This is a genomic window from Citrobacter sp. KTE30, from assembly GCF_000398825.1.
In the GTDB taxonomy this organism is placed as follows: Bacteria; Pseudomonadota; Gammaproteobacteria; order Enterobacterales; family Enterobacteriaceae; genus Citrobacter; species Citrobacter freundii.
In genome coordinates this window covers 2407686-2523028 of sequence record NZ_KB976055.1, presented here as the reverse complement: position 1 = coordinate 2523028, position 115343 = coordinate 2407686, and the positions used below count along the sequence as shown (strand labels likewise).

Below are 115343 nucleotides of genomic sequence, written 5' to 3'. Positions count from 1 at the left end.
CGACGGCGTCCGGGTAGGTTTCAATCAACCACTGCATGACGTTTTCATTTTCTTCACGGTTAAGTGTACAGGTGGAGTAAACCAACGTGCCGCCGGGGCGCAGAGCGTGAAAGGCGCTGTCGAGCAGTTCGCGCTGAGTCGCGGCAATTTCCAGATTACTTACTGGCGACCAGTTTTTTAGCGCATCGGGGTCTTTACGCACTACGCCTTCCCCGGAACACGGGGCGTCGAGCAATATGGCATCAAATGATTCCGGCAACGCAGCGCCAAAAACCCGGCCGTCAAAATGGGTCAGGGCGACGTTGGCTATCCCGCAACGGCTGATATTGGCATGCAGAACTTTGACGCGACTGGCAGAAAATTCATTCGCCAGAATGGCGCCTCGATTATTCATTTTTGCGGCAATTTGCGTGGTTTTGGAGCCAGGGGCTGCCGCGACATCCATTACGCGTTCCGGGGTATTGCCTTCGGCAAACAGCGCAGCGACTGGCAGCATTGAGCTGGCTTCCTGAATATAAAACAGGCCGCTTAAATGTTCTGCTGTGCTACCGAGCGGCACTGACTCTTCTTCATCGCGTTCGATCCAGAAACCTTCAGCACACCAGGGAACCGGAGTGAGAGACCAGTTGTAAGGTGCTGTCAGTGTGAGGAAATCGGCAACGGAGATTTTCAGCGTATTGACGCGAATGCTGCGGCGCAACGGGCGCTGACAGGCAGCGAGAAAATCATCGAATGAGAGCGTGGAAGGCATTGCTTCACGCATTTGGGTCAGAAAGGCATCGGGAAAATAAGCCACTTGGTACCACCGGCAAAAAAACAGGTGCGCAGTGTAGCATAAGTGCTCCGGCGCGAGTACGCCGGAGCAAGTGGAGAGATTATCGTGGCAGGGCGGTTCCCCATTCACGCCACTCTTTCGGTTCGCTTTCGAGCAACAGGAAGTGTTTACCTGCCTGCGCTTTAGGAGCCAGCGGTGTGCCTGGTGGAGTCGCGAAGGCGATGCCGCCGCGGATGAACTGATTGAAGGTACCGGTCTTCACGACACCGCCGGTCAGGCCGAAGTCAAGATTGTAGCCGGATGCCAGCCAGAACACGGAGTTGTTGCGCACCAGATGCTGATAGCGCTGGCTAATGCGCATGGCAACCATCACACGATCGGAAAGCGAGCCCAGCGTCAGCCCGGTGACGGTCCCCACTTCAATACCTCTGAACAAAACCGGGGTTCCGATATTCAGCGAACCTGCTTCCGGTGCTTCCACCACAATACTCAGACCATCGAGGTAACGAGAGTCGGTAATGGTGGCTTCCTGCAGCTCAAAATCACGTCGCGGATTACCGCGTCCGGGTTCAACGTTGATGTACGGCTGCAGGATTGTATCCAGATGCTCCACGCCAGCTGCCGAAATTTGCGGGGTGATCACGGAGAAACGGGTACCGCTTCGCGCGAAGGTCTGCACGTATTCCGGGTACAGAACTGCTTTTGCCTGCACTTCGTTACGGGCGGTGATCAGCTCAAGCGTCTGAATCTGGCCGATATCGATTCCCAGGTAGCGAATCGGCATGCCAGCAGCGAGTTTACCGGCATCGAACGCATGCAGCGTTATCTGGCCGCCTACCGCACGCGCGGCGGTTTCCGAAGCATACAGAATGCGCTTGTCGCCTTTGCGTTGGCTGGCGCTGGCACCGCTTAAATTATCGAAGCTAATTGCCCCTTTGAGCGCGCGCGAAAGGGGAGATGCCTGTACGGTTAATCCGCTGCCGTTAAGCTGAACTTTTGCTCCGCCTTCGGCCCAGAACACGCTGTTGCTGGTCAACAGGTTGCGATATTCCGGTTTAATATGCAGATCGATATCAAACGCATCGGCGCGAGGACGAACGCTGATCACTTCACCGACCTCGAATTTGCGGTATAGAACCACCGAGCCGGCCTGCACATCAGGCAGCGTTTCGGCGCTCAGGCTGACCGTGGTGGTTGGCAGATCGCTCAGGCTGTTTTCAATCGCTTTTTCCAGGTTGGCATAAAGCGGGTAGCTTTTTTTCATTTCCCCCTTCGTACCGGGCAAAATACGAATGCCGCCGCTGAGCCACTCGCTGGCGCTGGCGCCAAGGAACTCCACGCCATCAAGTCCGACTTTGACGTCCACGCGGCTGTTGACCACGAACTTACTGTCACCTTGCACCAGGTCACGATGCTGCGGTTCGATGGCAACGGTAAATGAAACGCCTTTGCTGGAAAGCGTGCGCTCAATCACCTGACCGACCTGTACGCCGTGGAGAATCAGCGGCTGGCCAGCATCAATACCGTAACTTTCCGGTGCGGTGAGCGTAAATGTCATGACCCCTGGATCGTGTAACAACGACTTCTCTGCGGGGATAACCACAAACTGGCTACGCGGCTCGCCTTCGCCGGGGACCAGTTCAAACGTTTTACCCGTCAGCAGTGAGCTGAGATTGGCATCGTTTAACGATAATTTAGGGCTGTGTAATTCAATCCGCGTGTTGTCGCGCAGCAGCGTTACGACGCTGGGATCGACGGTCATTTCGCCGGTGACTTTACCGCCTGGATTTAAATCCAGTTTGGTCAGTTGACCGACTTCCAATCCTTGATACATCAGCGAGGTTGAGCCAGCTTTGAGTCCGTCCCCGCTGGGTAAGTCAAGCTTGACGATCACCCCGCGCTGGCTGTGCGCGAGATCCTGATATAAACCAAACGTGTCGTCGGCTGCGGCGGGTTTTGAGTCTTCAGGCGAATCAAAAGCAATGGCGCCATTGACCAGCGCGGCCAGACTCTCCAGTTTGATCTTCGCGCCGCTGAGGCTGACATCCGCATTCACACCGGAGACGTTCCAGAAGCGGCTGCCTTTTTTCACCAGATTGGTAAACCGACGTTCAATCAGCACGTCGATAGTTACGCCCTGATTGTTGGGGTTGATAGTGTAGTCATACACCCGGCCCACCGGAATCTTACGGAAATAAACCAGCGAACCGCTATTGAGCGAACCGAGGTCAGGCGCCCGCAGATGCAGCATCAAATCGCCATTATCCAGACGGTATTTGGGCTGCGTGTCGAGGGCAACGAAATGATCTTCTTCCTCGCCGGTTCCGGGCATCATGCCGATATAGTTACCACCAACCAACGCATCCAGACCCGAAACTCCGGCCAGCGACGCTTTCGGCGTGACCAGCCAGAACTGGGTATCTTTGCGCAGTGCATCTTTCATGCTCGATTTGATGCTGACGCGGACTTCAATTTTACGCAGATCTTTGCTGAGGTTGATATCCTGCACCGTGCCCACTTCAACGCCCTGATAACGAACGGGCGTGCGTCCTGGTACAATGCCGTCCGCGGACATGAAGTCAATGGTTACGGTATTGCCGCGATCTTCATAGCTTCCCCAGATAAGCCATCCTGCGATCATCAGTGCAATGAACGGCAGCAGCCAGAACGGAGAGATACGGCGTTTTGTTTTAATCTGCGCTTCAGTCTGCGAAGCGGGCGTTTCCTGACTCATGTGCATCCCAAAGTAAGCGGCTGTCCAGCCATTCCACAGCAAGAATAGTCAATATTACCGCCGCGCCGAAATAAAACGCAGCCGGTCCCATAGTAAAAGCAAGTATCTGATCGCGATTAATCAGCGACATGGTTAAAGCGATAACAAAGAGATCCAGCATCGACCAGCGGCCAATCCAGGTCACCATACGCAGCAGTTTTATGCGGGTACGCAATCCTTGCTCGCAGTTAAAATGGATGCTGATGAGCAACGTAAACATCACAATCACTTTGGTGAATGGCACCAGAATACTGGCGATAAAAACGATCGCCGCCACGCCGACGTTGCTGTTTGCCAAAGACATTATGCCTGACAGGATAGTGTCTTCCTGCCTACCACCGTTGACATAAATTACCGAGATGGGCAGCAGATTAGCAGGCAAAAGCAGGACAATCGAGGCCAGTAGCGCCGCCCAACACTTTTGGATACTTTGATTCCTGCGCCAGCGCAGCGGGATATGGCAACGAGGGCAGCGACCCCGAGCGTCCGGATAACCTGTAAAGTGACAACCGAGGCAGACGCGGAGCTTTTCATCAGGGCGACGGGCTGGTCTTTGCGGGTAAAATCGGTCCCAAAGCTGCTCTACGTTGAGGTGCGACAGCGTCAAAATACTGAGGATCACCAGCGCAATAAAAGCAAACAGTCCCACACCGGGTTGCAAAAAAGCATAGTCCTGAACTTTGATTGACGCGACGCCAATGCCCACAAGATAGATATCGAGCATCACCCACTCTTTGAGCCTTTCCAGCATCAGCAGCACCGGGCGCAGGTTCATCCCAAGAATATTGCCAAACCACAGATAAGCAATTGAGGTCACGAGAATTAGCGGCGCGCCAGCGACGCAAAAAAGCACGAAAGAAGCAGTGAGGGGGTCACCTTGTCGGGTCATTTGCCAGATGCCTTGCATAACATTGGCATCAATGCGCACGCCTAATAAATAGATGTGCAGGAGTGGCTCTCCCCAGGCAAAGGGCATCAGCAGCAACATGGTGAAAGCCATTGCCGCCAGTCGCGTTAATGACCAGTCGCGTCCGTCGCGAATTTTTGCCTGGCAGCGTGGGCAAAAGGCACTTTGGTGCGAACGCATTTTAGGCAAGCTAAATATCAGGTCACATTCAGGGCAGCGATGATAATGTGCACGAGGTAGTGCCTCACCGATGGACCTGATGACTATTTTTTTAGTTGGCGTGATGCGTGGTGTCGTTAAGGCCATGTATCGCGAATCAAATTGTTGAAGTAATGTTATCTTAACTCATGACGGGAATGATCTTGAGCATTAACGCATTTAATGTTTATTTTAGTAGGCTGCAGTTTTAAGTAAGACAACTAAGTGATTACATAATGAACAAAATAGAGCTATACACGGATCTGAACCGTGATTTTCAGGCATTGATGGCAGGTGAAACCAGTTTTCTGGCAACGCTGGCGAATACCAGCGCATTGTTGTACGAGCGTCTTGCAGAAGTGAACTGGGCCGGTTTTTACCTGCTTGAGGACGATACGCTGGTGCTTGGTCCCTTCCAGGGCAAAATTGCCTGCGTGCGGATCCCGGTAGGGCGTGGTGTGTGCGGTACAGCAGTGGCGCAGAACCAGGTTCAGCGTATTGAGGACGTACATGCTTTTGATGGGCACATTGCTTGTGATGCCGCCAGCAACGCTGAAATCGTCCTGCCTATCACCGTCGAAAATCAGATAATCGGCGTGCTGGATATCGATAGCACGGCGTTTGGCCGCTTTACTGAGGAAGATGAACAAGGTCTGCGTACACTGGTGGCACAGCTTGAAACCGTGCTTGCAACGACGGATTACAAAAAATTCTTTGCGCACGTCGCAGGATAATCAACGGATAACGTAGCAATTACTGATGACGTCATTATAATGTCGCCTGTTCATGCCTGCGCTTGTTGGCTACGTCCGTTGTAATCAGGAAATTTCATGGAAAATCAACCTAAGTTGAATAGCAGTAAAGAAGTCATCGCGTTTCTGGCCGAACGCTTCCCGCAGTGTTTTAGTGCGGAAGGCGAAGCGCGCCCACTGAAAATTGGCATTTTTCAGGATCTGGTAGAGCGTGTTGAGGGCGAAATGAACCTCAGCAAGACTCAGCTCCGTTCAGCCTTACGTCTCTATACTTCAAGCTGGCGCTATCTGTACGGCGTTAAATTGGGTGCAACGCGTGTTGATCTCGACGGCAACCCTTGTGGTGAGCTGGATGAACAACATGTTGAACATGCGCGCAAACAGCTGGAAGAAGCTAAAGCCCGTGTTCAGGCGCAACGCGCAGAGCAACAGGCGAAAAAACGCGAAGCGGCAGCTGCTGCCGGTGAAAAAGAAGGCGCACCGCGTCGCGAGCGTAAGCCGCGTCCTGCACCGCGTCGTAAAGAAGGTGCAGAGCGTAAACCTCGCGCTGAAAAACCAGCAGCAAAAGCACCGCGTGCTCCTCGCGAAGAACAGCATACCCCGGTATCTGATATTTCAGTACTGACGGTAGGGCAGTCTCTGAAGGTGAAAGCAGGAAATAATGCGATGGATGCCACCGTATTAGAAATCACCAAAGATGGCGTCCGTGTACAGCTGAATTCGGGTATGTCTTTGATTGTACGCGCAGAACACCTGGTGTTCTGAAACGGAGGCCAGGCCTGGCATGAACACTTTTTTTAGGCTTACTGCGTTAGCTGGTCTGCTTGCATTAGCAGGCCAGGCACTTGCTGTGGAAGACATCACGCGTGCCGATCAAATCCCCGTTTTAAAGGAAGAAACCCAGCATGCGACGGTAAGCGAACGTGTGACGTCGCGTTTTACGCGATCACACTATCGCCAGTTCGATCTGGATCAGGCGTTTTCGGCAAAAATTTTTGACCGCTATTTGAATTTGCTCGACTACAGCCACAATGTGCTGTTGGCGAGCGATATCGAACAGTATGCAAAAAAGAAAACGGTCCTCGGCGATGAACTACGCACCGGCAAGCTGGATGTCTTTTACGATCTCTATAATCTGGCGCAAAAACGCCGATTTGAACGTTATCAGTACGCATTAAGCGTACTGGCACGTCCAATGGATTTTACCGGTAACGACACGTTTAACCTCGACCGAAGCAAAGCGCCGTGGCCGAAGAGCGAAGCAGAGCTTAATGCGCTGTGGGACGGTAAGGTTAAATTTGACGAACTCAGCCTGAAGCTGACGGGTAAAACCGATGCGGAAATTCGCGAAACGCTGACGCGCCGCTATAAATTTGCGATTCGCCGTCTGGCGCAGACCAACAGCGAAGATGTGTTCTCACTGGCGATGACAGCGTTCGCCCGTGAAATCGACCCGCATACTAACTATCTCTCTCCGCGCAATACCGAGCAGTTCAATACGGAAATGAGCTTGTCTTTGGAAGGTATTGGCGCGGTTCTGCAAATGGATGATGACTACACCGTCATTAACTCCATGGTGGCAGGTGGCCCGGCAGCCAAGAGCAAGTCGATCAGCGTTGGCGATCGTATTGTCGGCGTCGGGCAGACGGGCAAGGGCATGGTCGATGTGATTGGCTGGCGTCTGGATGACGTCGTGGCACTGATCAAAGGACCTAAAGGCAGCAAGGTACGCCTTGAAATTCTGCCTGCCGGTAAAGGCACCAAGACGCGCACCGTGACGCTAACGCGTGAACGTATTCGTCTCGAAGACCGCGCCGTGAAAATGTCCGTGAAAACCGTTGGTAAAGAAAAAGTTGGCGTACTGGATATTCCTGGCTTCTATGTAGGTCTGACTGATGATGTCAAAGTCCAACTGCAGAAACTGGAAAAACAAAATGTCAGCAGTATTATCATCGATCTGCGTACCAACGGTGGTGGTGCACTGACTGAAGCGGTTTCGCTTTCCGGTCTGTTCATTCCTTCCGGCCCGGTGGTTCAGGTTCGTGATAATAACGGTAAAGTGCGTGAAGACAGCGATACCGACGGCGTTGTGTACTACAAAGGCCCGCTGGTGGTATTGGTCGATCGCTTCAGTGCCTCAGCATCAGAGATTTTCGCGGCGGCAATGCAGGATTATGGCCGAGCGTTGATCGTTGGTGAACCGACCTTTGGGAAAGGCACCGTCCAGCAGTATCGCTCCCTGAACCGTATTTACGATCAGATGCTACGACCGGAATGGCCTGCGCTGGGCTCTGTTCAGTATACGATACAGAAATTCTACCGCGTAAACGGTGGCAGCACGCAGCGTAAGGGCGTTACGCCGGATATCATCATGCCGACAGGTAATGAAGAAACTGAAACCGGCGAGAAGTTTGAAGATAACGCACTGCCGTGGGACAGCATTGATGCTGCGATCTACACTAAGTCAGATAATCTGACGCCGTTCGGACCTGAATTGCTGAAAGAGCACAATGCACGTATTGCCAAAGATCCTGAATTCCAGTACATCATGAAGGACATTGCGCGTTTCAATGCGATGAAGGATAAGCGCAACATCGCTTCTCTGAATTACGCTCAGCGTGAAAAAGAGAATAACGAAGATGACGCAATGCGTCTGGCGCGTATCAACGATCGGTTTAAACGTGAAGGCAAACCGCCATTGAAGAAACTGGACGATCTGCCGAAGGATTACCAGGAGCCGGATCCGTACCTGGATGAAACGGTAAAAATCGCGCTCGACCTGGCGCATCTTGAGAAAGAGAAGCCAGCGGAACAGCCCGCAACCAGTCAATAACCTCGAACAGGCACAAGAAATTGTGCCTGTTTTTTTAACAAGTGCATGAAGACGTCAGCCTGATACGATAAAATGTAAAGTTGTGTCTTTCTGGTGACTTAGCACCTATGGATGCTTGAAAATAGTCATAAGACCCATACGATATGGGTAATCGCATAGTGCGTTTTGTTAAATTGAGGTTAAAAGAAAATTATGATGCGAATCGCGCTCTTCCTGCTGACGAACCTGGCTGTGATGGTCGTTTTCGGGCTGGTATTGAGCCTGACAGGGATCCAGTCAAGCAGCGTTCAAGGCTTGTTGATCATGGCACTGCTGTTTGGTTTTGGTGGTTCCTTCATTTCGCTGCTGATGTCCAAATGGATGGCGTTAAAGTCCGTTGGCGGGGAAGTGATCGAACAGCCTCGCAATGAAAGAGAACGCTGGCTGATGAATACAGTTGCGAATCAGGCCCGCCAGGCCGGGATCGCTATGCCACAGGTTGCAATCTACCACGCGCCAGATATAAACGCGTTTGCGACCGGTGCCCGCCGGGATGCCTCGCTGGTGGCTGTAAGTACTGGCCTGTTGCAAAACATGAGCCCGGATGAAGCCGAAGCGGTTATCGCGCATGAGATCAGCCACATTGCCAATGGCGATATGGTGACCATGACGCTCATTCAGGGGGTAGTAAACACCTTCGTTATCTTTATCTCACGTATTCTGGCGCAAATTGCCGCTGGCTTTATGGGCGGAAACCGTGATGAGGGTGAGGGTAGCAACGGTAACCCGTTGATCTACTTTGCGGTGGCAACGGTGCTGGAACTGGTGTTTGGTATTCTGGCGAGCATCATTACCATGTGGTTCTCACGTCATCGTGAATTCCATGCGGATGCCGGTTCTGCAAAACTGGTGGGTCGTGAAAAAATGATCGCCGCGCTGCAGCGCCTGAAAACCAGCTATGAGCCGCAGGAAGCGACCAGTATGATGGCGTTCTGCATCAATGGTAAATCCAAATCGTTGAGTGAGCTGTTTATGACTCACCCCCCGTTGGACAAACGTATTGAAGCGCTGCGCAGCGGTGAGTACCTGAAATAATCTGCAGCAGACAACAACAAAAAGCGCGTCGACAGACGCGCTTTTTTTATGACTGAACCCGCGGTTGTGTAATACGTAAGCCACTTACGATTGCGGCCAGCGAAGCCAGAATACCCGCTGTTATCAGCGAGACGTGCGTTCCACTGTCACCAAACTGATTTAGCATCAGCGCAACCAGTGCGGCCCCGGTACTCTGACCCAGTAAGCGCGCCGTTCCGAGCATACCGCTCGCGCCTCCGCTACGATCTCGCGGCGCGGAGGTGATGATAGTGTGGTTGTTCGGTGACTGGAACAAGCCAAAACCTGCACCACACAAAATCATTGGCCAGATGATATTAAAATCGGAAGGTGATGTGGGCAGTAACACCAGCGAAAACAGCCCACACGCCATTACTGCCATGCCCAGCGCGCCAAGCAGACCTGCATGAACACGTTCAATCAAATATCCCGCAAGTGGGGCCATCACCATGGTTGCCAGCGGCCACGGCGTCAGCAGCAGGCCCGTTTCAACTTCGCTGCGTCCGAGAACCGTTTGCATAAAAAAGGGCAGTGAAACCATCGCCAGCATTTGTGCGCTGAATGAACAGATTGAGGTGCAAATAGAGAGTGAAAACAGCGGAATGCGTAGTAGATCAACCGGTAATAACGGTACTGGCAATGCGAGCTGGCGGCGGATAAAGAAAAAACCTACCACGAGAAGCCCCACAAGTTCAGCACCAATCAGTTTTAGTGACTGTCCCTGTGCAAATCCGCTGAGTGCCGTGATCAACAAACCGAATGTTAAGGCGTTCATTATTGCGCTGGGCAGATCAAAGCGCGGTTTATTGCTACGTGATGAATTGGGTGGCAAAAAACGCATAGCCAGCAGCAGGGCGATGATCCCCAATGGAACGTTAATCAGAAATAGCCATTTCCACGAGGCAATAGAAAGAATTGCCGCCGCAATAGTCGGACCCGCTGCCGAGGATACAGCCACGATAAAGGAGTTAATACCCATCCCGCGGCCAAGCTGGCGCTGAGGATAAATGAGTCGGATCAATGCCGTATTAACGCTCATCAGCGCCGCGCCGCCAAACCCCTGAGCCATGCGCGCTAACGTCAGCATATGCAGCGAGTCTGACAAGGCACAAAACAGAGATGCCAACAGAAACACGACCAGACCACACTTATAAATGCGTCGGTAGCCAAACATATCACCTAAAAAAGAGAGCGATAACAGCGAAACAACGATCGCAATTTGGTAGGCGTTCACAATCCAGATTGAGCTGGCGGGTGAGGCCTGAAGATCGGTGGCGATAGTGGGGAGGGCAACGTTTGCTATTGCGCCGTCGAGTACTGCCATAGAGATGCCAATAACAATGGTTAAAATTGCGCCATATCGCTGGGGCAATGGCAGACCATCGGTCTGAGTTTTTTCCATAGGAAGTCAATACTGTTGGAATTTATGATGAGAATAATAATTTTAGCATTGATATTCAGGCGTTAGGTCGCAGATTTGTAACTAAGTAAGCAAAGAGCGATTGCGAGGGCTGATACGTGAAATTATAATAAAAACCGGTTCTGATTTTTATAAAACACTCGAAAGGGGTGATAAATGGCAATCGCAGATCTGGATAAACAACCCGATTCTGTATCTTCCGTGCTGAAGGTTTTTGGCATTCTGCAGGCGCTGGGTGAAGAGCGCGAAATTGGTATTACCGAGTTGTCGCAACGCGTCATGATGTCAAAAAGCACCGTTTATCGCTTTTTGCAGACCATGAAAACGCTGGGTTATGTGGCACAAGAAGGGGAGTCGGAGAAATACTCACTGACCCTGAAACTATTCGAGCTGGGTGCTCGCGCGTTACAAAACGTCGATCTTATCCGTAGCGCTGATATTCAGATGCGCGAACTTTCGCGCCTGACCAAAGAGACAGTGCACCTTGGTGCACTGGATGAAGACAGCATTGTCTACATCCATAAAATCGACTCTATGTACAATCTGCGCATGTATTCTCGCGTAGGTCGCCGTAATCCGCTGTACAGCACGGCTATCGGTAAAGTTCTGCTGGCATGGCGTGACCGCGATGAAGTGAAGCAGATTCTGGATGGTATTGAGTACAAGCGCAGCACCGACCGTACTATTACCAATACTGATGAGCTGCTGGTATTGCTGGATAAAGTACGCGAGCAGGGCTACGGTGAAGATAACGAAGAACAGGAAGAAGGTCTGCGCTGCATCGGTGTACCTGTGTTTGACCGTTTCGGTGTAGTGATTGCAGGCTTGAGTATTTCATTCCCGACACTGCGTTTCTCAGAAGAACGTTTGCACGAGTATGTGGCGATGCTGCATACGGCTGCGCGTAAAATTTCAGAACAAATGGGTTATAACGACTATCCGTTCTAATCTGATGTAATAGCGTCAACGTAAAAACCCCAGGTATTTATGTATCTGGGGTTTTTTATGAACAGTCATAATGTTAGTTGGTGCAAATAACGTTGCGGATGTATTGCTGCTATATTAACCGTTATCAATAATGACCGTGCTTTTTCTTAACAAGGGGCAATCCGACAGGCCAATGATACCGCTGTCTGTGTGGACGTATTGCGCGGTGCTGGTTCCGCGTGCGGTCAGATATTGGCATTGCAAGCCCAGGCCCGCTGCATTCTCCTTACTTCCAATCAAAATTCCGTAGCCGCTCAGTAATAAACCGATCCAAACCAGAGCTAACAACACAATAGCGCGGATTATCAGACGCATTACAACCTCTTATCTTTTCTCGTTATTATTAGATTAGCCTGTACATGGGATGAAACAAGTGAATCATTCCTAAAAAGATTGAATGCCGATACAGTTAACGCTGGGTTTAGGTAACGCATGATAATTTATAGGCATAAGATGTTGATTCGAAGAGTGGAGCTGGAGTGAAAAAAATTCGCTGGGTAGTGCTGATAGTTGTCGTGCTGGTATGCATACTGATGTGGGCGCAAGTGTTCAACATCATGTGCGATCAGGATGTACAATTTTTCAGCGGTATTTGTGCCATTAATAAATTTATTCCCTGGTAAGCGCATTTTTGCCACAGTTGATTACCTTCTTGTGCGGCAGTGGTAAACTACGCTGTCTACATTGAGGTGGTGAAATGAACGAAGTTTTGAATTCTGGCGCGTTGAATTTGGCGTCTTTGGCTGTATCGGTGGTGATTCTGGTTGTCGGGCTTGTACTGTGGTTTTTCGTCAATAGGGCAAGTTCGCGTACTAATGAGCAGATTGAGCTGCTTGAAGCATTGTTAGATCAGCAAAAAAGACAGAACGCATTGCTCCGTCGCCTTTGCGAAGCTAACGAACCTGAAAAAGCGGCAGAGCCTGCTGTGGTCACAGCGAAAGACGAAGATGATGACATCATCCGCCTGGTAGCTGAGCGGTAAAAACGGTATGACAGGGTGAGGATCTGTTGCTTACGTTCTCAGATGTTTCATCCTGTCGCCAACATGCCAGATTATTTTCTTCTGCACATGTCGTGTAATTAGCACTCTGATTCTCGTGTTAACTCAGTATTTTCAGATGCTCCAGCCAATTAATATCTTATCCCCGGTCTGATATAAATATAATTTCCCATACGATAAAAATATGATTATGTCATTTTTGTGATAGTGATCGTTTTATTAACAGCGAAACGTTTCTCTTACTTTTTTTGTGCATTGTCATCATTCTTTCATTATTTTGGTGCAAAAGCAGAAGGCAGATCTCATTTTTACGCTTGTGACATTTTATGCATTACTAAGCATAAAAAATGATATTCAGCACACCCTGTAACAGCTAATCTGGAACAACCGAAGCTATTGAGCTATGGTAGAAATGTCCCGGCTATGGTGCAAGCCTGGCGGGGGATGGGGCGAGCGGCGGGAATATAACACTACTCAGTGTGGCGCATAACTGTGCAGTTGCTGTTTGATGAACGACAGGATTTGTGCGACCGATCGAGACACGTTTAAAAATGGCTTGCCATTATTAACGTTGTATGTGATAACACGTTTTGGGTTAAACGAGGTACAGTTCTGTTTATGTGTGGCATTTTCAGTAAAGAAGTCCTGAGTAAACACGTTGACGTTGAATACCGCTTCTCTGCCGAACCTTATATTAGTGCCTCAAGCAGTAATGTCTCAGTTTTATCTATGTTATGCCTGCGGGCGAAGAAAATACTCTAAGGAATTTTGCAAATGGCAAAGATTAAAGGTCAAGTTAAGTGGTTCAACGAGTCTAAAGGTTTTGGTTTCATTACTCCGGCTGATGGCAGCAAAGACGTGTTCGTACACTTCTCCGCTATCCAGGGTAACGGCTTCAAAACTCTGGCTGAAGGCCAGAACGTTGAGTTCGAAATTCAGGACGGCCAGAAAGGTCCGGCTGCTGTTAACGTAACAGCTATCTGATCGACACCACTGATTTGAAGCGCATATGCGCAACCATCTCAGATATAAAGCCTCGCCTATGCGGGGCTTTTTAATTCAAAATACGTCTAAATATTTCTAAATGCCCTCCCATTAGCGCTTTGTTGCAAAGGCGTGATGTTCGTAGCATAGTTTTCCCCGCTTTCTTACGACATTTCTCGTTAAATCAGACACCTGAAAAACTATCTTGCTGGAGTTCAGGTGAAAAAGAAAAACGACGGCGACGCGCGCAATTTTACTCCCGTACGTTTTGCCCTGCTTTGTGTGGCAATATTATTGAGTCTGGGATTGCTGCTGGGTCGGGTTGCATGGCTGCAAATTGTCACGCCGACAAGTCTGGTGAAACAGGAAGACATGCGTTCATTACGTGAGGTAACTATTGCCTCGCCGCGCGGGATGATTACCGACAGAGAAGGGCGACCGCTGGCGGTAAGTGTTCCGGTTAACGCCGTATGGGCCGATCCTAAGACCATCATCAGCAAGGGAGGCGTGGGTTATAACGAACGGTGGCAGGCTCTGGCAAGGGCTCTGCATCTGTCACTGAGTACGCTGGCGGAACGCGTTAACAGTAATCCTGGCGGACGTTTTATTTACCTGGCACGACAAATTTCCCCTCAGCAGGCTGAGTGGGTCGATGATCTTAATCTCCCGGGCATTAACCTGCGCGAGGAATCCCGCCGGTTCTATCCTGCAGGCCACGTAGCGGCGAATCTCATAGGTTTTACCAACATTGATGGACAAGGCATTGAAGGGCTGGAAAAAAGCTTTAATAACCAGTTGATGGGTAAACCTGGCTCCCGTCTGGTACGTAAAGACAAATTTGGCCATGTAATCGAGAATATCACCGAAGTCACGCCTGTTCCTGCACACCAATTACAGCTCAGCATCGATGAGCGCCTGCAGACGGTCACCGAAGATGCGTTGGACAATGCCGTTACGTGGAATAAAGCGGAATCAGGAGCCGCAGTGCTGGTCAACATTGCTACCGGTGAAATACTGTCCATGGCAAGCTTTCCTGACTTCAACCCCAATAACCGTGAGGGCGCGGTACTGGATGATTTTCGTAACCGTGCAATAAGCGATACGTTTGAACCCGGTTCAACCGTTAAACCGCTGGTGATCATGACTGCACTCCAGCAGGGGATAGTACAACCGGACAGCGTGATTGATACCCATCCTTTTTACCTTGATGGACATCGCATTCGCGACGTCGGATTTTACCCGGAGCTGTCGTTGACCGGAATTTTGCAGAAATCGAGCGATACCGGCGTGTCGCACCTTTCACTGGCTATGCCTGTTCAAAAGTTGCTAGATACCTATAAGAGCTTTGGTTTTGGCGATCCAACCGGACTGGGATTAACCGGTGAAAGTAGCGGTTTAATGCCTCAACGCCGCTACTGGAGCGATTTGGATCGCGCGACCTTTGCATTCGGCTATGGATTAATGGTAACGCCGCTGCAGTTGGCGCACGTATATGCAACCATTGGTAGTTTTGGTATCTATCGACCCCTTTCGATTACCCGTATTGACCCGCCGGTAATCGGTACCAGAGTGATGCCGGAGGCGCTGGTTCACCAGGTTGAACATATGATGGAAAGCGTCGCGTTACCCGGTGGTGGGGGAACTAAAGCCGCGGTCAGAGATTATCGCGTGGCGGTTAAAACAGGAACGGCAAAGAAAATTGGTGATGACGGTAAGTATGTCGATAAATACGTGGCCTACACGGCAGGCGTTGCGCCAGCGAGCGACCCGAAATTTGCACTGGTGGTCGTCATCAATAATCCGCAAAACGGTGCTTATTATGGCGGGGCTGTCTCTGCGCCTGTCTTCAGCCAGATAATGGGAGATGTCCTGCGTCTGGAGAACGTTAAACCGGATGGCATGCCTGCCGACTCTGATCATCTGCTGGTGATGCACGGCAGTAACGTATCCTCGCCGTCGCTGTAAGTTATTTTCCCTGGGCGCAATTCGCGTTACACTTGCGCCCTTAAGTCACCTGCCGGAGTTGTCATGTCGTTTTCCTGTCCTCTTTGCCACCAGCCTCTTACTCAAGCGAATAACAGTTTTGTCTGCCCCGGGCGGCACCAGTTTGACGTGGCGAAAGAAGGGTATGTCAACTTACTGCCGGTTCAGCATAAGCGGTCGCGCGATCCGGGTGATAGCGCTGAAATGATGCAAGCCAGACGGGCATTCCTTGATGCTGGGCACTATCAACCGTTGCGTGATGCGATTGTGAATGTGCTTAAAGAAAAGTCGAATTCAGAAGATGCAGCGATCCTGGATATTGGCTGTGGGGAAGGGTATTACACCCATGCGTTTGCCGACGCGCTGGCGGGCTGTACAACCTTTGGTCTTGACGTCTCCAAAGTGGCAATTAAAGCCGCAGCCAGACGCTATCCGCAGGTGATCTTTTGCGTTGCCTCCAGCCATCGTCTGCCGTTCGCAGACGAGTCAATGGATGCCATCATCCGGATCTATGCGCCCTGTAAAGCGCAAGAGCTGGCTCGCGTGGTTAAACCGGGTGGATGGGTGATCACCGCCACGCCGGGACCGCGTCATTTAATAGAACTGAAAGGGCTGATTTATGATGAGGTGCGTTTGCATGCGCCCCATACTGAGCAACTGGACGGTTTTGTTCTGCAACAGAGCATTGCGCTGGGATATCAGATGCAGCTTCAGGGCAGCGAGGCCGTTGCGTTACTGCAAATGACGCCGTTCGCCTGGCGGGCAAAGCCGGAAGTGTGGGAAACGTTAGCGGGGAAAACGACGTTTGACTGCCAGACCGACTTTAGTATTCATGTCTGGCAGCGTCTGGATTAACCGTGGAAGTGTGCCCAGAGGATCTGGGCACCGATACCAATCAGCACCACCCCACCCAAAATCTCAGCTCGTTTGCCCAGCATTGGGCCAATGAAACGACCAATCATCATGCCGAGCGTGGACATAATCAATGTGGCGCAGCCGATGGCCAGCGCTGTGGCAATAATGTTGACCTGCAGGAAAGCCAGACCCACCCCGACGGCCATTGCGTCGAGACTGGTGGCAATGGCGGTGGTAACCAGCAGCCAGAAACCGTGGCGGCGCTGCGGTTCTTCCTCTTCATCGCCGTTGTCGCGAAAACCTTCGATTATCATTCGCCCGCCTAAAAAGATCAGCAGAATGAAGGCGATCCAATGGTTCCACTCCAACACGAATTTGCTGGCCAGCATCCCCATGCCCCAGCCAATCAGTGGCGTAAGCGTTTCAACTGCGCCGAATATCAGTCCGGTGCGCAATGCTTCAGAAAATTTGGGTTTATGCAGGGTGGCGCCTTTGCCAATTGATGCGGCGAAAGCATCCATCGACATGCCGAAAGCGAGAAAAACGGTAGCGGTGAGATTCATAACAGCGTCCTGACCGGGGTATCCATAAAACACATCACTGCCCCCAGTAACCATGCATACAGGCTGGAATCACTGTAAATACAGCGCCATTCAAATATGCATTGCAGTTGATGTGCCTATGGTCTCGCCTGACTGAACCTGTAAGTTCAGTCCGTACGCGCCACGTTTTTCAACGAGTATGTTGACACGTACATTTCCGGAGTCTGGAAATCGGCTACTCCCCAACGACGGGCGCAACCTTAACATATTTTGAGAATATAAAACAAGAAACGCAGAAATAATATTTGACTTCTAGTTGAAAACGATTTTCATTTAGATTTATTTATAAATAAAACGTTAAAATAAATAACATTGAGGACAGTGAAATATAGCCTTGGCTATGTTTGTTTTTACACTGATATATAAAAACATAGTTCAGGCTATATTTGTAAGTTATTGATTTGAAATTAATAGTTTATATATTCTCTCAAGATCGTCTATATTTCGTACACGAATCAACAATCTTCGATGTTCTAATTGCATCACCAATACACCGTCTTCAGATAAATTCATCTCTTTAATGCGGTTATATTCAATCCAGACGTTGGCGAAGAAAAAGCCTTTCTGCTTGAAGATGATTTTTGGCGTACGGATCCAGAACAGATACAAACCCATCAATACCAGTGCACATAATAACCATGTGGTAAATTGCGCGCCGTGGCTGGTGATGTTGTTGTAGATAAGAATAGCTACCAGGCCAAGGAAGATAACGCTGTCGACTCTGCTGCGGGGAAGCAGGGCGACAGTAAGCAGAGTAGGGCCATTACGGCGGGGCATGATGAACTGATCGTAAATGGCATACGCCAGCAGCGAAAAGATAAATAGAACCAGCACCAGGTCCGTGATAGTCATGAATCCTCAACCCTCTAAATAGAAAAACCGGGGGCAAGCCCCCGGTGATGTACAACAGTTTTACAGGCCGAGCAGTCCGACAGCGTAGCCCGCGATACCGATGACGAAAAAGCCAACGATGATCCACAGCGGGTTCACTTTCTTACGCAGCAGCCACATACAGGCGAATGTCAGCAGCAGAGGAACCAGACCCGGCATCAGCTGGTCAAGGATAGTCTGCACAGTGGTAACACGAGTCTGACCATCCTGACCGGTGATAGTAGAAACCACCAGTGGAATGTTTACGTGCGTCCACTTGTTAACCAATGCCCCCATGACAAACAGGCCGAGGATTGACGCCCCCTCAGTCAGTTTCTGCAGGAAGCCGCCGCCCATATCTTTAACGATATCGACACCTTTACGGTAGCCATATGCCACACCGTAATAACGGGTTGCCAGACGAACCAGGTTAAACAGAACGAAGAACAGCAATGGCCCCAGCAGGCTGCCGCTCATCGCGATACCTGCGCCGAGCGCGGCGAATACTGGGCGAACGGTACCCCAGAAGATCGGGTCGCCGACGCCTGCCAGCGGACCCATCAGACCAACTTTAATACCGTTGATGGCACCATCGTCAATCTCTGCGCCGTTTGCACGCTGTTCTTCCATCGCCAGCGTAACGCCCAGTACTGGAGCCGCTACGTACGGATGGGTGTTAAAGAATTCCAGGTGACGCTTAATCGCTTGCTTACGTGCGTCGTTGTTTTCCGGGTACAAGCGGCGGATAGCCGGCACCATGGAGAAACAGAAACCCAGCGCCTGCATACGTTCGAAGTTCCATGAACCCTGAAACAGGTTAGAACGAATGAACACGCCACGAATGTCACTCGGAGTGAGTTTTTTCTCGGTGGTAGTTTTAGTCATATCAACCATTTCGCTCACCTGCTAGTCCAGTTCGTTATCGAGATCGTTATTGCCAGCCGCCGCAGCAGGTGCACCGGCTACGCGGTTATATTTCGGGCTCAGCTGAATGTAGAGGATCGCCATTACTGCGCCAATCACACCCAGAGCAACCAGGTTGAAGTTAGTAAATGCCGCGGTGACGAAGCCGAGGTAGAAGAATGGCATCAGGTAGCCTGCGCGCATCATGTTGATGACCATCGCATAACCAACCACCACGATCATACCGCCTGCGATGTTCAGACCGCCAGTCACGACTTCCGGAATGGCGTTAAGCATGCTCTGAACTTCACTGGTACCAACAGAAATCGCTACGATTACCGCTGGGATAGCGATACGCATAGCCTGCAGGAACAGAGAGGATACATGCAGCCAGGAGAGTGCCGTCAGGTTACCGTTTTCGGCCGCCTTATCCGCTGCGTGCTGGAATGCTACGGTGATAGTACGAACGATAATGGTCAGTACCTGGCCTGCGGCTGCCAGTGGGATAGCCAGCGCGATACCGGCACCAATGCTTTGGTGACCTGCGATAACCAGAACGGTAGAGATAATTGAGGCCAGTGCTGCATCTGGTGCAACCGCAGCACCGATGTTCATCCAGCCCAGGGCGATCATTTCCAGGGTACCACCGATGATAATACCGGTTTTCATGTCCCCGAGAACGGCACCAATCAGCGTACAGGCCACCAACGGGCGGTGGAACTGAAATTCATCGAGTACCGACTCCATACCCGCGATACATGCGACGATGAACACCAGCACAATCTGAAGAGTGGTAATCTCCATTGTACTTCTCCTATTGCTATACAGACTTAAGTGTGAAAACTAAGTAAATGCCAGGGAATTATTTCACCTTGGCAATCAAATCCATCATTTTCAGTTTCTGATCGGTAGAAACCTTACGTGCCTCAAGCTCAATACCGCGTTCGTTGAGTTTCTTGAAGGCTTCGATGTCTTTGTCATCGACAGAAATTGCGTTGTTTACCTGCGTTTTACCCTGACGGAAAGCCATACCGCCAATGTTTACGGAGGTAATTTTCACACCACCTTCAACGATACGTTCTACGTCGGTTGGGTTGGTGAACAACAGCATCACACGCTCACCTGCATATTTAGGGTTGTTGTAGACGCGGATCATTTTCGCGACATCAACCACATGCGCTGTCACACCCGGAGGTGCTACCTGAGTCAGCAGCGTTTTACGCACGGTATCGGCGGCAACTTCATCACTGACGACGATAATGCGTGTTACGTTGGTTTCTTTGGTCCAGCGAGTTGCCACCTGACCATGGATTAAACGGTCATCAATACGCGCCAGGCCGATCTGCATATAATCGTTCGGACCCATCGGTTTGGCGGGAGCTGCTGCTTTGGGTGATGCTACTGGGGCAGGAGCGGCTTTCTCAACCGGTTTGGCTTTCAGCGCTTTCACGCCTTCGCTACCAGTTTCAACGGCCAGTGCCACTAATTCATCAAAGCTCGGGTTGTCATCACGCGCCATGAAGGTTTCAACCAGCATGGGAATGTTCACACCGGCGATAACTTCGTAATGCTCTTTATCGACGACAATGCGGCTTGCAGCGTTAAACGGGCTGCCTCCCCATGTGTCAACGAGAAACAGCACGCCTTTACTGGTATCGAGTTTTGCCAACTGAGCGTTGTACTTTTCGATCAGCGTTTCGGCATTTTCGCCTGGAACGAAATCTATCCAGCCGACATTTTCCTGCTCGCCTAACAGCATTTCTGCCGTCTTAAGTAACTGCTCTGCAGCCCAACCATGTGTGCCTATTACAATAGCAATGGTCACTTGCTACCTCCTTTATTATCGTTAACACATCAACGTGAAGATGTATTTGAATCGTCGTCCGCAATCGAATCGATTCAGATAAGGGTTACAAAGAAAAACCTATGATTTTCGTGAATTATTTTAGATATCGAAAAAAATATTTTATGTGATGAAGATCCGTAATTTAACTTCCGATTAAAAGAAATTTCGAAGGGTAAAATATCTCCGAAACAACTTATTGCAAAGGAAGGTAAATCTTTGCTAAAAACCGCTTCTCTCTGTTATGTTTAGCATCTGTTTAATTACTCAGGAGTATAGGGCAGTAGCCCACCATATGGATCGTCACCGACGTCATTTCACCTTCAGGCCGTATCAAGCCTGTCAGATTGGCACTTTTTGCCACAAATTTTCTCTGCATATCGCTTTAACGCCTGAGATCCTCAGCGCGCAGTTTGGTCATTCCTTAAGCAGGAGCTTGTCATGGAATTATTAATGGACCCGCAGATTTGGGTGGGTTTGCTCACGCTTGTCGTTCTTGAAATTGTTCTGGGTATTGATAACCTGGTCTTCATTGCGATCCTGGCTGATAAGCTGCCGCCGAAACAGCGAGATAAAGCGCGTTTAATCGGTTTGTCACTGGCACTGATTATGCGTCTGGGCCTGTTGTCCGTGATTTCGTGGATGGTGACGCTGACAAAGCCGCTGTTCACGGTAATGGACTATGCGTTCTCGGGGCGCGATCTGATTATGCTGCTGGGGGGTATCTTCCTCTTGTTCAAGGCTACGACAGAGCTGCATGAGCGGCTGGAAAACCGTGAACATGATACCGGGCAGACGAAAGGGTATGCGAGCTTTTGGGTTGTCGTAACGCAGATTGTCATCCTCGATGCGGTGTTCTCGCTGGATGCCGTGATTACGGCGGTCGGTATGGTCAACCATCTGCCCGTGATGATGGCGGCAGTAGTGATTGCCATGGCCGTGATGCTGTTGGCTTCTAAGCCGCTGACACGTTTTGTGAACCAACACCCGACGGTGGTGGTGCTGTGTCTGAGCTTCCTGTTGATGATTGGTCTGAGCCTGGTTGCCGAAGGGTTTGGCTTCCACATTCCGAAAGGCTATCTGTATGCGGCGATTGGTTTCTCAATCATCATTGAGCTGTTTAACCAGATTGCCCGTCGTAACTTTATTCGTCACCAGTCGACGCTGCCATTGCGTGCGCGTACTGCCGATGCGATTCTCCGTCTGATGGGCGGTAAACGTCAGGCCAGCGTGCAGATGGAATCCGACAATCCGGTACCGGTTCCCGTCCCGGAAGGCGCATTTGTAGAAGAAGAACGCTATATGATCAACGGCGTCCTCTCTTTGGCGTCGCGTTCATTACGCGGCATTATGACGCCTCGTGGGGAGATTAGCTGGGTTGATGCAGACCTGAGCGTGGAGGAAATTCGCGAGCAGTTGCTTTCGTCACCTCATAGCCTGTTCCCGGTATGTCGTGGTGAACTGGATGAAATCATCGGTATCGTGCGTGCTAAAGAGCTGCTGGTGGCGCTGGAAGACGGTGTGGATGTGGCGGCGATTGCCTCTGCTTCTCCGGCTATTGTTGTTCCGGAAACGCTGGACCCGATCAATCTGTTAGGCGTTCTGCGTCGTGCCCGCGGTAGCTTCGTTATCGTCACAAACGAGTTTGGCGTAGTACAGGGTCTGGTCACGCCGCTGGATGTATTAGAAGCCATCGCCGGTGAATTCCCTGATGCCGATGAAACGCCTGAAATTATAGCTGATGCAGGCGGTTGGTTGGTCAAAGGCGGTACCGATCTGCATGCGTTGCAACAGGCGCTGGACGTGGATACGTTAGTGAATGAAGACGAAGACATCGCTACGGTGGCAGGTTTAGTCATTGCGGCTAACGGCCATATTCCTCGTGTAGGTGATGTTATCGAGGTTGCACCGCTGAGCATTACGATTGTCGAAGCGAATGACTATCGTGTGGATTTAGTTCGCATTGTTAAAGAACAACCCGCTCACGACGAAGACGAGTAACCGGGTTTAGCGAAACGGCATGACGGGCATACTGTGTCTCCCGTTATGCCGGGTGGGCGGCGGCGTGCTGCCCGCCAGCCATTTTGGAAAATCGCGCAGCGGCATTGGCTTGGCATACAGAAAACCTTGCAATAAATGTACGCCGTGTCGGCGCAAATGCTGAGCTTGCCCCTGTGTTTCAACGCCTTCCGCCACCAGTTCGATATTCAATTTTTTCCCCAAAGCGATAATGATGTCTGTGACGGTTGAGTTCACGGCGTCTGTTCCTATTGCCGAAGTAAATGATTTATCGATCTTCAGCACATCCGGGCGGAGCTTTTCCAGCCAGGAGAGCGAGCTATTGCCGGTACCGAAATCATCAATCGCCAGTTTTACGCCAAGCCGATTTAATTCGCGTACGACCCGATAATCCACATCCAGTAACGCATCGCGTTCGGTCAGTTCGATAACCAATTGCTGGATTGGGTGCTGGCTGAACCAGTACTGATTAAGATCTTTTAGCAACGTGCCATTACGAAAATGGCTGGCGGCGACATTAATCCCAATATGAAACTGGCTGCTCATCGGGAAAACGTGTCGTTGCTGAATGGTTTCTGCGATGACATGGCGGGTAAGCGGTACAATCAGGTTGTGCTCCTCAGCGATGGGAATAAACACTTCCGGAGAGATCCAACCCTGGCGTGGGTTATTCCAGCGTAAAAGGATTTCCACGCCCATGCATTGCTGGGTTTGCGCATTAAGCAGCGGCTGGCAAAATAGTTCGAATTCCCGAGCAGCAAGGGCCAGATTAATCTCCCATGAGAAACTCATTCTGCTGGCGGTAGCCAGCCATGCCAGATAACCCACTAATAAACTTAGGATCACCGCCAGCGGCAGCTGTGTTGGCAGGTGTTTTACCGCCAACTCACTGGGACCGGGGCCGGTGACGCTAATGGTAAACGGAAAATGTTGAGATGAAAGCTGGTAGCGTTTTTCATCATTTAGCTTAGGCAGAGTATCGACAACACCTTGATCATACAGTAAATGCCGATTACCAACGGTTAAGCTGGCATCGGTGATCTGCGGCGGCTGGGGTTCAAGCAACATAGACGACAATAAGTCAATATTGACGATTTCCAGTACGCCATCTTCACCATCGGCAGAAGACGGATACCACTGAGTCAGAATCGGACTGCCTTTAATCAACGAATGGTCGGTAGACAGCAGCAGTTGCGGTTCCCTGCTGGGTAATTCGGGCTGCAGTTGACTAATGGGAACATTACGATAACCAAAAATGCTGGAGCAATAGAGGATCCCGCTTTGAATCAGACTAATAGAACGCACCGTTTGCAACCTTGCGGCATGTTTGCTTAAGGGTAAACGCGCCACTGAGCAGGGGAGGCCAATCAACGGCAGCAATACGTCCCGTCCGGTCTGCAAGGGTAAAAGCACGTCATCCAGTTCTTCTACTGCATGGTTGGCAAAGGTGACGATATTTCGGTGATTTAAATTACGCTCCGAAATAAATCGGACAGTTAATGTGAGGATGAGCGTCAGTAGTGCACATACTGTGCAGACGATTAAGCGATTCCGGCGATAATTTTTAATGATCCGTTGTGCTGTTTGCATGCGGGCCGCCCGATAAGCCGTTGGTCACAGAAGCCAACAGCAACAGAGCAAGTGTAGTGGGGAAAATTACAGTAGACGAGGGAGAGGGGGCAAATTCGCCCATCCGTTGCAGATGGGCGAAAATTAAGTATTAGTCACATTGAACTTTGATCGCCAGGCCACCGCGTGACGTTTCGCGGTATTTGGCGTTCATGTCTTTACCCGTTTCGTACATAGTCTCAATGACTTTATCCAGCGAGACGCGCGGCGCGCTGGTACGGCGCATTGCCATACGCGCAGCGTTGATCGCCTTCACTGAAGCAATTGCGTTACGCTCAATGCACGGAACCTGTACCTGACCGGCAACCGGATCGCAGGTTAAACCGAGGTTATGTTCCATGCCGATTTCAGCAGCAACACACACCTGCTCCGGGCTTGCGCCTAACAGTTCAGCCAGACCCGCGGCAGCCATGGAGCAGGCTACGCCCACTTCACCCTGACAACCTACTTCTGCACCAGAGATAGAGGCGTTCATTTTGTACAACGCGCCAATCGCACCGGCCGCCAGGAAATAGCGGGTATAGATATCCGGGCTAACGGACTCAATGAAATGATCGTAATAGGCCAGTACCGCAGGCACGATACCGCAGGCACCGTTGGTTGGCGCTGTCACTACGCGACCGCCCGCGGCGTTTTCTTCGTTAACGGCCAACGCAAACATGTTCACCCAGTCGATCACGTTCATTGGATCGTTGGACAGCTTATCGCTGGAAACCAGCATACGACGCAGGGCTGAAGCACGGCGAGGAACGCGCAGCGGACCCGGCAGCACACCTTCGGTGTTCATGCCACGATCGATACATGCCTGCATGGTTTGCCAGACGTGGCCAAAGTACTCTTCAATCTCTTTCTTACTGTGCAGCGCAAGTTCGTTCTGCATTGCCATGCCAGAGAGAGACAGGCCGGTGCTGTTGCAATATTCCAGCATTTCAGTAGCGGATTTGAACGGATAAGGCACGCTGACCTCGCCCGAGGTATCCTGACCAAAATGTTCTTCATCAACGATGAATCCACCGCCGATTGAGTAGTAGGTTTTGCTATAAATGACGGTTTCGCCATTGTACGCATGGATCTGCATTCCGTTTTCATGCAGCGGCAGGTTGCCGTTGTGAAAACGCATCCCGTCATTCTGCGGGAAATCCACTTCGTGCTGACCCTGCGCAAGCAGCAGGCGTCCACGCGTTTCTACGTCGCGGATGAATCCGGGGATGCTATCAATATCCACGGTAGCAGGCTCATTGCCCGCCAGACCCATAATAATGGCGATATCGGTGTGGTGACCTTTACCCGTGAGCGACAGTGAACCATACACGTCGACGGCGACACGAGTAACGCTGTCCAGTAATCCTTTTTCGACCAGGTCATCGACGAACTGTTTACCCGCCTTCATAGGCCCTACGGTATGGGAAGATGAGGGACCAATCCCCACCTTAAACATGTCGAATAGACTAATCACAATAATACTCCTACAGGGCGACTGGGCTTTCCAGTAACGATGTTATAACTGCGCATAGTGTAAGAGGGAACGCGGCGATCGGCTTAACTATTCACATGAATTAAACTAATAGATAACCGCGGTTTTACTAATGTTGTGACCTGAGTTTCAAGTTGTCTATTGTGTGCGTAAAGATAAGTATAGTCAGGGCTTGACGCCAATTTGCAGCGCCAGCTCACGAATTATTCCGGCAGTCATTCCCCAGACGAAATATTGCTCATACCAGGAAAGCCATACGCGATGTGAATCGCCACGACGGTAAATATCCAACGGGTGGTAACGACCTAAATGCAGGGCCTGGGCCAGCGGCATTTCGAACACTGCGGAAACTTCATCTTCACTGGCGCGATACGGCAGATTAGGCGGGATAATGCCTACCACTGGGGTGACCTGGAAACCGGTCACGCTGTCGACAGGCGGCAGAACGCCAATCACTTCTACGCATGAAGGTGGGATCGCCACCTCCTCCTGTGCTTCGCGAAGGGCGGCGGCAATTAATGAGGCATCACTGCTATCCACCGCCCCACCGGGGAATGCGACCTGTCCGGCGTGCTTGCGCAGGTGAACGGAACGCTGGGTTAACAGCAACCCCGGCTGTGGGCGACGCACGACGGGGATCAGTACGGCGGCCTGGCGCTGGTTTAACGCGGCATGATTGACCTGCGGGCGCAGGAGTTGAAAGCGCGATAAAAAATCATCAAGCGTCAGGCTGCTGTATTCCACGTGTCAATTCTCCAGTTGGTGCAAAATGCGATTCACTTTATCAAATGTTTCCTGATATTCAGCGTCTTCCTGACTGTCTGCAACAATACCACCGCCTGCGGAGCAATAAATTTGTCCGTTTGTGGCTGTCAGCGTGCGAATGGTAATGCTGGTATCCATATTGCCGCAAAAGCTCAGATAACCAATGCTGCCGCACCAGGCGTTGCGTCTTTGCGGCTCCAGTTCGTCGATAATTTCCATCGCCCGCACTTTCGGCGCGCCGGTAATAGAGCCGCCGGGGAAGGCGGCGCGTAGCAGATCGGTGGCGTATAATGACTCAGGCAGACGTGCGGTAATGGTGCTGACCAAATGATGAACGGCAGGGAACGGTTCGACGATAAACAGCTCCGGAACCTGTACCGAACCCGGTACGGCAACGCGGCCAATATCATTACGCATCAAATCGACGATCATCAGGTTTTCCGCACGATCCTTCGGCGAATTCGCCAGTCGCCGGGCCTGCTCACGATCGGCATCGGTATCTCCAAGCCTCGGTAGCGTGCCTTTAATCGGACGCGTCTGTATGTGCTGGTTTTCCAGCAGAATAAATCGTTCCGGCGAAAGGCTGAGGATTGCACCTTCCTCAAGACGAATAAATGCACTAAACGGGGCGCGGTTGGCGTGATTGAGAGTGACAAATGCCTGCCACTCATCGCCCTGGTAATGCGCCTGAAAACGCTGGGCAAGATTGACCTGGTAACAGTCTCCGCTGTGCAGATAATCCTGCACCTGGCGGAATTTTTCGCCGTACTGAGCACGGCTCATATTAGACTGCCACGCCGAAGTTAATGTAAACGGCTCACGCGTAGGCGGTTGTTGCGCGTCGAGCCATTTCAGGCGAGCCTCGACATCGGTATGGCTGAGCAGCGATACGGTCTGCAACTGGTGATCGACAATCAGTGCCCAGTCGTAAATGCCAACGGCCATATCCGGCAGCGTAATATCGCGCTCTGCAATAGTGGGCAGAGATTCGAAGCGTCGGCCAAGATCGTAGCCAAACAGACCTAACGCACCGCCCTGAAACGGCAGGTCGGGGTGATATTCGGGGTGAATCTTGTGTGCGGTTAGTGCGGAATGTAATACCGTCATGGGATCATCAAGCGAGCGCGAGGTTGCGTGCCCGTCCTGCACTACGGTCTCTGTAGCTCGCGTAACAAGCGTGGTGACGGGATCCGCCACCAGAATATCAAAGCGGTTATGCGGATGGTCGGCTTGACCCGAATGCAGCAGCATCGCCCAGGGCAGATGGCTTAATGTCGAAAAATAGCGTTCAGCGGCGTCCTGACGCCAGGGTAATGTGATTACTGCGGGAGATAACGTCTTCATCAGTCCTGACTCGTTGCTACTCTACTGGCTAACTGCCCGGTAGCATGAAATAATTAGCGCAGACAATTTAGCAGGAGTTAACAATGTTTGCAGGTTTACCTTCACTCAGTCATGAGCAGCAGCAAAAAGCGGTAGAGCGTATTCAGGAGCTGATGTCGCAGGGGATGAGCAGCGGACAAGCCATTGCTCTTGTTGCTGAAGAGTTACGCGCCAGTCATACCGGCGAGCGGATCGTGGCGCGTTTTGAAGATGAAGACGAATAACGCCGCTTAAACTGCAGCGATAATCTTAATCTCAACTTTGTATTTCGGGTTCATCAACCCGGCCTGAACGGTACAACGTACCGGCGCGTGACCCGCAACAACCCACGCGTCCCAGGCTTTGTTCATGGCGGCAAAATCGTTTTTGTCTGCCAAAAACAGGGTGGCATCAAGAATACGTGACTTGTTGCTGCCTTGTTTTTCCAGCACCGCATCAATTTGCGCCAGCGTATTTGCCGTTTGCTCAAAAGCGTCTGCATCCAGATTTTCCGGCACGCCAGTGTAATACAGCGTGTTGTTGTGGATAACCACGTCGGACCAACGCGCTTCGGCATCAATGCGCACAATCGTCATAAATCATTCCTCATTTACGTGTTTTCAAATGGCTTTGGGTTGCGCCAAGACTGCCATAATGTTGTGCCCACGTCACCTCTTCAACTGGCGAAAGAGCTGCTGGCCTGACATAATCCCTGTTCAAATGAACAGGGGGCAGTGTGACGGACGATTTTGCAGCAGACGGTCAGTTGGCTAAAGCAATACCGGGTTTTAAACCGCGAGAACCACAGCGGCAGATGGCCATCGCCGTCAGTCATGCCATCGAAAAATCACAACCGTTGGTGGTAGAAGCCGGAACCGGGACGGGTAAAACCTATGCTTATCTTGCCCCAGCGCTGCGTGCCGGAAAGAAGGTCATTGTCTCCACGGGCTCGAAGGCGTTGCAGGATCAGCTATACAGCCGCGATCTCCCGACCGTCGCTAAGGCACTAAAGTTCACCGGTAAACTGGCGCTGCTGAAAGGGCGTTCAAACTATCTGTGCCTTGAACGTCTCGAACAGCAGGCGCTGGCGGGTGGTGACTTGCCGGTACAAACGTTAAGCGACGTCATCCTGCTGCGCTCCTGGTCAAATCAAACCCTTGATGGGGACATCAGCACCTGCGTCAGCGTGGCGGAGGACTCTCAGGCCTGGCCGTTGGTCACCAGCACTAATGACAACTGTCTGGGCAGCGACTGCCCGCTGTATAAAGAGTGTTTTGTCGTGAAAGCGCGTAAAAAAGCGATGGATGCGGATGTCGTCGTGGTTAACCATCATCTGTTTCTCGCTGATATGGTGGTAAAAGAGAGCGGGTTTGGCGAACTGATCCCGGAAGCTGATGTAATGATCTTCGATGAAGCGCATCAGCTACCGGATATCGCCAGCCAGTACTTTGGTCAATCGCTCTCAAGTCGCCAGCTGTTAGACCTGGCGAAAGACATCACCATTGCCTATCGCACCGAGCTGAAAGACACTCAGCAGTTGCAAAAGTGCGCCGATCGCCTTGCACAAAGCGCTCAGGACTTCCGCTTGCAACTTGGTGAGCCGGGCTATCGCGGAAACCTGCGGGAACTGCTGGCCGACCAGCGCGTACAGCGCGCGTTTTTGCTGCTCGATGACACGCTGGAGCTATGTTATGACGTGGCGAAGCTGTCTCTTGGGCGTTCGGCATTGCTGGATGCCGCGTTTGAACGCGCCACACTTTACCGTGCGCGCCTGAAGCGTCTGAAAGAGATCAACCAGCCAGGCTTCAGCTACTGGTATGAATGCACCTCCCGCCATTTTACTCTCGCGCTGACGCCGCTCACTGTGGCGGATAAATTCAAAGAAGTGATGGAACAAAAGCCGGGCTGCTGGATTTTTACTTCCGCGACGCTGTCGGTAAACGATGACCTTCATCATTTCACCGCGAGGTTGGGGATTGAAGATGCCGAGTCGATGTTATTGCCGAGTCCATTTGATTACACGCGCCAGGCGCTGCTGTGCGTGCCGCGTAATCTCCCGCAAACCAACCAGCCGGGGGCTGCGCGCCAGTTAGCATCCATGCTGCGACCTATTATTGAAGCGAACAACGGTCGCTGCTTTATGCTGTGCACTTCGCACGCGATGATGCGCGATCTGGCGGAACAATTCCGCGCCACCATGACGCTTCCCGTTCTGCTGCAGGGCGAAACCAGTAAAGGGCAACTGTTACAGCAGTTTGTCAGCGCAGGTAATGCGCTACTGGTTGCCACCAGCAGCTTCTGGGAAGGCGTGGACGTGCGCGGTGATACGCTGTCGCTGGTGATAATCGACAAACTGCCGTTTACCTCGCCGGACGACCCGCTGTTAAAAGCCCGAATGGAGGATTGTCGACTGCGCGGCGGCGATCCGTTTGAAGACGTCCAGTTGCCGGATGCGGTCATCACCCTGAAGCAGGGGGTAGGGCGTCTGATACGTGATGCCGACGATCGCGGCGTGCTGGTGATTTGCGACAATCGTCTGGTTATGCGGCCATACGGCGCCACCTTCCTGGCGAGTCTTCCTCCTGCGCCGCGGACGCGTGACATAGCTCGCGCGGTTCGCTTTCTTGCCATACCAACGACTGAGTAATTTGTTACGGAGTGTGGTAAGATGCGCGCCAAATTTATTGATCTGATCACAAACACCCATGCGAATTCTGGCTATCGATACCGCCACAGAGGCGTGCTCTGTTGCCCTGTGGAATGACGGTACTATCAAGGCTCACTTTGAGCTTTGCCCACGAGAACACACCCAACGAATTTTACCGATGGTTCAGGAAATCCTGGCCGCTGGCGATCTCACGTTAACCGATATCGACGCCCTGGCGTTTGGTCGGGGTCCCGGCAGTTTCACCGGCGTGCGTATCGGTATTGGCATTGCTCAGGGGCTGGCGTTAGGCGCAAACTTACCGATGATCGGCGTCTCCACCCTGGCGACCATGGCGCAGGGCGCCTGGCGTAAGTCGGGCGCAACTCGTGTACTGGCGGCGATTGACGCGCGAATGGGCGAAGTCTACTGGGCCGAATACCAGCGTGATGACCACGGCAACTGGCACGGTGAAGAAACCGAAGCGGTGTTAACCCCCGAGCAGGTACATGAGCGTTTACTGCAGCTTTCTGGCGAGTGGGTAACTGTTGGGACGGGGTGGCCAGCCTGGCCTGAGCTTGGTAAAGACAGCGGTCTGACGCTCAGCGATGGTGACGTGCTGCTTCCTGCGGCTGAAGATATGCTGCCTGTCGCCATGCAAATGCTGGCTGCGGGTAAGACCGTAGCGGTCGAACACGCGGAACCGGTTTATTTACGTAACACCGTGGCGTGGAAGAAACTTCCCGGTAAAGAATGAATCTTAGTAGTACATCCCCGGTTTATTTTCATAGACGTCGGTGCACAGCATTGTGAACAGGCCGGGGCAGAAGCTAAGAAAAGGGAGTCGCAATATGGCGGTGCAAAAGCAGTTATTGAAAGGTGTGTTGGCGGGGGCCTTAGCGTTAATGCTTAGCGGCTGCGTCACCATCCCGGATGCAATTAAAGGTTCGAGCCCGATGCCGCAGCAGGATCTGGTGCGGGTGATGAATGCGCCGCAGCTGTATGTCGGACAGGAAGCGCGTTTTGGTGGCAAAGTGGTGGATATTCAGAACCAGCAGGGAAAATCCCGTCTGGAAATTGCCACCGTTCCGCTCGATAGCGGTGCGCGTCCAGTGCTGGGTGAAGCCTCTCGCGGGCGTATATATGCTGATGTAAATGGCTTCCTCGACCCGGTGGACTTTCGTGGGCAACTGGTCACCGTCGTCGGCCCGATTAGCGGTACGGTGGACGGAAAAATAGGTAATACGCCGTATAAATTCATGCTGATGCAGGTAACCGGTTATAAACGCTGGCATATTACTCAGCAGATTGTCATGCCGCCTCAGCCTATCGACCCCTGGTTCTACGGTGCGCGTGGCTGGCCTTACGGTGGCTATGGTGGATGGGGCTGGTACAATCCCGGCCCGGCACAGGTTCAGACTATAGTAACAGAGTAACTCTTTGTTTTATTGGTAAAAGAAACAGCGGCCCGTCCGCTGTTTCTGCATTAACGTGGATATAAGAAAAATAAATAGTGACGTGCTTCGCAACCTTGTCGTTGTGTAATAAACAAACTGGTACGCTGAGTTAATATTATGTTAACAGTTTGTTTATTGCCTGGGGTTGTGATGACGACGAATACGCATTTTAGAGGTGATGTATTGAAAAAGGTTTGGCTTAACCGTTATCCCGCTGGTGTTCCTGCGGAGATCAATCCTGACCGTTATCAATCCCTGGTGGAACTCTTTGAACACTCAGTAAGACGGTATGCCGATCAGCCCGCGTTTGTAAACATGGGGGAGGTGATGACCTTCCGCAAGCTTGAAGAGCGTAGTCGTGCGTTTGCCGCTTATTTGCAACAGGGGCTCGGGCTGAAAAAGGGCGATCGCGTCGCGCTGATGATGCCGAATCTGCTGCAATATCCGGTCGCACTGTTTGGGATTTTACGTGCCGGCATGATCGTCGTGAACGTAAACCCGCTGTACACGCCTCGCGAGCTGGAACATCAGCTCAACGATAGCGGCGCGTCGGCGATTGTCATCGTATCTAACTTTGCCCACACGCTGGAAAAAGTAGTCGACAAAACGTCTGTGCAACACGTGATCCTGACGCGTATGGGCGATCAGCTGTCCACAGCCAAAGGGACGCTGGTTAACTTCGTCGTCAAGTATATCAAGCGTCTGGTGCCGAAATATCACCTGCCGGATGCCATCTCGTTTCGCAGTGCGCTGCAAAACGGTTATCGCATGCAGTATGTGAAGCCCGAAGTCGTGTCGGAAGATTTGGCGTTCCTGCAATATACTGGCGGGACAACCGGCGTGGCGAAAGGCGCGATGCTTACACACCGCAACATGCTGGCTAACCTGGAGCAGGTTAACGCCACCTATGGCCCGTTGCTGCATCCGGGTAAAGAGCTGGTGGTAACGGCCCTACCGCTGTATCACATTTTTGCGCTAACGATGAACTGCCTGCTGTTTATTGAGCTAGGTGGTCAAAACCTGCTGATTACTAACCCGCGTGATATTCCGGGGCTGGTAAAAGAGCTGGCGAAGTATCCATTTACCGCGATGACCGGCGTCAATACGCTGTTTAACGCGCTGCTGAATAACAAAGAGTTCCAGCAACTGGATTTCTCTTCACTCCACCTCTCGGCAGGCGGCGGAATGCCGGTTCAACAGGCGGTAGCTGAACGTTGGGTGAAGCTGACAGGTCAGTATCTGCTGGAAGGCTACGGCCTGACAGAGTGCGCGCCGTTGGTAAGCGTCAATCCTCACGATATCGACTACCACAGCGGCAGTATCGGGTTACCGGTGCCTTCCACCGAGGTCAAGCTGGTGGACGACGACGACAACGAAGTGCCGCCGGGAGAACCGGGGGAGCTCTGCGTGAAAGGCCCGCAGGTGATGCTGGGCTACTGGCAGCGACCAGACGCCACTGACGAAATCGTCAAAGACGGCTGGCTGCACACCGGCGATATTGCAGTGATGGATGATGAAGGCTTCCTGCGTATTGTCGATCGTAAGAAGGACATGATCCTCGTGTCCGGCTTTAACGTCTATCCGAACGAAATTGAAGACGTGGTTATGCAACATCCTGGCGTGCACGAAGTGGCTGCGGTTGGTGTTCCGTCCGGAAGCAGCGGTGAAGCGGTGAAAATTTTCGTGGTGAAGAAAGACGCCTCGTTAACCGATGAAGCGCTGGTCACTTTCTGTCGTCGTCACCTGACGGGCTATAAAGTACCGAAGCTGGTGGAGTTTCGCGATGAGTTGCCGAAATCTAACGTCGGTAAAATTTTGCGACGAGAATTACGTGACGAAGCGCGCGCCAAAGTGGACAATAAAGGCTGAGCGTTAAGTCAGCCAGCAGAAAACGCCGGGTAATCCGGCGTTTTTTTTGGCGCAAACCTAAGAGAGCACGATTTGAATTATCAAATGATCACCACGGACGACGCGTTGGCCACGCTGTGCGAAGCCGTCCGTGAATTTCCGGCGATAGCCCTGGATACAGAATTTGTTCGCACGCGTACCTATTATCCGCAGTTGGGGCTGATCCAGCTGTTTGATGGCAAACACGTTGCTCTGATTGATCCGCAGGGGATCACCGACTGGTCGCCGCTGCGCGATATTCTGCGTGATACTGCCATCACCAAATTCCTACATGCAGGTAGCGAAGATCTGGAAGTGTTTCTCAACACTTTTGGCGAACTGCCGCAGCCGTTGATTGATACACAAATTCTGGCTGCTTTTTGCGGTCGTCCGCTGTCGTGGGGCTTTGCCGCGATGGTGGAAGAGTTTACGGGCGTGGCGCTCGACAAAAGCGAGTCGCGTACCGACTGGCTGGCCAGACCGCTGACCGAGCGTCAGTGTGAGTACGCGGCGGCTGATGTCTGGTATCTATTACCGATCACCACAAAACTGATGGTCGAAACTGAAGCCAGCGGCTGGCTGCCAGCCGCACTGGACGAATGTCGCTTAATGCAGCAGCGTCGCCAGGAGGTTCTGGCGCCTGAAGACGCATGGCGCGACATCACCAACGCCTGGCAGCTGCGTACCCGTCAGTTGGCCTGCCTGCAACTGCTTGCCGACTGGCGACTGCGTAAAGCACGTGAGCGCGATCTGGCGGTGAACTTTGTGGTGCGTGAAGAACACCTGTGGTCGGTCGCTCGTTATATGCCGGGCAGTCTGGGCGAGCTGGATAGTCTGGGACTTTCCGGGAGCGAAATTCGCTTCCACGGCAAGACGCTGATCTCCCTGGTAGAAAAGGCACAGGCCTTACCGGAAGAGTCGCTGCCGCAGCCGCTGCTGAATTTGATGGATATGCCAGGCTATCGCAAGGCGTTCAAAGCTATTAAGACGCTGGTTGCCGAGGTGAGTACTGAGCATAATCTTAGCGTCGAGCTGCTGGCTTCACGCCGTCAAATCAACCAGCTACTCAACTGGCACTGGAAATTAAAGTCACAGCAGACTCTGCCGGAGCTGATTTCCGGTTGGCGTGGCGAGTTGATGGCTGAACGACTCAACGCGCTGCTGCAGGAATACCCACAGTAGAAAACCTAAAAACGGGAGCTGGCGCTCCCGTTTTTAATCGGATTTGAGTTAGCGACACAGTGCCTGACGAATGGCTTCACCTACCTGTTGGGTGGTGGCGCAGCCTTTCATATCTGGCGTTTTCGGGCCGCTGGCAATGACCTGCTCAATTGCCGCCAGAATACCGTCGTGAGCGGCTTTATAGTTGGCATCACCGTTGCCAAGGAAGTCGAGCATCATGGCTCCAGCCCAGATAGTCGCTATAGGGTTGGCGATGTTCTGACCGTAGATATCCGGGGCCGAACCATGTACCGGCTCGAACAGGGACGGGAAGGTGCGTTCCGGATTTAAGTTGGCAGAAGGCGCAATGCCAATCGTTCCGGTACAGGCTGGACCGAGATCGGAGAGGATGTCACCAAACAGGTTGGAAGCAACCACGACGTCAAATCGCTCAGGCTGCATGACAAAGCGGGCGCACAGAATATCAATATGCTGTTTATCCCAGCGGATCTCAGGATAGTGTGACGCCATCGCTTCGACGCGTTCATCCCAGTAGGGCATGCTGATGGCCAGCCCATTGGATTTGGTCGCCGAAGTCAACGTTTTGCGTGGTCGACTTTGTGCCAGTTCAAAGGCATAACGCAAAATTCGGTCGACGCCACGGCGGGTGAAGACCGACTCCTGGATCACCATCTCGTGTTCAGTACCTTCGCTCACGCGTCCGCCTAGGGCAGAGTATTCTCCCTCGGTGTTTTCGCGTACGACGTAGAAATCAATGTCGCCAGGCTGCTTGCCAACCAGTGGGCAAGGAACTCCCGGAAACAGGCGCACCGGGCGCAGGTTGACGTACTGGTCGAATTCGCGGCGAAACTTAAGCAGCGAACCCCATAATGAGATGTGGTCAGGCACGGTGTCCGGCCAGCCAACCGCGCCAAAATAGATAGCATCGAAGGATTGCAACTGCTCATGCCAGTCATCGGGCATCATCTTGCCGTGATGGGCGTAGTATTCGCAGCTGGCCCATTCCATTTGCTCAAAGCTGAGCGACAACCCCCAACGCTCGGCGGCTGCCTGCAACACATGAATGCCCTCAGGGAGGACTTCTTTACCAATGCCATCTCCGGGGATAGCGGCGATACGCCAGGTTTTCTTCATAGCAGCTCTCACTTGTGCGCCATCAAAATTGACTTTCCCCTTATCCTATAATTGACTGATTAATAGTTAATCCCTCTAACTGGTGAAACATAAAACACAGATCATGAATAATCTGCCGCTGCTAAATGATTTACGCGTCTTTATGCTGGTTGCCCGTCGTGCAGGATTTGCCGCCGTTGCCGAGGAACTGGGCGTATCACCAGCTTTTATCAGTAAGCGCGTTGCCCTGCTGGAGCGAACGCTGAATGTTGTGCTGCTGCATCGAACAACGCGGCGCGTAACCATCACGGAAGAGGGGGAGCGGATCTACGAATGGGCGCAGCGGATCCTACAGGATGTCGATCAAATGATGGACGAGCTTTCTGATGCCAGGCAGGTCCCGCGGGGGATGCTACGTATTATTAGTAGCTTTGGTTTTGGCCGCCGGGTGGTCGCTCCGGCGCTGTCGGCACTGGCAAAAGAGTACCCGCAGTTAGAACTGAGGTTCGATGTTGAAGATCGTCTGGTGGATATGGTGAATGAGGGCATCGATCTTGATATTCGTATCGGGGATGATATCGCGCCGAACCTGATTGCCCGCAAGCTGGCGACTAACTATCGTATTTTGTGCGCCTCGCCGGAATTTTTGACGCAGCATGGGACGCCGAAGCAACTCAACGATCTTGCCACTCTTCCTTGTCTGGTCATCAAAGAGCGCGACCATCCGTTTGGTATCTGGCAAATGCGCAATAAAGAGGGCGCTAATTCGATTAAAGTTACGGGGCCTCTGTCGTCTAATCATGGCGAAGTGGTAAATCAGTGGTGCCTTGATGGGCAGGGAATAGCCCTGCGGTCATGGTGGGACGTTTGCGACAACATTGCCAGCGGAAACCTGATACACATATTGCCCGAGTATTATCAACCAGCAAATATTTGGGCGGTGTATGTTTCCCGACTGGCGACGTCGGCAAAAATCCGTATTACGGTCGAGTATTTGCGCCGCTATTTTACCGAAAACTATCCAAAGTTTACTTTGGAATAAAAGTGCAGCAGCCTGGCAAGAAACAGAAAATAAAAAAGGCAGAATAATCTGCCTTTTTTGTAACGATGACTCTCTGAGCAAAGCCGTTATTTAGATTCTTCGGCTTCAGGTAATGTCACGTTAAGTTCGAGGATAGAAATATCGCCGTCTTTTTGCTCAAGCTGTACGGTCACCATTTCAGGATCAATTTGTACATACTTGCAGATAACCTCGAGAATATCTTTCCTCAACTGCGGTAAATAATGTGGCTCGGCGTCACTACGACGGCGTTCCGCAACAATAATCTGCAGTCGCTCTTTAGCGATGTTCGCTGTGCTCTTTTTCCGCGAGAGAAAAAAATCCAGTAATGCCATAACTTATCCTCCGAACAGGCGTTTGAGGAAACCTTTCTTCTCTTCTTCAATGAAGCGGAAAGGACGTTCTTCTCCCAACAGACGGTCTACGGTATCAGCATAGGCTTTACCGGCATCAGCATTGATGTCGAGAATAACCGGCTCACCCTGGTTAGACGCGCGCAGGACTGACTGATCTTCAGGAATCACGCCAACCAGCTTGATTCGCAGAATTTCCAGTACGTCTTCCATGCTCAGCATGTCACCTTTATTTACGCGGCCAGGGTTGTAGCGCGTCAGCAACAAATGCTCTTTAATCGGATCTTCACCGTTTTCCGCACGACGAGATTTCGACGCCAGAATACCCAGAATACGGTCAGAGTCACGTACAGAGGAAACTTCCGGGTTAGTGGTGATTATCGCTTCATCGGCAAAATACAGGGCCATCAGCGCACCGGTTTCAATACCCGCCGGGGAATCGCAGACGATGAAGTCAAATTCCATCGTTTTCAGGTCGTCCAGAACTTTCGCGACGCCTTCACGCGTCAGCGCGTCTTTATCGCGAGTCTGTGAGGCCGGAAGAATAAAGAGATTTTCGGTACGCTTATCTTTGATTAACGCCTGATTTAACGACGCATCGCCCTGAATAACGTTGACGAAGTCATAAACGACGCGGCGTTCACAACCCATAATCAGATCGAGGTTACGCAGGCCGATATCAAAATCAATAACGACAGTTTTCTTTCCCTTCTGGGCCAAACCTGTAGCGATGGCCGCGCTGGAGGTGGTTTTGCCAACGCCCCCTTTACCCGAAGTAACAACAATAATGCGTGCCATAGAAATTCCTTGTTAAAAAGGGATCAATTCAACGGTTGAACTGTCAAAGCGTTCTCTGCTAATTGCAGACGTGCCGCTTTGCCATAAAATTCTGCTGGGATTTTATCACTCAGCCAATAAACACCTGCGATAGACACCAGTTCTGCCGTCAGATGGGTACAAAAAATTTGCGCTTCCCGATCACCGCTAGCGCCTGCCAACGCCCGGCCTCTCATCATTCCATAAACATGAATATTGCCATCAGCGATAAGCTCTGCGCCTGCACTGACGTGGCTTGTAACAATCAGATCACATTGTGGTGCATAAATGCGCTGACCGGAACGAACCGGCACATTTATTAATCGTGTTTTTGTGATGGGAGTAACGTTTTGCGGCGGAGCGACGTGAGCCGGGGCCTCCACGGGCGCAGGACGAATAGCTTTTTCTTTACCTTCTGTCAGTAAAGGAAGACCCATTTCGTCGATTTCAGCCTTGAGTCTGGCGTCTTTGCATCCGCTAACGCCGATAATGCGCAATCCAGTAGACGCGACAACTTTCTGCAACGCTGACCAGTTTACCGGGCTTTCAAGACCACTCACGTTAACCACGACGGGAGCATGTTTTAAAAAAGCAGGTGCCTGCGCGATTTTGTCTTCCAACGCCTGACGAATAACCTCGGGTTCTGCTTCATGTAAGTGAACCACTGATAAGGTGAAGCTACTGCCTTTAAGCTCGATTGGCGTGTTTGACATCCTGGCCTTACTCAATTTGCTATTTATCATCCCCAGCGCGGGGTGATATTCCGAAGACTATAAGGCATGTTATAGTCAGTATTATATTGAGGCAAGCCACCATTCCGTGAATTCAGAGTAAAAGATATGTTTTGTGTGATCTACCGAAGCAGTAAACGTGACCAGACCTATTTATATGTCGAAAAAAAAGACGATTTCTCGCGAGTTCCTGAAGAACTGATGAAAGGATTTGGTCAGCCGACGCTGGCAATGATGTTGCCGCTTGATGGCCGTAAAAAGCTCGTTAATGCCGATCTGGAAAAAGTAAAACAGGCACTCACCGAGCAGGGCTATTATTTACAAATACCACCACCGCCAGAAGATTTACTTAAACAGCATCTGGCTGCGGCGAAACAAAATACACCAGACGCTAAACGTTAAACTGCATCCGGCAGAAGCACGCCCCATCGATGCAGTACCTGAAATCGATAACTACGTTAGGGGAAAATAATGTATCAACATCATAACTGGCATGGTGCTCTGCTGGATTATCCGGTGAGTAAGGTGGTTTGCGTAGGGAGTAACTATGCCAACCACATTAAAGAGATGGGCGGAACCCCTCCGGAAGAGCCGGTGTTGTTTATCAAACCGGAAACTGCGCTGTGCGATTTGCGCCAGCCGCTGGTGATCCCATCTGATATGGGTTCAGTTCACCATGAAGTTGAGCTGGCGGTACTGATTGGCGCGACCCTACGTCAGGCGACGGAAGAACATGTGCGCAAAGCCATCGCGGGCTATGGCGTCGCGTTGGATCTGACCCTGCGTGATATTCAGGGCAAAATGAAGAAAGCGGGGCAGCCGTGGGAAAAAGCGAAGGGTTTTGATAACTCTTGTCCGCTGTCGGGGTTTATTCCGGTGGCCGAGTTTAAAGGCGATCCGCAGGATACGATGCTGGGGTTAACGGTCAACGGTGAAACACGCCAGCACGGCTCCACGGCGGATATGATCCATCACATCGTTCCTTTGATTGCCTATATGAGCCGTTTCTTTACTCTCAAAGCGGGCGATGTTGTGCTGACGGGGACGCCAGCGGGTGTTGGGCCGTTAAACAGCGGCGATGAGCTGGCCATCAGTTTTCATGGTCAAACGCTGACGACACGCGTGCTGTAATCTCTTCTTGCCGCCTTTTCGGGCGGCAAAACTTGCATCAGCGTGCCAGACTGGTTATAAGGTGCAGCTTTATTGCAATAGCGGATACCCTGATGAGCGACATACCTTTCTGGCAAAGTAAAACCCTGGATGAAATGACCGATGCCGAGTGGGAGTCATTATGTGACGGGTGTGGTCAATGCTGCCTGCATAAGCTGATGGATGAAGACACCGACGAAATTTATTTTACCAACGTCGCGTGTAAGCAGCTCAATATCAAAACCTGTCAATGCCGTAATTACGAACGCCGATTCGAGTACGAGCCTGACTGTATCAAACTGACGCGCGATAATCTGCCTACCTTTGAATGGCTGCCGATGACCTGTGCGTATCGTCTGTTAGCGGAAGGTAAAGGGCTGCCGGAGTGGCATCCACTGCTGACGGGGTCCAAAGCGGCAATGCACGGCGAGCGTATTTCAGTACGTCATATTGCGGTGAAAGAATCGGAAGTGTGTGACTGGCAGGACCATATTTTGAACAAACCTTCATGGGCGGACTAAGCCGCCCATCGATTAGCAGGCGTAAGGGCTTAAGACTTTTTCGCCTGATACATCTCATCTCCATGGTTGTCATCTTCAACCCAGAAATTGATGTTGAATTGGGCGTCGTCGCTTAATTCAACGCGATGCCAGTACTGCGGCGGGCTGGTCGCGAACTGACCGGCATTAATCACCACTTTTACTTCAGGCTCTTTTGCGTCTTCATTGGCAAAACCGTAATACGTTACCGTACCTTCCATCACACAAAGCTGGCCAAAAACGCCTGCTGCAGTGTTATGGTGAGAAAGAAGTGCTGCGGGGACATTGTCTTTGGTAAAGAAGGGAGTAGAGCGTTTAACTTTCCAGTTTGCCGGGATGCGTAAATGGGACATAAGACATCTCCTTGGTGTGGCATCTATAAGATGTATTTAATGTACATCTTATAGATGCCAGCAGGCAATGAATTTAAGCCAAAAAAAACGCTCCCGAAGGAGCGTCTCTGTTAGCGACCGAAGAGGTCACGTTTTTTCGGTTTGAACGGCTGTGCTATCACCACCAGCACGGCGACTACCAGGTAGGCGGCGAAGATCCCCAACAGCCACTGCGGCATTTCCAGGGTTAAAAAAGACCACTGACGCTCAGCACAGTCACCGGACGCTAAAAACACCTGCGGCAGCCATTTGTCCAGTGGCAGCCAGCTTGGGAAGCGAGCGGCAAAATCACAGGTCATAAACGGGGACGGGTGCAGCTGAATCATGGTGTGCTCATATGCTAACTGAAGTCCGCGCCAGGCACTGTAAATCCAGATTATCATCGCCACATAGCGCAGCGGTGTTTTTGGTGCAATAGCACCCACCAGCCCTGCACCCATCACGCCAAATAATGCGCTACGTTCGTAAATACACAACACGCAAGGTTTTAGCAGCATGACGTGCTGGAACCACAGCGCAACGAGCTCCAGCGCAAAGGCGGTTAACGCCAACAATAACCATGCCCCACGACCTCGGGAGCACTGGTTTAAAAATCGCAACATAATCATTTCCCTGCAACATGCGTAGAGACCGCAGTTTAAACCAATTCACTTTATGCGCCACTAGCGGGAATTGAAAATTTGCGTAATCGGATAATTATCATGCAAAAAGTCAAACCGGGCAGTGATTTGCCCGGTTAATTGTTATGAAAGTGTAGCTAACCAGCCCGTTTGGGTCATCCACTCGGTCACCGGGACAAGCGTGAACTCGACGCAAAGCAGACCGACGAGCGTCAGGACGAGAGTATAAGGCAGAGCCATCCACACCATGCGACCATACGAGAGGCGAATTAACGGCGCCAGTGCAGAGGTCAGCAGGAACAGGAATGCAGCCTGGCCGTTCGGAGTTGCCACCGAAGGCAGGTTGGTCCCGGTATTGATCGCCACCGCTAACAGCTCATACTGATTGAGGCTGATGGTCCCCTGTTCCAGCGCGGCTTTGGCCTCGTTAATGTAAATGGTGCCGACAAATACGTTATCAGAAATAGAAGACAGCAGGCCATTGAAGAGGTAGAACAGCGTCAGTTGGGCATGTTCGGAGGATTGCAATACAAACTGAATGATCGGCGAAAAGAGCTGTTGATCGATAATCACCGCAACAACAGAGAAGAACACGGTCAGCAGGGCGGTGAAGGGCAGCGACTCGGTAAAGGCTTTACCTATCGCATGTTCGTCGGTGACTCCCGTCAAGGAGGTTGCCAGAATGATGACCGACAAACCGATCAATCCGACTTCTGCCAGATGCAGGGCCAACGCAACTACCAGCCAGACGCCAATAATAGCCTGGACAATCAGTTTGATTTTGTCCTGGCGGGTACGTTGCTGGCGGCTCTGATCGTCAAACTGTTGCAGGACATCACGGACGGTCTCCGGCAGCGTTTCGCCATAGCCAAACCAGCGCAATTTCTCGACCAGTACACAGGTTAACAGACCGCAAATCAGTACCGGGACGGTAACCGGCGACATGCGCAGGAAGAAGTCGCCAAAATGCCAGCCAGCCGCTTTGGCGATAATCAGGTTTTGTGGCTCGCCCACCATGGTCATCACGCCGCCTAACGCCGTACCGACACCCGCGTGCATCATCAGGCTACGCAGAAAACCACGGAACTGCTCAAGAACGACCTTATTGTGCTGATCGATATGGCTGTCATCGAGCATGTTGTTGTCTTCCGCGCGGGAAGAGGCAACGCGATGGTAGATGCCATAAAAACCGACCGCAACGCTGATTACCACGGCCACGACGGTCAGCGCATCAAGGAACGCCGAGAGGAAAGCGGCCGCAACACAAAATGCCAGCGACAGCAGCGTTTTGGAGCGAATAGTGAGTAGCAGACGCGTGAAAATAAACAGTAGCAACTGCTTCATAAAGTAGATGCCTGCCACCATAAACATCAGCAGCAATAACACCTCAAGGTTTGCGGCAACCTCTTCACGAACATGCGTTGCGCTGGTCATACCAATAATGACAGCTTCGATAGCCAACAGCCCGCCAGGCAGCAGTGGGTAGCATTTTAACGCCATCGCCAGCGTGAAAATGAACTCGGCCACCAGCAACCAGCCGGCGATAAAGGGGTTGATGAAAAAAATAATCGGGTTAACGACTAAGAAGACAAGCAGTGCAAGTTTGTACCAGTCTGGTGATTGACCTAAAAAATTGCGCCACATCGCGCGGCCCCATGATAGCTCCATGGTGATTTCCCTACCTTTAAAAATGAAATCATATTTTTATGTTTGACCGCAAAGCTTAGCGGGAGGAGGGAGTACAGGCAAGCTATTCACAAGACTGGCAAGGTTGGCTGTACTGTAGCGTTATTTGGAAAATGAAGCCTTGATCCACTTTTTCTTCATTGCGTCAGCTATCAGCTAAGATACCCATCTGGTATGATGTGTGTAACTATGTTTTGCTGTGTAATGGAATTTTTACTATGGTCATTAAGGCGCAAAGCCCGGCTGGGTTCGCGGAAGAGTACATCATTGAAAGTATCTGGAATAACCGCTTCCCACCTGGCACTATTTTGCCCGCTGAACGTGAACTCTCCGAACTTATTGGGGTGACACGTACCACGCTACGCGAAGTATTGCAGCGTCTGGCGCGAGATGGCTGGTTGACCATTCAACACGGCAAACCGACGAAGGTAAATAACTTCTGGGAAACCTCCGGGCTGAATATTCTTGAAACGCTGGCGCGCCTCGATCACGAGAGTGTCCCGCAGCTGATTGATAATCTGCTGTCTGTGCGTACCAATATTTCGACGATCTTTGTTCGTACTGCGTTTCGCCAGCATCCTGATAAAGCACAGGAGGTTCTGGCGACGGCAAATCAGGTGGCTGACCACGCTGACGCATTTGCCGATCTGGACTATAACATTTTTCGCGGTCTGGCATTTGCCTCCGGCAATCCGATTTACGGTTTGATCCTTAACGGTATGAAAGGATTATATACCCGCATTGGTCGCCATTATTTTGCCAACCCGGAAGCGCGCGCGCTGGCGCTGAGCTTCTACCACAAGCTGTCAGAACTCTGCGAGCAGGGTGCTCATGAGCAGGTGTATGAAACGGTGCGCCGCTACGGTCACGACAGTGGCGAGATTTGGCATCGTATGCAGAAAAATCTGCCGGGCGATTTGGCGATTCAAGGCCGTTAATCGCTCAAAGCCGGATGGCGACGCCAAAGCGTCTTATCCGGCCTACAAGCATGCACTTCGTAGGCCGGATAAGGTGTTTACACCGCCTCCGGCAATAAGATTTACAGACCGTTCATCCTTGGCGGACAACGCTCCAACAGCTCCACGCTGCCATCTTCATTCTGCTGCTCCAGCATCACATCAAAACCCCAAAGCCGGTGTACATGCTTGAGCACTTCTTTGCGTCCTTTATCCAACGGTGCGCGGTTATGCGGAATATAGCGCAAGGTGAGCGAACGGTCGCCACGCAGATCGACATTCCAGATTTGAATATTCGGCTCCAGGTTGCTCAGGTTGTATTGCGACGACAACCTGTTGCGGATCTCACGATATCCTTCCTCGTTATGAATCGCAGAAATCTCCAGATAGTTGTGACGATCGTCATCCAGCACGGTGAACAGGCGGAAATCGCGCATTACCTTCGGTGACAGGAACTGGCTGATAAAACTCTCATCTTTGAAATCGCGCATCGCGAAATGCAGGGTTTCCAGCCAGTCGGAACCCGCTATATCCGGGAACCAGTATTTGTCCTCCTCGGTCGGCGACTGACAAATACGTTTGATATCCTGGAACATGGCAAACCCCAGGGCATAAGGGTTTATCCCGCTATACCACGGGCTGTTGTAGGGTGGCTGAAATACCACATTGGTATGGCTATGCAGAAACTCCAGCATAAACCGTTCGGTGACTTTACCTTCATCATAAAGGTGGTTCAGGATGGTGTAATGCCAGAAAGTGGCCCAGCCCTCGTTCATCACCTGCGTCTGTTTCTGCGGATAAAAATACTGGCTGACCTTGCGTACAATGCGTAGCACTTCACGTTGCCAGGACTCCAGCAGCGGGGCGTTCTTCTCCATGAAGTACAGCAGGTTTTCCTGTGGCTCAGAGGGATAACGCCGGGCTTCCGCCACGCTTTTCTCTTCCTCTTTCTTCGGCAGCGTGCGCCACAACATATTGACCTGACTTTGCAGATACTCTTCACGACTTTTCTGCCGGGCTTTCTCTTCCTGTAGGGAGATTTTTTGCGGGCGTTTGTAACGGTCAACGCCGTAGTTCATCAGCGCATGGCAGGAGTCGAGGAGCTTTTCGACTTCATCCACCCCGTAGCGTTCTTCACACTGGGTTATATAGTTTCGTGCGAAGATTAGGTAATCGACGATGGAACTGGCATCCGTCCAGCTACGAAACAGGTAGTTGTTTTTGAAGAAGGAGTTGTGTCCGTAGCAGGCATGCGCCATCACCAGCGCCTGCATGGTGATGGTGTTCTCCTCCATCAGATACGCGATACACGGATTGGAGTTGATAACAATCTCATAGGCCAGTCCCTGCTGACCATGCTTATACAAGCGCTCGGTTTCAATAAACTTTTTACCAAACGACCAGTGAGGATAGTTGATCGGCATCCCGACGCTGGAGTAAGCGTCCATCATCTGTTCGGAGGTGATCACCTCGATTTGGTGCGGGTAGGTATCCAGTCTGTAGAGTTTCGCCACGCGGTCTATCTCTGCCAGATAGACATCCAGCAGATCAAACGTCCAGTCGGGTCCATCGCTTAACCGTGTGCTGTCCTTGTTCATGGAATCAATCGTAGCCATTCGCGCACCCTCATTGTTGGCGGCACTCTCTGTCTGGAGTACCTCATTTCAAGCATAGATCATGGTGTTAAAAAACGTGCTGCGGCAGAAATTTTTTCTTTGCGATTTCTCGTTAGCGAGGCGTTGAAAAACGGCATTGTCGCAAAATTTTATGCTGGATAAAAATAACGCACAGCAGGAGATGCCAAAGCAGAGAGTTCCCCGCCATCACCGCTATATGTGAGATAAGTCACCATAAAAAAGCCATATGTTGAATAATATTTTCAACTGAGTTATCAAGATGTAATTAGATGATTGTTCTTTTACTGTTAACGGAGTGGCTATGCGAGTTGTCATACTGGGAAGTGGTGTCGTTGGCGTGACCAGCGCCTGGTACTTAAGTCAGGCTGGACACGATGTCACCGTCATTGATCGTGAGCCCGGTCCGGCACTGGAAACCAGTGCGGCGAACGCGGGGCAAATATCTCCAGGTTATGCGGCACCATGGGCGGCACCAGGCGTACCGCTTAAAGCAATCAAATGGATGTTTCAGCGCCACGCTCCGCTGGCCGTTCGTCTTGACGGAACCCAGTTCCAGTTGAAATGGATGTGGCAGATGCTGCGCAACTGCGACACCAGCCACTACATGGAAAATAAAGGACGCATGGTGCGACTGGCGGAATACAGCCGTGATTGTCTGAAAGCGCTGCGCGCCTCTACTGGTATTGAGTATGAAGGACGTCAGGGCGGAACCCTGCAATTGTTCCGTACCGCTCAACAGTATGAGAACGCCACTCGCGACATCGCCGTGCTCGAAGACGCTGGCGTGCCATATCAGCTCCTGGAAGCAAATCGTCTGGCGGAAGTCGAACCGGCACTGGCAGAAGTGGCGCACAAACTGACCGGCGGTCTGCGTTTACCGAATGATGAAACCGGCGACTGCCAGTTGTTTACCCAGCGTCTGGCGCAGATGGCGGAGCAGGCGGGCGTTAAGTTTCGCTTTAACACCCCGGTCGATAAGCTGCTGAGCGATGGTGAGCAGATTTATGGCGTCCAGTGCGGCGAAGAGATTATCAAAGCCGATGCCTATGTGATGGCGTTTGGGTCGTACTCCACGGCGATGCTGAAAGAGATCGTTGATATCCCGGTTTATCCGCTCAAAGGCTATTCGTTGACTATTCCGGTAGCGCAAGACGACGGCGCGCCGGTTTCTACTATCCTTGATGAAACCTACAAAATCGCTATTACCCGCTTTGACAATCGTATTCGGGTTGGCGGCATGGCGGAGATTGTCGGTTTTAATACAGAGCTGCTACAACCTCGTCGTGAAACGCTGGAAATGGTCGTACGCGATCTCTTCCCGCGCGGTGGTCATGTGGAGCAGGCAACCTTCTGGACCGGACTGCGTCCGATGACGCCGGACGGTACGCCGGTGGTGGGGCGCACCCGCTTTAAGAATCTGCTGCTCAATACCGGCCACGGCACGCTGGGCTGGACCATGGCCTGCGGTTCCGGTCAGTTGCTGAGCGATATCCTTTCTGGCCGTACGCCAGCCATACCTTATGACGATCTGAGCGTGGCGCGTTACAGTCCGGGGTTTACCCCCTCTCGTCCACGACATTTACATGGCGCACATAACTGATAAGGACGTGAGATGACCCGCCCGATACTGGCCAGCATTGACCTGCAGGCGTTGAAACAAAATCTGACCATTACCCGCCAGGCAGCGCCGGACGCTCGCGTCTGGTCGGTGGTGAAAGCCAATGCATATGGACACGGCATTGAACGCGTCTGGAATGCGCTGGGCACAACCGATGGTTTTGCCATGCTCAATCTTGAAGAGGCGATAACCCTGCGCGAGCGCGGATGGAAAGGCCCGATACTCATGCTGGAGGGTTTTTTCCACGCTGAAGACCTGACGGTATATGACAATTATCGACTGACCACCTGTGTACACAGTAACTGGCAGCTAAAAGCATTGCAGAATGCCCGCCTCAAAGCACCGCTCGATGTTTACCTGAAGGTGAACAGCGGTATGAACCGGCTTGGGTTTTTACCGGAAAGAGTTCCAACGGTCTGGCAACAGCTGCGGGCGATGCCCAACGTCGGCGAAATGACGCTGATGTCGCATTTTGCAGATGCAGAGCACCCGGAAGGTATCCAGGAAGCAATGGCGCGTATTGCGCTGGCAACAGAAGGACTGGAGTGCAGACGGTCACTGTCGAATTCGGCCGCCACGCTGTGGCACCCTGAAGCGCATTATGACTGGGTTCGTCCGGGCATTATTTTGTATGGCGCGTCGCCTTCGGGACAATGGCGGGACATCGCCAACACCGGCCTGAAGCCAGTGATGACTCTGAGCAGCGAGATAATCGGCATACAAACGCTGAAAGCTGGCGATCGGGTGGGTTACGGTGGCCGTTACACCGCCAGCGGCGAGCAGCGCATTGGAATAGTGGCGACCGGCTATGCAGACGGTTATCCGCGCCATGCGCCAAGCGGAACGCCTGTGCTGGTGGACGGTGTACGTACCGGGACGGTGGGGACAGTCTCAATGGATATGCTGGCGGTAGATCTGACACCGTGCCCGCAGGCAGGGATCGGGACACCGGTAGAGCTGTGGGGCAAAGAGATTAAAATTGACGATGTAGCTACCTCAGCAGGAACGGTGGGCTACGAGTTGATGTGTTCTTTGGCGCTGCGCGTACCGGTTGTGACGGTGTAACATTTATGGGGTTGCCTGATGGCGCTGCGCTGATCGGGCCTGTAGATTCAGCGCATTTTACAGGCCGGGTAAGGCGCTGCCGCTACCCGGCAAACATCATCCGCTTTACTCATCCTCGTCTTCAGCAACGCGAACACCGACCTTCAGCACTGCATTATCTTCCTTCTCGGCCACCGTCCAGATCATGCCAGCGAATTCCACCTGGTCACCGACGACCGGCGCGGCACCAAGCAGATGCTGGACAATTTCACCCAGCGTTTGCTGCTTATCACGATACTCTGTGCCATCATCCAGGCCATAAATCAGCGCCACATCGGCATATTTCGCGCTGGCTTCCAGAATAAAATCACCGAAGAAGCGCTGGTCTAACGACACTGGTGGTGACTGGCTGAATAGCTTGCCGAGAGCGGGGAGATCGCGCTCGCGACCAATAACACACAATACGTCGCCTTCGCGCAGACGCGTGCTGCCGGAGGGGTGAAACAGCACGTTGTCACGAAACAGGGCGGCTATTCGCGTTTCTTCCGGCATATGCAGGTCGCGCAGCGCGGCACCCACACACCACTTATCTGCGCTGAGCTGATAAACAAACTGCTCCCACGGGTTATCTGGGTGAATATCGAGACCAATGCGCGAAACGGGCCAGCCGACGGGAGGGACCACCACTTTGGCTTTTTTCGCGGCCCACGAAAGTGACGTTCCCTGAAACAGCAACGAGATCAGTACCACGAAGAAGGCGACGTTAAAGAACAGGCGCGCGTTCTCCAGTCCCGCCATCATTGGGAAGACGGCGAGGATGATCGGCACCGCGCCGCGCAAACCCACCCAACTGATGAAAATACGCTCGCGCAGATTAAAGCCACGAAACGGCAGCAGTCCGGCGAAGACCGAAAGCGGGCGGGCAATGAATATCATCCACGCAGACAAAATCAGCGCAGGGATTGCGATAGGCAGCAGGTCGGACGGCGTAACCAGCAGTCCAAGCACCAGGAACATGGCGATTTGCGCCAGCCAGGCCAGACCGTCGAAGTTTTGCAGAATACCAAATCGGTTGCGGATGGGGCGATTACCCAGCAGGAAACCACACAGATAAACCGCCAGAATACCGCTGCCTTCCAGCGCAGTGGTCAGGGCAAAAATCAGGATCCCACCGCTTAACGCCAAGAGTGGATACAGTCCGGCAGGCAGAGAAATGCGGTTAATCATCTGCTGGAGCATATATCCACCGCCAAGACCGATAGCGATTCCTAAGCCAAACTGCTGGATAATGTGTACCGCGAACATCCAGCTTAATCCGGTCTCGTGATTTTGGATCATGGCGATGAGTGTGATGGTCAAAAACACGGCCATCGGGTCATTACTACCGGATTCAATTTCCAGCGTAGAGCCAACGCGTTCGTTAAGTCCCTTACCGCCAAGCAGGGAAAAGACCGCCGCGGCGTCAGTTGAACCAACAATCGCGCCAATCAGCAGCCCTTCGATAAGATCCAGATGAAACAGCCACGCGGCCATCATGCCAGTGAGTCCGGAAGTAATCAGCACACCGACCGTCGCCAACGATAGCGCCGGGCCTAACGCAACGCGAAAAGAGCTGGCCTGAGTGCGCATGCCGCCGTCGAGTAGGATAACCGCCAGTGCCAGGTTACTCACCATGTAGGCGAAAGGATAGTTATCGAAAGGTATGCCGCCAATACCATCCACACCCGCTAACATACCGATAGCGAGAAATATCACCAGAATTGGGATACCGAGACGTGATGAGAATGAACTGAGTAAGATACTGCAGGTGACGAGAACGGAACCCAAAATAAAAAGGCTAATAATTGCTGCGGCATCCAACGTTCGGTTACTCCTGAATTACGCTGTTTCGTATTAATAAACCCTACCATAATAACGACAGAAACAGCGTTTTACTTAGCCCCATTAACTGCTTTTTTTACGATTTTAGTACCGGATGCCCACTTAAGGTGAGCTGAGTGCTGTTTTTATCGTTTTTCAGCACCGCTCTGGCTCCCAGCGGCAGGGTGACGGTGCGTTGTTCATGGCCAAAATCGAGGCCGCCGATCAACGGAACGGACAGCCTGGCGCGCAGAAAATCACAAACTGAATCAAGATGGTAACCAGCGTCGTAATCATTCGGCGCGCTGCCGCTAAAACTGCCGAGGATAATGGCGTTTTGCTGGGCCAGTATTCCCGCGTGGTACAGTTGCAGCAGCATGCGCTCGACACGGAATGGATGCTCGTTAATGTCTTCCAGCACCAAAATGCCGTTTTTGATGGCCGGCATCCACGGTGTACCCATCAGCGAAATGATCATCGCCAGATTTCCGCCCCACAGTGTACCTTCAGTCGCGCACTGCGGACCGTCACCCTGCCATTCGAGGGTGAATTGGGCATTACGCAATGCTTGCCAGAAATGGTGCTCGGTGAATGCGTTTATCTCCTCGGCACCGAAGTTGGCCGCCAGCATCGGGCCGCTGAAGCTAATCACATTCCCTTGAGCCAGTAGACCACACTGGATCGCCGTAAAATCGCTGTGCCCGCACAGCAGCAGCGGATCTTGTTGCTGGCGGGCTGCCAGCCCTTGCCAGTCAATATCTTCCAGTAAACGGCTCGCGCCATAGCCGCCACGTACCGCCATCACAATGGTATCGGGGGTTTTCAGATTAACGAGCGAGTTCACATCAGCAAGCCTTTCTGCCTCTGTACCCGCAAAACGCTGGCAGCGGCGCGCAATGACCGCTGAATTGTCGACCTGATGACCGGCCTCAGTAAGACGTGCAAGCCCACGTAACGCAGCCTGCTGATTGATACAGTAGCCCGACGGGGCAATTAAGTGAAACCGGGACATGGCATTTCCTTGCTACAACTAAAACCAAATGTATATCATGCCGCGTAGGTATGTCGTTGTCACCTCAGCGACAGGTTCCGGCTATAAGGATAGATGACGTGAAATTGAGATGGTTTGCTTTTTTGGTTGTATTACTTGCGGGCTGTAGTTCAAAACATGATTACAAAAACCCGCCGTGGAATGCTGAAGTTCCGGTTAAACGCGCAATGCAATGGATGCCGATTAGTGAAAAAGCCGGTGCGGCCTGGGGTGTCAGTCCACAATTGATTACCGCTATTATTGCCATTGAATCAGGCGGTAATCCGAATGCGGTCAGTAAGTCTAATGCGATTGGTCTGATGCAGTTAAAAGCCTCGACTTCAGGCCGCGATGTTTATCGTCGCATGGGATGGAGCGGAGAGCCGTCGACCAGCGAGTTGAAAAACCCCGAACGCAATATCTCCATGGGGGCCGCATACCTGAGCATTCTGGAGACCGGGCCGCTGGCAGGGATTGAGGATCCACAGGTGATGCAGTATGCGCTGGTAGTATCGTACGCTAACGGAGCGGGAGCATTGCTGCGAACGTTCTCTTCCGACAGGAAGAAAGCCATCAATAAGATCAACGATCTCAGCCCGGATGAATTTATTGAACATGTTGCGGACAATCATCCGGCGCCGCAAGCTCCGCGCTATATCTGGAAGCTTCAGCAAGCGCTGGATGTAATGTAATTCAGGTGATGTTAATCGCGCACTTTGTTCGACTTTTCCCGGGCCTCGCGCTCAAGGGAAAAAATAATCCGCTGTAAGTTCCGCTCCACCGCCGGGCCGACGTTGAGAAAACGAAAGCTCAGGCGGGGAGTGGTAATGGTTTCGTTTTTACTGTCGATAACTTTGCGTTCGCTAATGGAAATAAGCTGGGCGTCAACGTGATACACCCCCCATTGTTCCATGTTCAGTTCAACCTGCGCGAAGCGTATACCTTCTACCAGTCCTTCTGGTTTTGCCGTTTCTAACAGCCCGCCCATACCGCCAAGCGACAAATCGAATAAGCGAAAGCACAGCGTGCTGTTGTCCGGCATTTTTGCCGTGCAGCGATAGGGAGGATGCAGCGGAGCGCCGATGCGGAAATATTCCCGACGCTGAACAAACCATAGGGAAGGCGGCAAGGATGAAATAAACGCTGGCAGTTGCTGATACTCACCTTTTTTTAACTGTGGCAGGGTGAATTCTACTTTGGCTCCCTGCGTTTCGGCGATAATCGAGATCTGACTGGCCCGCTGTACGGCCTGGTTTTCATATTCCTGGCTACCAAAATCCATGACCAGCTCGTCCGGGCTGACGGCCAGAACTTTGCTGATGAACTGGCCGCCCGACCAGGAGATACGCAGTGGAACCTGCTGCGATTTTAAGTCCCGAAGTACACCTAACACCGCTAACGGATTTTGCTTCAGGAACTGCTCATTGTAGTTACTCACACCTAATGACTCCCGGATGCCTGGTTTGTCGTTGGATTATCGGCATCAATCAACGGAACTTAATACAAATGGATGAAATTTTTTACCAACGCCAATGAATTAAGTCTGCGTGAAAACAGCATATAGCGATGGTTTGCCTATACTTTAAAGGCTGGCGCAAGAATGTCTTGCGCGTGCGTTCACTGGAAAGAGGGCCTGAAAATGGGAATTATTGCCTGGATTATTTTTGGTCTGATTGCGGGGGTTATCGCCAAACTGATTATGCCGGGGCGCGATGGCGGTGGATTTATCCTGACCTGTATTCTCGGTGTTGTCGGTGCTGTGGTCGGTGGATGGCTGGCAACGATGTTTGGTATCGGCGGCGATGTCAGCGGGTTTAATCTCCACAGCTTCCTGGTGGCCGTGGTCGGCGCGATTGTTGTGCTGGGTGTCTTCCGACTGGTGCGGCGAGATTAATCGAACGGCCCCCGCGGGGGCCGTTTCTCTGTATTGCTAAGTCAGAACTGATACTCAATCCCCGCCCAGTAATTACGGCCTTCTTCAATAAATCCTTCACTATAAACGTACTGCGTATCGAACAGGTTATTGACCGACGCGTTAACGCTGAATCCGTGACCGATGGCGTAGTCAGCGCGTAAATGGGTAATGGCGAAACCAGCGGCTTTCTGTGAGCCGTCGCTATTGCTATAGCTCGACGAACGGGCCTCTTCTGACAGCGTAATACTGAGCGGATCCCATGGCTTCAGCGTCATCCAGGCAGTCAGGGTTTGCGTTGGCAGGTCGGTAATCTTGCCGATGTCGCTGCGTTTGACGTCTGCATGAATAAGGCCGTAGCTCAGACCGACATCCAGTATATCAAAGACTTTACCTTTAACGCCTGCATCCAGACCGGTGTAATCCACCCGGCCGCTGTTCTGATTCTGAATGGTGTCGGCATCAATATTGTGTGAAAGGATGGCGTCGCTGATGCGGTTGTAATACACGCTGGCTTCGAATCCCCAGTTCTGACTAAGTGACCCATTCCAGGTCAGATCCACGCTGCGGGCGCGTTCAGGTTTAAGCTGCGGATTGACCAGCGCCACCTGGTTATAGGCCGGTTTTGAGGTCGTGTAGCGTTCTTTCAACGTAGGGAAACGCGTTCTGTCAGAATAGGACAGCGCTAATGTGTCTGCATTTTCGAAGTGATATTTGGTCATCATCTGCCAGTTGAAGGCCGACTGATTGTTGTCATCATAGTGGGTGACGCTACCATTTTTTTCGTGCTTCATGCCTTCCAGACTGTCGCGCCAGTCATAGCTTATTCCCGCCACTACATCGACATTATCCGCCGCCGCCCACTGATATTCACTGGCAACAGACCAGGTGCGGTCTTCGTAACGGTCGTAAGCCGCATTCGGTGCGCCTTTCTCGCGGTGAACATCATCCTTCCAGTTTACGGCGAAAGAGAGCAGGTCGTTTTCACGCATATCCGCAGCGAGCTGCAGGCCAGCTCCATCGCTATAGTCTGAATAATGACTGTAGTTGCCTTTTTTGTTTTTCAGATCGGCAAGCGAGTTGTACATCATCAACGTATTTTCAAAGGTATCGCGATACAGACGGCTTTTCAGAGTGAAACGATCGCCCAGATGGGTGGTGCCCTGATAGTAATAGCTCTCTTTATCGTACTGTGGCCATTGCCAGTAGCGTGATTTCTGACTGCTGGTTCCGGCATATGGTGGGTTATCTTTTTCACCGTCCTGATTAATATAGGTCAGGACATATTCATCATCGCCGCGAGGGGTAAAGCCCAGCTTCACGATGCCGCGTTTATCATCGGCGGACGAGTTGGCAATCTTGCCGTGACTACCCGCAACCGGATTGTCCACGCCGTGCGGTAAGCCAAGGAAATCCTGCTTCAACTGGCTGCCGCTGAGCTGAATGTAACCCAGATCGTTACTGGCGCCAAATGAAGCGTGCATATCGTGAGCGTTGTCTTTGCTACGACTCCAGCCCTGGCGATAACCGATGCTGCCTTCAATTGGTTTGGTGGGCTTTTTGGTGGTGATATTAATGGCACCGCCCATCTGGTTAGGCCCTTGTAGCAGAGATGAGTAGCCTTTGGAAACTTCAACTGAAGCGATATCGGATGTCAGAAAACGGCCTAAATCGAGGTTGCCGTCATAGGGGATGTACACCGGCACACCGTCAAAAAAGACGGGAACCTGACGGCTGTCAAAACCGCGTACTTTCACCTGCTGCTCATTGCGGTTGCCCGACTTTTGCAGCACCACGCCGGGGACGACGCTTAGCGCCTGCGCCACGTTTTGTTTATCCAACTGTTGGATCGTTTCCTGGCCGAGAACCGTAGTGGTTGCCGCAGAGGCCGGGCTTGACCAGACGGTCATGGTTTCGCTTTCTTGCCCAGCAAAAGCACTGTGCGCGAAAGCAAACGACAGGGCTGTGTAAAGACAACTTTTGTTGAAATTCATTATTGTTAGTCCATTTTTTAATGTTATATGCCACGTGCGTCCGGGCTCAGGCTAACTTTGATATCCGCAGGTGGAGCGTAATAAGGTGCGGAAGTGATAAAGAGCCTGATGCCACAGTCGAGATAACTCGCCAGCGAGGCGAGGGTAATGCCGCCAGTCAGCGCCAGCGTGCAATGAGGGGCCAGTGAAGGTGCCTGACGGGCAATGTCTGTCGCCTGCTCAGGGGTGAATTTGTCGAGTTGCAGAACATCGGGCGCGGCGCGTAGCGCGGCTAATGCTTCATCTGGCGTATCCGCTTCGACGACGATCTTTTTTTCTGGCGCATGGCTGCGTAAGCGCGCAACCGCGTTTGTCCAGTCGTTTGGGTTGGTAAGAAAACGGCGGTGATTAGCGAACAGCAGCACCGTTTCGGCGCATCCTCCGCGATGAATAATGCCCCCGGCAGCGAGTATTGCCTGAGTCGCCAACGAACGCGTGCCGGGAATGGCTTTGCGGGTGCAGGCAATCTGCCCATCAGGATAGCGTTGGCGCAGTTGGCTCAACATGCTCTCAAGATAGCCCGAAACTCCGCAGCTCCACTCCAGAACGTTTTGTACCGCTTTCCAGCCCTGATGTAGTGCCGCCGCATTTCCGTGCGCACAAATTATTCTCTGTCCCGCGCTCGCTCGTTCGCCATCGGCCATAATATCGCTGACGGTTATGCCCAATGATGTCAGCATTTGTCTGGCAACAGCGGTGCCGCTAACGCACCCACCCTGGCGATGGTAAAACTCCATAACGCCGGGCTGTGCGCCAATTCCCAACGCGCGGGTAGTCAGATCGCCGCCCTGAATATCTTCCAGCAGCAGCGCGTCGGTTTGCGCCTGCGAAAAGTAGATCATCGCAGCGCCTCCCGCGGCACACTGTCCCACCAGATAAGCGCCCAGTCACGGCTGGCGGGGGCAATCGCGCGTGGATCCTGCTGCTGATACCAGGTTTCCAGACGTTCGAGCTCGTCGGCGCTTAGTTCGCCCATACTCCAGCGCACGTTTTCCAGAAAGCGCGTCCAGGTACTGTTGTCCTGCTGACAGTTGGGGCCGCGGATAAAATCGACGTGCGCGTGGATCCCCATCTGATACAGGACATTAAGCGCATAGATATAGTTGGGAAGCTCAATCACCTCGCGGCCCAGCGCACGTTGAATGGAGGGGGAAACGAAAGATGAACTGACGAGATGGGTGGTGTAAACCCGCAGCCGGGCCTGATTATTCAGTTTGGTCATTGCCTGGCGCATATCGGCAACCAGCGTAGAGCGCGAGGCGACGGCGATATCGCACTGGGGTAAATCATCCCAGTGTTCTTCCCAGGCCCGCTGCACCCACTGTACGTGACGGGCGTTCATTTGCACAGCGCGGCGGGCAGCAACGCTCAGCATTCCCTGGCTGTAATCTACGCCGTAAATTATTGGTATCTTTTTAGCCAGCGCCAGCGAGACCGTACCGGGACCGCAGCCCATATCAAATAGTGACTCCGCTCCTTGCAGGTCGATTTTCCCCAACAGCTGTAGCAAATAGCTGTCGGTTAATGAGGCGCAATTCTCCGCCATTTTTTCCGCACGTTTATCCCAGTGCTCCGGCTTTTTCTCGGTTCTGTTCGCCAGTTGTAACTGTTTACGGTAAAGATCGGCAAAATCAATGTCGTCAATGAGCATTCTTATTCCTTAATTGTGAGAGCCAAAGAGGTGGTGGGCAATTTGTGACGGTGTAACGTGATACAGTGCAGCCAGGCGATCGGTGGCGAGCTGGTGTTCAGGAAGCCCCTGCGACACCTCACCGTTCGGTTCAACGCGTACCACGCTGTCGGCGATTGCCCGGGCGTGCAACGGATGATGCGTAGACATCAGCAGGGCCATACCCGAATTTTTCAGCGTCACCAGCGTGTCGAGCAGACGGATCTGATGCCCAAAATCCAGGCTGGAAGCGGGTTCATCCAGCAACAAAAGGCGCGGACGTTGCGCCAGAGCGCGGGCAATCAATACCAGTTGGCGCTCTCCGCCGCTCAGAGTGTTCCAGCGCCGGGGCGCCAGGTGAGAGATCCCCAGCATCGCCAGTTGTTGATGAGCAATTTCGTGTTCTTTAGCCCCGGGAACCGCAAATGCCGCCAGTTGCGGGGCCAATCCCATCATCACCATGTCCAGTGCGCTAAAGGCAAATGCGCCGTCATGCGCCTGAGGGACCCAGGCAATAGTGGCGGCGCGTTGCCGATCGTTGAGATGATTTATGGCGATGCCATCAAGCAAAATGTCACCGTGAAGCGGCGAAAGAACGCCGAGAATGGTGCGCATCAGGGTGGTTTTTCCGCTACCGTTGGCACCAAGCAGACAACAGACGGAGCCGGGCGGAACCTGAAAGGAGACATCGCGTAGCACGGGCTGTTGACTGTGGTATCCCAGCGACGCCTGGCGCACGATTAATAGCGTCATGGTCGATTTCCTCGCAGCAAAAGCAGCAAAAAGAACGGTGCGCCAATAAATGCAGTCAGGATCCCCAGCGGAATTTCCGTGCTGCTCAGCGTACGGGCGAGGGTATCGGTGAGCAGCAGCAAAATGGCGCCGACTCCCATGGAAACCGGCAGCAACTGCTGGTGGTTATTGCCACTGAGGAGTCGGCCGATATGTGGCACAACCAGCCCAATCCAGCCGATGATGCCCGCGATGGCGACGGTGCAGGCGGTGATTAACGTTGCGCAGACGATCAGTCCCAGACGTAGTCGGGCGACGTTGATGCCAAGCGATCGTGCTTCATCATCCGAAAGGGTGAGCAGGTTCATGCGCCAGCGCAGCAGCAATAGCGGGACCAGTCCTGCCAAGATCAGCGGTGCCGAGAACCACAGATCGTGCAGCGTAATCGTTGATAAACCGCCGAGCAGCCAGAAAGTGATGGAGGGAAGTTGGGTATACGGGTCGGCCAGCGTTTTGATGAGTGAAATTCCCGCGCCGCATACCGTGCCCAGCGCAATCCCGACCAGCACCAGCGTTAACACCGGGTCGTGGCGCTTGACTCGCCGGGTAATCAACCAGACACCGGCGACCACGAATAAACCACCCGTGAACGCATACAGTTGAATAAACAGGATCGGTAATCCAAACAGGATTGCCGTACAGGCACCTAAACCGGCACCCGCCGCCACGCCGAGGATATCCGGTGAGACTAGCGGGTTGCGGAACATGCCCTGATAGGTGGTTCCTGCGCCTGCCAGCGCCGCGCCGAGCAGCAATGCAGCCAGAATGCGCGGCAGGCGGATTTGCCAGAAGACGATTTTGTCCTGCATCGGGACGTCATCAGTACCTGTAATAAGATTCACAACCTGTTGCGCATCCAGGCGGTACGCGCCCGATACCGCAGCGACGCTCGCGCAAAGCACCACCGCAGCAATCATCAGAAAACCGAGGGTAGATGTTTTCATCAGACTGCCACCAGACGTTGATACTGTGCATCGCTTAGCGTGGTATGCCAGAACAGTTCGCTGTAGCGCTGCATATCGGCTTTAAAGCTCTTGTTAACCTGCGGTTCAAGCCAGGCGTGCAGGCGGCGTAACCCCAGTAAACGGTTGATGCCAGGAGGTGCATCCAACCAGCCAAACGGCAGACCGCTGAGAAACAGAATGCGCCGGTCAGCAACCGCTTTGACCCCTTGCCAGATCGGATCTTCTCGTAGGTGCTGCGCTGTCATCGCATCCTGCACCAAAATAATATCGGGCTGCCAACTGAGCAGATTTTCCATTGAAACCTGTGTGAGCCCCTGTCTTCCGGGGATGTGCGCCACATTCTGTAGCCCCAGCAGTTCTGCCGCTTCGGTATGCAAAGAACCTTGTAAACCTGTCTCCAGTCCTCTGGCACCGCGCGCGGCATAAAAACGCAGATTCGCTGCAGCTGTATGCGAGAAAGCTATTGCATTATCGATAAATCGACGGGCCAGCGCGGCCTGCATTGCAGTACGCGAGACGATGCCCAATGCTTCACCGGCTGCGCGCAACTGTTCTGGGGTATGGCGCAGTTCGCCGTTAATCAGCAGCCAGGGAATGTGAGTTTGTGCGCTCACTTGTCTGGCCTGAGAAAGCCAGGTTTCATCGGCATTGCCGCAGTCAACAACCAGGTCGGGTTTAAGCGCCAGTAACGCTTCAAGTGATAGGGTACTGGCGCGTCCTGCCAGCCTGCCCAGTTTCGGCAATGCCCGAATATCATCGTGGAACGGGATGGCGGTCTGGTGAGATAAATCAAAGGAGGAAAGCCCTACCAGTTTTTCCGGCGCGACGGCCAGCAGCAGCATGTCAGCGGGCGCCCCCGCGCTGACCACGCGTTGGGTTATATTCGGCCCTGGCGAGCCTCCAACGGCAACGGTTAGCGGCGTTTGCGCCAATGCGGGAAGATGGCGTAGCAGCAGTGCAGATGCCACGAGTTGGGCAAACATCCGTCTTGTCAGTGCCATTATCAGTATCCTGAAGGTTACAAATTCGCTATATATTTACATATACAGCGAATAAAAACATGTTCAGAATCAAATTCTCGCGGATGAAAACACCGGATACCCCATAAGGGCTAGAGAGGATAGAGGCAGCTTAAATAGCGAAAAATATGACAGAAAAATCCGCGACGAAGCGCGGATTCGGGGAGTAAAACGGCTCAGGTAATGATGTTATGGCGTCGGTTGAGTCTGTTTTTTAGGCTCGGCTGGTGGTGTACTTGTCGGTGTTGGCCGCGATGCGGGTACGCTGTCACAGGGCTTCTCTTTGGCGCAGATCAGGTCAAGCATTTTTAGCGTGACGCCGTTGGTCCAGCCAAAACCATCCTGCAATGGATATTCCCCGCCACCACCGCCGGTGCCGGTGGTGCTCACGTCATATTTTTCAACCAGCTTTTTCTCTCGATCGTAGGTGTGCTGCACATTGGTAAGGAATCGCCAGGTCACATCCATCGCAACGTTATCCTGACCGTAATTCTGTAACCCGGATGCTGCGACCCACTGGAGCGGGGCCCAGCCGTTGGGGGCATCCCACTGCTGGCCGCTTTTCACCGACGTGGTAGCAAGGCCGCCCGGTTGCAGCAGATGTGCCTGGGTGGCTGTGGCGACTTTACTGGCGCGATCTTTTGCCGCCGCATTGACATACAGCGGGAACAGGGCGGCGGCCGTGAGCTGATTGCGTACTTTATGGCTTTTCAGATCGTAGTCGGCATACCAGCCTTCTTTGTCGTTCCACAGATACTTTTCGATCCCTTTTTGTCGGGCATTAGCGAAGCCATCGTACTGCGCCGCTTTGGCATCATCACCGGCAGCCTTGCTGGCGAGGGCGATCATTTTTTCCATTTTGTACATCAACGCATTGAGATCGACCGGAACGATGCTGGTGGTGCGCAGAGTGCCCAGCTGATTAGGATTGTCCATCCAGCGGGAGCTAAAATCCCAGCCGGACGCAGCCGCTGAACGCAGGTCGCGGTAGATTTCTGTGGCAGGGCGATTGGGGTTGCTTTTAGCGGTGGCGATATCCTCGACCCAGGACTCTGGCCTCGGCGTATCGCGGTCATCCCAGTAGCGGTTCAAAATGGTACCGTCATCCAGTTTAACCACGCGCTTATTTTGCTGACCGGGCTGGAGTGTTTCGACGCCTTCCATCCAGTAACTGTACTCTTTGAGCATCTGCGGGAGGTATTTTTTCAGCGCGTCATTCCCGTCGTGCTGCGCCAGCAGTTCAACCATAAAGGCAAAGAACGGCGGTTGCGAACGGCTCAGGTAGTAGGTGCGGTTGCCGTTAGGAATGTGTCCCCAGGAATCAATCTCATAAGCGAAGTTTGCCACCATGTCCGAGACCTTATCCCAGTGATTGCTTTCGGCAAGCCCCAGCATGGTGAAATAGCTGTCCCAATAATATATTTCGCGAAAACGCCCGCCAGGCACCACATACGGCTCTGGAAGTGGCAGTAGCGAGTCCCATTTTTCAGCGTCAGTTGTCGAGCGGGTGAGGACCGGCCACAGTCCGTCAATATGTTCGCGTAATGATTGCCCGGCCGGGGGAACGTATTTCTCGCCTTCTTTCGGTAATGTGAAATTCACCTCCACAAAATGGCGTAAGTCGAATCCGGACTGATTTTTCTGCATCCGGTAATCGGCAAGGATCATGAGAGGATCGCTGTTAGGAACTGCGTCAGCAAAGGTTTTCTGGTCTGGAAACAGTTTAGCCGTTTGTACATCGTTAAACAGAGGTCCAAGCAGGATATCTGGCGGCTGCGGTGTAGCGGCTGGCGCGTCTTCTGCATTGACGGCAAAAGAGGAAAGGGCAAAAAAGGTACTGGCGAGAGTCAGTTTTATTGCAACAGAAAGCAGGCCTGGATGGCGAGTTGCAGGCGTTATCATCGGTTAATCTCCTTAGCGGTGTGCCGAAGTAGCGGCATTTACCATGAGAAAACCTTAGTTCAGGATCGACCGTTGCGCGTGATCGACACCCCATTTTGCGAACAAACAGACATTTCCCGACGCGAATAGGGAAGAAGCACACCCTTTGTCGAAAAGGGTGTGCTTCGGTATCAGTTTGCGCGGGTTATCCGCTGTGTGACACAGTCAATGGTCAGAGTATCGCCCATCTTTATGCTATCGAGAGCAGCGCCTTGCTGACACATCCAGCACAGACCCATTTCACGAGCGATAATCGCCGGATGAGAGGCTTCGCTGCCGTCCCGCAGGCAGATACCTTTGATGGTCTTCGGATCGAGTTGCAGTACCGTAGACGGATAAATGACATCAGCGACCAGGATAGTGGGGCGCAAGAACGCGGGAATTTGTGCGCTCTCTCCCGTCAAATGTTGCAGTGAACGAGACAGCAAATCTTCAATATCAATGTATCGCGCCTGCAGATAAGGGTCATCGAGCTGTAAATACTGCTGGCTGAGATCGCTCAGCACCTGATGCCAGGCCCAGGCGGCGCTGCATTGTTTTTCACGCATTACATCGCAGGCCATTTCAAACAGTTCAGGATCGTCCAACAGCGTGTGGTGACCGGAGAAGATGGCGGCGATATCTGCGGAATATCGTTCTTCAGCAAGAGCGGTGAGTTTGCTCAGATCGTTCAGCGTACTTTGGATGGCGGTCTGTAATCGCTGCTGCTCAGCCTGCAGTGATGCGGCGGACTGCGGGTTTACCTTTGGCGAGAACGGCGTGTGACAAAATGCCGTCCCCGTGACTTTTGAGGGAGCCAGAGTTGCCTTGTTATCAGTATGCGCGGGCTCGAGCGATTCACCAAAATTCTCTGCCGCCAACTGTTTAAATGCGGCCAGCGCATCCTCTGCCTGTTCGCCCTTAGCAATCAGGCGTAGCGTGTCATTACAGCGTACCTGCAGCAGGGCTATTTGATTCAGGCTATCAGGGACCACACACTTGCCGTTTTTCTCCAGCCACATGTCGGCGTTAAAACCAGACAACGCAGAAACCAGCCGCGAAGCCGGGCGGACGTGGATGCCGTTAGGGTTTTTCACCACAATGGCAACAGAACGGGCATCAGCGTCGGGAGACAGTTCAGCGGATGCGGGTTTCGCTGCGGATGGCGAAGGTAAACCCAGTTGTTCACATTTGGCGTCGAGGGCGTTCATGGCATCACGGATGACCCGATCGATATCAGCACCTGCGGCGGCGCTAACCGTCGCGGCCAGTGTGCCTTCAACCAGTGGTGCTGCGCACAAACGCACTTTGGCGGCAATGTTAGGGTCGAGCAGTTCCAGCGCGGTTTCCGCACTCAGTAATGCACTACCGATATCCATCATCACCAGCACGTGGTCCGTATCGGCCACGGACTCGATGGCTTCCATCACCTTAATCGGATCGGTGCCAATCGGATTCTCAGGATCGTCAATGCCTGCGGCAATGGCGATTTTGCAACCATCACCCATTAACATCTGCCGGGCCAGCACGCCGACGCCTTCGCCCAGTTGGGCGCTGTGAGAAACAATAACCAGGTTTACCATCGCTTTATCCTTACTCTCTGGACGCCTGAGCCAGCATTTGCATCATAAACATGACCGACGTTGCGCCGGGATCCTGATGCCCAATGCTGCGCTCACCTAGATAGCTGGCGCGGCCTTTGCGAGCCTGCATGGTGATGGTGCTTTGCGCTGCGACTTCCGCTTGTTGGCTTGCCGCTTCCAGAGCCGCCTGGACGCTCAGCTTCTGTTCGCATGACTGGCGTAAAGACTCCACTACCGGCAGCCAGACATCGCACATGGTTTTATCGCCAGGTTCAGCCTTACCGCGGCTAATCACACCTTCTGCGCCATCACGAATCATTTGATACAGCTCTTCAAGCGTCAGGCTTTGATGAGCCTGAGTCACCTGGGCGGCGCGGATAAAAAACGTGCCAAACAGCGGTCCACTGGCCCCGCCGACGCTTGAGAGCAGCACCATACCGGTGTTTTTCAAAATAAAGCCGATGTCTTTGTCTGCGATGGACGGCAGCTTTTCAACGACTTTGCTGAAACCACGATGCATGTTCAGACCGTGGTCGGCATCGCCGATCTCCCGGTCAAGTCCGGTGAGAAAATCACTTTCAGTGGTGAATATTTCACCGCAGCGATAGAGCCAGTTAACAATCTGTGTTCTGTTGAGGGACATCATGAATCTCCTTATTTACCCCAGTTGAGAGCAGGGGTGTGAACCGGTGCATCCCATAAGTTCAGCGTTTCGTCATCCACCTGTAACAGGGTGATGGAGAAGCCGGTCATATCCAGAGAGGTACAGTAAGAACCGATCAGGTTGCGCTCAATGACGATGCCTGCATCCTGGCAACGGCTTTCGAGGCGGTTATACACGCCGAAGAGTTCAGACAACGGCGTCGCACCGAGATTATTGACCAGCGCAATAACCCGATCGCCACTTTGTAACGCACGCTTGCTTTCTTTACCTTCATGCCACGCGCCCTGGACGTTGTCCCAGTGGCGGAGCGTACGGCTGTAGTTACCGTTTTCCAGCAGGGTATCGAACATTTCATCAACGGTCTGATCGAGAGAGGTGAAGGTGCGGCGGTCAATGCCCGGTTCCCCGTGGATACCTACGCCAAACTCCATCTCGTTATCCTGTAACGTGAACGACGGTTGTCCGGCTGCCGGAACGGTACAGGCTCCAATGGCTATGCCAATGGAGTGGCCCTGGTTATTCAGCTTACGACCCAGCGCAGCACAGGCTTCCAGCGAGTCACCGCGTTCGGCGGCCGCGCCGACCAGTTTTTCGATCAATACGGTATTAGCCACACCACGACGTCCGGCGGTATACAAACTGTCTTTCACCGCCACATCGTCATCCACCACCATGGTGGTGACCTTGACGCCGCTTTCGTGCAGCAGCTCGGTAGCGGTTTCGAAATTAAGAATGTCGCCGGTGTAATTTTTGATTATCAGCAGCACGCCTTCCCCGCCATCAATTTGCATGGCGCATTCGAACATTTTATCCGGCGTGGGGGAGGTAAAAATCTCACCCGGGCAGGCGCCGGAGAGCATGCCCTGACCAATGTAGCCGCAATGCATAGGCTCGTGCCCGCTGCCGCCGCCGGAAAGCAGCGCCACTTTGCCCATCACCGGTGCATCTGCGCGGGTGACATACACTGGGTCCTGATGCAGTGCCAGGGAAGGATACGCTTTCGCCAGTCCGGCGAGTTGTTCATTCAGTACGTCTTCAACACGGTTGATCAATTTTTTCATTATTTATGCTCCGCAGACAGTCCTGGATGGCTGCCAAATTCGGGCAGGCATCTGATGTAGGGTATCGGTTTGTACAACGCCACGGCGACCGCTCGCTGCCGATAAGGTAATTTTGCACACGGGTTTGCAAAAGAAAATTGCTGTGAAGAGCGTTTCAATACGAAACATAGCAGCATAATAATGTTCCGTATTGGAACGTCATGGTGCATAAAACAGCGAAAGTGAGAGGTCGGGCGGTATTTGTGCGGAAAGTTTTTGAACGATTTTTTATGGAAAACAAACCACCTGCAGAACAGGTGGTTTGTAGGCATGGTCGATTTCGGCGTTAGCCCGGATAAATTCCGCGATCTTTTCGTGCCAGCAGAATGCGTTCGCAGGCAACGATGTAGGCTGCGGTACGCAGGGAGCAGGATTTCTCAGCTGCTTTTTCCCAAACATGCACCATCGCATCAGTCATGATTTTGTCCATGCGATTGTTGATCTCTTCTTCACTCCAGAAGAAGCTTGCCATATCCTGAACCCATTCGAAGTAGCTGACGGTTACGCCGCCGGCGTTACAGACCACGTCAGGCACAACCACGATACCACGGCTTGCCAGCACATCATCGGCATCCGGATAGGTTGGGCCGTTAGCGCCTTCAAGTACCAGTTTACAGGTCAAGGTTTCCGCACGGTGACGGGTGATCTGACCCTCAAGCGCGGCCGGAATAAGAATATCCATATCCAGGCTCCAGAAGGCCTCGCTGGCGATGGTTTCAGCGCCCGGGAAACCGGCAATCTGTTTGTGCTCTAACTGCCAGGCAGACAACGCGGTCATGTCGATACCTGTGGGGTTAAACAGCGTAGCGGTGTGATCCTGAATCGCGACCACGCGTGCACCAGCTGCCGCGAACAGTCGGGCGGCTTCGCTGCCGACGTTACCAAAACCTTGCACTGCAACGCGAGCACCTTCAACTTCGATGTTGGCACGGCGCGCGACTTCCAGACCGCTGACGAAAACGCCGCGACCGGTGGCTTTATCACGACCTAATGAACCGCCAAGGTGAATAGGTTTACCGGTGACCACGCTGGTCACGGTGGTGCCGTGGTTCATGGAGTAGGTATCCATCATCCAGGCCATGACTTTTCCGTTAGTACCTACATCCGGCGCAGGAATGTCTTTCTGCGGCCCAATGATAATGCCGATTTCGCTGGTATAACGACGAGTTAAACGCTCCAGTTCGCCTTCAGACAGCGAGAACGGATCGACGCGCACTCCACCTTTGGCACCGCCGTACGGCAGGTTCAACGCTGCGCATTTGATGGTCATCCATGCGGACAGGGCCATCACTTCATTAAGATCAACATCAGGATGATAACGCACACCGCCTTTGCCCGGCCCGCGGGAGAGGTTATGTTGCACGCGATACCCTTCAAAATGACGGATAGTGCCGTCATCCATCTGCACCGGGATGTCGACAATCAGCGCGCGTTTTGGGTGGCGCAGGGTATCCACCCAATGGGAAAGTTCGCCCAGGTAAGGGGCCACACGCTCGATTTGTTGCAGGTAGGTATTCCAGGCAGATGTGCTGCTATCTGAAGCGTAAGATAACTTATCCATGATAAACCTTAGTTATAAAAGTAATATGTTCTTAATTTGGCCGTGGTATACAGTGAATCTCACCATATAAACCTAAATTTAACATTTTTTTCATAGAAGGGCCTGCCCGACCAGCACGAATTATCGCCATGATTAGTATGGGCTTTAACTTGCGATTGAATAGTTATTCTGTGTCTTTGCTTGTAATTGGGTTGTTTTGCAGGGTGCGTAATTTAATATGCAGAATATATAAAAATCGTAATTTGTTAGTTTTATGACGCACCTCTAAAAGTAAATAATTTGATAACAAAATGTATTTGCTTTATTGCGGTTAAGATGAGGTCAGTAGGTTACGGCGATGGTAACGGTATCGGCATAGTTGTCTGGCGTGTAGTTCGCGCTGGGGACGGTGGCGTAAACCGGGTAGGTAGTTGTTGTTCCCGTACCGTTGCCCGCGACGGTATTGAGTGATGTATTGCCCCAGACCGTACCGGAAGGACCTGGCGTCGAACTAAGCTGGTAGGGGACTTTATCAGTATTTGACCCCGTGCCCGCCATCACGCCGCTGCCTGCCGTATTACCGTTGGAGGGCTGAAGCCCGATGGTGTAAGGCGTGTTATTGGAACATGCTACGCCCACGGTATTTGAAGCCGTAAGGTTACGCCCGGTCGCCCTGGCTGGCGCAAAGCTAATATCGGTTGCAGAGGTGATATTGCACTGTTTGCTTACGGTCGCCGATACGGTGAAAGGCAGCCTGGCGGCAACCGTATCGCCACAGGTTGTTGGCGGGAAAAGCAATCCGGGATTGAGAGTGACAAGGGCTGTGGCCGTCGTATAGCTATCCTGATAATTTCCGGGGACGGCTGCGGTTTGTGGCGTGACGATCTGCGCCGATACCGTGAGTGAACCCGTCACTGGCGTCAGATTCAGCAGGTTAAGCTGTACCATGGGAAAAGTGGTTCCCGACTGATACTGGCTGCCCCAGACTTTGGTGCGCCCGCTATCCTGGTAAAGCTGGTATGCCAGCGTTCTGGCAGGCGTTCCGCTTAATGACATATTTCGCGGTGTCACCTGGCCACTGACGGCCGAGGCGCCAATATTAAAACAGAGATTGATCCCTGCCAGCGCGTCACCAAGCTCTTTGGCGCAGGTGTAACTGAACGTCATTGATGACGTTGCGCCTGTCGCAGACAGTGGATTGACCGAACCTAAATTTATGGGTTGCACATTGCTCACCGAACAGGTTACCGCATGGCTAATTGCCGGACAAAAAAGTACGGCAGCGATGAGTAGCAGATGTCTTAACCTCATGAGCGCACTCCTGTTAGTGTGGGCGACAAACCAGCGGGCCTATTTGTACAATCCCCTTTGCTGACACAGGATAGTCAAATTGCACGCGACAACTACCGGTGTCCGTCTCAACGCGCAGCGTGTTGTGCTGTTCCAGGGTGTCGAACCAGGTCATCCCATCAAAACCAACGACAGACGACTGTCCTTTTCCGTTGATGGCGTAAGCCATGCTGCCTTCAGGAATTGGCTTACCCTGATTGTCGACGAGAAGAATCTGCGCGGCGCGTACGGGGGTGATACCAAAGCTCACCAACGCGCCGGAACGATCGGCGGGCGTTGCGTTCGCCTCAACGCGTGCGATCCGCATATTGGCGGGGAGATCCATCGGGTCAATACTGATCAGGTTTTTTTGATAGCTGTTCAGCGGCGTGACCAGCAGTAGTCCCTGGTCATCGCTGCGACCAATCAGGTTATTTTGCAGTTTGACTGGAACATCAGGCACGCCGTCAGTTGAGACGACGGCAAAACCATTGTTGATTTCCCTTGCTGCAAACAAGCCGCCTCCCATGGTCACCAGCGATCCGGTTGCGCCTGCGTAGCCGTAATGGTTATCTGGTAAACGGCTGAATCCCGCGTACGCTTTACCATAACGCCCCAGATATCCTACTTCTCCCTGGCCACTTTGTCGGGAAACCTGCTGACTGGCGGCCAGATTCCAGCCCCAACCGCCGTCGGCAGGCGGCGTCTTGCTGGCGTTGAGCTGATAGCCGGTTTCATCGTTGGTGCGTTGTAGCGTGCTGCTGGCGCTCAGATTGTTATCAGTGGTAATCGTTACCATCAGATAGAGACTGCGATCGCGGTTATCGTCAATGTTCTGGTTGAGTCCGGCATTCAGTGAGATGCTGTCTGTAACGGATTTGAACCAGCTGGCGTTGGCGTAGCGCACCGCATTTTCGTGTGGATAACGAAACTGCAGATAACTCAGGCTGACATTTCCGGCAGATTCCAGCGAATAGCCAATGACCGTGTTGCTGTTAAGCGTTGGGGGCGGCTCACCATAATGGGTGGCGACATCGCGGTAATCGCCAGAAGTTGCCGTGGTACTGGTACTGAAATTAAACCGTTCGCCGGACCAACGATAACCAAAGCTATACAGAAATCCGTTCTGCCCTGAATCGCTACTTGCGGCAAGTGATGTCGAAAATGTGCCGCTGCGGGTTCCCGGGATCCAGTCGTTACTGAAGCCTGCGTTAATTAGTCCATCGCTGGTTTCTGCGTGAGCCCCGGCGGTCAACGTATTGCTAAACCCGCGACGCCACGTAGCGCTCAATACCGGTGCGCTGGCATAGTCAAAAGAGGAATAACCATAATTTTCGCGTACCGTGCCCAATTCTGCCGACCAGGCGGTTAATCCTTCCCGCAGGAGTTGTTGATCGTTGTAGAACGAGAAATTTTGTACGCTCGTTCTGCCCAGCGCGTCTGTCATCATCACCTGACCCGTTCCCGCGCCGCTGATGTTAGGCATGGTGTTGATCTGAAAACTACCTGCGGGGACTTCTCCGTTGTAGTACCTGACACCGTCCACGTACAGCTCAACGTTTGATGGCAACGTCGCGGATCCCAGATATGCAGGGAGCGGGGTGGTTGGCATATAGGGCTGTAAACCAAAATCGGTGCCTATCTGAATGCCGCCAATACGCGTAGGTCGGGACCAGATGAGTGAGCTTGTCAGGGTATCGCCAACGGTTAACGCCAACATCGTATCAGGAAATGAGGTACGCCAGCTGGTATCAAGGCGCTCAAAGCTGTTATCGGCGTATCCCTCGGTGGAGTACTGCGTCAACTGGGTGGTGCTGAGCACGCCGGCAGCATTGAAGGCGCGAAGTTCACTGAAGGTATTTATTACGCTCTCATCCCCCTGCTGGGTATAGATATCATAATTGAGCAGCGCTCCGCGTGATGTTGTCGCCGTTGGCGCGGTTTCGGTAGGCGTGTTAAGCTGCGTGGTGGCAAGATCGAGTGAACTAAGTGGCGCAGTAAGCGAGAGCGTTTGCAACTGAACGTTGTAGTCAATGGTTAACTGGGGGATATCGTTCAGGCAGACGGCGTTAGTGGCGTCTGGAGCAAAGCGAAAGCCCATTTTACTCAGGGTATTAGCTCCCGCATAAAGCTTTCCATTATCGTAGCCAAAATGTACCAGCCCAACGGGATTCCCATTTAAGGTGACATCGAGATACAAATCGACTCCCGTAATTTGTGAGGTGCTATTAATAACACCATTCTCACTCTGGTTATTATTCAGCGTTTGTGCGCAAACCATTCCCGATATTAATACTCCATTGAGAAAGCAATATTTCACCAGAAGCCAGAATCTGTTACAGATCTTGTACTGTTTTTTGGCCATTGATTGTGACTTCAATTTTCCCGCCATAATGATTATTACTGGCCGACGGGGAGACTATCCAGCGCATTGTTGAGCCTGGTAAAACGTAGCCTAATAGTCCGGGTGTAATGACTTTTTTAGTACCGTCAGGGCTTATAAATGTTGCAGCAGATAACTGTGCATGCCCATTTCCCTGATTACTGACTTCAATAAATTTTTTGCCATCCAGTTGTTGTAATTTCCATTGCAGTTTTGCCTGCGTTTGTGCCGCTGATGTTGGCTGAATGAAAACGGGAACGGAATAATGCAGCACAAACTGAAGCTTATTTTTTTCAACTTTTGCAGGCGGTAACTCATCTATCGACAAACGATAAGCGTCTTCGGCATGTGCCGAGGGAGGGCTTGTGCGAATAACTCGAATCAACTGACGTTCTCCAGGGGCTAATGCCAACATCGGCGGGCTTATCACCAGCCCCTGAGAGGGGGAAAGTTTGTTGTCATAAGCACTTTGACTCCAGCGAAAAACCCGAACCTGGGCATTGAGCACATTTTCACCCGCGTTACTCAACCAGATACCATCGGCATTTTGCGTCGCTTGCAACGTTAACGTGACCGGGGCTATTTGCAGCCCACTGGCAGTGGCAAGGTTGGCGCTCGCAACCATCCCTAGCAGGCATGCGCAGGCACACTGCTTAACAGGCAGTTTTACTCTCATATAGCTTCCTGAAGTTAGTAGTTAACGTTAACCGTTACCGTGTCGGCATAGTCGTCAGGAGTGAAGTTGGCGCTCGGTGCGGTGGCATAAACAGTAAAAGTTTGCACCAGGCCGGTCCCTGTCGCTGCTACGCCATTCCCAGGTGCGGTGTCGGTGGCGGTATTTCCCCATACCGGACCTGTTGCTGACGTGCGATTTAGCTGATAGGGCACTTTATCGGTATTGGTAGCAGCGTTAGCCACAGAGGACATGGCGCCCGAGCCCGTCGTCGTCCCTCCATTAGCGGCCGACGGCGCCAGCCCGATAAAATAGGGCGTGGTTTTTGAGCAATTAATTGAAATAGTGTTGCTTGCACTGGTATTTGTCGCCGTGGTATTCACCGGACCAAGTGTGATATTTGAAGCCGAACCCGCAGTCACGGTACAGGCCTTTTGAATCGTCATCAGCACCTGAAATGTTCCGTTAACGGTTGCTGCATTTGCCACAGAGATAATGGAAAAGGCGCAGCAACAAAGAATTAAGCGTTTGTCTAAGACTAGAGCCATATCCTTTACCTTTTTCAAATAACCACATTTATTACTTTAGAAAAACAATAATGTGGCACAAGAAGACATAATTTAACCCTAGAATAAGTATTAGGTGTACGCCAGTTGATCTAATGAATTTTACTTAGGTAAAAGGTGATGTCGTCGACAAAAAAATAATACCAACGGGTGAGTATGTTGTTTTGTTTTTATGCTATGGCGGGTGTTAAGTCAGGAGAATAGGGGGCAACATATTCCTTGGATGGTACTCAAAATAACCACCCAAAAAATGAGAGTCGTATGATTTATCTTACACGTATTACGTATTGGCTACGGGCTGTGGAAAATGACCTTATAACCTTGCTCATTCCAGTGTTGTAGCAGTTCATTTTGTCTGCGGGTTGGCGCGATACCGGTCCAGACAAAAAGCGTTTGCCCAGGGAAAAGTTCAGGTCTTGGCGATTCAATGGGTTCAGCCAGAACGGCAATATGCCAACCAGATTGCGATAAACGCCAGGCTTCGAGCCACAGACGGGTTCTGTCTTCAACATCCCAGGCCAGCAGGAGAGCATCCTTTCCTGACTTGCGCCGCGTTTCAGACAGCAGTGTTGCAACATATTCAATCAATGCGCCATCAAGCATGCTGTTCATTATGCGGGATGTATTATGGTCAAGTATCAGCCGTTGACGTACGGGAAGATAAACGTGATCAATCAGCGCATCTACGGGGTGAACGCGACCGAGTGCGGTAATTTTGGCTCGCAGCTTCGGTGGATGCGCCATGCGAAGAATGCTCATCATCTCTTCTTGTAATTGATTCCAGTCGTCGTCAGCTTGACGGGTACTGGTTTCCAGCAATGCCTTAACTTTACCAACAGGTATGCCATTGCTAATCCAACGTTTTATTTCTTCAATACGCTGAATATCTTCTTCATCAAAGAGTCGGTGGCCACCTTCACTGCGTTGAGGTTTGAGTAAACCGTAACGTCGTTGCCATGCCCGAAGGGTGACAGGATTTATCCCGCAACGTTCTGCGACATCCCCAATGCTGTAATAAGCCATAGTTCCCCCGGACACTCCTGATTCTCCGTCACCGATATGCGGTTCCTGCTACTGTGTACAACATTCATCAAATTGTACAAAACATATATAAGATTCTAGCAAAATTAAGATTTACTTTACTATCATGCAAGGAGTAAATGCTGTTTTTTTATGTTCGGCATGAGGGCGGTTGTGGTGATTGTTGATTTATAACAATGCGTTAGTTATTGTGACGCTGAGAAATCATTTTTCTCTGGCCATGCAACAGATGGAATACCATTCAGGCAGGCTTGTGCAAAAAGGTTACCCTGGAAGATTTCAATGCCCGCGGATTCAAGCCACATCCACTCTTCGGGTTTTTCAACGCCGACTGCGGAAATCATAATTTCCAGTGACGCGCAGCATTTGATAATTGCCTGAATGATAGCCTGCCGCGGTCCACTTTTATGCACATCCGTGATCAGCTCGCGGCTTATCTTAATTCGGTCGGGTTGAAAACGAGACAGAAGCTGAAGCCCGGCAAAACCTGCCCCAAAATGGTCTATCGCCACACAGATCCCCGCAGCCTTGAGTGACTTCACGGCCTGCGCGAACGTATCAAAGCGAGAAATAACTTCACTTTCGGTAAACTCTACAATGATTTGTTCAGGCACTAGCCCGTGCGCAGCGATTTCGTTTATAAGAAAGCTGACTGCATTGGGTTTGTTTACCAGGGTCATGGGGAGCAGATTGACTGACAGCATTTTGTCGTTAAGTCCCAGCGCGCTTGCCATTGCAAAAGCAGTCTTTTTGCTCTGCAGATCCGCGGTATACAGTTCCTCAGGATTTAAGTTGTCAAAATAAGTTGCGGGCGTTTCACCGTCTCTACCACGAATAAGTGCTTCCAGAGCAATGACGCGTTGCGACATAGGATCGATAATTGGTTGAAAAGCAAAGCTGAAATCTATATCGGATGGGAGTGTGTTTTCATCCAGGAGAGTACAAGAGTTGTCGGCAATAAAACTCCAGCAATCTGGCGCTGGTATTTCAAAATAGCTCGATTTTTCCGTCGCAAGGACAAATGTGCGGAAAAACTGTAACGCCCTGTCATCATAGGTGAGCTGAAATTTTGATGTTCCCTTATTCAGCACAGCTTGCAGAACGTCATTGCGTTCATGTTTTTGTAGATCAAATAACTCCATTCCCACTTTTCCGAATCTTCTCGCAGGAGCGTAATCACACATCAGCTCAACGATATTGTGGTGCCGTGGATCGTTACAAATACAACAATAAATCTCTTTTACCTGCTCCTCAGGGCCTTCAAGCAGTTGGAAAAAGTGGTGACCGTTAAAGAGTAAGATTCCCGTAACATCAGATCGCCTGTTTTTGATATTTGCGGCTGTCACCATATCCTCAAGCGCTTTGAGGGGGGCGTCATCACGTAGATGGCTGCGGTAAATAATGGTCGTGAGCATGGACAGTCCGGGAATAAGGGAGAGGAAGATATATGACAGTATCAGACAACCCAGGTTATGTCCTGATTTTAATACATTATTCTAACTTTAATTTCACAATTGAACGGTCTGATTAAGATGAAATTTAGCCATGTTACGACGTGATTTGTACAGTGATCCTAATGTTTATATCAATCGATACAATTGTAAGTAATTGATTTATATCATTTAGCACATTTTGGTAAAAACAAATTAATCTTGTTGTACACATTTTTGGTACAACTTTGCTACTGTTATAAAACTTAATATTCACCAGCATTTTGATACAGGAGCATGACATGCAGCAGCATAACGTTCGCACTGATACTGCAAGCGCGATTTCTCGTTACTTTGCAAAGGCGCATCTGCCAACTCAACAGGAAACATTGGGAGAAATTGTCACTGAGATACTCAAAGATGGACGTAATCTGAACCGCAAATCACTTTGCACTAAGCTTTTGTGTCGTCTTGAAAAAGCATCAGGGGAGAAAGAACAAAAACATTACAATGCGTTAATTGGTCTGCTCTTTGAATAAAATAAACCCCTTATATGATAGGGGTAAGTAGTGAAGGCGTTATGAAGAAAACTGATAGTGAACGCTTGAAACATGAAATTACAGGTTTGGCTGTGCTAGAAATTCTGCGAATGCATAGAGACGTTTCGTTAGCTGCAGTGATTAAGCAATTGCGACTTATGCAGGCCAGTGAAATGGATGGCACACGCAAGCAATTAATTGACAGCGTTATCAATGATTTTACAAACATTAATCCGGAGAAAATAAGCAGAAAACCGGATAAAACCAGAGATGAGAGTGCATTCAGTGCCAGCAAAAACCCTAAATTACATTAAAGATAATCTTCCAGACTATACAAGCGAGGTTACCATGCTCCATGAAATTAATGTCCACAACGTAATGACGGATAAAGCTTTATCAAGTTACTTCCATAATGCAGGTGAGCTATTAGCAGATGAGTCTGTGGTATTGGGGCAGGCGGTAACAAATGTAATTCTTGCAGGTGATAATGTTAATAATAAAAACATCATTTTAAGCCTGATTGGTTCTCTGGAGTCAACGGTTGACGTTGTCCAAGCAGATGTTATCAGAAAAACCCTGGAAATAGTATTGCGCTACACAGCTGACGATGTTTAATAAGTCTTCATATTAACAAAATATGTACAGTACCCTTGTTATATGCTGAAAGCCCTTATGCTAAGCATTTTTTGGATTAAGACTATACATAGCACCCCTCTAAATCAATTATGATTTTTCATTGAGGCCATAATGATGAACATCGTTCAGGAACATACTCAAAACGCAGAGTTATGGATTGATGATATTTTTATCAGGCAAGGGTTAAAGAATATTCTTGCAGATATCGTTTTTGAAGATGACAAGGCGCGACTTGTATTCTTTACCGCGAATCACTTTGAGGCGGTAAAAAAGCAAAATTACAATCTGAAAACGCATCGTCTGGTATTGCTGATTGATGGTCATTTGTATCAGTATCTTAATGATGTTTCGCTTTACAGACTACCAGTAGATATCGGAGTTGCCTCAATCAAACAATTTATTATTGATATTACTCGTGCTGGTGGTAATCACGAGAATCAATCTGATTCAAATGTCTCATTAACCGCGAGAGATAAATATATTTTAACGCAGTTAGGAGAAGGTCGAACTATTTTTGAGATATCCGCATTGTTAAATCTACACTTAAAAACGATTTACCAGGCCCGGCAGAATCTGATCAAGAAGCTTGGTTGTTCTGGGCTGATTGATTTTCAGGGAATACTGCGAGCGCAAATATTCCGCAACTGGCTGGAACATGCCTGAGTAAATCGACAGTTCGTACTTACTGTTGAAGGGTACGACAGGGCTAATGGCCCTGTCGCGATATTAATAAAACTTCGCTATTCTGTCACCAGTTCATTGATACCCTTCTGCTGATGATGTTTTTTACTCAGCGAGAAGTAGCCAAATATTAGTGTTATTACCACGATGCTCGCCATAATCAGGAAGATTTCCTGATAGCCCACTTTATCAAACAACTTACCGACAGGCAGTGACAGCACGATGATGCCAATGGAACTGGCGATATTGAAGCCAATAAGATATATCGTTGACGACAGGCGCTTATCAAAATTCGCTACGCTGAATTTAAACACTGAAATAACAAACAGTGGGACCTCCAGCGCATGGAGCATTTTAATCAAGGAGATAATATATATATCGGTGAACAGTGCTGAACCCAGGATTCGACAGGTCATGATTGTTCCACCCAGCAGCAATGCGGATTTAGGCCCGATGCGGTTAATCAGGAACGGAACCAGCGCCATACCGACGGCCTCCATAAAGACTTGTACCGAGTTGAGGTAGCCGTATACGCGTGGTGCCAGTTCGGGATCGTCAAATAAGCTGGCGTAAAACACCGGGAACATCTGCTGATCGTAGATGCTATAGAACGACCAGGTGCCGACGACAAAGATAACGAAAAACCAGAACTGCGAATCTTTAAAGATGGTGAGAAAATCCTTTCGGGTCAGCGCGTCTGGCTCGGGCGAACGTGTATCCGTGGATGCCGGGGCCGGTGCGTCGGTTTTGAACACCACGTTAATCACCAGGAATAACACCCCCATGACCGACACGCACCAGAAGTTAATGTGTGGGTTGATGCTGAAGAAGATACCGCCAACAAAAGTCCCTGCGGCGTAGCCAAGCGATCCCCAGAAACGAGCAGTGCCGAATTCAAAGTTGAATTTACGGCTCACTTTCTCGACGAAGCTTTCCACCAGACCGCAACCGGCGAGATAGCCAAGGCCAAAGAAAATGGCGCCTAGCACCATGCCAAGCTTGAAGTTGGAGACCAGCAGCGGTTCATAAACATAAATCAGGAACGGACCGCTGAGCGTGATGACAGTCCCCATCATCCAGATAAGGGGTTTGCGGGTACCGAGCTTATCCTGCAGAAAACCGTAGCCCAGCATAAACAGCATGCTGAAAAACTGGTTTACGGCATACAGCATTCCCAGCTCCGTTCCGGACAGGCCAAGTTTATTTTTTAGCCATATTGCATAAAAAGACCACCACAACGACCAGGCGGCAAAGAAAAAGAGCAGATACCCGGATGAGTATCGATATTTATCATTACTGAACGGCATATTTATCTTCATGATTTTTCCAATCCAGATCAGGTCATTGTAAGGTCTTTCTGATACGACGTAACGAGTGCGCTTTATTACGGGGTGATCGTTCTCCGTAGCGACGGTTGCGACTGAATAAAGCTGCTCAGGTGTTGGCTGTCGGGAAACGCGCTTAGCGCGCCACGCCGGGTAGTCGCCAGAGCACCACAAGCGCTGGCCTGCTCGATAAGCGGAAGTAGCGTTGACGTCGATGTGGGCCAGCCTTCTCCGGCGAGTGCCGCCAGCAGCCCGGCCATAAAGGCATCACCGGCGCCGGTGGTATCGATGCTGTCGACGTGATAGCCGCTTAAAGTCAGCCTATGGTTTTGCCAGAAAGCGATAGCGCCGTCGGCACCGCGGGTAATAACTTTCAGGCACGCGGGAAAATCAGCCAGGCGTTCGCAGGCGCTACTAAGACAGTCAGTTTGTGTTAGCCACAGCAGCTCTTCTTCCGACATCTTCAGAATGTCGCTCTGCCGGGCAAACTCGCTGACAAGGTCAAACATCTGCATCTCGTTGCTCCACATCTGCGGACGCAGATTGATGTCAAAGCTCAGCGTACCGCCGGCCTGTCGCAATGCGGCCATTGCCTGGGTGAGGGTGGCGCGGCACTCAGGGGCAACCAGCGCCAGCGAGCAGAAGTGCAGAATATCGGCACCAAAGTCGGGCAGACTCGCCGGGCTGAGAAATTGATCGGCAGACGGATTAACTAAAAACTCAAACTGCCGCTCACCGTTGGGAGCCAGTGAAACCAGTACGGTACTGGTGTGCTGTTGTGCATCAAACTCCAGACTTCCTGTATCCACCTGCGCTGTTACCAGCGTCTGATGCAGAAAGCGGCCAAAAGTGTCATTGCCCACACGGCCGATAAAGCCGCTGTCATGGCCGAGGCGGGCGACGCCGATGGCCACATTGAAGGGCGCGCCTCCCGCACAGGCTTCAAACTGCATATTGTCGCGCGGTAGCAAATCCACCACGGCATCTCCGAGCGTCCAGATTGTCATTATTTTTCCCCAAAGCAGTGAGACGGGTGGTTAATTGGCGGCGAGCGGCCAGGCATGCCCGTTATTAAAAATGGCGTGTCCGTTCTGGCTAAATAAGGTCAGTTGGCGATCGTCCGGTTCAGGATAAATACGGCTGCTGAGGGTGTAATCGCCGTGATTAACAAAGACCTCTACCGACGAGCTATCGATAAATAGATGTAGGTCCAGCACATCATTGGCGGGCAGCGGTATGCTACGGCAGCCCGACAGGCCGTGTTGCGGATAGCGGCGTTCAAGCACCAGACGCTGTGCCTGGGTATCGACGAAGACGCGCAGCCCGTCACCCAGCGCGATGCCATACTGTTCAGCATGGCTGCGGGCGATATCGAGGCTCAGTTCGACCTCGAGAGCATGCGCCTTTTCTTCTACCATCAGGGTGCGATTGTTCAGGTCACTGACCGGCCAGACATGAAGCTGACCGCGTAATGTCTCCAGCTCTTTGACCGGGTTCATGCGCAGCCGCAGATCTGCATCGAGCGTCACTTCCCGGGGAAGAGTAAGCATGCCCGCCCAGCCGTCGGCCTGTTCTGGCATCGGCGACTCCCACATGGATAGCCAACCGATCACCACGCGGCGACCGTCCGGAGTGATAAATGACTGAGGGGCGTAAAAATCATGCCCGTGATCCATCTCCTGGAAGGGTTGGGTAACGTGGAACTGATGGTTATCCTGCCATTCGCCGACCATATAGCCGCTCTGGAACAGGTTACGGTAATCGTATCCGTCCGCGGCGATGCCCTGCGGCGAGAGCATGAAGACGAGCTTATCGTTCAGTGGGAAGAGGTCAGGGCACTCCCACATGTAGCCCATGCCGTCATCGGCCCTGCCGAGCGTGCTGGCAAACTGCCAGTGCTGTAGATCCTGCGAGTGATAGAGCTGCACTTCGCCCACGTCATCGACCCGGGCACCCACCACCATGTACCAGCGGTCTCCCTCTTGCCAGACTTTCGGATCGCGAAAATGGTGTACGCCTCGCGGGGTATCCAGAATCATGCCCTGGCGTTCAAAGTGAATCCCGTCGGTGCTGGTGGCCAGGCACTGTACCTGATACAGGTTTTCCTCTTTCGCCTCGCCGTCAAACTTGTGTCCGGTGTAGATAAGGGCCAGCTTATTGCCTTCAACCACCGCTGAACCGGAAAAACAGCCGTCTTTATCTTCCGGCCCTTCAGGTGCCAGTGCGATGGGTAAGTGCTCCCAGTTCACCATATCGCGGCTGCGCGCATGGCCCCAGTGCATTGGTCCCCAGACCGGCTGCCACGGATAGTGCTGATAGAACGCATGGTAGTAACCATCAAACCAGGACAGGCCGTTAGGGTCATTCATCCAGCCAGCCGGAGGGGCGAGGTGATAGCGTGGATACCAGCGCGGGTTTACAAGGTCTTTCTGCTGGTTTAAGGCTTCGTTGGCTTTGGAAAGTAGTGATGTCATTTGCTGGTCCCTGTAAGTGAATTGATCAAAAGATAACGTTAACATTCTCGGTTTTCTCGCGAATTTGATGGTAATATCGATGTTAATCACAAAAGTTAACGTTAACATTTTGCGAGTGTTATCAAGATCGCATTTTCAGACCCGGCATGATGAACGCCGTCAAAGGAGAGGGTATGGCATCTTTAAAGGATGTGGCGCAACGGGCTAACGTCTCGTTAATGACCGTATCGCGAGCGATTAACGAGCCCGAACGACTGCGGCCAGAAACCTATAAAAAGGTGATGGAAGCGGTAGATGCGCTGGGGTATGTCTCCGATCTCTCCGCGAAAAAAATTCGTGGCGCGAAAACCACGGCTAACACTATTGGGGTGTTAGCGCTGGACACCATGACCACGCCATTTTCCGTGGAGATAACGCTCTCTATCGAAGAGACCGCGCGGGCGCACGGTTGGAATAGCTTTGTGGTGAATATGTTCAGCAATGACCAGCCAGAGAAAATGGTTGATCTGCTGCTGGCGCATCGCCCTGACGGCATTATCTACACCGCGATGGGGCTGCGTCAGGTTCCGGTGCCGGAAAAGCTGCATAAGTATCGTTGCGTGCTGGCGAACTGCGAAAGCATCAGTGGCCCTTTTCCCACCTATATTCCTGATGATGAGCAAGGGCAATATCTTGGCGTGAAAGCGCTGTTGGCCGCAGGCTATCGTCGGCTGCTGTGCATACACCTGCCAAAAGGGATTGTGGCCACCGATCGCCGCCGGGCGGGAATGGAGCGCGCCTGTCGTGAAGCGGGCGTCGACCCTGATGCCATGTTCCACCACTATCTTCCGGCGGGCGAGAGTCACCATATTGATGCGGCGGAGATTGCCGGGCATTACCTGAGTGGCACGCGTCCGATGTTTGATGCGGTGGTATGCGGTAACGACCGCGTGGCTTTTGTTATCTACCAGGTCTTGCTGGGGCGAGGGCTGCGCATTCCGCAGGATGTTGCCGTACTGGGCTATGACAACATGGTAGGCACCGGCGAGCTGTTTTTGCCGCCGCTATCCACAGTACAGCTGCCGCATTATGAAATTGGCCGTCTCAGTGCACTGCATCTTATCCAGGGGCTCGATCACCGCGATACCGTGCGGGTAGACAGCCCCTGGCTTCCGCGCGCCTCAATATGAGTACGTTCACGTGGCAACTGCTGCTTTGCCAAAATAGCTCAGCTTTTTTGGTCATCGTGCTTGGTGCCAACTTTCAGATGCGCAACAGCGGGAACCACTGAGATGCTATGAAATAAAAAACCCACGCAATTGCGTGGATTTTATAGTGTTTTGTGATTTTCATGAGGTTAATTAAGACCTCACGAGACAACAAATTTTATTTAGACGTTGAACAGGAAGTTCATGATATCGCCATCTTTGACGATATAGTCCTTACCTTCGGCACGCATTTTCCCAGCTTCTTTCGCACCTTGCTCACCTTTATAGGTGATGAAATCTTCAAACGAGATGGTTTGTGCGCGGATAAAGCCTTTCTCGAAGTCGGTATGGATTTTACCTGCGGCCTGCGGAGCCGTGGCGCCGACAGGAATGGTCCATGCACGGACTTCTTTCACGCCAGCGGTGAAGTAGGTCTGCAGGTTCAGCAATTCGTAACCAGCACGGATAACGCGGTTCAGGCCCGGCTCTTCCAGACCCATTTCAGCCATGAATTCTTCACGGTCAGCATCATCGAGTTCTGCGATGTCAGCTTCAACGGCAGCGCAAACGGCAACCACAACAGAACCTTCGGCTGCCGCGATTTCGCGCACTTTGTCGAGGTACGGGTTGTTCTCAAAACCGTCTTCGTTGACGTTAGCGATATACATGGTTGGCTTCAGGGTCAGGAAGCTCAGGTATTTGATGGCCGCTTTGTCTTCGTCAGTCAGCGTTTTCAGTGCGCGCAGCATGCCGGCGTTTTCCAGCTGTGGCAGGCATTTTTCCAGCGCAGCCAGTTCTGCTTTAGCGTCTTTGTCACCGCCTTTGGCTTTCTTCTGTACGCGATGGATAGCACGCTCACAGGTATCCAGGTCAGACAGCGCCAGTTCGGTATTGATAACCTCGATGTCGTCAGCCGGATCCACTTTGTTATTAACGTGGATGATGTTGTCGTTTTCAAAGCAACGCACCACGTGGCCGATAGCTTCGGTTTCGCGGATGTTGGTAAGGAATTGGTTACCCAGACCTTCACCTTTGGACGCGCCTTTTACCAGACCGGCAATGTCGACGAATTCCATCGTTGTAGGCAGGATACGCTGTGGTTTGACGATTTCGGCCAGCTGATCCAGACGCGGATCGGGCATCGGGACAACACCCGTGTTCGGCTCGATAGTACAGAACGGGAAGTTTGCCGCTTCAATACCCGCTTTTGTGAGCGCGTTGAACAGGGTGGATTTGCCTACGTTTGGCAAACCGACGATACCGCATTTGAATCCCATGTTTAAATCACCTTAATCTTTTGATATTCAACCTGTTATGGAAAACAGATTGTAGAAATGTAAATAACTTTGCCTATTATACACAGCACGCGAGAAAAATGCCGCACATCACTGCTTATTGCGCTTTAAAGGTGTGTAACCGGCTCGTAGCTTTGGTCAGGCCATCTTTGAACAAAATCTCGGTACAACGTGCCGCTTCGTCAATCGCTTCATCAATTAACTTCTGTTCTGAAACAGGCGGTTTGCCTAAAACAAATCCGACAACTTTGTTTTTATCGCCCGGATGGCCAATTCCAACGCGTAAACGATGAAAGTTGGGGTTATTACCTAACTTGCTAATGATGTCTTTCAGGCCATTATGTCCGCCATGACCGCCGCCAAGCTTAAATTTGGCGACGCCAGGAGGCAGGTCTAATTCATCGTGCGCGACCAAAATTTCATCGGGGTTAATACGATAAAAACTGGCCATCGCACCGACGGCCTTGCCGCTAAGATTCATAAATGTGGTCGGTACCAGCAGACGGACATCTTCACCTTCAAGCGTTACTCGGGAGGTGTAACCGAAGAATTTCGGCTCATCGCGCAGGGGGGCGCGTAATCTCTCTGCCAGTAGATCGACATACCATGCGCCTGCGTTGTGTCGCGTTGCCGCATACTCTGCGCCGGGGTTCGCCAGGCCGACAATCAATTTAATCGCCACGTGTTTTGTCCTGAGTGTTTCGATAAACGACGTGTAGTTTACTGTCTGACGGTGCGCTTGACAAAAAACTGCGTGCTTATCGCCAAAAGCTGAATAATTGCACAAATGGACTATTAGAAAATGAGTATGTTCAGTGGCTTATTTGTAAAGTTTTGTTGCATGAGTGTTTGTAATTGTGATCGCTCCCGCACTTGCGAACGGCAGTGTTGTCTATACTTTACACATAAGGATTAGGGGTATTCCCTGTAACAACCCAAAGTTCCGGAGGTGACACATGAAACGCAAAAACGCTTCGCTACTCGGTAACGTGCTCATGGCTTTAGGGTTGGTGGTAATGGTTGTGGGTGTGGGTTATTCAATTTTAAACCAGTTGCCGCAATTTAATCTGCCGCAGTTTTTCGCACATGGTGCGGTGCTCAGTATTTTTGTTGGCGGTATTCTCTGGTTAGCAGGTGCCAGAGTGGGTGGACACGAACAAATCAGTGACCGTTACTGGTGGGTACGTCATTATGACAAACGCTGTCGTCGTGGTGACACCAATCACCGTCATAACTAAATCCTCCCTCTGTTGAGAGGGCGGTGGTCAGAATGAAGAGCCTTGGTTATAAAACCAGGGCTCTGCTTGTTCATGATCATTGCTTAAACTGGATGCGACAGAATAAGAGAAGAATTATTCGAATAATCGGTAATGTAATGCTCTAACCGCGCTGTCTGCATCGTCAGCCGGTAACAGGATGCACAGGTTGTCGTTCGATGCTCCATGGCAAATCATTCGTACCGTATGCTCTTCAAGCCAGGCAAAAACGTCTTTGCAAACTCCCGCAGCCTGTGTGAGTTGATTCCCCACCAAAGTGACCAACGCCAGCCCGGTTTCCACTTCTACACGACAGTGGGAGGATAATGCGGTAAACAATGCGGTGGTCAGCACATGGTCTTCACCTGAGGTTGCATGAGTAGCGTCCAGCGCCAGCGCAATACTATTTTCTGAGGTTGTAACCAAATCCACCGTGACAGCGTGGCGAGCTAAAATGGCGAAGGACTGCGCCAGAAAAGAGCAGGAAGGTTGCTTCTCCAGACTGTGTAACCGCAACAGCGTCTGTTTACGACGCACGGCGAGCGCACGATAGCGAGGTGGATTATCGGTGGTGTTGTGCACCAACGTACCTCCGGCGGCAGTATCCTTACTTGAGCCAACAAAGACCGGAATGCTTTTACGCATTGCCGGGAGTAGCGTAGCCGGGTGGAGGACCTTCGCACCGTAGGCGGCCATATCGCTGGCCTCGGAAAATGAGATATGGTCGATTCGTTTGGCCCGCGGTGCAATGCGTGGGTCGGTGGTGTAGATCCCTGCGACGTCGGTCCAGATGTCAACGCGTGTGGCGTGAAGTGCCTCACCGAGAAGCGTAGCCGTGTAATCACTACCGCCGCGTCCAAGCGTTGTGGTGTGTCCTGCGGCATCTCGCCCGATAAATCCCTGAGTCACCATAATCGCTTGCTCAAGACGAGGGCGCAGGTGAGTCTCCACCTGGTGGTGCAGTGTGCCAAGCTCGGGTTCGGCGCAGCCGAAGTTCGCGTTAGTACGCATCACGCTGCGGGCATCAAACCACCCGGCCTCGGCCTGCCGTTCACGTAAGACTTCAGTAAACAGTAGTGAGGACATCAGCTCGCCATGGCTGACTAATTCATCGCTTAACGCATCAGACGGTGAAACCATCGCCGTTTGTGCAAGACGCTGTATGTTGTTGAGAAGATTATCGATTTCCGTGCTGATAACGGAAGGCTGCTTCAGGCGGGAAATAATTTTGTATTGGATGGCGCGTAAAGTCTCAAGCTTATCTAATTGTTGATGCGTTTCCAGACCTTCAGAAAGCTCGACCAGTAAGTTTGTCACGCCTGCTGAAGCAGACAAAACGACTAAACGGACATCTTGATCAGCAAGGACAATGCTGGCGCTTCGGTTCATCGCATCAAAATCAGCGACGCTGGTGCCGCCAAATTTGGCAACGACGGATGGTGGATAAATGCGAGTCATAACAATCTCATATCAGGGCGCCATAAAAGTATGGCTAGAAAATTTTCATTCTCGGCATAAGGGAACAAAGTTCGCCTTACGAAATGTCCGCCCGCGAACATTTCTGCTGACAACCCAGGGTATACCTGTTGTCGATAACGAGTGTCGCCTGTACGCGTTACCGGGTGCTGCGCATTAATTTTATTTACAAAGCCTGCAAATAAGCGCGCCATACTAAGTGATTTATATTAAGGGATCGACTTTTTTATTCGATTTATAGGCAAATAAGTGAAAAATCATGTCGTAACAAGAAAGCGCCTACATTATTAATGGTAAAAACGTGTAAAAAAATAATAAAAACATGAAAATCTCATGGTTTTTATAACATCGTAAGCGCTGCAATTGGCTACAGTATTGTTAATTTAATAGCTATATTTGTTTAGGATTTAGTAATGATTGAAGAAGGTTATGCGCTGAAATTTAAGGAAAAAATGCTTATTTGAGACGTCTAAAAATAAATGATTGAGTCCTAAGCTAAAACAACATATATTAGCCGCGCTTTTTTACAGGTAATCCTTATAACCATTTATTCAATCAGGCGTTAATCTACACCTGGTTGTAGGAGTGATATGATGACGGATAAAGTCCGTATTGATACTTTAAGTGCTAATTCATTACCACAGAGCAATGATACCTTTTTAGCAAGACAGGCTGAGTTTGAATCTAATGTCCGCAGCTATCCACGTAAACTGCCATTAGCGATCGCTAAAGCGCAGGGCGTCTGGATTACTGATGTAGAAAATAATCAATATCTTGATTGCCTGGCAGGTGCCGGAACCCTGGCGCTTGGTCATAACCATCCTGAAGTGCTGCAGAGCATTCAAAGTGTCATCACAAGCGGCTTACCGTTACATACGCTTGACCTTACTACGCCGTTAAAAGATGAATTCTCATCATATTTACTTTCTTTATTACCGGGCCAGGGCAAAGAATATTGCCTGCAGTTCACCGGTCCGTCCGGTGCAGATGCTGTTGAAGCGGCGCTGAAGCTGGCGAAGAAAGTGACCGGCCGTTCCAGTATCATCAGTTTCTCCGGCGGCTACCACGGGATGACCCACGGCGCGCTGTCCGTGACCGGCAACCTGTCGCCGAAAGAAGCGGTCAGCAATATGATGGCGGAAGTGCAGTTTATGCCGTATCCACATCAGTACCGTTGCCCGCTGGGTATCGGCGGCGACGCTGGCGTCAAAGCATTAACTTACTACTTCGAAAACCTGATCAACGACGTTGAAAGCGGCGTGCGTAAACCGGCTGCCGTAATCCTCGAAGCGGTGCAGGGCGAAGGTGGCGTGAATCCGGCTCCGGTCGAATGGCTGCAACGCATTCGTAAAGTGACTCAGGAACACGGCATTCTGCTGATCATCGATGAAGTTCAGGCTGGATTTGCACGTACCGGTAAACTGTTCGCCTTCGAACACGCCGGTATTGAACCTGATATCATTGTGATGTCCAAAGCGGTTGGCGGCGGTCTGCCACTGGCGGTACTGGGCATTAAAAAGCAATTCGATGCGTGGGCTCCGGGCCACCACACTGGCACCTTCCGCGGCAACCAACTGGCGATGGCGACCGGTCTGACAACGCTGAAGATCCTCAAAGACGACAAGATTGCCGATAAAGTTGCCGCCCAGGGCGAATGGCTGAAAGGCAAACTGACTGACCTGCAGAAACGCTACCCGGTTATCGGTCAGGTGCGTGGTCTGGGCCTGATGATCGGCCTGGAAATCGTGAAGCCGAACGAAGCGCAGGATCATATGGGTTGCTACCCGGCTGATGGCGAGCTGTCTGCGTTGCTGCAGAAGAAATGCTTCGAAAACGGGCTGATTCTGGAGCGTGGTGGCCGCAACGGCTGCGTGCTGCGTCTGCTGCCGTCTCTGCTGATCACCAACGCTGAGCTGGAAATTTTCCTCGATAAATTCGAAAACGCCCTGCTGGGCGCTGGCGTGAAGCCGGTTTAAACGGAGTTGGATCGAATGTCAGACGTAAACCCGATTCTGTCCGGCTCGGCGCAAAGCATCGCCGCCTATCAGGACGCTATCGAGCAGAGTACGCAAGCGGTCGTTGAATGGTTGAGGCAGCCTGAGATGTATCAGGGCAAAACCGTTGAGCAACTGCGTGAACGTATCAACCTGAATTTTACGTCTCAGGGCCTGGGCAACCAGGCCGCTATTGAGCGTGCGGTTGAATACTTTCTCAAAGACAGCCTGTTGGTTCACCATCCTCAGTGCGTGGCGCATCTGCACTGCCCAAGTCTGGTGATTAGCCAGGCGGCGGAAGTGCTGATCAACGCCACTAACCAGAGTATGGACTCATGGGACCAAAGCCCGTCCGCCACGATCATTGAGATCAAACTGATTGAATGGCTACGTGAGCAGGTAGGTTATGCGGCAGGCGATGCGGGCGTATTCACCAGCGGCGGCACCCAGAGTAACCTGATGGGCCTGATGCTGGCGCGCGACGCCTTCTTTGCTCGCCAGGGACATTCCATTCAGCAAGATGGTCTGACCGGTGATCTGAGCAAAATTAAAGTGTTCTGCTCTGAAAGCGCGCACTTTTCCGTGCAGAAGAACATGGCGTTAATGGGGCTGGGCTACCGCTCCGTCACCCAGGTGAAGACCGATGCGTTTTCACGCATGGATCTGGCTGACCTGAAAGACAAGCTGGCCCAGGCGAAAGCCAACGGCGAGCAGGTGATGGCCATTGTCGCGACGGCTGGCACGACAGATGCGGGCGCCATCGATCCGTTAGCGGATATTGCGGCGCTGGCGACAGAACATCAGATCTGGATGCACGTGGATGCGGCATGGGGCGGGGCGTTACTGCTTTCTGAACAGTATCGTCACTTCCTCAACGGCCTTGAGCTGGCAGATTCCGTGACGCTGGATTTCCACAAGCAGTTCTTCCAGACCATCAGCTGCGGTGCGTTCCTGTTAAAAGATGCGCGCCACTACGAGCTGATGCGTTACCAGGCGGCGTACCTGAACTCTGATTTCGATGAAGAGGCTGGCGTACCAAACCTGGTATCGAAGTCGCTGCAGACCACGCGTCGTTTCGATGCACTGAAGTTGTGGATGGGCCTCGAAGCGCTGGGCAAAAAGCAGTATGCCGAAATCATTGATAATGGCGTAACGCTGGCGCGTGATGTTGCTGAGTTTGTCAAAACCCAGTCGCATCTTGAACTGGTGATGGAACCACAGCTGGCAAGCGTGCTGTTCCGCTTCCGTCCTGAAAGCGACGATATAGCGTTCGTTGCGCTGCTGAACCAGCGTATTGGCGACGTGCTGCTGGCTTCAGGTAGCGCCAACGTCGGCGTGACCGAAGCGGATGGCATCACCTGCCTGAAGCTGACGCTGCTGAACCCGACGGTGTGCCTGGAAGATGTGAAAGTCCTGCTGGCCAGCGTGAAGGCAACGGCATTGAGCATTTTAAGCGCGTAATTGCCCGGTGGCACTGCGTTTATCGGGCCTACGGGGTCGGCGCAACGTTTGGGTTTTGTAGGCCGGATAAGAGAAGCGCATCCGGCAATAAAAAGGCTCCCATTCACGGGAGCCTTTTTGCTATTTAATATCCGCTAAAGCGGCGTCTTTATTCGGGAAGAATGCCAGACGACCGGGAATCGGCTGAATACCGGCGCGCGCCATAGTGCGCAGCGGCTGAAATTCCAGGTTAGATACCCGCAGTTCGCAGCCTTCAGGCAGCTTTTTCACAAAGCGCTGGAAAGCGTCCAGACCGCCGGCATCCAGTACCGGGACCGCGTCCCACTTCAAGACTACGATGCGTTTACCTTCAATACGCGACTCGAGATCGGTAAATAATCCTTCCGCCGCGGCAAAGAATAGCGGGCCAATGACGCGCAACACCAGCACATCGTCCGGTACGTCTACGTTGACCGGCGCCAGACGCGTCATGCGCGCAATACGACGCATAAACAGTAGAGATGCAAGAACGATACCGACGCTGATGGCTATAACCATATCGAACAGCACCGTCAGCGACATACACATCAGCATGACGATGATGTCGTCTTTCGGCGCATGACGCAGCAAATCCACCACTTTATGCGCTTCACTCATGTTCCATGCCACCATTAGCAGCAGGGCGGCCATGGCGGAAAGCGGTAACCAGGAAAGCAGCGGTGCAAGCACCAGCAGGGCTAGGATCACCAGAATCGCATGGATAACCGCTGAGATTGGCGATGTTGCACCCGCGCGGACGTTTGCCGCAGAACGGGCAATTGCCGCCGTGGCGGTGATACCGCCAAAGAACGGTGCGACGATGTTGCCCAGTCCCTGACCAATCAGCTCACTGTTAGCTTTGTGTTTGGTGCCGGTCATCCCATCGAGTACGACGGCGCACAGCAGAGATTCGATCGCCCCGAGCATTGCCATCGAGAAGGCTGCCGGTAACAGCGCCTGTAACGAGCTCCAGCTCAGGGTAAAGTTTGACTCTGGCATATTCCACGGTAATACCAATTGCGGCAGCAACTGTGGGATACCATTGCCCTGCGAGCCGTCAGCCAGAATATAGTGGAACTGAGATCCGATGGTGGCGACATGGCCGCCGGTGAGGTTCACGATACCCATTACCGCACAGCCTGCCAGGAGTGCGGGAAGGTGGCCCGGTAATCGGATACCCAGACGCGGCCAGAAAATCAGGATCCCCAGTGTCACCACGCCAATCGCGGCATCACCCACGTTGATGGTCGGCAAAGCCATAAATAGCGCGCCCACCTTCTGCAAATAGTGCTCTGGCACGTGGGTCATTTGCAGGCCGAGAAAATCTTTAATCTGCATAGTACCGATGGTGATACCGATACCTGAGGTAAAACCTAACGTCACGGACACCGGAATATATTCGATCAAACGACCAAAGCGGGCGAGGCCGAAAAGGATCAGGAATATCCCGGACATGAGCGTGGCAACCAGCAGGCCTGCCAGCCCAAACTGTTGCGACACCGGATACAGAATCACCACGAAGGCGGCGGTTGGGCCAGATACGCTAAAGCGCGAGCCCCCGGTAAGGGCGATAACAATCCCAGCAACGGCTGAGGTATACAGACCGTACTGCGGAGCAACGCCACTGCCTATTGCCAGCGCCATCGCCAGTGGAATGGCAATGATCCCAACCGTTATCCCGGCGATCAGGTCGCGGGTGAAGCGGGAAGCAGTATATTTTTCTTTCCAACAAGCGTCGATGAGGGCGCGGAAAGGCATCACATGTGAGGAAAATAATCTGTTCACAATAATGTTTCATCCATGGGCGCATCATCTGTCAACTGAATGGCAGGTGAAGGAGGCAAAAGTCATACAAATAAATATTACAGATAAAAAAACCCGCCGCAGCGGGTTTTTGAGCCGGGCTCGATTAATGCTCGAACATAGCAGAGATGGATTCTTCGTTGCTGATACGACGAATCGCTTCGGCCAGCATACCCGACAGGGTCAATGTACGCACGTTTGGCAGTGCTTTGATTTCGTCAGTCAGTGGAATGGTGTCACAGACAACGACTTCATCAATAACAGAGTTGCGCAGGTTGTTTGCCGCATTACCTGAGAAGATCGGGTGGGTTGCGTAAGCAAATACGCGTTTTGCACCACGTTCTTTCAGTGCTTCTGCTGCTTTGCACAGCGTACCGCCGGTATCGATCATGTCATCAACCAGCACGCAGTCACGACCTGCAACGTCACCAATAATGTGCATCACCTGAGAAACGTTCGCACGCGGGCGACGTTTGTCGATGATAGCCATATCGGTATCGTTCAGCAGTTTAGCGATAGCGCGGGCACGCACGACGCCACCGATATCTGGAGAAACCACAATCGGGTTGTCCAGGTTCAGCTGCAGCATGTCTTCTAACAGGATCGGGCTACCGAATACGTTATCAACCGGTACATCGAAGAAGCCCTGGATCTGTTCAGCATGCAGGTCAACGGTGAGGACGCGGTCAACGCCAACGCTGGACAGGAAATCAGCGACGACTTTAGCGGTAATCGGTACACGAGCGGAACGTACGCGACGATCCTGACGTGCATAGCCGAAGTAAGGAATAACGGCGGTGATACGGCCTGCGGAAGCACGGCGCAGCGCATCAACCATAACGACCAATTCCATCAGGTTGTCGTTAGTAGGGGCACAAGTGGACTGGATGATGAAAATATCACCACCGCGTACATTTTCATTAATTTGTACGCTGACTTCGCCGTCGCTAAAGCGACCTACAGCGGCGTCGCCGAGTGAAGTGTACAGGCGGTTGGCAATACGTTGTGCTAGTTCCGGGGTGGCGTTACCAGCAAAAAGCTTCATATCAGGCACGAGAAGAACCTCAGGCATGCGTCCATTGGTGGAAAGAATCTGCCGAAAACTGTGCGGGCCAGGCAGTATCCTCTCCATGCGGTGTATTAAAGAGCGCGATGCAACGTCTGGAACAGGGTGACGTTGTCACCGCAACTCAGCTTGCCCGGTTTACTCGTTATCCTTCGTGTTTCATGTTCGCTGGCATTAATTCCTCACATCAGTCACATACTTTTGTATGCTCCTGGCGGTTCGTCATTTCGCCATCTTCCTGAAACCAGAAGGATTTAGAGTAACGCTCTGTGCAATGGGGAGAGGTTGACGCCTTTCGCCACAAAGCCTTTGAGCCATTCCGGGGCTTGCTCAAGCACCTGGCGAGCACGAGACTCAGTGTCAAATTCAGCAAAGACACAAGCCCCTGTACCAGTCAGGCGCGACGGCGCGTATTCTAACAGCCAGGAAAGCGCCGCATCAACCTCGCGAAAACGTTTTCTTGCGATAACCTCGCAATCATTGCCGAATTCACATTTTAGTAACGTTTTTATTGACCTTTTTGGCGTGTTGCGCGGGAGGTCGGGATCGTTAAAAATCACCGGTGTCGGAATGCTGACTCCCGGGTGAGCAACCAGATACCACTTTTCTTCAGGCTCGACCGGCGTCAGAATTTCTCCAACACCTTCGGCAAAGGCCGCATGGCCGTGCACGAACACGGGAACATCCGCCCCTAGGGTTAAACCGAGTGCCGCCAGTTCATCAATCGAAAGTCCACACTGCCAGAGATGGTTAAGCGCCACCAGAACGGTTGCCGCATTTGATGAACCACCGCCGAGGCCGCCGCCCATCGGCAGGCGTTTGTCGATACTGATGTCCGCACCGCTCCCTTTGGGAAGGCGATTGTTTTCAGATGCTACCTTCATCAGCAAACGTGCCGCACGGACGATCAGGTTGTCTTCGTGCGCAACGCCTTCCACCGGGGTTAACAGGCGGATTTCGCCGTCGCCACGCAGCGCAATATCTATCGTGTCGCCATAATCAAGAAACTGAAATAGCGTTTGCAGCGAATGGTAACCGTCCGTACGTTGTCCGGTGATGTATAAAAACAGATTCAGTTTTGCCGGAGAGGGCCAATGAGTCATCATTTCACAATCCAGTTATCCATTTTTAGCTTAATACGCTGGGAGCCGTCCGACAGCTCCATGTTTGCCGGCATCGCTGGCTGCGTTTTGCTGTCGTAGCCGCTATAGGCCACTTTCCAGTTTTTACCGTCTTTGCTGTAGTTCACTTCACTTAGACGATATTGATCATCGAGTTTGTAATCGGTGGCATCTCCCGGCAGACCGAGGATCCACTGGCGCAGGCTATTCAATGGGATAGGCATGCCGGTCAGTTTGCCGATCATCTCTTCAGCGTCGTCGGCAGCGTAGTGCTTGCCTTTGTTATCGACAAGTTCAACGTTGCCCGGCTGCGCGTTGAGTTCCAGTTCCGTGCTGCCCAGCGGGTTGGTCAGCAGCAGACGATAGCGATCCTGACCGGTTTGCTGCCAGAAAAAGCGGGCATACACTTTCTGTTGATCGGAGATATAAGCGAACGCACCGCGCGTCTGATATTGGTTCAGGGCGCGTACTTCCTGCTGGTGCTGGCGCCACTGCGGGGAATCGGGGCTTTTGCCGGGACCTTTCGGCGCGTTGAGGGTACAGGCACTAAGAACCAGGGCCGCAAGGGGCAGCAGGCGAATCAGGCGAAAATCAGGCAGGGTCATAATGATGACAAATCCTTGAGATACGTTGCAGTTATAACTCTCAATGCTAGCGCCACCATCTGACATCGTCTACGTTCAAGTTATCTTAAATCGCTTAAATTTGTGCACTAAGCTATTACTCCAAAAGGGGTCAGTCTCTTTTATTGACCGCACGCATCCTGTATGATGCACCCAGTCTAACCTTATCAACGCTGGTACTATTCCCGCACACATGACCCTTTTAGCGCTTGGTATTAACCATAAAACGGCACCTGTATCGCTGCGAGAACGCGTAACGTTTTCGCCGGATACGCTCGATCAGGCGCTGGACAGCCTGCAAGCGCTGCCAATGGTGCAGGGCGGGGTAGTGCTGTCGACGTGTAACCGCACAGAGATTTACCTCAGCGTGGAAGAGCAGGATAACCTGCGAGAAGCGCTGATTCGCTGGCTGTGCGAATACCATAACCTCAATGAAGAAGACCTACGTAATAGCCTGTACTGGCACCAGGACAACGACGCCGTCAGTCATTTGATGCGCGTTGCCAGTGGTCTGGATTCACTGGTGCTCGGTGAACCGCAAATTTTGGGGCAGGTGAAAAAAGCATTTGCGGATTCGCAAAAAGGCCACCAGAACGCCAGTGCGCTGGAGCGCATGTTCCAGAAATCATTCTCTGTTGCTAAACGTGTACGTACAGAAACTGACATCGGTGCCAGCGCCGTGTCGGTGGCGTTTGCCGCCTGTACTCTGGCGCGGCAGATATTTGAATCGCTCTCAACGGTAACCGTGCTGTTAGTCGGTGCGGGCGAAACCATCGAACTGGTAGCGCGACACTTGCGCGAGCATAAAGTGAAGAAGATGATCATCGCCAACCGTACGCGCGAGCGTGCGCAGGTGCTGGCGGATGAAGTCGGCGCCGAGGTGATTTCACTGAGTGATATCGACGCGCGTTTGCAGGATGCCGATATCATTATCAGTTCTACTGCCAGTCCGCTGCCGATTATCGGTAAAGGAATGGTGGAACGCGCGCTTAAAAACCGTCGCAATCAGCCTATGCTACTGGTGGATATCGCCGTACCGCGCGATGTCGAGCCGGAAGTGGGTAAATTGTCTAACGCCTATCTGTACAGCGTTGATGACCTGCAAAGCATCATTTCGCATAACCTGGCCCAGCGCAAAGCGGCGGCGGTGGAAGCCGAAACGATTGTGGAGCAGGAAGCCAGCGAGTTTATGGCCTGGCTACGCGCCCAGGGCGCAAGCGACACTATCCGCGAGTATCGCAGTCAGTCAGAACAGATCCGTGATGAACTGACCGCTAAAGCGTTGGCCGCTCTTCAGCAGGGCGGTGATGCGCAAGCCATTATGCAGGATTTGGCCTGGAAACTGACCAACCGCCTGATCCATGCACCAACCAAATCACTTCAACAGGCCGCCCGTGACGGGGATAGTGAACGCCTGAATATTCTGCGCGACAGCCTCGGGCTGGAGTAGCAGCACACCAATCTTATTTTTTACAGGGTGCATTTACGCCTATGAAGCCTTCTATCGTTGCCAAACTGGAAGCCCTGCATGAACGCCATGAAGAAGTTCAGGCGCTGCTCGGTGATGCGGGTACTATCGCAGACCAGGATCGCTTTCGTGCGCTGTCGCGCGAATATGCGCAATTAAGCGATGTCTCTCGCTGTTTTACGGACTGGCAACAGGTTCAGGAAGATATCGAGACGGCTCAGATGATGCTCGACGATCCTGAAATGCGTGAAATGGCGCAGGATGAACTGCGCGAAGCAAAAGAGAAATGCGAGCAGCTGGAACAGCATCTGCAGGTCCTGCTGTTACCTAAAGACCCCGATGACGAACGTAACGCTTTCCTCGAAGTGCGTGCGGGAACCGGTGGTGATGAAGCGGCGCTGTTTGCCGGCGATCTGTTCCGCATGTACAGCCGTTACGCTGAATCGCGTCGCTGGCGGGTAGAGATCATGAGCGCCAGCGAAGGCGAACATGGCGGGTTTAAAGAAGTCATTGCCAAGATTAGCGGCGAAGGCGTTTACGGGCGACTGAAGTTTGAGTCCGGCGGCCATCGCGTGCAGCGCGTACCTGCGACGGAATCGCAGGGGCGTATTCATACTTCTGCCTGTACGGTCGCTGTCATGCCGGAACTGCCGGATGCCGAACTGCCGGATATCAACCCGGCCGATCTGCGTATTGATACCTTCCGTTCATCAGGCGCGGGCGGTCAGCACGTTAACACCACCGACTCCGCAATCCGTATTACCCACTTACCGACCGGTATCGTGGTGGAATGCCAGGACGAACGTTCACAGCATAAAAACAAAGCCAAAGCGATGTCGGTGCTGGGGGCGCGAATTCGTGCCGCCGAAGTGGCAAGACGTCAACAGGCGGAAGCCTCTGAACGTCGTAACCTGTTGGGCAGCGGCGATCGCAGCGATCGTAACCGCACCTATAACTTCCCGCAGGGTCGTGTGACCGATCACCGCATTAACCTGACACTCTACCGTCTGGATGAAGCGATGGAAGGCAAACTGGATATGCTGATTGAGCCAATTGTCCAGGAATACCAGGCCGACCAACTGGCGGCGTTGTCCGAGCAGGATTAATGGATTATCAGCACTGGCTGCGTGAAGCGATAAGCCAATTACAGGCAAGCGAAAGCCCGCGACGTGACGCCGAGATTTTACTCGAGTTTGTCACCGGTAAGGGGCGCACCTTTATTCTGGCGTTCGGCGAAACGGTGTTAACCGAGGCGCAGTGTCAACGGCTCGATACATTACTGGAACGCCGTCAGCGGGGTGAGCCGGTGGCACATCTGACCGGCGTGCGCGAGTTCTGGTCGCTGCCGCTGTTTGTCTCTCCGGCTACGCTTATTCCACGCCCGGATACTGAGTGTCTTGTTGAGCAGGCGCTGGCTCGTCTGCCTGCCTCTGCGTGTCGTATTCTCGATTTGGGAACCGGCACGGGCGCCATCGCGCTGGCGCTGGCAACTGAGCGTCCGGATTGCGCGGTGACCGCGGTTGACCGCATGCCCGATGCCGTGGCGCTGGCAACTCGCAACAAACAGCATCTGGCCATCGACAATGTTTGCGTGCTGCAAAGCGACTGGTTCAGCGCTTTGCAGGGGCAGCAGTTTGACATGATTGTCAGCAATCCGCCGTATATCGACGAACAGGACCCGCACCTGGCGCTTGGCGATGTACGTTTTGAGCCGCTATCGGCACTGGTGGCGGGTGAGCAGGGTATGGCGGATATCGTGCATATCATTGACCAGTCTCGACAAATGCTAATGCCCGGCGGCTATCTGTTGCTGGAGCACGGCTGGCAGCAGGGACAGGCAGTCCGCGACGCCTATACTCATGCTGGTTACCAGGCGGTTGAAACCTGCCGCGACTATGGCGGCAACGAGCGAATTACGCTTGGACGCATCCCATCATGAGTACCTTCAGCGTGTTACTCAACGTCCATCTCATCAGCATTGCGCTTTCTGTTGGTCTGTTAACGCTGCGTTTTTGGTGGCGTTACACCGACTCGCGCCTTGCCTGCGCGCGCTGGACGCGCATCGTGCCGCCGGTTGTCGATACCGTTTTATTACTCAGCGGCATAGCGTTAATGGTTAAAGCGCACATCCTGCCATTCACTGAGCACGGGACATGGCTGACTGAAAAGCTGTTTGGGGTTATCATTTACATCGTTTTGGGTTTTATTGCGCTCGATTATCGTCGGGCGCGCAGTCAGCAGGCGCGATTAGTCGCATTTCCGCTGGCGCTGGTGGTGCTGTACATCATCATTAAACTCGCCACCACAAAAATACCGTTACTGGGGTAAGCATGAGGTCGTTAGCTGATTTCGAATTTAATAAAGCGCCATTGTGTGATGGGATGATCCTGGCGTCGGAGTCTATCCGTCTGGATTTTCCAACACAAACTGTGTATGACGAACTGGAACGTCTGGTTAGTCTGGCGCAAGAAGAAATTAGCCAGCTCCTGTCTCAGGATGAGCAACTGGAAAAACTGCTGGCACTTTTTTACGGCGAATGGGGGTTTACGGATACCCACGGCGTCTATCGTCTTTCTGATGCATTATGGCTTGACCAGGTACTGAAAAATCGTCAGGGCAGCGCCGTATCTCTGGGCGCTATCTTGTTGTGGATTGCCAACCGACTGGAGCTACCGCTGGTGCCGGTGATTTTCCCGACACAACTCATCCTGCGTATTGAATCGCTCGATGGCGAAATGTGGCTAATCAATCCGTTCAATGGCGAAACGTTAAATGAGCACACGCTGGAAGTGTGGCTGAAGGGGAATATCAGCCCGGTCGCGGAGCTGTTTAACGAAGACCTGGATGAGGCGGATAATGCAGAAGTAATCCGCAAGCTGCTCGACACGCTGAAATCATCGCTGATGGAAGAGCGGCAAATGGAGCTGGCGCTGCGTGCCAGCGAAGCACTATTACAGTTTAATCCTGAAGATCCGTATGAAATACGCGATCGTGGATTAATCTACGCGCAGCTTGAGTGTGAACATGTTGCGCTGACCGATTTAAGTTATTTCGTTGAGCAGTGTCCGGAAGACCCGATCAGCGAAATGATTCGTGCGCAGATTAATACTATTTCGCACAAGCAAATTGTATTGCATTGATTAATGACACTTTACCTACCGTTTAAGGCGATCCTATGAAACAAAAAGTGGTTAGCATTGGCGACATCAACGTGGCAAATGACCTGCCGTTCGTGCTGTTTGGCGGAATGAACGTGCTGGAATCCCGCGATCTGGCGATGCGCATTTGTGAGCACTACGTAACCGTTACTCAAAAGCTGGGTATCCCTTACGTGTTCAAAGCCTCCTTTGATAAAGCCAACCGTTCTTCCATCCACTCTTACCGTGGACCGGGCCTTGAAGAAGGGATGAAAATCTTCCAGGAACTGAAGCAGACTTTTGGCGTAAAAGTGATCACCGACGTTCACGAAGCCAGCCAGGCGCAGCCTGTTGCTGACGTGGTGGATGTGATTCAACTGCCGGCATTCCTCGCGCGTCAGACCGATCTGGTGGAAGCGATGGCGAAAACCGGTGCCGTTATCAACGTGAAGAAACCGCAGTTCGTAAGCCCTGGCCAGATGGGCAATATCGTGGATAAATTCCATGAAGGTGGTAACGATAAAGTTATTCTGTGCGACCGTGGCGCTAACTTTGGTTATGACAACCTGGTTGTAGACATGCTGGGCTTCAGCGTGATGAAGAAAGTCTCCGGCAACTCACCGGTGATTTTTGACGTTACCCATGCGCTGCAATGCCGTGATCCGTTTGGCGCAGCAAGCGGCGGTCGTCGTGCGCAGGTTACCGAACTGGCTCGCGCCGGTATGGCGGTAGGTCTGGCGGGTCTGTTTATTGAAGCGCATCCGGATCCAGCCAATGCGAAATGCGATGGCCCATCCGCGCTGCCGCTGGCAAAACTGGAACAGTTCCTGACGCAGATTAAAGCGATTGATGACCTGGTGAAAAGCTTCGACGAGCTGGATACTGAGAACTAATTCCTTTTGTGTGCCTGATAGAGCTTGCGCTTATCAGGTATACGAAAGGAAATAAGAAGCCGGACCCGACAAGTTATGTCGGTGTCCGGCTTTTTTCATCAGGCAAATATCGTCATCAGATAGGCGATAAACAGCGCCAGATGTGCCGCACCGTTAAGCACATTGGTGCGTCCGGTGGAGAAAGAGATATGGCACAGTACCAGTGAAGAAACCATCACAATCATCTCTGGCGCGCCCAGCGCAAACACCAAATCATTCCCGGTTGCCCATGCGATCAGCGTCACCACTGGTACGGTCAGTGAAATAGTGGCTAATACTGAACCGAAGAACAAATTCATCGCCCGCTGTACCTGATTGCTCAGAACCGCTTTCAGCGCGCCCAGCCCTTCAGGAGAGAGGATGAGTAACGCAACCAGGAAACCGGTAAAGGCCACTGGGGCATTCAGTTCAGTCAGCAAGGTCTCCAGTGGGCTGGCGTTCATCTTGGTTACGGCAATAACGGCGATCAGATGAATGATAAGCCAGGCGGCGTGCCACATATTGCTGTGCGCTGATGGCTTGCCGTGATGCGGGTCGTCATCGTCGCCTTCATCTTCATGCTCGTAAATGAACAGGCTTTGGTGCGTTTTGGTTTGAATCAGTAAAAATACGCCGTACATCGCTGCAGAAATTAATGCTACCAGCAGCGCCTGGGCGGTAGTGAAATTCGCTCCCGGTAAAGCCATTGGGAACACCAGTACAATAATGGCCAGTGGGAACAGGGCAATTAAATACTGTTTAATACCAAACAGGTTCATATACTGAGTAGCAAATTTACGGCCACCCAACAGTAATGAAAAACCGACCAGACCGCCGGTGACGATCATAATGATTGAGTACAACGTGTCGCGCATGAGCGTAGGTGCAGCATCACCGGTCGCCATTAATGCGGAGATTAAGCTGACTTCGAGAATAACGACGGACAGACTGAGGATCAGTGACCCGTAGGGTTCGCCAAGTCGATGCGCTAATACATCCGCATGACGGACAACGCTGAATGCGCTGCTTAATATACCAATAAGGGCCAGCGCATTAATACCGATGACCACTGGTAGTGACTGACTGCTCCCCCAGAAGAACAGGACTACCAGCGCCAAAATCGGGAAGACGAGAGAGGTCTCCTTGTGGCGGGTTTTTACCGCCTCATGTACTTGTGTCATTGAACTAATTCTCCATCTCTGCAGGTATTTATAATTATAAAAGTATTAAAGAATGTAAAAAATAACAGATCTTTCGGTATTTCCGATCTAGTTTTACGTAATTTTACGGCATGGACCAATTTTTGCATCCAAGCGGATAAAATTGCATATCTTGTTTATAGAGTATTTAAATAACAAAGCATTAGATTTTAACGTCAACAAAAATTGCTGATACTACTGATACAAATGATAGTGCAGAGCTTAGCAACGCGAGAGGATATAAAGTGCCGTTGACGCTTTGTTGCCTTGCAAGCGAGCGGTGAATTGCCTATTGTCCAGCTATTGGTTTCAAAATGAGCAGTAAAAAAGCCCGGAAGGCGTCAAAAAAGTTGTCGCAGGGAAGCAGCAGTGGCGGAGGTGTAAGGTGTTAACGCGTGATTTTTTATTGAATGCCGACTGTAAGACGGCATTTGGTGCTATTGAAGAATCACTACTCTGGTCAGCGGAACAACGGGCAGCCTCACTGGCGGCCACGCTTGCTTGCCGACCCGATGATGGACCGGTGTGGATCTTCGGTTATGGATCGTTGATGTGGAATCCGGCCTTAGAGTTTGATGAGTCCTGTACCGGGACGTTAGTTGGCTGGCACCGTGCTTTTTGCCTGCGCCTGACGGCGGGGCGAGGAACGGCGGGTCAGCCAGGACGCATGTTGGCCTTGAAAGAGGGCGGACGCACCACCGGTGTAGCCTACCGCTTACCTAACGCATCGCTCGAACAAGAGCTTTCTTTACTGTGGAAGCGTGAAATGATCACCGGATGCTATCTGCCCACCTGGTGCCAGTTGGCGCTGGATGATGGTCGGACGGTGAACGCGCTGGTCTTTATTATGGATCCTCGCCACCCGCTGTTTGAGTCAGACACGCGCGCGCAGGTGATTGCGCCGCTTATCGCTGCGGCGAGCGGACCTTTAGGCACCAACGCCCAGTATTTGTTCTCGCTGGAACAAGAGCTGGTCAAGTTGGGGATGCAGGATGATTGTCTTAACGATCTGGTGATCTCGGTCAAACGATTGTTGGGAGAGAACCTGCCGGAAGGCGTTATGCGGCCAGGGTTTGCCTGAATCCAGCCGGGAACTGAATGCCCGAAAGCCAGGCGCTTTTCGGGCAATTAACGCTTAGGCTGCAATATAACTTATTGAATGCTCTAGCGACTGGCTGTGGCTGTCGATCAGCACATTCCAGATGCCGGTATAGGGCACGGTCAACCATGCGTTATCACGATCCTGCACGCTTAAGATGTCGGACTGCGTGTCTTTGACGTGATTTTTCTCGCTCATCAGATGGATGTGACAGCGCTCGGAACAGCGCACAACCACCGTATCGCCACCAAATAACTTTAAACTCGCCTTCACTAATGCCATTTTTCACCCCGTTCTTGAAAACAACGTACTTTCTGTCGAAAGTGCTGCGTGATGTTGTTCACATTTCACTCATTGCATAACACCAAAGGGGGAGCAACGGGATGCTGATTTTGATCAAAAAATGGCATAACGATTAAACAAAAGTGACAAAATCCCTCAAAAGGATTGAAAGGGCGTGCTAACGTTCAACGAAACCGCGCCCATCTACGATTAAATCCGGAAATTATCGACACTTTCAGTGTGCTTGCCTGAAAGCGGTGTATCAGAAGGTCAGCACTTTATCTGCAGCCAGCGTCCATTGAGCCAGTTCAACCAGCGTGCCGACGGCTACTCCGTCAATTAACGGCAGCGTGGTGATTCCACGGCTATCGGTGCAGGTTTTGCACAGTTTGACCGGCACATTTTGCGCCGTCAGAATCTCCAGCATTTGCTGAATATTGTATCCTTCCGCGGGTTTTTGACCACGCAATCCTGCGGTTACCGCGTCCGACATTAAAAACAAACGCAGATCGAGATCCCCTTCCTGCTCGCGCAAGGCGATAGCCAGACGTAGGCTGTTAAATAACGATTCGCTTCCATAGGCTGCACCGTTCGCGACGATCACTATCTTTTGCATTTTTACTCCTTTTGCTGCATGTGAGCGTTAAAAACTGACACGTATGTTACACCTATTTCTAGATGCCAGGATAATGCCGAAAAAGGAAGGAAGGGCTGAAAATCAATACTGAAGACGTTATGGTTTAAGATAAGTATGCCGCTGTGGCTAATAGATATAAGAAACCACTAACGATTTGAGCCGTAATATTTATTTATCTCTCGCTGTATTTGCACTCTTGCCGTTGGCAGGCGGTACTGCCAGCGCGCAATCGTCATTTATTCACCAGGCGGAAAACCCTTTCGATAACAATAGTGATGGCTTGCCCGATCTTGGTATGGCGCCGGAGTCGCGGGCAGGCGAAAAGCACTTTGCCGAAATGGTCAAAGCGTTTGGGGAAGCCAGCATGACCGATAACGGGCTTGATACAGGTGAACAGGCGAAGCAGTTTGCGTTTGGCCAGGTGCGCGACAGGGTCAGCGAACAGGTGAATCAGCAACTGGAATCCTGGCTCTCTCCCTGGGGAAACGCCAGCGTCGGGTTGCAGGTGGATAACGAAGGCAGCTTTACCGGGAGTCGGGGAAGTTGGTTTATCCCGTGGCAGGACAATCAACGTTATCTCACATGGAGCCAGTTGGGGCTGACGCAACAGGACGGAGGCCTGGTCAGTAATGCGGGGATTGGGCAGCGCTGGGTTCGTGACGGTTGGTTACTGGGTTACAACACCTTTTATGACAACCTGCTGGATGAGAATCTGCCTCGGGGAGGCGTGGGGGCAGAGGCGTGGGGTGAATACCTCCGTTTATCTGCTAATTACTATCAACCGTTGTCCTCCTGGCAGGATCGTTTTGCAACTCAAGAACAACGGATGGCCCGGGGATACGACCTGACCGCGCAAATGCGCATGCCGTTCTATCAACATCTCAATACCAGCGTCAGCGTGGAGCAGTATTTTGGCGACCAGGTGGATCTGTTTCATTCCGGAACCGGGTACCACAATCCTGTGGCGGTGAATCTGGGATTGAGCTATACGCCGGTGCCGCTGATCACCGTGACAGCACAGCATAAGCAGGGTGAAAATGGCGTCAGTCAGAATAACCTCGGATTAACGTTAAATTACCGTTTTGGCGTGCCGCTAAAAAAACAGCTGATGGTAAGCGAGGTGGCAAACAGCCGATCGCTGCGCGGCAGTCGTTATGACGATCCACAACGTAACAATCTGCCGACGCTGGAGTATCGCCAGCGTAAAACACTGTCGGTATTTTTGGTCACGCCGCCCTGGGATCTCAAGCCTGGTGAGACAGTGGCGTTGAAGGTGCAGGTGCGTAGTTTGCATGGGATCCGTCGTCTGGCATGGCAGGGTGATACTCAGGCATTGAGCTTAACGGCTGGCAGCAATAGCCGAAGCGCGCAGGGTTGGACGATTATTATGCCGAAGTGGGACAATAGAGAAGGTGCGACAAACCGCTGGCGGTTGTCTGTGGTGGTAGAAGATGAGCAGGGCCAGCGTGTCTCTTCCAATGAGATCACGCTATCACTGACCGAACCGTTTATTACCGTTTCGGAAAATGATCCTCGTTAACAATGACGCATGAGCGCGTTATCAGAAAATGCGTTCCTGGTGCACCCATACCGCGGCTTCAACGCGTGATTTGAGCTTCATTTTCTTCAGCATATGCTTCACGTGAACTTTTACTGTGCTTTCGGTGATGTCGAGGCGGCGGGCGATCATCTTATTAGGCAGACCCTGGGCGATGAGTTTAAGAATATCGCGTTCGCGCGGCGTCAGTTGAGTAACATCACGGTCGGACGTTGCGCGATTGGCGCGCAGGCTGGCGGCCAGAACCGGGGTTAAGGCTTCGCTCAGCACCATTTCACCAGCGGCAGCCTGCTGCAATGCTTTCAGTAAATCTTCTGGCTCCATATCTTTCAGCAGGTAACCGTCGGCACCACGCTTCAGTGCGGTAACCACATCTTCTTCATGATTGGATACGCTAAACACAACGATACGGCCCGACAGTGATTTTTCACGCAGCTTATCGAGGGTTTCCAGACCGTTCATGCCGGGCATGTTGAGATCAAGCAGGATCAGATCGGGATCAAGGGATTCAGCCAGCTCGATACCCTGCTCACCATTGCTGGCTTCGCCGACAACGGTAATATCGGGCGCCATGCTGACAAGCTGTTTTACACCGGTTCTCAGCATCGGATGATCGTCGATCAACAGGATAGTTGCCGGTTCCAGATTACTCATGGGTATCTCCTTGGACTTCTGTGAAGTTTGTTTCGGGAATAAAAGTGACAGCAACTTCAGTACCGCCCGTCTCGCGACGGCGTACGCGGCAATCGCCGCGCAAGCTCTGCGCGCGGTCGCGCATTATTATCATGCCGTAGTGGTTACTGCGTTCGGCGTTTTCCGGTACGCCGCAGCCGTTATCTTGCACTGTCAGTTTGACCTGCTTGCCATTTTGCACCACCGTCACGACCACTTCATTGGCCTGAGAGTGTTTAAGTGCGTTGCTCAGGGCTTCGCGCGCAATTTGTAGCAGGTGAATCGCCTGATGCGAAGGGACCAGGCGTGGCGGTAGCTGATAATCCAGCTTAACCGTAAATCCAAAACGGGCGCTGTACTCCTGACAGCTGGCCTCCAGCGCCGGTCGTAATCCAGGTTCCGTGAGCTGTAAACGGAAGGTGGTTAACAGTTCTCGCAGTTGTGCCCATGAAGCATTTAGCTCGTTACGAATCTGGCTGAGCAACTCGCGACAGTTATCTGAAAGTGCATCGCCCTGCATCTGTAAACAGCTAACCTGCATCTTCATACAAGAGAGCGATTGTGCAATAGAATCATGAAGTTCGCGCGCAATGGTGGCACGCTCTTCCATCACAATCAACTGCTGTTGACGCTCCTGATGCCTGTCGAGCGCAAGCGTTGCGGTCAGTTGCTCAACCAGTGTATCAACCAGCTGCTGCTGATCGTGGCTGAGATGGCGTCCGTTCGGCAAGGTGGCGAGCAAAATACCATACTGGGTATGCGCGTCGGTCAGCCGCCATTTCAATGTAATCCCGCCGTCAATCGCGGGCAGCGTTCCGCGAGGACACAGATGGCAACCTTTCTCATCACAGCTGGCATTTGACTGACAGGTAAATTCCTGATGATTGTCTTCATCTTCCAGGTCGTAAACCCGGAGCTCAATATCATGCAGCAAGGTCAAATTTTGCAAACCATTCAGTACCGGAGAGAGGCGTTCGCACAACGGCACCTGAGAGTGCAGGCGGCGGTTAGCTTGCCACAGAAAAGAAAGAATCTGATTTTTGTGCTCCAGCCCCGCCGTTTTCTCCTGTACTCGCTGTTCCAGCACAGCGTAACTTTCGGCCAGTTCTTCCGACATATTATTTAGCGCCGAGCCCAGAGCCGCCATCTCATTACGACCGCTGATATGCGCGCGTTGGGTAAAATCACGCTGGCTGACGGCTCGTGCCATCGCCAGCAGCTGTTTCCACGGCTCTAACAGGCGCACGCGCAGCCAGATAATGGTGAAAACCAGCAGCAATGCCATAAATACGGCCATCAGGCGATGCAGCAGGACGACGCGTTCAATGCGTAATTCGGTGGTATGGTCAAAGGCGGTGACCAATTTATCCAGTCCGCCCACAAAGCGCGTCACATCCTGCGCTACCGCATCAGGCGTTTGCGCATGCGCAAGTCCCGGGGCAAGTTCAGTGTGCCAGTAATCCTGTAATGCTTTTAACTGCGCCTGTTGTCCATCTCGCTTTGCGGCACGCGTCAACTCCGGGCTAAACGCCGTTTGCTCCATTTCATCCAGCAGCGGTTGATCGCTAGCGTCCAGCGGTACGGCTGCCAGCAGGCGATAACTCTGCATGCGCAGCGATCCCGCTTTGTTGATTGCATGGGCGCTACCCTGAACGCCCTGAACCAGCCAGCCGGAGACAGCCATACCCGCCACGCCGATGGCTGTGGACAATAAAACAATCAGCGCCACCTGGTTGACCAGCGTAAGCGGGGAGAGACAACGTTTAAACATGGTGACTTGTTCCTTCGGGTTTTCGTCGAACAGAAAACCTTATTGAATGACGATTCTGCTGCAGGCAGTGGCGTTATTCTCGGCGATACACTGGAGTATACCCATACCTCAAACGGGCTACCTCTTAATTGCCAGTGGAGGGAGAGATCCTGGGCGACGGGGAGTAGGGGGCGACAGAAGCGTGAAAAACCACATCTTTTTTACCGAAGTTATGTACTCATTAAGGGTAATAATAAATTTTAGGCATGAATAATGACACCTTTTCCTTTGATTTATATCAACTTACCTCCAGCTGTAAACCCTAATGTTGCAGGCATCGAAACAAGTATCAGAGGTGTCTATGAGTCACTCATCTGCCCCGGAAAGGGCATCTGGAGCTGTAATTACCGAATGGCGGCCGGAAGATCCCGCCTTCTGGCAGCAGCGTGGTCAACGAATCGCCAGCCGTAACCTGTGGATTTCCGTCCCTTGTTTGCTGCTGGCGTTTTGCGTGTGGATGTTATTTAGCGCCGTGGCGGTGAACTTACCGAAAGTCGGATTTGATTTCACCACTGAACAACTGTTCATGCTGACGGCATTACCTTCGGTGTCCGGCGCGCTGCTGCGTGTTCCGTACTCCTTTATGGTCCCCCTGTTTGGTGGACGTCGCTGGACGGCATTTAGCACCGGCATCCTGATCATTCCTTGCGTATGGTTAGGTTTTGCGGTGCAGGATACCTCCACGCCGTTTAGTACCTTTATTATTATCTCCCTGCTGTGCGGCTTCGCTGGTGCGAACTTTGCGTCCAGTATGGCAAACATCAGCTTCTTCTTTCCAAAACAGAAACAGGGCGGCGCGCTGGGTCTGAACGGTGGCCTGGGCAACATGGGCGTCAGCGTGATGCAGTTGGTCGCGCCGCTGGTGGTTTCATTGTCAATCTTTGCCGCATTTGGTAGCCACGGGGTTGAACAACCGGATGGCACGCAGCTGTATCTGGCAAACGCCGCATGGATTTGGGTGCCGTTCCTCGCTATTTTCACGCTGGCCGCATGGTTCGGTATGAACGAACTGGCAACCTCCAAAGCCTCGCTGAAAGAGCAATTGCCGGTGCTGAAACGCGGGCATTTGTGGATTATGAGCCTGCTGTATCTGGCAACCTTCGGTTCCTTTATCGGTTTCTCTGCCGGTTTCGCGATGCTGTCAAAAACGCAGTTCCCAGAGGTGCAGATCCTGCATTACGCCTTCTTTGGCCCGTTCATTGGTGCGCTGGCGCGTTCTGTGGGCGGCGCAATCTCTGACCGTCTGGGCGGGACCCGCGTCACGCTGGTGAACTTCATTCTGATGGCTATTTTCAGTGCCTTACTGTTCCTGACGCTGCCATCAAACGGTGTCGGTGGCAACTTCATTGCCTTCTTCGCTGTGTTCCTGGCGTTGTTCCTGACGGCTGGTCTGGGGAGTGGTTCAACCTTCCAGATGATCTCTGTAATCTTTCGCAAACTGACGATGGACAGAGTGAAAGCTGAAGGTGGTTCAGAAGAGAAAGCGATGCGCGAGGCGGCAACCGATACGGCGGCAGCATTGGGCTTTATCTCTGCTATTGGTGCGATCGGCGGCTTCTTTATCCCGAAAGCATTTGGCACGTCCCTGGCATTAACCGGTTCTCCGGTCGGTGCGATGAAAGTATTTCTGATCTTCTATGTCGCTTGTGTGGTTATCACCTGGGCGGTATACGGACGTCATTCTAAAAAGTAAAAAAGTGGTATACACAAAATCATTCTAACTGTATCAAGGCGGCAAGTGAGAAATCCCCAGGAGCTAACAGAAGTAAGTGACTGGGGAGAACGAACGCAGCCAACGCGAAGCAGTTTGAAGGATGAAGTGTAAGTTGATTATCCATTGCGCGGTGTTAGACCGCGCTTTTTTTTTTACTGTAATTAGTTACAACATACTTTTGTATTGTGGCATGACAACAGCCTGTGAGAACGGCGAACGCAACATGCTAAGCAGGGGGGATACCCCTTAATACCCACTTATAAAGAATTTAACATTTGCATGATAATTGAATTATTAAAAATCCTTTAAATTCAATTTATTACATTAATTATCAATATCCCACTTTGGGGGTATGTAAAAACCAACCCTCATTTTTCATCCCTGCCTGCCTTGATCGTTATCAATTCTCACGCCCTTTCAGAGCGTTACCTTCGCTCTCAATCAAGCAATGTCGATTTATCAGAGAGCCGTCAGGCTCCTACAGGAGAAAACCGATGAGTAAATTCCTGGACCGGTTTCGCTACTTCAAGCAGAAGGGCGAAACCTTTGCCGATGGGCATGGCCAGCTTCTCAATACCAACAGGGACTGGGAGGACGGATACCGCCAGCGTTGGCAGCATGACAAAATCGTGCGTTCAACCCACGGGGTAAACTGCACTGGCTCATGCAGCTGGAAAATCTATGTGAAAAATGGTCTGGTGACCTGGGAAACCCAGCAAACCGATTATCCGCGTACCCGTCCGGACCTGCCAAACCACGAGCCTCGTGGTTGCCCTCGTGGTGCAAGCTATTCCTGGTATCTCTACAGCGCTAACCGTCTGAAATACCCGCTGATGCGCAAACGCCTGATGAAAATGTGGCGTGAAGCGAAAAGACTGCACAGCGATCCGGTAGACGCATGGGCCTCCATCATCGAAGACGCCGATAAAGCAAAAAGCTTCAAACAAGCGCGTGGTCGTGGTGGTTTCGTGCGTTCTTCCTGGCAGGAAGTGAATGAGCTGATTGCCGCTTCTAACGTTTACACCGTTAAAACCTACGGTCCTGACCGCGTGGCGGGCTTCTCGCCGATCCCTGCGATGTCGATGGTTTCCTACGCCTCCGGTGCACGATATCTGTCGCTGATTGGCGGCACCTGCCTGAGCTTCTACGATTGGTACTGTGACTTGCCGCCTGCGTCTCCGCAGACCTGGGGTGAGCAGACTGACGTTCCGGAATCTGCCGACTGGTATAACTCCAGTTACATTATCGCCTGGGGTTCAAACGTTCCGCAGACCCGTACCCCAGATGCGCACTTCTTCACGGAAGTTCGCTACAAAGGGACTAAAACGGTCGCCATCACCCCGGATTACGCTGAAATCGCTAAACTCTGCGATCTGTGGCTGGCTCCGAAGCAGGGCACCGATGCCGCAATGGCGCTGGCAATGGGTCACGTCATGCTGCGCGAGTTCCACCTTGATAACCCGAGCCAATACTTCACCGACTACGTGCGTCGTTACACCGACTTCCCGATGCTGGTGATGCTCGAAGAGCGTGACGGGTATTATGCGGCGGGTCGTATGCTGCGTGCCGCCGATCTGGTTGACTCCCTGGGTCAGGAAAATAATCCAGAGTGGAAAACCGTTGCCATCAATACCGACGGCGAAATGGTTGCGCCAAACGGTTCAATTGGTTTCCGCTGGGGTGAAAAAGGTAAATGGAACCTTGAGCAGCGCGACGGCACGTCCGGTAACGAAACCGAACTGCAGCTCAGCCTGTTGGGCAGCCAGGACGACATCGCTGAAGTCGGCTTCCCGTATTTTGGCGGCGAAGGTACCGAGCACTTTAGCAAAGTTGAACTGGAAAATGTTCTGCTGCACAAACTGCCGGTAAAACGCCTGCAACTGGCAGATGGCTCTACTGCGCTGGTGACTACCGTTTATGATCTGACCATGGCCAACTACGGTCTGGAACGCGGTCTGAACGATGAAAACTGCGCCTCCAGCTACGACGATATCAAAGCGTATACCCCGGCATGGGCAGAGAAAATCACTGGCGTATCGCGCGCTCAGATCGTGCGTATTGCCCGTGAATTTGCCGATAACGCAGATAAAACGCACGGCCGCTCAATGATTATTGTTGGCGCGGGTCTGAACCACTGGTATCACCTCGATATGAACTATCGTGGGCTTATCAACATGTTGGTGTTCTGTGGTTGCGTCGGCCAGAGCGGCGGCGGTTGGGCCCACTATGTGGGTCAGGAAAAACTACGTCCGCAGACCGGTTGGCAGCCGCTGGCGTTTGGCCTTGACTGGCAGCGTCCGGCGCGTCACATGAACAGTACGTCCTATTTCTATAACCACTCCAGCCAATGGCGCTATGAGACGGTTACGGCACAGGAACTGCTGTCTCCGATGGCAGACAAATCCCGCTACAGTGGTCATTTGATTGACTTTAACGTTCGCGCTGAACGTATGGGCTGGTTGCCATCTGCGCCGCAGTTAGGTACTAACCCGCTGTACATTGCGCGTGAGGCAGAAAAAGTCGGGATGACACCGGTGGATTACACCGTTAAATCTCTGAAGGAAGGTTCTATTCGCTTTGCGGCTGAACAACCAGAGAACGGTAAAAACCATCCGCGTAACCTGTTTATCTGGCGTTCTAACCTGCTCGGCTCTTCCGGTAAAGGCCACGAGTACATGCTGAAGTATCTGCTGGGTACTGAACATGGTATTCAGGGGCTGGATCTGGGTAAACAGGGGGGCGTGAAGCCAGAAGAAGTGGAATGGCAGGATAACGGACTGGACGGCAAGCTGGATCTGGTCGTTACCCTGGACTTCCGTCTGTCGAGCACCTGTCTGTACTCCGACATCGTGCTGCCGACCGCCACCTGGTATGAAAAAGACGATATGAATACCTCGGATATGCATCCGTTTATTCACCCGTTGTCTGCCGCCGTTGATCCAGCCTGGGAATCGAAGAGCGACTGGGAAATCTACAAGGCTATCGCCAAGAAATTCTCTGAAGTTTGCGTGGGCCACCTTGGCAAAGAAACTGACGTAGTGACGCTGCCTATCCAGCACGACTCGGCCGCCGAACTGGCGCAGCCGTTGGATGTTAAAGACTGGAAGAAAGGCGAATGCGATCTGATTCCAGGCGTTACCGCGCCGCATATCATGACAGTTGAGCGTGATTACCCGGCAACCTACGAACGCTTCACGTCCATCGGCCCACTGATGGATAAAGTCGGGAACGGCGGGAAAGGGATTGCCTGGAACACCCAGAGCGAAATGGACCTGCTGCGTAAGCTCAACTACACCAAGGCTGAAGGCCCGGCAAAAGGCCAGCCGATGCTGAATACGGCGATTGATGCCGCTGAGATGATCCTCACCCTGGCACCGGAAACCAACGGTCAGGTGGCGGTGAAAGCCTGGGCTGCGCTGAGTGAATTTACCGGCCGTGACCATACGCATCTGGCGCTGAATAAAGAAGACGAGAAAATCCGCTTCCGCGATATTCAGGCGCAGCCGCGCAAAATTATCTCCAGCCCGACCTGGTCAGGACTGGAAGATGAACATGTTTCTTACAACGCTGGTTACACCAACGTTCACGAGCTGATCCCATGGCGTACGCTGACTGGTCGCCAGCAGCTGTATCAGGATCATCAGTGGATGCGAGACTTCGGTGAAAGCCTGCTGGTATACCGCCCACCAATTGATACCCGTTCGGTGAAAGAGGTGATGGGCGAGAAATCAAATGGTAACCCTGAAAAAGCGCTCAACTTCCTGACGCCACACCAGAAGTGGGGTATCCACTCCACCTACAGCGATAACCTGCTGATGCTGACGTTAGGCCGCGGCGGTCCGATCGTGTGGATGAGCGAAGCGGATGCGAAAGATCTGGGTATCGAGGATAACGACTGGATCGAAGTCTTTAACAGTAACGGGGCACTCACCGCCCGTGCGGTTGTGAGTCAACGTGTCCCGGCCGGGATGACCATGATGTACCACGCCCAGGAACGTATTGTGAATATTCCGGGGTCGGAGATTACCGAGCAGCGCGGCGGGATCCATAACTCGGTGACCCGTATCACACCGAAACCGACGCACATGATTGGTGGTTATGCCCACCTGGCCTACGGCTTTAACTACTACGGCACCGTAGGTTCGAACCGTGATGAGTTCGTGGTGGTTCGTAAGATGAAGAACATTGACTGGTTGGATGGCGAAGGAAATGACCAGGTACAGGAGAGCGTAAAATGAAAATTCGTTCACAAGTCGGCATGGTGCTGAATCTCGATAAGTGCATCGGTTGCCACACCTGTTCAGTAACCTGTAAAAACGTCTGGACCAGCCGTGAAGGTGCGGAGTATGCCTGGTTTAACAACGTTGAAACCAAGCCGGGTACTGGCTTCCCAACTGATTGGGAAAACCAGGAAAAATGGAAGGGCGGTTGGATCCGTAAGATCAACGGTAAACTGGTGCCGCGCATGGGTAACAAAGCGCTGCTGCTGGGTAAAATTTTTGCTAACCCGCATTTGCCAGGTATTGATGACTACTACGAACCGTTTGACTTCGATTACCAGACTCTGCACAACACCCCGGCAGACAGCAAAGCGCAGCCGATTGCCCGCCCGCGCTCGCTGATCACCGGTCAGCGTATGGATAAAATCACCAAAGGTCCGAACTGGGAAGATGACCTCGGCGGTGAGTTCGAGAAGCTGGCGAAAGACAAAAATTTCGAGAACATGCAGAAGGCGATGTACGGTCAGTTCGAAAACACCTTCATGATGTATTTGCCGCGTCTGTGCGAGCACTGCCTTAATCCGGCGTGCGTGGCGACTTGCCCGAGCGGTGCCATTTACAAGCGTGAAGAAGATGGCATCGTGCTGATCGATCAGGACAAGTGCCGCGGCTGGCGTATGTGCATCACCGGTTGCCCGTACAAAAAAATCTACTTCAACTGGAAGAGCGGTAAGTCAGAGAAGTGCATTTTCTGCTATCCACGTATCGAAGCCGGTCAACCGACCGTGTGCTCCGAAACCTGCGTCGGTCGTATCCGTTACCTCGGCGTACTGCTGTATGACGCGGATGCGATTGAAAGCGCGGCAAGCACCGAGCATGAGAAAGATCTGTACCAGCGTCAACTGGACGTGTTCCTCGATCCGAACGATCCGGCTGTTATTGAACAGGCGCTGAAAGATGGTATTCCGCTGAGCGTTATCGATGCCGCACAGCAGTCTCCGGTTTATAAAATGGCGATGGACTGGAAGTTGGCGCTGCCGCTGCATCCGGAATACCGCACATTGCCGATGGTTTGGTACGTGCCGCCATTGTCACCGATTCAGTCTGCCGCCGATGCGGGCGAGCTGGGCAGCAACGGTATTCTGCCGGACGTTGACAGTCTGCGTATCCCGGTTCAGTACCTGGCGAACCTGCTGACAGCAGGCGATACTCAGCCGGTGCTGTTGGCGCTGAAACGTATGCTGGCGATGCGTCACTACAAACGTGCGGAAACCGTTGACGGTAAAGTCGATACCCGTGCGCTGGAAGAGGTCGGTCTGACCGAAGCTCAGGCACAGGAGATGTATCGTTATCTGGCCATTGCGAACTACGAAGATCGTTTCGTGGTGCCGAGCAGCCATCGTGAACTGGCGCGTGATGCGTTCCCGGAGAAAAGCGGTTGCGGCTTTACCTTCGGTGACGGTTGCCACGGTTCTGATACTAAATTCAATCTGTTCAACAGCCGCCGCATCGACGCTGTCGATGTGACCAGCAAAACGGAGCCGCACCAATGATTGAACTCGTCATTGTTTCGCGTTTGCTCGAGTACCCGGATGCTGCCCTGTGGCAGCATCAGCAGGAACTTTTCGATGCACTCGCGTCATCTGAGAACCTGGATAAAGAGGATGCCCAGACTCTGGGCGTTTTCCTGCGCGATCTAATCGCGCAAGACGTGCTGGATGTGCAGGCAAGTTACAGCGAACTGTTTGATCGTGGCCGTGCCACCTCGCTGCTGCTGTTTGAACATGTACACGGTGAATCCCGCGATCGCGGTCAGGCGATGGTTGACCTGATGGCACAGTATGAACAGCACGGTTTGCAGCTCGACAGCCGCGAACTTCCCGATCATCTGCCGTTGTATCTGGAATATCTTGCGCAACTGCCGAAAAGCGAAGCGCTAGGTGGCTTGCAGGATATTGCGCCGATCCTGGCTTTGCTCAGCGCTCGTTTGCAGCAGCGTGAAAGCCGTTATGCAGTACTGTTCGATTTGCTGTTAAAACTGGCGAATACCGTTATCGACAGCGATAAAGTGGCTGAAAAAATTGCGGATGAAGCCCGTGATGATACTCCACAAGCGCTGGATGCGGTCTGGGAAGAAGAGCAGGTAAAATTCTTCGCCGATCAGGGGTGTGGCGAGTCGGAAATCTCCGCTCACCAGCGTCGTTTTGCCGGGGCCGTTGCGCCGCAGTATCTGAATATCACTACCGGAGGACAGCACTAATGCACTTCCTGAATACGTTCTTCTTTGACATCTATCCGTACATCGCGGGTTCTGTCTTTCTGATCGGCAGTTGGCTGCGTTATGACTACGGGCAGTATACGTGGCGTGCGGCCTCCAGTCAGATGCTGGATCGCAAAGGGATGAACCTGGCGTCAAACCTGTTTCACATCGGGATCCTGGGGATTTTTGCCGGGCACTTCTTGGGTATGTTAACGCCGCACTGGATGTATGAAGCGTGGCTGCCGCTTGAAGTGAAACAAAAGATGGCGATGTTCGCGGGTGGCGCCAGTGGCGTAATGTGTCTGATTGGCGGTGTACTGCTGTTGAAACGTCGTTTGTTCAGCCCACGAGTGCGGGCCACCACCACCGGAGCGGATATTCTGATCCTCTCTCTGTTGGTTATCCAGTGTGCGCTGGGTCTGCTGACCATTCCGTTCTCCGCCCAGCATATGGACGGCAGCGAGATGATGAAGCTGGTGAACTGGGCGCAGACAGTGGTGACCTTCCATGGCGGAGCGTCTCAGTATCTGGATGGCGTCGCATTTATTTTCCGTGTGCACCTTGTGCTGGGTATGACGCTGTTCCTGTTGTTCCCATTCTCGCGTCTGGTACACATCTGGAGCGTCCCTGTCGAATATCTGACACGCAAATACCAGATTGTTCGTGCACGTCACTAATCGTATTTCTGTGAAAGATAAACCCTGCTTCGGCGGGGTTTTTTTATGTCTGTTTGCCGGATGGCGGCGCAAGCGCCTTATCCAGCCTACGCAGGTTTAAGCGAGCGCCGTAGGCCTGCGTAGTGCATCAGGCAATTTGTGGGCATGTGTCGAGTTTGTAGGTCTGATAAGCACAGCGCATCAGGCAAATAAAGGGCATTGCAGTTGGTTTGGGGTGTTGATTCTTTATAAAGTGATGGTGGTGGGGGAAGGATTACTCAGCGCTGCGCGCTTCGCCCTTCGGGTCGTTGCCTGCGGCAACGCTTTCTCGCTAACGCTCGAATCG

General features: G+C 52.1%; 106 protein-coding genes, 1 other RNA gene and 1 riboswitch (1 of these 108 only partly in view). Of the genes, 48 read left to right on the top strand and 59 right to left on the bottom strand.

Annotation, left to right across the window (positions count from 1 at the left end; genetic code table 11):
- The 3 genes from rsmF to yebS all read right to left on the bottom strand — a co-directional run.
- Nucleotides 1–796, bottom strand: partial view of a 16S rRNA (cytosine(1407)-C(5))-methyltransferase RsmF gene (gene rsmF / locus WC1_RS11125; RefSeq protein WP_016150397.1) — the 5' portion only. Its footprint begins 626 nt before the window's first position; 796 of the gene's 1422 nt are visible here — the first part of the coding sequence; it begins with the start codon at nucleotides 794–796; its stop codon lies off the left edge, out of view.
- A 79-nt stretch (nucleotides 797–875) separates the two neighbouring features.
- Nucleotides 876–3509, bottom strand: a complete 2634-nt coding sequence (locus tag WC1_RS11130; RefSeq protein WP_016150396.1) for a PqiB family protein — start codon at nucleotides 3507–3509, stop codon at nucleotides 876–878.
- Nucleotides 3478–4761 (bottom strand): membrane integrity lipid transport subunit YebS, encoded by a 1284-nt coding sequence (gene yebS, locus WC1_RS11135; RefSeq protein ID WP_016150395.1) that lies wholly within the window; start codon nucleotides 4759–4761, stop codon nucleotides 3478–3480. Before yebS ends, WC1_RS11130 begins: the two co-directional genes overlap by 32 nt.
- Before the next feature lie 128 nt (nucleotides 4762–4889).
- Between yebS and WC1_RS11140 the strand changes: the two genes are divergently transcribed.
- From WC1_RS11140 to htpX, 4 genes are all read left to right on the top strand, one after another.
- Nucleotides 4890–5387, top strand: coding sequence for a GAF domain-containing protein (locus WC1_RS11140; RefSeq protein ID WP_003034953.1), 498 nt, complete (start codon nucleotides 4890–4892; stop codon nucleotides 5385–5387).
- A 96-nt stretch (nucleotides 5388–5483) separates the two neighbouring features.
- Nucleotides 5484–6170, top strand: coding sequence for an RNA chaperone ProQ (gene proQ, locus WC1_RS11145; protein WP_003034957.1), 687 nt, complete (start codon nucleotides 5484–5486; stop codon nucleotides 6168–6170).
- 19 nt (nucleotides 6171–6189) lie between these two features.
- Nucleotides 6190–8238: a carboxy terminal-processing peptidase gene (prc, locus tag WC1_RS11150; protein WP_016150394.1), complete on the top strand. Its 2049-nt coding sequence runs from the start codon at nucleotides 6190–6192 to the stop codon at nucleotides 8236–8238.
- Between the two features lie 192 nt (nucleotides 8239–8430).
- Nucleotides 8431–9312 (top strand): protease HtpX, encoded by an 882-nt coding sequence (gene htpX, locus WC1_RS11155; RefSeq protein WP_003034964.1) that lies wholly within the window; start codon nucleotides 8431–8433, stop codon nucleotides 9310–9312.
- 46 nt (nucleotides 9313–9358) lie between these two features.
- Here htpX and WC1_RS11160 read toward each other — a convergent pair whose 3' ends face one another.
- Entirely contained in the window at nucleotides 9359–10732 is a 1374-nt protein-coding gene (locus WC1_RS11160; protein WP_016150393.1) for an MFS transporter, read from the bottom strand.
- A 174-nt stretch (nucleotides 10733–10906) separates the two neighbouring features.
- Between WC1_RS11160 and kdgR the strand changes: the two genes are divergently transcribed.
- Nucleotides 10907–11698, top strand: coding sequence for a DNA-binding transcriptional regulator KdgR (gene kdgR, locus WC1_RS11165; RefSeq protein ID WP_003833778.1), 792 nt, complete (start codon nucleotides 10907–10909; stop codon nucleotides 11696–11698).
- A gap of 114 nt (nucleotides 11699–11812) precedes the next feature.
- Here the strand turns inward: kdgR and WC1_RS11170 are convergent, their stop codons facing one another.
- Nucleotides 11813–12052, bottom strand: a complete 240-nt coding sequence (locus tag WC1_RS11170) for a YobH family protein (RefSeq protein ID WP_003841988.1) — start codon at nucleotides 12050–12052, stop codon at nucleotides 11813–11815.
- Nucleotides 12053–12216: 164 nt separating this feature from the next.
- On the opposite strand from WC1_RS11170, the gene mgrB reads away from it, so the two are divergent.
- From mgrB to rlmA, 6 genes are all read left to right on the top strand, one after another.
- Nucleotides 12217–12360 (top strand): PhoP/PhoQ regulatory lipoprotein MgrB, encoded by a 144-nt coding sequence (gene mgrB, locus WC1_RS11175; protein WP_003034977.1) that lies wholly within the window; start codon nucleotides 12217–12219, stop codon nucleotides 12358–12360.
- A gap of 74 nt (nucleotides 12361–12434) precedes the next feature.
- Nucleotides 12435–12719: a YebO family protein gene (locus WC1_RS11180; RefSeq protein ID WP_016150392.1), complete on the top strand. Its 285-nt coding sequence runs from the start codon at nucleotides 12435–12437 to the stop codon at nucleotides 12717–12719.
- A gap of 636 nt (nucleotides 12720–13355) precedes the next feature.
- On the top strand, nucleotides 13356–13499 hold the full coding sequence (locus WC1_RS23755; RefSeq protein WP_003034983.1) for a DUF2627 domain-containing protein: 144 nt from the start codon (nucleotides 13356–13358) through the stop codon (nucleotides 13497–13499).
- 12 nt (nucleotides 13500–13511) lie between these two features.
- Complete coding sequence (cspE, locus tag WC1_RS11185; RefSeq protein WP_001062678.1) at nucleotides 13512–13721, top strand: transcription antiterminator/RNA stability regulator CspE; 210 nt, start codon at nucleotides 13512–13514, stop codon at nucleotides 13719–13721.
- 219 nt (nucleotides 13722–13940) lie between these two features.
- Nucleotides 13941–15686, top strand: a complete 1746-nt coding sequence (gene ftsI / locus WC1_RS11190) for a peptidoglycan glycosyltransferase FtsI (RefSeq protein ID WP_003021017.1) — start codon at nucleotides 13941–13943, stop codon at nucleotides 15684–15686.
- 63 nt (nucleotides 15687–15749) lie between these two features.
- Nucleotides 15750–16559, top strand: a complete 810-nt coding sequence (rlmA, locus tag WC1_RS11195) for a 23S rRNA (guanine(745)-N(1))-methyltransferase (protein WP_016150391.1) — start codon at nucleotides 15750–15752, stop codon at nucleotides 16557–16559.
- Here rlmA and mntP read toward each other — a convergent pair.
- From mntP to manX, 5 genes are all read right to left on the bottom strand, one after another.
- Nucleotides 16556–17122, bottom strand: a complete 567-nt coding sequence (mntP, locus tag WC1_RS11200) for a manganese efflux pump MntP (protein WP_016150390.1) — start codon at nucleotides 17120–17122, stop codon at nucleotides 16556–16558. The two genes, rlmA and mntP, sit on opposite strands and share 4 nt — an antisense overlap.
- A 130-nt stretch (nucleotides 17123–17252) precedes the next feature.
- Nucleotides 17253–17357, bottom strand: a riboswitch (yybP-ykoY riboswitch).
- A 197-nt stretch (nucleotides 17358–17554) separates the two neighbouring features.
- Complete coding sequence (locus WC1_RS11205) at nucleotides 17555–18013, bottom strand: DUF986 family protein (protein ID WP_003021010.1); 459 nt, start codon at nucleotides 18011–18013, stop codon at nucleotides 17555–17557.
- Between the two features lie 60 nt (nucleotides 18014–18073).
- Nucleotides 18074–18925, bottom strand: a complete 852-nt coding sequence (locus tag WC1_RS11210) for a PTS mannose transporter subunit IID (protein WP_008322630.1) — start codon at nucleotides 18923–18925, stop codon at nucleotides 18074–18076.
- A 12-nt stretch (nucleotides 18926–18937) separates the two neighbouring features.
- Nucleotides 18938–19738, bottom strand: coding sequence for a PTS mannose/fructose/sorbose transporter subunit IIC (locus tag WC1_RS11215; RefSeq protein WP_003021004.1), 801 nt, complete (start codon nucleotides 19736–19738; stop codon nucleotides 18938–18940).
- A 58-nt stretch (nucleotides 19739–19796) separates the two neighbouring features.
- Nucleotides 19797–20759, bottom strand: coding sequence for a PTS mannose transporter subunit IIAB (gene manX, locus WC1_RS11220; protein WP_016150389.1), 963 nt, complete (start codon nucleotides 20757–20759; stop codon nucleotides 19797–19799).
- A gap of 459 nt (nucleotides 20760–21218) precedes the next feature.
- On the opposite strand from manX, the gene yoaE reads away from it, so the two are divergent.
- The gene (yoaE, locus tag WC1_RS11225) at nucleotides 21219–22778 is read left to right on the top strand and encodes a CNNM family cation transport protein YoaE (protein WP_003844070.1); all 1560 of its coding nucleotides are present in this window, start codon (nucleotides 21219–21221) and stop codon (nucleotides 22776–22778) included.
- A 6-nt stretch (nucleotides 22779–22784) separates the two neighbouring features.
- Here the strand turns inward: yoaE and WC1_RS11230 are convergent, their stop codons facing one another.
- The 4 genes from WC1_RS11230 to pabB form a co-directional block, all read right to left on the bottom strand.
- Nucleotides 22785–24386, bottom strand: a complete 1602-nt coding sequence (locus WC1_RS11230) for an EAL domain-containing protein (protein ID WP_016150388.1) — start codon at nucleotides 24384–24386, stop codon at nucleotides 22785–22787.
- Nucleotides 24387–24516: 130 nt separating this feature from the next.
- On the bottom strand, nucleotides 24517–25881 hold the full coding sequence (gene sdaA, locus WC1_RS11235; protein ID WP_016150387.1) for an L-serine ammonia-lyase: 1365 nt from the start codon (nucleotides 25879–25881) through the stop codon (nucleotides 24517–24519).
- Between the two features lie 183 nt (nucleotides 25882–26064).
- The gene (locus WC1_RS11240; protein WP_003020991.1) at nucleotides 26065–26643 is read right to left on the bottom strand and encodes a CoA pyrophosphatase; all 579 of its coding nucleotides are present in this window, start codon (nucleotides 26641–26643) and stop codon (nucleotides 26065–26067) included.
- 3 nt (nucleotides 26644–26646) lie between these two features.
- Entirely contained in the window at nucleotides 26647–28008 is a 1362-nt protein-coding gene (pabB, locus tag WC1_RS11245; protein WP_016150386.1) for an aminodeoxychorismate synthase component 1, read from the bottom strand.
- An 83-nt stretch (nucleotides 28009–28091) separates the two neighbouring features.
- On the opposite strand from pabB, the gene WC1_RS11250 reads away from it, so the two are divergent.
- The gene (locus tag WC1_RS11250) at nucleotides 28092–28271 is read left to right on the top strand and encodes a YoaH family protein (protein ID WP_003020986.1); all 180 of its coding nucleotides are present in this window, start codon (nucleotides 28092–28094) and stop codon (nucleotides 28269–28271) included.
- A 6-nt stretch (nucleotides 28272–28277) separates the two neighbouring features.
- Here WC1_RS11250 and WC1_RS11255 read toward each other — a convergent pair whose 3' ends face one another.
- Entirely contained in the window at nucleotides 28278–28622 is a 345-nt protein-coding gene (locus tag WC1_RS11255; RefSeq protein ID WP_003020984.1) for a RidA family protein, read from the bottom strand.
- Between the two features lie 140 nt (nucleotides 28623–28762).
- On the opposite strand from WC1_RS11255, the gene WC1_RS11260 reads away from it, so the two are divergent.
- The 5 genes from WC1_RS11260 (at nucleotide 28763) to rnd (ending at nucleotide 35196) form a co-directional block, all read left to right on the top strand.
- Complete coding sequence (locus WC1_RS11260) at nucleotides 28763–30673, top strand: DNA repair helicase YoaA (RefSeq protein ID WP_003020980.1); 1911 nt, start codon at nucleotides 28763–28765, stop codon at nucleotides 30671–30673.
- 58 nt (nucleotides 30674–30731) lie between these two features.
- A complete protein-coding gene (gene tsaB / locus WC1_RS11265) occupies nucleotides 30732–31427 on the top strand; it encodes a tRNA (adenosine(37)-N6)-threonylcarbamoyltransferase complex dimerization subunit type 1 TsaB (RefSeq protein ID WP_016150385.1) in 696 nt (231 codons plus the stop codon).
- 94 nt (nucleotides 31428–31521) lie between these two features.
- Nucleotides 31522–32106, top strand: a complete 585-nt coding sequence (locus tag WC1_RS11270) for a Slp family lipoprotein (RefSeq protein ID WP_003020975.1) — start codon at nucleotides 31522–31524, stop codon at nucleotides 32104–32106.
- Between the two features lie 204 nt (nucleotides 32107–32310).
- Complete coding sequence (fadD, locus tag WC1_RS11275; protein ID WP_141401078.1) at nucleotides 32311–33996, top strand: long-chain-fatty-acid--CoA ligase FadD; 1686 nt, start codon at nucleotides 32311–32313, stop codon at nucleotides 33994–33996.
- Nucleotides 33997–34080: 84 nt separating this feature from the next.
- Complete coding sequence (rnd, locus tag WC1_RS11280; RefSeq protein WP_016150383.1) at nucleotides 34081–35196, top strand: ribonuclease D; 1116 nt, start codon at nucleotides 34081–34083, stop codon at nucleotides 35194–35196.
- A gap of 48 nt (nucleotides 35197–35244) precedes the next feature.
- Here rnd and WC1_RS11285 read toward each other — a convergent pair whose 3' ends face one another.
- The gene (locus tag WC1_RS11285; RefSeq protein ID WP_016150382.1) at nucleotides 35245–36330 is read right to left on the bottom strand and encodes a tartrate dehydrogenase; all 1086 of its coding nucleotides are present in this window, start codon (nucleotides 36328–36330) and stop codon (nucleotides 35245–35247) included.
- 103 nt (nucleotides 36331–36433) lie between these two features.
- Between WC1_RS11285 and WC1_RS11290 the strand changes: the two genes are divergently transcribed.
- The gene (locus WC1_RS11290) at nucleotides 36434–37351 is read left to right on the top strand and encodes a LysR family transcriptional regulator (protein WP_016150381.1); all 918 of its coding nucleotides are present in this window, start codon (nucleotides 36434–36436) and stop codon (nucleotides 37349–37351) included.
- A gap of 86 nt (nucleotides 37352–37437) precedes the next feature.
- Here WC1_RS11290 and minE read toward each other — a convergent pair whose 3' ends face one another.
- The 3 genes from minE to minC are packed head-to-tail and all read right to left on the bottom strand — an operon-like array spanning nucleotide 37438 to nucleotide 39251.
- Nucleotides 37438–37704 carry a cell division topological specificity factor MinE gene (gene minE, locus WC1_RS11295; protein WP_001185666.1) on the bottom strand — a complete coding sequence of 89 codons (267 nt, stop codon included), beginning with the start codon at nucleotides 37702–37704 and terminating at the stop codon, nucleotides 37438–37440.
- 3 nt (nucleotides 37705–37707) lie between these two features.
- Nucleotides 37708–38520 carry a septum site-determining protein MinD gene (minD, locus tag WC1_RS11300; protein WP_003020956.1) on the bottom strand — a complete coding sequence of 271 codons (813 nt, stop codon included), beginning with the start codon at nucleotides 38518–38520 and terminating at the stop codon, nucleotides 37708–37710.
- 23 nt (nucleotides 38521–38543) lie between these two features.
- A complete protein-coding gene (minC, locus tag WC1_RS11305; RefSeq protein WP_003844062.1) occupies nucleotides 38544–39251 on the bottom strand; it encodes a septum site-determining protein MinC in 708 nt (235 codons plus the stop codon).
- Nucleotides 39252–39377: 126 nt separating this feature from the next.
- On the opposite strand from minC, the gene WC1_RS11310 reads away from it, so the two are divergent.
- The 3 genes from WC1_RS11310 to WC1_RS11320 all read left to right on the top strand — a co-directional run bounded on the left by WC1_RS11310 (nucleotide 39378) and on the right by WC1_RS11320 (nucleotide 40939).
- Nucleotides 39378–39671 (top strand): YcgL domain-containing protein, encoded by a 294-nt coding sequence (locus tag WC1_RS11310; protein WP_003020949.1) that lies wholly within the window; start codon nucleotides 39378–39380, stop codon nucleotides 39669–39671.
- 69 nt (nucleotides 39672–39740) lie between these two features.
- Nucleotides 39741–40400 (top strand): fumarylacetoacetate hydrolase family protein, encoded by a 660-nt coding sequence (locus WC1_RS11315; protein WP_016150380.1) that lies wholly within the window; start codon nucleotides 39741–39743, stop codon nucleotides 40398–40400.
- A gap of 92 nt (nucleotides 40401–40492) precedes the next feature.
- Complete coding sequence (locus WC1_RS11320) at nucleotides 40493–40939, top strand: YcgN family cysteine cluster protein (RefSeq protein ID WP_016150379.1); 447 nt, start codon at nucleotides 40493–40495, stop codon at nucleotides 40937–40939.
- Between the two features lie 29 nt (nucleotides 40940–40968).
- Here the strand turns inward: WC1_RS11320 and WC1_RS11325 are convergent, their stop codons facing one another.
- From WC1_RS11325 to nhaB, 3 genes are all read right to left on the bottom strand, one after another.
- The gene (locus WC1_RS11325; protein WP_003020940.1) at nucleotides 40969–41310 is read right to left on the bottom strand and encodes a TehB family protein; all 342 of its coding nucleotides are present in this window, start codon (nucleotides 41308–41310) and stop codon (nucleotides 40969–40971) included.
- A 110-nt stretch (nucleotides 41311–41420) separates the two neighbouring features.
- Complete coding sequence (dsbB, locus tag WC1_RS11330) at nucleotides 41421–41951, bottom strand: disulfide bond formation protein DsbB (protein ID WP_003844060.1); 531 nt, start codon at nucleotides 41949–41951, stop codon at nucleotides 41421–41423.
- Between the two features lie 141 nt (nucleotides 41952–42092).
- Nucleotides 42093–43637, bottom strand: coding sequence for a Na(+)/H(+) antiporter NhaB (nhaB, locus tag WC1_RS11335; protein WP_003020934.1), 1545 nt, complete (start codon nucleotides 43635–43637; stop codon nucleotides 42093–42095).
- 236 nt (nucleotides 43638–43873) lie between these two features.
- On the opposite strand from nhaB, the gene fadR reads away from it, so the two are divergent.
- Nucleotides 43874–44593 (top strand): fatty acid metabolism transcriptional regulator FadR, encoded by a 720-nt coding sequence (gene fadR, locus WC1_RS11340; RefSeq protein ID WP_003020931.1) that lies wholly within the window; start codon nucleotides 43874–43876, stop codon nucleotides 44591–44593.
- 101 nt (nucleotides 44594–44694) lie between these two features.
- On the opposite strand, the gene WC1_RS11345 is transcribed toward fadR, so the two are convergent.
- The gene (locus WC1_RS11345; RefSeq protein WP_003844058.1) at nucleotides 44695–46227 is read right to left on the bottom strand and encodes a SpoVR family protein; all 1533 of its coding nucleotides are present in this window, start codon (nucleotides 46225–46227) and stop codon (nucleotides 44695–44697) included.
- A 322-nt stretch (nucleotides 46228–46549) separates the two neighbouring features.
- Between WC1_RS11345 and WC1_RS11350 the strand changes: the two genes are divergently transcribed.
- Together WC1_RS11350 and dadX are read left to right on the top strand one after the other, a co-directional pair.
- Complete coding sequence (locus WC1_RS11350; protein ID WP_016150378.1) at nucleotides 46550–47848, top strand: D-amino acid dehydrogenase; 1299 nt, start codon at nucleotides 46550–46552, stop codon at nucleotides 47846–47848.
- A gap of 12 nt (nucleotides 47849–47860) precedes the next feature.
- Nucleotides 47861–48931: a catabolic alanine racemase DadX gene (dadX, locus tag WC1_RS11355; RefSeq protein ID WP_003020922.1), complete on the top strand. Its 1071-nt coding sequence runs from the start codon at nucleotides 47861–47863 to the stop codon at nucleotides 48929–48931.
- Between the two features lie 105 nt (nucleotides 48932–49036).
- Here dadX and WC1_RS11360 read toward each other — a convergent pair whose 3' ends face one another.
- Both WC1_RS11360 and ldcA read right to left on the bottom strand, forming a co-directional pair.
- Nucleotides 49037–50770: a potassium/proton antiporter gene (locus tag WC1_RS11360; protein ID WP_003844057.1), complete on the bottom strand. Its 1734-nt coding sequence runs from the start codon at nucleotides 50768–50770 to the stop codon at nucleotides 49037–49039.
- Nucleotides 50771–50867: 97 nt separating this feature from the next.
- Nucleotides 50868–51782, bottom strand: a complete 915-nt coding sequence (gene ldcA / locus WC1_RS11365) for a muramoyltetrapeptide carboxypeptidase (protein ID WP_016150377.1) — start codon at nucleotides 51780–51782, stop codon at nucleotides 50868–50870.
- 98 nt (nucleotides 51783–51880) lie between these two features.
- Here ldcA and emtA point away from each other — a divergent pair, with 98 nt between their 5' ends.
- On the top strand, nucleotides 51881–52492 hold the full coding sequence (emtA, locus tag WC1_RS11370) for a membrane-bound lytic murein transglycosylase EmtA (protein WP_003020914.1): 612 nt from the start codon (nucleotides 51881–51883) through the stop codon (nucleotides 52490–52492).
- An 11-nt stretch (nucleotides 52493–52503) separates the two neighbouring features.
- Here emtA and WC1_RS11375 read toward each other — a convergent pair whose 3' ends face one another.
- Nucleotides 52504–53238: a flagellar brake protein YcgR gene (locus WC1_RS11375; protein ID WP_003020911.1), complete on the bottom strand. Its 735-nt coding sequence runs from the start codon at nucleotides 53236–53238 to the stop codon at nucleotides 52504–52506.
- A 201-nt stretch (nucleotides 53239–53439) separates the two neighbouring features.
- Between WC1_RS11375 and WC1_RS11380 the strand changes: the two genes are divergently transcribed.
- A complete protein-coding gene (locus tag WC1_RS11380; protein ID WP_003020908.1) occupies nucleotides 53440–53694 on the top strand; it encodes a GlsB/YeaQ/YmgE family stress response membrane protein in 255 nt (84 codons plus the stop codon).
- A gap of 41 nt (nucleotides 53695–53735) precedes the next feature.
- Here the strand turns inward: WC1_RS11380 and WC1_RS11385 are convergent, their stop codons facing one another.
- From WC1_RS11385 to WC1_RS11465, 17 genes are all read right to left on the bottom strand, one after another.
- On the bottom strand, nucleotides 53736–55706 hold the full coding sequence (locus tag WC1_RS11385) for a TonB-dependent receptor plug domain-containing protein (protein WP_016150376.1): 1971 nt from the start codon (nucleotides 55704–55706) through the stop codon (nucleotides 53736–53738).
- Between the two features lie 23 nt (nucleotides 55707–55729).
- Nucleotides 55730–56587 carry a ModD protein gene (modD, locus tag WC1_RS11390; protein ID WP_016150375.1) on the bottom strand — a complete coding sequence of 286 codons (858 nt, stop codon included), beginning with the start codon at nucleotides 56585–56587 and terminating at the stop codon, nucleotides 55730–55732.
- On the bottom strand, nucleotides 56584–57396 hold the full coding sequence (locus tag WC1_RS11395; protein ID WP_016150374.1) for a class I SAM-dependent methyltransferase: 813 nt from the start codon (nucleotides 57394–57396) through the stop codon (nucleotides 56584–56586). The genes modD and WC1_RS11395 overlap by 4 nt, the downstream gene beginning before the upstream one ends.
- A 9-nt stretch (nucleotides 57397–57405) precedes the next feature.
- Complete coding sequence (locus tag WC1_RS11400; RefSeq protein ID WP_016150373.1) at nucleotides 57406–58167, bottom strand: ABC transporter ATP-binding protein; 762 nt, start codon at nucleotides 58165–58167, stop codon at nucleotides 57406–57408.
- Nucleotides 58164–59123, bottom strand: coding sequence for a FecCD family ABC transporter permease (locus WC1_RS11405; RefSeq protein ID WP_369707389.1), 960 nt, complete (start codon nucleotides 59121–59123; stop codon nucleotides 58164–58166). The genes WC1_RS11400 and WC1_RS11405 overlap by 4 nt, the downstream gene beginning before the upstream one ends.
- A 26-nt stretch (nucleotides 59124–59149) precedes the next feature.
- A complete protein-coding gene (locus WC1_RS11410; RefSeq protein WP_016150371.1) occupies nucleotides 59150–60172 on the bottom strand; it encodes an ABC transporter substrate-binding protein in 1023 nt (340 codons plus the stop codon).
- A gap of 207 nt (nucleotides 60173–60379) precedes the next feature.
- Nucleotides 60380–62092 carry an alpha,alpha-trehalase gene (locus tag WC1_RS11415; protein WP_003020888.1) on the bottom strand — a complete coding sequence of 571 codons (1713 nt, stop codon included), beginning with the start codon at nucleotides 62090–62092 and terminating at the stop codon, nucleotides 60380–60382.
- Between the two features lie 170 nt (nucleotides 62093–62262).
- The gene (gene dhaM, locus WC1_RS11420; RefSeq protein ID WP_016150370.1) at nucleotides 62263–63693 is read right to left on the bottom strand and encodes a dihydroxyacetone kinase phosphoryl donor subunit DhaM; all 1431 of its coding nucleotides are present in this window, start codon (nucleotides 63691–63693) and stop codon (nucleotides 62263–62265) included.
- 10 nt (nucleotides 63694–63703) lie between these two features.
- The gene (dhaL, locus tag WC1_RS11425; RefSeq protein ID WP_003020881.1) at nucleotides 63704–64336 is read right to left on the bottom strand and encodes a dihydroxyacetone kinase subunit DhaL; all 633 of its coding nucleotides are present in this window, start codon (nucleotides 64334–64336) and stop codon (nucleotides 63704–63706) included.
- A gap of 11 nt (nucleotides 64337–64347) precedes the next feature.
- Entirely contained in the window at nucleotides 64348–65418 is a 1071-nt protein-coding gene (dhaK, locus tag WC1_RS11430) for a dihydroxyacetone kinase subunit DhaK (RefSeq protein ID WP_003020880.1), read from the bottom strand.
- A 325-nt stretch (nucleotides 65419–65743) separates the two neighbouring features.
- Nucleotides 65744–67018 (bottom strand): Glu/Leu/Phe/Val family dehydrogenase, encoded by a 1275-nt coding sequence (locus WC1_RS11435; RefSeq protein WP_003020877.1) that lies wholly within the window; start codon nucleotides 67016–67018, stop codon nucleotides 65744–65746.
- Nucleotides 67019–67339: 321 nt separating this feature from the next.
- Nucleotides 67340–68308: a Csu type fimbrial protein gene (locus WC1_RS11440; protein ID WP_016150369.1), complete on the bottom strand. Its 969-nt coding sequence runs from the start codon at nucleotides 68306–68308 to the stop codon at nucleotides 67340–67342.
- A gap of 13 nt (nucleotides 68309–68321) precedes the next feature.
- Nucleotides 68322–70607: a fimbria/pilus outer membrane usher protein gene (locus WC1_RS11445; RefSeq protein WP_016150368.1), complete on the bottom strand. Its 2286-nt coding sequence runs from the start codon at nucleotides 70605–70607 to the stop codon at nucleotides 68322–68324.
- Between the two features lie 55 nt (nucleotides 70608–70662).
- Nucleotides 70663–71385 carry a fimbrial biogenesis chaperone gene (locus tag WC1_RS11450; RefSeq protein WP_003020869.1) on the bottom strand — a complete coding sequence of 241 codons (723 nt, stop codon included), beginning with the start codon at nucleotides 71383–71385 and terminating at the stop codon, nucleotides 70663–70665.
- Nucleotides 71386–71399: 14 nt separating this feature from the next.
- Complete coding sequence (locus WC1_RS11455; RefSeq protein WP_003020867.1) at nucleotides 71400–71930, bottom strand: Csu type fimbrial protein; 531 nt, start codon at nucleotides 71928–71930, stop codon at nucleotides 71400–71402.
- 309 nt (nucleotides 71931–72239) lie between these two features.
- Nucleotides 72240–72971 carry a MerR family transcriptional regulator gene (locus WC1_RS11460; protein WP_003841536.1) on the bottom strand — a complete coding sequence of 244 codons (732 nt, stop codon included), beginning with the start codon at nucleotides 72969–72971 and terminating at the stop codon, nucleotides 72240–72242.
- A gap of 203 nt (nucleotides 72972–73174) precedes the next feature.
- The gene (locus WC1_RS11465; RefSeq protein WP_016150366.1) at nucleotides 73175–74404 is read right to left on the bottom strand and encodes a diguanylate phosphodiesterase; all 1230 of its coding nucleotides are present in this window, start codon (nucleotides 74402–74404) and stop codon (nucleotides 73175–73177) included.
- A 317-nt stretch (nucleotides 74405–74721) separates the two neighbouring features.
- On the opposite strand from WC1_RS11465, the gene ycgZ reads away from it, so the two are divergent.
- The 4 genes from ycgZ (at nucleotide 74722) to WC1_RS11485 (ending at nucleotide 76257) form a co-directional block, all read left to right on the top strand.
- Entirely contained in the window at nucleotides 74722–74958 is a 237-nt protein-coding gene (ycgZ, locus tag WC1_RS11470; RefSeq protein WP_003020856.1) for a regulatory protein YcgZ, read from the top strand.
- Between the two features lie 41 nt (nucleotides 74959–74999).
- A complete protein-coding gene (locus WC1_RS11475) occupies nucleotides 75000–75272 on the top strand; it encodes a hypothetical protein (protein ID WP_016150365.1) in 273 nt (90 codons plus the stop codon).
- Nucleotides 75273–75306: 34 nt separating this feature from the next.
- On the top strand, nucleotides 75307–75573 hold the full coding sequence (locus WC1_RS11480) for a biofilm development regulator YmgB/AriR family protein (RefSeq protein WP_003020849.1): 267 nt from the start codon (nucleotides 75307–75309) through the stop codon (nucleotides 75571–75573).
- Between the two features lie 132 nt (nucleotides 75574–75705).
- Entirely contained in the window at nucleotides 75706–76257 is a 552-nt protein-coding gene (locus tag WC1_RS11485) for a LuxR C-terminal-related transcriptional regulator (RefSeq protein WP_016150364.1), read from the top strand.
- Between the two features lie 77 nt (nucleotides 76258–76334).
- On the opposite strand, the gene WC1_RS11490 is transcribed toward WC1_RS11485, so the two are convergent.
- The 3 genes from WC1_RS11490 to WC1_RS11500 form a co-directional block, all read right to left on the bottom strand.
- Nucleotides 76335–77594, bottom strand: a complete 1260-nt coding sequence (locus tag WC1_RS11490) for an MFS transporter (RefSeq protein ID WP_016150363.1) — start codon at nucleotides 77592–77594, stop codon at nucleotides 76335–76337.
- A 65-nt stretch (nucleotides 77595–77659) separates the two neighbouring features.
- Complete coding sequence (locus WC1_RS11495) at nucleotides 77660–78607, bottom strand: aminoimidazole riboside kinase (protein ID WP_016150362.1); 948 nt, start codon at nucleotides 78605–78607, stop codon at nucleotides 77660–77662.
- A gap of 30 nt (nucleotides 78608–78637) precedes the next feature.
- A complete protein-coding gene (locus tag WC1_RS11500) occupies nucleotides 78638–80074 on the bottom strand; it encodes a glycoside hydrolase family 32 protein (RefSeq protein ID WP_016150361.1) in 1437 nt (478 codons plus the stop codon).
- Nucleotides 80075–80247: 173 nt separating this feature from the next.
- Between WC1_RS11500 and WC1_RS11505 the strand changes: the two genes are divergently transcribed.
- Nucleotides 80248–81243 (top strand): LacI family DNA-binding transcriptional regulator, encoded by a 996-nt coding sequence (locus tag WC1_RS11505; RefSeq protein WP_003020837.1) that lies wholly within the window; start codon nucleotides 80248–80250, stop codon nucleotides 81241–81243.
- Nucleotides 81244–81443: 200 nt separating this feature from the next.
- Here WC1_RS11505 and ychF read toward each other — a convergent pair whose 3' ends face one another.
- Together ychF and pth are read right to left on the bottom strand one after the other, a co-directional pair.
- Nucleotides 81444–82538, bottom strand: coding sequence for a redox-regulated ATPase YchF (ychF, locus tag WC1_RS11510; protein WP_016150360.1), 1095 nt, complete (start codon nucleotides 82536–82538; stop codon nucleotides 81444–81446).
- Nucleotides 82539–82653: 115 nt separating this feature from the next.
- On the bottom strand, nucleotides 82654–83238 hold the full coding sequence (gene pth, locus WC1_RS11515; RefSeq protein ID WP_003020814.1) for an aminoacyl-tRNA hydrolase: 585 nt from the start codon (nucleotides 83236–83238) through the stop codon (nucleotides 82654–82656).
- A 274-nt stretch (nucleotides 83239–83512) separates the two neighbouring features.
- Here pth and ychH point away from each other — a divergent pair, with 274 nt between their 5' ends.
- On the top strand, nucleotides 83513–83794 hold the full coding sequence (ychH, locus tag WC1_RS11520; RefSeq protein ID WP_003020810.1) for a stress-induced protein YchH: 282 nt from the start codon (nucleotides 83513–83515) through the stop codon (nucleotides 83792–83794).
- 114 nt (nucleotides 83795–83908) lie between these two features.
- Here the strand turns inward: ychH and lysC are convergent, their stop codons facing one another.
- The gene (gene lysC, locus WC1_RS11525; RefSeq protein ID WP_016150359.1) at nucleotides 83909–85270 is read right to left on the bottom strand and encodes a lysine-sensitive aspartokinase 3; all 1362 of its coding nucleotides are present in this window, start codon (nucleotides 85268–85270) and stop codon (nucleotides 83909–83911) included.
- A 608-nt stretch (nucleotides 85271–85878) separates the two neighbouring features.
- Here lysC and WC1_RS11530 point away from each other — a divergent pair.
- The gene (locus WC1_RS11530; RefSeq protein WP_032935444.1) at nucleotides 85879–87264 is read left to right on the top strand and encodes a diaminobutyrate--2-oxoglutarate transaminase; all 1386 of its coding nucleotides are present in this window, start codon (nucleotides 85879–85881) and stop codon (nucleotides 87262–87264) included.
- Between the two features lie 15 nt (nucleotides 87265–87279).
- The gene (locus WC1_RS11535; RefSeq protein WP_016150357.1) at nucleotides 87280–88743 is read left to right on the top strand and encodes a pyridoxal phosphate-dependent decarboxylase family protein; all 1464 of its coding nucleotides are present in this window, start codon (nucleotides 87280–87282) and stop codon (nucleotides 88741–88743) included.
- A 120-nt stretch (nucleotides 88744–88863) separates the two neighbouring features.
- On the opposite strand, the gene dauA is transcribed toward WC1_RS11535, so the two are convergent.
- The 4 genes from dauA to lolB form a co-directional block, all read right to left on the bottom strand.
- Complete coding sequence (gene dauA, locus WC1_RS11540; RefSeq protein ID WP_003020797.1) at nucleotides 88864–90546, bottom strand: C4-dicarboxylic acid transporter DauA; 1683 nt, start codon at nucleotides 90544–90546, stop codon at nucleotides 88864–88866.
- Nucleotides 90547–90670: 124 nt separating this feature from the next.
- Nucleotides 90671–91618, bottom strand: a complete 948-nt coding sequence (prs, locus tag WC1_RS11545) for a ribose-phosphate diphosphokinase (protein ID WP_001518537.1) — start codon at nucleotides 91616–91618, stop codon at nucleotides 90671–90673.
- Nucleotides 91619–91884: 266 nt separating this feature from the next.
- Entirely contained in the window at nucleotides 91885–92736 is an 852-nt protein-coding gene (ispE, locus tag WC1_RS11550) for a 4-(cytidine 5'-diphospho)-2-C-methyl-D-erythritol kinase (RefSeq protein ID WP_016150356.1), read from the bottom strand.
- The gene (gene lolB / locus WC1_RS11555) at nucleotides 92733–93356 is read right to left on the bottom strand and encodes a lipoprotein insertase outer membrane protein LolB (protein ID WP_016150355.1); all 624 of its coding nucleotides are present in this window, start codon (nucleotides 93354–93356) and stop codon (nucleotides 92733–92735) included. The genes ispE and lolB overlap by 4 nt, the downstream gene beginning before the upstream one ends.
- 211 nt (nucleotides 93357–93567) lie before the next feature.
- Here lolB and hemA point away from each other — a divergent pair, with 211 nt between their 5' ends.
- The 6 genes from hemA to kdsA are packed head-to-tail and all read left to right on the top strand — an operon-like array spanning nucleotide 93568 to nucleotide 98872.
- Nucleotides 93568–94824, top strand: a complete 1257-nt coding sequence (gene hemA / locus WC1_RS11560) for a glutamyl-tRNA reductase (RefSeq protein ID WP_003020789.1) — start codon at nucleotides 93568–93570, stop codon at nucleotides 94822–94824.
- A gap of 41 nt (nucleotides 94825–94865) precedes the next feature.
- Nucleotides 94866–95948, top strand: a complete 1083-nt coding sequence (gene prfA, locus WC1_RS11565; RefSeq protein WP_003020786.1) for a peptide chain release factor 1 — start codon at nucleotides 94866–94868, stop codon at nucleotides 95946–95948.
- Nucleotides 95948–96781 carry a peptide chain release factor N(5)-glutamine methyltransferase gene (gene prmC, locus WC1_RS11570; RefSeq protein ID WP_016150354.1) on the top strand — a complete coding sequence of 278 codons (834 nt, stop codon included), beginning with the start codon at nucleotides 95948–95950 and terminating at the stop codon, nucleotides 96779–96781. Before prfA ends, prmC begins: the two co-directional genes overlap by 1 nt.
- Entirely contained in the window at nucleotides 96778–97170 is a 393-nt protein-coding gene (sirB2, locus tag WC1_RS11575; RefSeq protein WP_003020779.1) for an invasion regulator SirB2, read from the top strand. Before prmC ends, sirB2 begins: the two co-directional genes overlap by 4 nt.
- 2 nt (nucleotides 97171–97172) lie before the next feature.
- On the top strand, nucleotides 97173–97982 hold the full coding sequence (gene sirB1, locus WC1_RS11580) for an invasion regulator SirB1 (RefSeq protein ID WP_003020775.1): 810 nt from the start codon (nucleotides 97173–97175) through the stop codon (nucleotides 97980–97982).
- Nucleotides 97983–98017: 35 nt separating this feature from the next.
- On the top strand, nucleotides 98018–98872 hold the full coding sequence (gene kdsA, locus WC1_RS11585; protein WP_003020772.1) for a 3-deoxy-8-phosphooctulonate synthase: 855 nt from the start codon (nucleotides 98018–98020) through the stop codon (nucleotides 98870–98872).
- Between the two features lie 98 nt (nucleotides 98873–98970).
- Here the strand turns inward: kdsA and chaA are convergent, their stop codons facing one another.
- Nucleotides 98971–100071: a sodium-potassium/proton antiporter ChaA gene (gene chaA, locus WC1_RS11590; protein WP_003020769.1), complete on the bottom strand. Its 1101-nt coding sequence runs from the start codon at nucleotides 100069–100071 to the stop codon at nucleotides 98971–98973.
- A gap of 403 nt (nucleotides 100072–100474) precedes the next feature.
- Between chaA and WC1_RS11595 the strand changes: the two genes are divergently transcribed.
- Complete coding sequence (locus WC1_RS11595; RefSeq protein WP_016150353.1) at nucleotides 100475–101170, top strand: gamma-glutamylcyclotransferase; 696 nt, start codon at nucleotides 100475–100477, stop codon at nucleotides 101168–101170.
- Between the two features lie 54 nt (nucleotides 101171–101224).
- Here WC1_RS11595 and WC1_RS11600 read toward each other — a convergent pair whose 3' ends face one another.
- Complete coding sequence (locus WC1_RS11600) at nucleotides 101225–101470, bottom strand: DUF1883 domain-containing protein (protein ID WP_003020763.1); 246 nt, start codon at nucleotides 101468–101470, stop codon at nucleotides 101225–101227.
- A gap of 262 nt (nucleotides 101471–101732) precedes the next feature.
- Nucleotides 101733–102086 carry a DsrE/DsrF/TusD sulfur relay family protein gene (locus WC1_RS11605; protein ID WP_016150352.1) on the bottom strand — a complete coding sequence of 118 codons (354 nt, stop codon included), beginning with the start codon at nucleotides 102084–102086 and terminating at the stop codon, nucleotides 101733–101735.
- A gap of 175 nt (nucleotides 102087–102261) precedes the next feature.
- Between WC1_RS11605 and WC1_RS11610 the strand changes: the two genes are divergently transcribed.
- Entirely contained in the window at nucleotides 102262–103647 is a 1386-nt protein-coding gene (locus WC1_RS11610) for a YchO/YchP family invasin (protein WP_050567830.1), read from the top strand.
- Between the two features lie 21 nt (nucleotides 103648–103668).
- On the opposite strand, the gene narL is transcribed toward WC1_RS11610, so the two are convergent.
- Nucleotides 103669–104319 (bottom strand): two-component system response regulator NarL, encoded by a 651-nt coding sequence (gene narL / locus WC1_RS11615; protein WP_003020756.1) that lies wholly within the window; start codon nucleotides 104317–104319, stop codon nucleotides 103669–103671.
- On the bottom strand, nucleotides 104312–106108 hold the full coding sequence (narX, locus tag WC1_RS11620) for a nitrate/nitrite two-component system sensor histidine kinase NarX (RefSeq protein ID WP_016150350.1): 1797 nt from the start codon (nucleotides 106106–106108) through the stop codon (nucleotides 104312–104314). Before narX ends, narL begins: the two co-directional genes overlap by 8 nt.
- Nucleotides 106109–106448: 340 nt before the next feature.
- Between narX and WC1_RS11625 the strand changes: the two genes are divergently transcribed.
- The 5 genes from WC1_RS11625 (at nucleotide 106449) to narI (ending at nucleotide 115018) form a co-directional block, all read left to right on the top strand.
- On the top strand, nucleotides 106449–107840 hold the full coding sequence (locus WC1_RS11625) for a NarK family nitrate/nitrite MFS transporter (RefSeq protein ID WP_016150349.1): 1392 nt from the start codon (nucleotides 106449–106451) through the stop codon (nucleotides 107838–107840).
- Nucleotides 107841–108355: 515 nt separating this feature from the next.
- Nucleotides 108356–112099 (top strand): nitrate reductase subunit alpha, encoded by a 3744-nt coding sequence (locus tag WC1_RS11630; RefSeq protein WP_016150348.1) that lies wholly within the window; start codon nucleotides 108356–108358, stop codon nucleotides 112097–112099.
- Nucleotides 112096–113634 carry a nitrate reductase subunit beta gene (gene narH, locus WC1_RS11635; RefSeq protein WP_016150347.1) on the top strand — a complete coding sequence of 513 codons (1539 nt, stop codon included), beginning with the start codon at nucleotides 112096–112098 and terminating at the stop codon, nucleotides 113632–113634. The genes WC1_RS11630 and narH overlap by 4 nt, the downstream gene beginning before the upstream one ends.
- Complete coding sequence (gene narJ, locus WC1_RS11640) at nucleotides 113631–114341, top strand: nitrate reductase molybdenum cofactor assembly chaperone (RefSeq protein ID WP_016150346.1); 711 nt, start codon at nucleotides 113631–113633, stop codon at nucleotides 114339–114341. The genes narH and narJ overlap by 4 nt, the downstream gene beginning before the upstream one ends.
- Nucleotides 114341–115018 (top strand): respiratory nitrate reductase subunit gamma, encoded by a 678-nt coding sequence (gene narI / locus WC1_RS11645; RefSeq protein ID WP_003020743.1) that lies wholly within the window; start codon nucleotides 114341–114343, stop codon nucleotides 115016–115018. The genes narJ and narI overlap by 1 nt, the downstream gene beginning before the upstream one ends.
- 236 nt (nucleotides 115019–115254) lie before the next feature.
- Here narI and WC1_RS23730 read toward each other — a convergent pair.
- A non-coding RNA gene (locus WC1_RS23730) (RtT sRNA) lies at nucleotides 115255–115343 on the bottom strand.

What these genes read in the sequence shown, in the direction of transcription:
- rnd (WP_016150383.1), top strand. Translation starts at nt 34,081, where the DNA reads ATGATCACCACGGACGACGCGTTGGCCACGCTGTGCGAAGCCGTCCGT.
- WC1_RS11210 (WP_008322630.1), bottom strand. Translation starts at nt 18,925, where the DNA reads ATGGTTGATATGACTAAAACTACCACCGAGAAAAAACTCACTCCGAGT.
- WC1_RS11170 (WP_003841988.1), bottom strand. Translation starts at nt 12,052, where the DNA reads ATGCGTCTGATAATCCGCGCTATTGTGTTGTTAGCTCTGGTTTGGATC.
- yoaE (WP_003844070.1), top strand. Translation starts at nt 21,219, where the DNA reads ATGGAATTATTAATGGACCCGCAGATTTGGGTGGGTTTGCTCACGCTT.
- WC1_RS11625 (WP_016150349.1), top strand. Translation starts at nt 106,449, where the DNA reads ATGAGTCACTCATCTGCCCCGGAAAGGGCATCTGGAGCTGTAATTACC.
- sirB2 (WP_003020779.1), top strand. Translation starts at nt 96,778, where the DNA reads ATGAGTACCTTCAGCGTGTTACTCAACGTCCATCTCATCAGCATTGCG.
- WC1_RS11130 (WP_016150396.1), bottom strand. Translation starts at nt 3,509, where the DNA reads ATGAGTCAGGAAACGCCCGCTTCGCAGACTGAAGCGCAGATTAAAACA.
- fadR (WP_003020931.1), top strand. Translation starts at nt 43,874, where the DNA reads ATGGTCATTAAGGCGCAAAGCCCGGCTGGGTTCGCGGAAGAGTACATC.
- nhaB (WP_003020934.1), bottom strand. Translation starts at nt 43,637, where the DNA reads ATGGAGCTATCATGGGGCCGCGCGATGTGGCGCAATTTTTTAGGTCAA.
- WC1_RS11395 (WP_016150374.1), bottom strand. Translation starts at nt 57,396, where the DNA reads ATGCTCATTGACGACATTGATTTTGCCGATCTTTACCGTAAACAGTTA.
- WC1_RS11320 (WP_016150379.1), top strand. Translation starts at nt 40,493, where the DNA reads ATGAGCGACATACCTTTCTGGCAAAGTAAAACCCTGGATGAAATGACC.
- WC1_RS11450 (WP_003020869.1), bottom strand. Translation starts at nt 71,385, where the DNA reads ATGAGAGTAAAACTGCCTGTTAAGCAGTGTGCCTGCGCATGCCTGCTA.
- minD (WP_003020956.1), bottom strand. Translation starts at nt 38,520, where the DNA reads ATGGCACGCATTATTGTTGTTACTTCGGGTAAAGGGGGCGTTGGCAAA.
- WC1_RS11315 (WP_016150380.1), top strand. Translation starts at nt 39,741, where the DNA reads ATGTATCAACATCATAACTGGCATGGTGCTCTGCTGGATTATCCGGTG.
- WC1_RS11290 (WP_016150381.1), top strand. Translation starts at nt 36,434, where the DNA reads ATGAATAATCTGCCGCTGCTAAATGATTTACGCGTCTTTATGCTGGTT.
- WC1_RS11600 (WP_003020763.1), bottom strand. Translation starts at nt 101,470, where the DNA reads ATGGCATTAGTGAAGGCGAGTTTAAAGTTATTTGGTGGCGATACGGTG.
- minC (WP_003844062.1), bottom strand. Translation starts at nt 39,251, where the DNA reads ATGTCAAACACGCCAATCGAGCTTAAAGGCAGTAGCTTCACCTTATCA.
- kdgR (WP_003833778.1), top strand. Translation starts at nt 10,907, where the DNA reads ATGGCAATCGCAGATCTGGATAAACAACCCGATTCTGTATCTTCCGTG.
- dsbB (WP_003844060.1), bottom strand. Translation starts at nt 41,951, where the DNA reads ATGTTGCGATTTTTAAACCAGTGCTCCCGAGGTCGTGGGGCATGGTTA.
- dhaL (WP_003020881.1), bottom strand. Translation starts at nt 64,336, where the DNA reads ATGTCCCTCAACAGAACACAGATTGTTAACTGGCTCTATCGCTGCGGT.
- WC1_RS11400 (WP_016150373.1), bottom strand. Translation starts at nt 58,167, where the DNA reads ATGACGCTATTAATCGTGCGCCAGGCGTCGCTGGGATACCACAGTCAA.
- WC1_RS11465 (WP_016150366.1), bottom strand. Translation starts at nt 74,404, where the DNA reads ATGCTCACGACCATTATTTACCGCAGCCATCTACGTGATGACGCCCCC.
- WC1_RS11505 (WP_003020837.1), top strand. Translation starts at nt 80,248, where the DNA reads ATGGCATCTTTAAAGGATGTGGCGCAACGGGCTAACGTCTCGTTAATG.
- prmC (WP_016150354.1), top strand. Translation starts at nt 95,948, where the DNA reads ATGGATTATCAGCACTGGCTGCGTGAAGCGATAAGCCAATTACAGGCA.
- WC1_RS11405 (WP_369707389.1), bottom strand. Translation starts at nt 59,123, where the DNA reads ATGATTGCTGCGGTGGTGCTTTGCGCGAGCGTCGCTGCGGTATCGGGC.
- lysC (WP_016150359.1), bottom strand. Translation starts at nt 85,270, where the DNA reads ATGACTCGCATTTATCCACCATCCGTCGTTGCCAAATTTGGCGGCACC.
- narX (WP_016150350.1), bottom strand. Translation starts at nt 106,108, where the DNA reads ATGTTTAAACGTTGTCTCTCCCCGCTTACGCTGGTCAACCAGGTGGCG.
- yebS (WP_016150395.1), bottom strand. Translation starts at nt 4,761, where the DNA reads ATGGCCTTAACGACACCACGCATCACGCCAACTAAAAAAATAGTCATC.
- WC1_RS11460 (WP_003841536.1), bottom strand. Translation starts at nt 72,971, where the DNA reads ATGGCTTATTACAGCATTGGGGATGTCGCAGAACGTTGCGGGATAAAT.
- WC1_RS11140 (WP_003034953.1), top strand. Translation starts at nt 4,890, where the DNA reads ATGAACAAAATAGAGCTATACACGGATCTGAACCGTGATTTTCAGGCA.
- WC1_RS11440 (WP_016150369.1), bottom strand. Translation starts at nt 68,308, where the DNA reads ATGAGGTTAAGACATCTGCTACTCATCGCTGCCGTACTTTTTTGTCCG.
- chaA (WP_003020769.1), bottom strand. Translation starts at nt 100,071, where the DNA reads ATGACACAAGTACATGAGGCGGTAAAAACCCGCCACAAGGAGACCTCT.
- narH (WP_016150347.1), top strand. Translation starts at nt 112,096, where the DNA reads ATGAAAATTCGTTCACAAGTCGGCATGGTGCTGAATCTCGATAAGTGC.
- ycgZ (WP_003020856.1), top strand. Translation starts at nt 74,722, where the DNA reads ATGCAGCAGCATAACGTTCGCACTGATACTGCAAGCGCGATTTCTCGT.
- WC1_RS11480 (WP_003020849.1), top strand. Translation starts at nt 75,307, where the DNA reads ATGCTCCATGAAATTAATGTCCACAACGTAATGACGGATAAAGCTTTA.
- WC1_RS11475 (WP_016150365.1), top strand. Translation starts at nt 75,000, where the DNA reads ATGAAGAAAACTGATAGTGAACGCTTGAAACATGAAATTACAGGTTTG.
- WC1_RS11530 (WP_032935444.1), top strand. Translation starts at nt 85,879, where the DNA reads ATGATGACGGATAAAGTCCGTATTGATACTTTAAGTGCTAATTCATTA.
- WC1_RS11385 (WP_016150376.1), bottom strand. Translation starts at nt 55,706, where the DNA reads ATGAATTTCAACAAAAGTTGTCTTTACACAGCCCTGTCGTTTGCTTTC.
- mntP (WP_016150390.1), bottom strand. Translation starts at nt 17,122, where the DNA reads ATGAATCTCACCGCTACCGTTTTTCTCGCTTTCGGCATGTCGATGGAT.
- WC1_RS11255 (WP_003020984.1), bottom strand. Translation starts at nt 28,622, where the DNA reads ATGACGATTGTGCGCATTGATGCCGAAGCGCGTTGGTCCGACGTGGTT.
- narL (WP_003020756.1), bottom strand. Translation starts at nt 104,319, where the DNA reads ATGAGTAATCTGGAACCGGCAACTATCCTGTTGATCGACGATCATCCG.
- dadX (WP_003020922.1), top strand. Translation starts at nt 47,861, where the DNA reads ATGACCCGCCCGATACTGGCCAGCATTGACCTGCAGGCGTTGAAACAA.
- WC1_RS11180 (WP_016150392.1), top strand. Translation starts at nt 12,435, where the DNA reads ATGAACGAAGTTTTGAATTCTGGCGCGTTGAATTTGGCGTCTTTGGCT.
- tsaB (WP_016150385.1), top strand. Translation starts at nt 30,732, where the DNA reads ATGCGAATTCTGGCTATCGATACCGCCACAGAGGCGTGCTCTGTTGCC.
- prfA (WP_003020786.1), top strand. Translation starts at nt 94,866, where the DNA reads ATGAAGCCTTCTATCGTTGCCAAACTGGAAGCCCTGCATGAACGCCAT.
- kdsA (WP_003020772.1), top strand. Translation starts at nt 98,018, where the DNA reads ATGAAACAAAAAGTGGTTAGCATTGGCGACATCAACGTGGCAAATGAC.
- WC1_RS11345 (WP_003844058.1), bottom strand. Translation starts at nt 46,227, where the DNA reads ATGGCTACGATTGATTCCATGAACAAGGACAGCACACGGTTAAGCGAT.
- WC1_RS11535 (WP_016150357.1), top strand. Translation starts at nt 87,280, where the DNA reads ATGTCAGACGTAAACCCGATTCTGTCCGGCTCGGCGCAAAGCATCGCC.
- narI (WP_003020743.1), top strand. Translation starts at nt 114,341, where the DNA reads ATGCACTTCCTGAATACGTTCTTCTTTGACATCTATCCGTACATCGCG.
- WC1_RS11230 (WP_016150388.1), bottom strand. Translation starts at nt 24,386, where the DNA reads ATGCAAACAGCACAACGGATCATTAAAAATTATCGCCGGAATCGCTTA.
- sirB1 (WP_003020775.1), top strand. Translation starts at nt 97,173, where the DNA reads ATGAGGTCGTTAGCTGATTTCGAATTTAATAAAGCGCCATTGTGTGAT.
- WC1_RS11310 (WP_003020949.1), top strand. Translation starts at nt 39,378, where the DNA reads ATGTTTTGTGTGATCTACCGAAGCAGTAAACGTGACCAGACCTATTTA.
- WC1_RS11485 (WP_016150364.1), top strand. Translation starts at nt 75,706, where the DNA reads ATGATGAACATCGTTCAGGAACATACTCAAAACGCAGAGTTATGGATT.
- WC1_RS11415 (WP_003020888.1), bottom strand. Translation starts at nt 62,092, where the DNA reads ATGATAACGCCTGCAACTCGCCATCCAGGCCTGCTTTCTGTTGCAATA.
- WC1_RS11215 (WP_003021004.1), bottom strand. Translation starts at nt 19,738, where the DNA reads ATGGAGATTACCACTCTTCAGATTGTGCTGGTGTTCATCGTCGCATGT.
- WC1_RS11630 (WP_016150348.1), top strand. Translation starts at nt 108,356, where the DNA reads ATGAGTAAATTCCTGGACCGGTTTCGCTACTTCAAGCAGAAGGGCGAA.
- WC1_RS23755 (WP_003034983.1), top strand. Translation starts at nt 13,356, where the DNA reads ATGTGTGGCATTTTCAGTAAAGAAGTCCTGAGTAAACACGTTGACGTT.
- WC1_RS11350 (WP_016150378.1), top strand. Translation starts at nt 46,550, where the DNA reads ATGCGAGTTGTCATACTGGGAAGTGGTGTCGTTGGCGTGACCAGCGCC.
- ychF (WP_016150360.1), bottom strand. Translation starts at nt 82,538, where the DNA reads ATGGGATTCAAATGCGGTATCGTCGGTTTGCCAAACGTAGGCAAATCC.
- rlmA (WP_016150391.1), top strand. Translation starts at nt 15,750, where the DNA reads ATGTCGTTTTCCTGTCCTCTTTGCCACCAGCCTCTTACTCAAGCGAAT.
- minE (WP_001185666.1), bottom strand. Translation starts at nt 37,704, where the DNA reads ATGGCATTACTGGATTTTTTTCTCTCGCGGAAAAAGAGCACAGCGAAC.
- pabB (WP_016150386.1), bottom strand. Translation starts at nt 28,008, where the DNA reads ATGAAGACGTTATCTCCCGCAGTAATCACATTACCCTGGCGTCAGGAC.
- WC1_RS11250 (WP_003020986.1), top strand. Translation starts at nt 28,092, where the DNA reads ATGTTTGCAGGTTTACCTTCACTCAGTCATGAGCAGCAGCAAAAAGCG.
- WC1_RS11500 (WP_016150361.1), bottom strand. Translation starts at nt 80,074, where the DNA reads ATGACATCACTACTTTCCAAAGCCAACGAAGCCTTAAACCAGCAGAAA.
- WC1_RS11605 (WP_016150352.1), bottom strand. Translation starts at nt 102,086, where the DNA reads ATGCAAAAGATAGTGATCGTCGCGAACGGTGCAGCCTATGGAAGCGAA.
- WC1_RS11410 (WP_016150371.1), bottom strand. Translation starts at nt 60,172, where the DNA reads ATGGCACTGACAAGACGGATGTTTGCCCAACTCGTGGCATCTGCACTG.
- WC1_RS11205 (WP_003021010.1), bottom strand. Translation starts at nt 18,013, where the DNA reads ATGACTATCACGGACCTGGTGCTGGTTCTATTTATCTTTTCGCTGCTG.
- prc (WP_016150394.1), top strand. Translation starts at nt 6,190, where the DNA reads ATGAACACTTTTTTTAGGCTTACTGCGTTAGCTGGTCTGCTTGCATTA.
- WC1_RS11445 (WP_016150368.1), bottom strand. Translation starts at nt 70,607, where the DNA reads ATGGTTTGCGCACAAACGCTGAATAATAACCAGAGTGAGAATGGTGTT.
- cspE (WP_001062678.1), top strand. Translation starts at nt 13,512, where the DNA reads ATGGCAAAGATTAAAGGTCAAGTTAAGTGGTTCAACGAGTCTAAAGGT.
- modD (WP_016150375.1), bottom strand. Translation starts at nt 56,587, where the DNA reads ATGATCTACTTTTCGCAGGCGCAAACCGACGCGCTGCTGCTGGAAGAT.
- dhaM (WP_016150370.1), bottom strand. Translation starts at nt 63,693, where the DNA reads ATGGTAAACCTGGTTATTGTTTCTCACAGCGCCCAACTGGGCGAAGGC.
- ispE (WP_016150356.1), bottom strand. Translation starts at nt 92,736, where the DNA reads ATGATGACTCATTGGCCCTCTCCGGCAAAACTGAATCTGTTTTTATAC.
- ldcA (WP_016150377.1), bottom strand. Translation starts at nt 51,782, where the DNA reads ATGTCCCGGTTTCACTTAATTGCCCCGTCGGGCTACTGTATCAATCAG.
- proQ (WP_003034957.1), top strand. Translation starts at nt 5,484, where the DNA reads ATGGAAAATCAACCTAAGTTGAATAGCAGTAAAGAAGTCATCGCGTTT.
- WC1_RS11495 (WP_016150362.1), bottom strand. Translation starts at nt 78,607, where the DNA reads ATGACAATCTGGACGCTCGGAGATGCCGTGGTGGATTTGCTACCGCGC.
- WC1_RS11490 (WP_016150363.1), bottom strand. Translation starts at nt 77,594, where the DNA reads ATGAAGATAAATATGCCGTTCAGTAATGATAAATATCGATACTCATCC.
- hemA (WP_003020789.1), top strand. Translation starts at nt 93,568, where the DNA reads ATGACCCTTTTAGCGCTTGGTATTAACCATAAAACGGCACCTGTATCG.
- ychH (WP_003020810.1), top strand. Translation starts at nt 83,513, where the DNA reads ATGAAACGCAAAAACGCTTCGCTACTCGGTAACGTGCTCATGGCTTTA.
- htpX (WP_003034964.1), top strand. Translation starts at nt 8,431, where the DNA reads ATGATGCGAATCGCGCTCTTCCTGCTGACGAACCTGGCTGTGATGGTC.
- WC1_RS11455 (WP_003020867.1), bottom strand. Translation starts at nt 71,930, where the DNA reads ATGGCTCTAGTCTTAGACAAACGCTTAATTCTTTGTTGCTGCGCCTTT.
- WC1_RS11380 (WP_003020908.1), top strand. Translation starts at nt 53,440, where the DNA reads ATGGGAATTATTGCCTGGATTATTTTTGGTCTGATTGCGGGGGTTATC.
- WC1_RS11270 (WP_003020975.1), top strand. Translation starts at nt 31,522, where the DNA reads ATGGCGGTGCAAAAGCAGTTATTGAAAGGTGTGTTGGCGGGGGCCTTA.
- WC1_RS11160 (WP_016150393.1), bottom strand. Translation starts at nt 10,732, where the DNA reads ATGGAAAAAACTCAGACCGATGGTCTGCCATTGCCCCAGCGATATGGC.
- narJ (WP_016150346.1), top strand. Translation starts at nt 113,631, where the DNA reads ATGATTGAACTCGTCATTGTTTCGCGTTTGCTCGAGTACCCGGATGCT.
- WC1_RS11325 (WP_003020940.1), bottom strand. Translation starts at nt 41,310, where the DNA reads ATGTCCCATTTACGCATCCCGGCAAACTGGAAAGTTAAACGCTCTACT.
- WC1_RS11435 (WP_003020877.1), bottom strand. Translation starts at nt 67,018, where the DNA reads ATGGATAAGTTATCTTACGCTTCAGATAGCAGCACATCTGCCTGGAAT.
- lolB (WP_016150355.1), bottom strand. Translation starts at nt 93,356, where the DNA reads ATGACCCTGCCTGATTTTCGCCTGATTCGCCTGCTGCCCCTTGCGGCC.
- WC1_RS11285 (WP_016150382.1), bottom strand. Translation starts at nt 36,330, where the DNA reads ATGAAGAAAACCTGGCGTATCGCCGCTATCCCCGGAGATGGCATTGGT.
- dhaK (WP_003020880.1), bottom strand. Translation starts at nt 65,418, where the DNA reads ATGAAAAAATTGATCAACCGTGTTGAAGACGTACTGAATGAACAACTC.